This window comes from Acinetobacter sp. 22512 (genome assembly GCF_052044755.1).
GTDB lineage: Bacteria > Pseudomonadota > Gammaproteobacteria > Pseudomonadales > Moraxellaceae > Acinetobacter > Acinetobacter pittii.
Genome location: NZ_JBQENP010000006.1, coordinates 115,343 through 230,685, shown reverse-complemented (window position 1 = coordinate 230,685; position 115,343 = coordinate 115,343). Strand labels below are relative to the sequence as shown.

The window sequence follows — 115,343 nt, the reverse complement described above, 5'->3', positions numbered from 1 at the left end:
TGCTTTTCATTTTTGGGCTTTGATGCGGTTACCACGCTTTCTAATGAAACCAAACAACCTACCAAAAATATTCCTCGTGCAGTCATGTTAACGACTCTCGCTGGTGGGCTGATTTTCTTCACGGCCGCTTGGTTTATTCAGCTTTATTTTCCAAACAATCTTCGTTTTCAACATCCTTCAGAAGCGTTGCCTGAAATTGTACTTTACGTTGGTGGTGCTTTTTTTCAATCCGTATTTTTATGCGGACAAATTATGAACACAGTCGCCTCTGGCCTTGCTTCACATGCCAGCGCTTCGCGTTTACTGTATATAATGGGTACCGATAATATTTTCCCTAAAAAGTATTTTGGGACAATTCATATTTCATTAGGTACACCGTTTTTTTCGGTTTTGTTTGTTGGTCTTATTTCAATGTCAGCGGTTTTTCTAGACTTAGCGCAAGTCGTCAGCCTAATTAGCTTTGGTGCCCTAGTCGCTTTTACAGCCGTGAATTTCTCTGTTTTTATGAAGTTTTATATTAAAGATAAACAGCGTTCAGGGTTTAAAAATAAATTTCTAAACCTATTTTTACCGCTTATATCAGTCTTTAGCATTATTTGCCTCTGGCTTAATCTCGATTCATCTTCACTCATGTTTGGTTGTTTCTGGTTAGCTTTGGGTGTTCTCCTATTTATCTATAAAACGATTAAAAAACAAAGTATTGCTATTAGTAATGCTTATTAATTTTTAAGGAACTTTATTATGAAAATTATTTCTAAACCTCAACTTTTAAAAGACGTGGAATATAAACCAAGTAAATCTCTACAAGTGGGTAAAGAGTGGAGCTGGTTAAATCCAAAACATAAAAAATTTGATACATCCACGGTTAATGACACTTCGGTAGATAACCCTGCAAACTATTATGAAAGCTCACTTTCTGATTGGCATACATTTGACAGTTTAAAAGCTGATATTGAATGTGATGTGGTGGTTATTGGCGGTGGTTTATTGGGTTCATCTACGGCCTTACATTTAGCTGAACAAGGCGTAGAGACTGTTTTATTAGAAAAAAACCGTGTAGGTAGCGCAGCTTCTGGACGCAATGGCGGACAACTCACCCCTGGTTTAGCTCGCTGGGAAGCTCAAGAAATGGCCGATCGCTTGAGTTATGAAGATGCCAAAAAACTCTGGCATTTTACCTCTACAGAAGCGATGCAACTGATTGATGACATTTCGGAAAAATACCAACTCAACTTTGACCGCAAATACGGCCACATTACCGCCGCCGTTCATGAAGGGCATTTAGTTGGTTTAACACAAGGCGCCGATGCACGAAAATACTTAGGTGAAGACCATACCCGCATTGTGGGTAAACATGAACTCATGGACTATATTAAATCTGACTACTATACAGGTGGTTTAATTGATGAGTTAGGTGGACAAATTCATCCTTTAGCTTTAAACCGTGGCTTAATTTATGGCTTTTGCCAAAATGGCGGTACTGTTTATGAGCAAACAGAAGTCCTTTCAATAGAAGAAAAAGCAGATGGTATTTATGTTCAAACTGCAAATGCGGTCGTAAAAGCTAAAAAGTCTGTAGTTTTAGCAGTACACCATGCTTCATTTAAACTTTTATCAGAGCAAAACAATACCACAATTCCGTTCTATACTTATGTTGCGACGACTGCCCCGCTAGAGCTTGATACAAAAGAGCTTTTACCATTTGGGCATCCGGTCTATGACACTCAGTTCCAAATTGATTACTATCGCCCCGTATTTAATAACCGCTTATTGTTTGGTGGCCAAGGCACTGGCACATGCTGGGGTCCAGAGAAAACATTAAATTATCTAGAGCATCGAATTCACACTGTTTTCCCTCAAATTAAAAATCTAGAGATGGATTTTGTCTGGAGTGGCACGACCGATTTAACCGTAAATGGTGCAGTCGATAGCCGTAAGTTTGGTAATAAGTTCCCGATTTATGCTGTTCACGGCTGGAGTGGTCACGGCGTTGCTCAGACGGTACGTATTGGTAAAGCCATCGCGAATGACTTTGTTGGGCAATCTAACGACTTCGAAATGTTATCTAAAATTGATCATCAAAATATTATTTTTGGTCGTACCCTTGCTCCCGTTGTTATTCCCCTCGCTAAAAGCATGTATGGCATCGGCGCAATGATTAATCCGGGCAAAATGGTATCTTTCTAATTTATAAAATAACCGATTTCAAAAAGGGATCCGTATAGCTTTGTACGGATCCTTTTTATTTAGCTGAGTAAAATCCTTTTCAAACTAGGTTATCCCTAACCAATCTATTACAATAGCGCCAGCTTTTTTATTCAGCGCATATATTTTGAGCAACTCATCTTCCCAATTAAAACGCGGACTTAAAAATCGCCATATCCAGTTGATCGCTATGGGTGGTGCTGTCGGGACAGGTTTATTTTTAGGCTCTGCACAAGTCATCCAGTCTGCTGGTCCTTCTATTATTTTAGGTTATGCCATTGTCGGTTTGGTCGCATTTTTAATTATGCGCCAAATGGGTGAAATGATCGTAGAAGAACCTGTGGTCGGTTCCTTTAGTTACTTTGCACAAAAATATTGGGGGAAATTCCCCGGTTTTTTATCGGGCTGGAACTATTGGGTTGTTTATATTCTGGTCGCGATGACCGAACTGACAGCAGTTGCTAAATATGTGCATTACTGGTGGCCCCACATTCCTGCTTGGATATCAGCCTTATTTTTCTTTGTTTTGGTCACATGTTTGAACTTAGGCAACGTTAAATTTTATGGCGAATCTGAGTTTTGGTTAGCTATTATTAAAGTTGCGGCGGTCATTGCCATGATCGTGTTTGGCTTATATTTATTGCTTACCGCAGGTAGTGACTCTATCGCTAGCTTTGCAAACTTATGGCAGCATGGCGGATTTTTCCCGCATGGGTTCTCGGGCCTATTTTATATGCTCGCCTTTTTAATGTTTGCTTTTGGCGGTATTGAACTGATTGGGATGACTGCCGCTGAAGCCGAAAATCCAGAAAAAAGCATTCCACAAGCCATTAACCAAGTCATCTTTCGAATCTTGGTTTTCTATGTGGCTTCGCTTGCTATTATCATGTCGCTCATTCCGTGGAATCAGCTTGACCTCGGTGGTTTAGATAAAAGTCCATTTGTGATGATTTTTAGCCAGCTTGGTATTGGTTGGGCAGCACATTTGCTTAACTTTATTATTTTAACAGCCGCACTGTCTGTTTATAACAGCGGTATGTACGCAAACAGTCGTATGTTATATGGTCTAGCAGTACAAGGCCATGCATCCAAAATTTTTACAAAAGTCAGCAAACAAGGGGTTCCAACACCTGCTGTTATTTTCTCTTCTATTCTGATTTTTGGTTGTGTATTACTGAATTATTTTATCCCAGAAGAAGCTTTAAGCTATCTCATGTACATGGCCGTGGCTGCGCTGGTTTTAAACTGGGCAATTATTAGCTTTACGCATTTAAAGTTTAAACGTGCCATGAAACTTGAGAATAAAGTTGCCAAGTTCCCTGCTCTATTTTCACCTTTAAGTAACTATATCGTTTTGATTTTTATTGGCATGATTTTATACATCATGTGGACTCAAGGGTTTGAAAAATCGGTGATTTTAATTCCAATCTGGATTACATTCATGTTTGGATTATATAAATTTTTGAGTTGGAAAAAATCAATCTAATATTCAAAAAAGGCTTATTCAAACAGGATAAGCCTTTTATCATTTAACAGCTTGTTACCCTAAGTAACTTCAGAAAATCTACTCAAAAAACCATTCACATTTTATTCATTATTATTGAATTGCTCTCTGCTAGACACATGGATATGTAAGCGTTAGTCATTCTAAACATTGGTATTTAATGAGATAATTATTAAAGTACAAGTGTTTACATGATCTATAAATATTTGTGTCAATGTTCAGCTAAAATCAAAACAGACCAGTTATCGTTACGATCACTCAATAGGCAAAAGATACTGCATCGCAAGACAGGTTCTTTACCCACTGCACTGATTTAGCCGTCAACTGTGTCACTCAATGATGAAAGACAGGAAATTTTATGGAAAAAGCTCTGCAATGTCCTAAGTGTGGTTCTACAGAAATTGAAGCACGTGACCATGACAAATTACTTAGAACAACTGGCGGTGTTTTACTCACAGCTGCCGGTACAACGGCAGGCACTGTAGGTGGCGCTGCGACTGGTGCTACTGTTGGAGCAGCTATTGGTACTGTTGCTGGTCCTTTAGGTGTAATTGTTGGCGGAACTGTAGGGACTTTTGTTGGTGCCATTAGTGCAGGAATTACTGGCGGTGTAGTTGGTAATATTTTTGGTAAGAAAGCTGGCGTAATAATCGACAAGAATATTTTTCAAGATTATCGCTGTCTAAAATGTAAATACCGTTTTAAGCAAAAGAAGTAATTTAAATTAAATAGGAGAACTAGTTACTCTAGCTCTCCTACCTAATCAAAAAATTTATAAACTATCTGGAATAATAAATTTTTATCTAGCATTTCATATAATTAAACTAGATTGCAGCCTATTTTTAATAAAGTAAAACTTTAGTTAAGACTTTAATTTACTTAGCTACTACTCCATCTTGTTGATATTTTGGTGAACGTGGACCATATAACAACCCCATACCCGGATTATAAGTCGTCGGGGTAAAAAGTTGAGTATTTACCATACTCGCTAATGGGTAAGCCCGATCAGTAAAGCTGCCAGCAATCTGTTCAACTAAAGCACCGACGACCATTCCGATTAAACCCGCATTACCATCATTACTTGCTTGAACAAGTTTTTTCTCACCTGTCCAAATCACATCTCCAGTTTTTAAATCAACAAGCTTTGCATCAGCACTTACTGTCGCGACACTCTGAATCACTTGGTATTTAGAACCATATTCTTTAATTCGAATATATAAAGCTGCGTCTGCACCAAAAATCTCTTGTAATTTCTGGGGTGCAATAGACTGAGCATCACTGCCATTAGTAACCCCATTCTCTTTAAACATATTGTCTACGACAGAGATTGGGAAAACGTAATAACCAGCTTCTGCCACAGGTGCCACCACAGTAGGCCAATAACTATAAGTCGCTTTTACATCAGGCGAATCATTGACTGGAGGCAATACCAAAATCGATTTTGGCATATGAGCTTTATAAGCTGTAATATCTTTATTAGGTGGTGGAGTAACGGCACATCCAGTAAATGCAAGGCTAGAGATAACCAAACCAGCAATTAGAAATTTCTTCATCATGATTTTGCATTCCCACCATTAGCATTCATTTTTTGCAATAAGCGATCCATTAAAACTGTAGATTCTGGATATACTTGTCGTTCAAGCTGGAAATACTCAATTGCTTTTTGAGAATTATTCTCTTGTAAATACAATAATCCTAAATGCGCATATAAACCTGGCGGAACGGCTAAGCCCTTGCCTTTAGTTTTCTCAATTTCAGCTTCTAATTTTGTGATTTGCGTACTTGGTGTCGCTTTCTCAGGTGAGTTATACATCAAATAGGTTTGATGAGTATAAGTTCCCCAATTATATAAAGGTTGAGGACCAGCGGCACACCCAACCAATCCCATAGCAAGAAAACTGCTTAAAAGAATTTTTTTCATTTAACACATATCCAAAATTATTGAATTGACCAACGGTTATTTTGAATATCTGTTACAAGATTATTAACTGCTTCACGAACAGCTAAATCAAGTACTTTGCCATTTAAAGTCGAATCATAAGAAGCTGTAGTACCAAAGCCTAAAACTTCACGTGCGCCTAATGCATATTCACCAGCACCTTGTACCGAATGCACAACTTCTGATGTTTTTACATCAACAATATTTAAATTAACTTTGGCATAAGCAACTTGTTGTTTACCACGTCCTAAAATACCAAATAACTGTTGATCGCCTACTTCTTTACGACCAAATTCAGAGACATCACCAGTAATAACGTAGCGAGCACCTTTAATAGATTGGCTCGTATTGCTATAACCTACTTCTTGTTTAATTTCTGATAGATTGTCACGGTTTAAAACTGAAAAATAGCCAGTTTGCTGTAAATGTGTTTCAAGAATAGTTTTCGCCTGCCCACCTAAACGATCGACATTATCAGAGAAAACGCCTCTCATATAACTAGAGCGATTATCAAACTTACCAATAGAAATAGGAGTTTTTACTCCGGTATATTTTGTTGTAGCAGTAGCAGCAGTGACTTGTGGACTTTGTATCGTTCTTGAAGTTTCAGTAGTTGAACAAGCAATTAAACCGAAAGAACTCAAAGTAGTAATGATTAATATTTTTTTCATGTTTACTCTATAAAGATAAATAAATACAAAGAATACATATTATATACAAAAAGACTATCAAATAAGCGAATAAATTAGGACTCTAATAAAAAATTTATTTAATTCGTTTAAATAATTTTTAAAGAAGCAAAAAATTTATTCTATAGATAGTTAATTATATGAAACCTATTATTAGTAAATTAATCATGGTTTGCCGTGGTATAGAAAAATCTATCTATGATATAAAAATCAGCCACTTACTTTACGCTTTAAAGAAGATATGAAACAATTATGCCCTAATACAACTTCTGAAATTACAAATGAAAAAATTATTACTTTTAAGCTTAGTTAGCATTTTCAGCTCATATAGTTTTGCAGAGGACAATAGCTCGATTTATCGGGGACTTGGTACTGGTCCTGAAGATTTTTTAAAGTTTCAAATTCTTAAACAAAAAGGTTTCCTAGCCAAAAAACCTAATATTTCAAGAGCAGACTATAACGATATATACAAACTCAAAAAACCTTATGAATTTATGGGACAAAACGTTGTGCTTATTTCAGATGAATATATGTCTGAATATGTGGGCTGTTGTGTGAGTGAAGGTTGGGGAGCTGTATTTAAGCAAACCACCAATTTAAAATTAATTGAAAAATTTGCAAAAAAGAATCAATGTAATATCGCTCCGATAGAAACCGATAGCACTTACTATGGGTTTAAAATTAGTTCTCTGCCAAAAGGTAATTACTATGAATTATCCTGCCGCGAACGTGATTTAGATGAGTCTCAATAAGTCAAAATTAAACTCTGAAAATAAGAGCCAATATTCTTGTTTAGCTTAAAATATCAGACCCATATAAACTAAGTGAGCAAGATGCTTTTGAACTACCTTTTCAAAAGCATCTTGTTCCAAAGCACTATTCATCAAGTTATTTTAAAAAACCGCTCCAACACCTCATCCCTCTCACTCAAACTATTGGTACTTAAAAACCCAAACATCAAACCATCTATTAGATTTAAAACCATATCGGCATCAGGTTTTAAGGCACGAGTTTCCAAACTAAAAATTAGGTCAAAAAGCTCTTTAAGTAGCCATTTTCTATATTCAATCGCCATGCGGTAAGCCCTTGGGTAAAGCAGTTTTAATTCAAAAATGGCTTTAAATAAAAGATGGTAAAAGCTATTCACATCGACATGTAAGCGAACAATTTCTTTGAGTTTATCGGCTGCGTTTGGGTAGCGGTGTGAGTAGACAATTGCCAGTACTTCTTCTTTGAGTCGGCTTTTTTGAAAGATTAGACACATTTCAACAAGGCGTTCTTTCGAGTGAAAGTAGTTATAAAACGTGGCTTTTTGAATTTTAGATTTTTTAATAATCAGGTCTACGCCTGCATTATGGAATCCATGCGTGGTAAAAAGTTGGATGGCGGTTTGAACCACCTGTAATTTTTTGGAAGATATTTCTAAAGTTGGCATAGTTTTACCGTTATAAATTCTTGTTGTTTCTAAATGAGATAAAAAGCCTGTGCCCTTTCTGGGAGAAAAAAAGGCACAGCAAAGCCGTAAGACGGTGCTTGGCACATCTCAAGTTTTGTATTTGCTAAGTTTTAAGTAAAAATGACTTAGAGCCTGAAAACCTTATGGCGTTCAAGCTGCTGTAAATTTTTAAGTTGTGTCGTTATAGCTTTTGGCAGCCGCTGCCAAGAAATAATGAATGTGCAAAGCCAACTCCTTTTTTATTGGGAGTTCTGCCAAATCATTAAAATTATGGTGGCAGAACGAAAGGGGGTTCGCAGACTGGTCATAGATCCAGCACACCCGTGGGTGTCCCCCTCCCGTTCCACCGTAGAGGGGGCACGAGGGGCTAGACACTAAAGGTATAAAACCTTTAATGCTTCTATGAGACGGTCTGCGACAACCGACTGGCAATGTGGCCAGCATGCGAAGAATAGTATTCAACTCTCTTACAGTCAAGCACACAAAATGACATTTGTTTTAAATTAGATCATTAAAAAGTAAGGATAAATAATGAATGAGTTATTGTTAAATTGGGGTTTATAACGGGATTGAAATTTATATAGATATATTAGTTTTACAGGTAAGATGAGAATATAAAAATGGTAAATGATGAAATTAATGATGTAGAAATTTTTTCTTAGAATTACTACTAAATTTACAATCACAATAAGTCACCGATGCCTTTAAACCTATTATTTATACTTCTCGCGATAAGCTTTCTGCTCGAAACAACTCAATAAGAATATAATGGTAAAAATAGTTGTTTGCTTTTCATTCTATTTATTTCAATTTATAAAAAACATATAATATTCTCAATAGTTTTCTAATTATCTATTACATTCAATCAAGATCATATATTTTCAATAAAGAGAATAAAATGCAAGACCAAGCTTTAACCTCTCTTCCTCAAGATGTAAATGAGGATCAAAATATTACAACTCCACCAATTTCACACTCAGGAATTCATCATTTTAAGTTTCATGGGAATGCCTCAGAATATTTTGGAATCTGGATCGTTAATATTCTTTTGACTATTATTACTTTAAGCTTATATGCACCTTGGGCTAAAGTTCGTCGCTTACGCTATTTCTATGGCAATACAGAATTTTTTGAACGCCGCTTTGATTTTACAGGGATTCCAACCAAGATTTTGATTGGACGTTTAATTGCATTAGGAATTTACGTCGTATTTGCAATTTCATCACAGTATTCAATGATTGCGACTGTGGTTGGGCTAGTTGCATTATATGCAGCAGTACCTTGGCTAATTCGTGCTACTTTGCGTTTTACTGCAAGAAATAGTAAATTCGGCAACGCACGTTTTTATTTTGGTGGAACAATAAAAGAATCTTATAAAGTCTTTCTTTTGAGTATATTGGTATATATTTTTACTTTAGGAATCTTTACACCTGTAGCTATTTGGCTATATAAAAAATATTATCTTAACAACTTATATGCTGGACAATTAAATTTTAAATTAAACGCGAAATGGTCTGCATATATGGCTGCAGTTTATATACCAGTTTTTATTGCAATTGGTATAATTGCTATTTTTTCAATCATTTACTTTGCTATGGCAGGAACAATTTCTGGGTTCTCACCAAACGCTATATTCTTCGGAATATTTACGGTATATGCACTTATTGGATTATTTATTTATCCATTAATTGCTGCTCGTATTTTTATTACGACATGGAACAATACTACAATTGGGAACAGTCAATTTAAAACAGACTGTAACCAATGGCGTTTCGCATGGATTGTAGCCTCGAACTGGATTGTAAAAATCTTATCCCTAGGTTTAATGTCTGCTTGGGCTGCAGTTCGTATTCACAAATATCAGATTGAATCGATGAGTTTAATTTTATTAGATGATCCAGATCAAATGATGAATCTAGCTCAACAAGAGCAAAGTGCTTTAGCTGAAGAAATCAGTGATATTTTTGATATCGACATCTCTTTATAACAATCTGAGTTTAATAATTTATGTCCCACGCAGTAGATATCACTTTCTATGATGGCCTAGTGTCTAAACCATACCCTGCTCAGATTTCAGCTCAATCTGAATCTGAAGTTCTAATTCGGTATGGTGAGCAATTAGAACTTCAGCGTCATTATCAATATAGTGATATGAAATTGATTGGTGCGCTGGGACAGTTACACCCAGTAATTGAATTATCTGATGATGCACGGATTGAATTTCATAGTGCACTACCTGAATGGTTTAATTACACAACTAAAAAGGTTCAACATTCGATCTGGAAATTTGAACGCTCTCCGGGTCTTATTCTTTTTAGTGTAATTTTTGTGATTACTTTTGCGATCAGTCTAGTCAAATGGGGTGTTCCAGCAACATCCCATTATCTTGCTTTTCAATTACCTGAGAATACTTTAAAGAAACTAGGTGATGAAGCAGAGAATTATGTATTAAATAATTGGACTGCACCCAGCCAATTAGCACAAACCCAAAAAGATCAAATTACTAAACAATATTTGAATACTGTTGCTGAAAACAAACCAGCTAAATTAGTCTTCCGTAAAGGCGATCAGTTAGGGGCTAATGCTGTAGCGCTACCCAATAATACGATTATTATCACAGATGAACTGATCAAATTGGCACATACGAATCAAGAAATCTTAGGCGTATTAGCCCATGAACAAGGCCATTTGGTTTATCGCCATAGTTTGCAACAAGGGTTAACGAGTTTAGGCCTAAGTATATTATACATTGCAATGACAGGAGATAATTCAGACTTATTTACGTCCTTACCTGCCGCTATGATTGGTGCAAATTACTCACGTAAATTTGAATCCGAAGCCGATCTATATGCTTTAGATTTGATGGATAAGAAGCATATAGAAGTCTCGCACTTTGCAAATTTCTTACAACGTTTAAGCGATACAACAGAAGAAGGTATCGATAAAAAGAATCAGGCCAACCCAGCAACTTCTCAAGAAGAATCTTCAGCTAATAAACTATCTACAGCTGTTCTTGATGCTTTATCCTCACATCCTGCAACCGAAGAGCGTATTCGAATGGTTCATGATTTTGAGAAAAAACAGAAAGGTGCATAAAATAATTTATAGGTACACAGAGTCTATCTAGAAAATTTATGGTCTTTAGGAAGTGGAGCATCACATGGTTGATCCGTCTTTACATTGACCATTTTCACAGGCCCATCATTGTAGATTGTTACCTTACAGCCTTTTACAACATATTCCTGTTGAATGCCACCATACATTTCATCCTCAGAAACAGCAGATGCAACATCACATGCCTCGTCAGCACGGCATATATACTCTTGCCCACCTACAGCTTCTGCTCCAGCAGCTTCCATTACATCTACAGCACTCTCCTGTACTTCAGCATCTACAGCCTGTATTTTTGCTGCATACGTATTTGAAAGATTTATCATAAGAAAAATTGCAAGAAATAACTTACTACAGTGATTTATTAGATTCATGAACTATCCATACCTATTAATTGAAATTCGGTACATATCAGGCGATTTTAATTTGCAAGTTAGTGATGCAAAGGGCTTAGTATTATAAGGAGCTATTCTACCCATAATTATACATATAGCAGCAATATTCGTCCCGAAAGAATTCATCAAACAATTACAAGATATTGACCATTATGAGGGTGCGATTAACTACACAATATAAAATTAAACTGAAATCAAAATCTGTCTAACATAATCCAAATTTTTATGGAGGGTAAGATGAGGGATAAAATAATAGATATAAAAAAAGCCCCTGCTATTAACAGGGGCTTTTCGAATTTGGCGGAAGCGGTGTCCGTCTAACAGCAGTCCAAAGCAATCTAACACAATATTAAAATAAATTATTTTTCATATACTTAATAATTTAATCATCCAAAACCGTCTTGTCTAATCCAATCATTTCCAGTATTTTATGAGGGGTAGGTTGTGGGGTAAAAATAATATGCCAAAGAAATCTAAAGAGCTATCTGCTCTCAGTGTAGCAAAAATCAAAAAGACTGGTCGACATTCTGTAGGCGGTGTTGATGGCTTATATCTAAATGTCGAGGGTAATTCCCGTGTCTGGATTTTGCGTGCTGTTGTGGGTAAACGGTTGGATAAAGATGGGAAGCTAAAACCTCATCGCCGTGATATTGGTATTGGTCCCTACCCTGAAGTTTCTTTAGCAGAAGCTCGTGCTAAAGCCACTGAATTAAGATTACAAATACGAAGTGGTGTTGATCCAATTGCACATAAACAGGAACAGCTCGACAAGCTTCATATTCAAAAGCTTAGAAACAAGACATTCATTGAATGTGCAAAAGTCGTTATTGCTAATAAAACTCGTGAACTCAAAAATGAAAAGCATATCGGACAATGGACATCTACATTAGAAACCTATATCTACCCAACTCTAGGTGATATCAGTATTGGCACAATTACTAAAGTTGATATTGCCGAAGTTCTTAGACCTATCTGGATTGAAAAGAACGAAACAGCTAAACGTATTCGTGGTCGTATCGAAACTATTTTTGATTATGCTAAGGCTATGGGATATTTTGTTGGCGATAATCCTGCTGAATGGAAAGGTAATCTAGAACCAATCTTAGGTAACTTAAAGCAAGAATCACGCCCTCATCCATCTTTACCTTACGAACAAGTTGCTGGGTTTATCCAGCATCTGAGACAGAAAAAAGGGATTTCACCTAAAGCTCTAGAATTTGTAATTTTAACTGCCTGTCGTTCTGGCGAGGTTTTTGGTGCAACATGGCAAGAAATTGATTTTAAGAATAAAGTTTGGATCATTCCTAAAGAAAGGATGAAAGCAGAAAAAGAACACCGTGTTCCCCTATCCCAACAAACCATTAGTTTGCTTGAATCAATTCAAGAATATACTCAACCTCAAGACTTCATTTTCCCTGCTCCTCGTAGTGGCGAAATGCTTTCGGATATGTCCTTAACAACCTTAATCAAGCGGATGCACGAACAAAAGTTAAAAGAAAATGGCTTAGGCTATATTGATCCTAAACAAAATCGAGTGATTACAACACATGGTTTCCGTTCAACATTTCGTGATTGGTCAGCCGATAAAACTGATTATCCTCGTGAAGTCTGTGAGCATGTACTAGCACATAAACTACCCGATGAAGTAGAAGCAGCTTACTTACGTGGAGCTTATCTTGAGAAAAGGAAAAATTTGATGGCTGATTGGGCGAGTTATGCCACATACATAGAAGCCTGACATTCAGCCAATTTCCGCTTTAATATTATTCACCATCAGAATTAATCTTGGTGCAATATCTTCTTCCAGTTTCTCACGGCTTAATACAAAACTTGGCCCACCACAATTGAATACTAAAAGTCCGTGTTGTTCATGCAATAAGGGGACAGCAACTGAATTTACATCTTTCTGCCATTCTCCAATCGAAAAACAACAGCCATAATCTTGGAAATCTTTAAATGCTTTGTCTAACTCTCGATTAATTTTAATCCAGTCATCTTTATTCTTTTCCCGAATGGCATTTAACAGAAAATCGCGCTCATCCGCAGGCATCGCAGCGAGACAAGCCCTGCCCATGGCACTTAAATGGATCGGCAAATAAGTACCGACTGGACGGCGCATTGTTACATTACCTTTACCCTGCACCACATCTAAATAAATCATATTCAGCCGATCACGTGTGGCCATGGCAACCGCTGCACCAGCATAATCTGCTAGCTCCTGCATATGAGGATGGGCTATCGAACGAATCGAAACATTGGCAAGCATTGAATAGCCAAAAGACAGTACCCCTGATGACAATTGAAATTTATTCGAGTTCGGTACTTGCTTAATATATCCTAAACGTGAAAGGGTATGGGTTAAGCGGGTAATGGTCGCTTTAGGTAATCCTGTCATCTGGGACAATTCCTGATTACCTAAATGTTGATATTTGGGTGTAAAGCAACGTAATAATTCTAATCCTCTAGCTAATGCGGTCACATATTGACGGTCATTTTCATCCTGCATATCTTCAATCGGATTCAATAATTCATGACGTAATGGCGCCAAAAGATTTTCTGTCTGTTCTGAATCAATCACGTCATTCGTCATATTATTCCTGCCTAATTAAGCATACTTTGTTCCGCACTGCGGAAATTATAATTCATTTATTATAATTAGGGCAAAGGATAGTCTTCGACAGAATCTCCTTTGCCCAATATTTAAATATTACCCGATGATACCTCTCTGCCTAAGTTCAGCAATCTTTTCTGCATCCAGAATGCCACTTAAGATTTCATCAGTATGTTCACCCAGCATTGGCGGTGCTTTCTTATATTCCACCGGGGTGCGTGACAGTTTAATGGGTGAACCAATCACCGTTAACTTCTCCTTCAACGGATGCTTCATATCAACCAACATATTGCGCGCAATCACCTGAGGCTCCTCAAATGCTTGCTGTAAATTGTTGATTAAACCCACCGGAACTTTTATCGTGTGAATCGCATCTACCCAGTGCCGTGCAGAATTGGTTTTAAAATGGGTGCCGAGTAATTTATCCATCTCTTGACGATGCTGGATTCGTAACGCATTGCTTAAGAAACGCGGATCATTCTGCAGCTCCGGCAAACCAATGGCCTGACACAGCGCAACGAATTGCTTGTCATTTCCACAGGCAATAATAAAGTCCTGATCGGCTGCTTTAAACACTTGATAAGGCACAATATTCGCATGTGCATTGCCATAACGTCCAGGTACTTTACCCGAAGATAGATAATTCATGCCTTGATTGGCTAACGTTGCAACCTGTACATCTAATAACGCCATATCAATATACTGACCCAGACCTGTCATGGTGCGGTTCAAAAGTGCTGCTTGAATCGCAATGGTGGCATAAAGCCCAGTCGTCAGGTCGGCAAAAGCCACACCCACTTTTTGCGGCCCACCGCCCGGAAGGTCATCTTTCTCTCCGGTCACAGACATCAAACCGCCCATACCTTGAATGATAAAATCATAACCCGGTTCTGGCGCACGTGGACCGGTTTGGCCAAATCCGGTAATCGAGCAATACACTAATTTCGGATTAATCGCTTTTAAGCTGTCATAATCCAGACCGTACTTTTTCAGTGAGCCCGCTTTGTAGTTTTCAATTAAAACATCCGAACCTGCTGCCAGTGTACGAACTAATTTCTGACCTTCCAGTGTGGCAATATCAATTGCGATAGAAAGTTTATTGCGGTTAGCAGACTGGTAATAGGCAGCTTCCTGCGTATCTTCACCCTGATCATCCTTCATCCATGGTGGTCCCCACAAGCGGGTATCATCACCTGTTTTGGGACGTTCAACTTTAATCACTTCAGCACCCAAATCCGCCAGAATCTGACCACACCAAGGACCTGCCAGTACGCGGCTTAAATCCAATACGCGAATACCTTCCAATGCACCCATTTTTTATTCCTTTTATGTGCGCTCAATCACCATGGCGAGACCTTGTCCCACACCAATACACAAACTGATTACAGCATATTTTTTGCCGCTACGTTGTAATTCACGTGCTGTCGTTAAGGCAAGACGCGCTCCAGAGGCTCCTAATGGATGTCCGACTGCGATTGCTCCACCATTTGGATTAACACGTGGGTCATCAAAATCGATATCCAAACCTTTTAGACACGCCAATACCTGAGATGCAAAGGCTTCATTGATTTCAATAATATCCATGTCATCTAAAGTGAGATTGGCACGTTTCAGCGCGAGTTTAATGGCATCTACAGGACCAGCACCCATAATACGCGGTTCAATTCCTGCAGCACCAGAAGACAGGATTTTGGCCATCGGTTTGATTCCCAGTTTTTGTTCAGCCGCAGTAGAACCAATAATCAGGGCAGCTGCACCATCATTGACGCCGGATGCATTACCCGCTGTCACCACGCCACCTTCAAATAAAGGCTTGAGCTTTTGCAAGGCAACAAAATCTGAACTTGGACGTGGATGCTCATCGATTTCCACCAGTTTTGGAGACAATTTACGCCCTTGAGACACCTCAACACCTACGATTTCACCAGCGAAAAAACTTGCTTGTTTGGCAGCCTCATATCTCGCTTGGGAAGCGGCTGCGAAACGGTCTGCATCTTCACGCGTTACACCATATTCAACCGCCACGTTATCGCCCGTTTTAGGCATCGTGTCATCACCGAACTGCTTTTCGATTGCCGGGTTCGGGAAACGTGCACCGATAGTTGAATCAAAGACTTTAAGATCACGGCTGAACGATGTTTCTGATTTGGCAAATACAAAAGGAGCTCGAGACATGGATTCCACGCCTCCGGCCAGGATGACCTCACCCTCCCCACAGCTAATTGCACGTGCAGCATCTATCAACGCAGCAAGGCCGGAAGCACATAAACGGTTAACAGTTTGTGCCGGAGTTTTTACATCCAGACCTGCCAATAAGGTCGCATGACGCGCAATGTTACGGCTGTCTTCACCGGCCTGATTGGTATTACCCAGAATCACATCATCAAAGATATTGGCTGGAAGGTGATTTTTTTCTACCAGTGCCTTGATCACATGCGCTGCCAGATTGTCTGGACGGATAGAGGATAACGCACCTGCATGACGGCCAAATGGAGTACGCAGGCCATCGTAAATATAGGCATTTAACATTGTATTAATCCTTTAAATTGTTGAGGTATGAAGCAAAGACAAGTTTAATCGGGCGCGACGCTGCAACCATGGACTTGGACGGTAACGTGGATCACCTGTGTTCTTCGTAATACGTTCCAGAATCTGCAGAATACGTGATGCACCCAGTACGTCCCCCCATGAGATCGGACCATGTGGGTAGCCCAAACCAAGTTTCACTGCCTTATCAATATCTGCTGCAGTTGCAATACCTTGTTGTGCGATATCGCAGGCCAGATTGATTACCATGGCTAATACACGCTGCGCGACAAATCCCATGCTTTCATCAATCACACTGACACCATGGTTATTGGCCGAAAAAATTGTATGTGACTGATCAATATAAACTTTTTTGGTTGCAATCGATGGCATCAAGGTTCGGTGGTTCGCAAAATCGGTGAGCATATCGATACTAACTGCTCGTGTTGCATCGACACCAAAACGCAAAGCTGCAGATGTCGTGTCTTCACCGTAAGTAGCCAGTAAAATTAAACTATCTGCACCCGGTTGCGTGGCTGTATCTAATGTTAATCCTTGCGCTTGCAGATAATTTGTTAGGATGGCTGCATCCTGCTCTAAATCTGTTTTGATCCAGACCGCATTAAATGTTGAAACCTGAGGTACAGTCTGACGAGGCTCTTCATTGATTTTTACGCCATCAACGTATTTGTAGAAACCCTCACCGACCTTACGGCCGACTTTTTTACCTGCCAGCATCTGACGAGTTAAAGCGCTCGGGCGGTAACGCGCTTCCTGATAAAACTGATTGAAAATGGACTCCATCACCGGATGAGAAACATCCAGTGCCGTCAAATCGAACAGTTCGAGTGGTCCCATGCGGAAACCAGCTCCTTCGCGTAAAATCCGGTCAATTTCACTGGGTGAAGTCACACATTCGCCCAGTATTTTCAGCGCTTCAGTACTATAAGCACGACCAGCATGATTAACGATGAATCCTGGTGTATCTTTAGTCCGGACACCCAAATGTCCCATGCGGTTCGCCAGATCCAGTAAGTCGACTACGACTTGCTCATCTGTAGCCAACCCCGCAATCACTTCCACAATTTTCATCAGTGGAACCGGATTGAAGAAATGGAAACCTGCGATACGGCCCTGATGCTGACACGCAGATGCAATTGAGGTCACAGATAGTGAGGATGTATTTGAAACCAGAATAGTTTCTTCAGCCACAATCCTTTCAAGCTGTTTAAACAAAGTTTGCTTGATTTCCAGATTTTCAATAATTGCTTCTACGACCAGATCAACGCCAGCAACCTCTTCAATGCTTTCCAAGATAATCAATCGGGCTAAGGTATCCACAAGCTGCTGTTCGGTTAACTTTCCTTTAGCAGCTAGTTTGTGCAAGGTTACTTTTAATTTTTCCAAGCCTTGCTCAGCAGCGCCGGGTTTAGCATCAAATAAACGGACCTCAACACCCGCCTGTGCTGCAATTTGCGCAATACCCATTCCCATTACGCCTGTGCCAATCAAGGCCATTTTTTGAATCGTCATGACTTATTTTCCTTGATATTGAGGGCTTCGCTTTTCGAAAAAGGCATTGACGCCTTCTTTTTGATCTTGTGTATCAAATAAAATTTGGAAGGCTTTACGCTCTAATGCCAAAGCACCATCGAGTGGCATATTGGCACCTAGTGTTGTGACTTCTTTGATCTGTTCAACGGCAATCGGTGAGAGTTGGGCAATCTGTGTCGCAATTTCAACCGCTTTAGCAAGGGTTTGATCATCCTCAACCACTTCGGAAACCAACCCCATTTTGTCAGCTTCTTCTGCAGAAAAGATCTTTCCTGTTAACACTATTTGCATGGCTTTAAACTTCCCTACCGCACGCAGTAAGCGTTGGGTACCACCAGCACCTGGCATCAGCCCCAATTTGACTTCAGGCTGACCAAACTGGGCTGATTTTCCGGCAATAATGATGTCTGCATGCATTGCAAGTTCACACCCACCACCCAATGCATATCCATTCACAGCAGCCACAATCGGTTTAGGGCAATCAATAATGGCCCGCCAGTACTGTTCCGTATGGCGTAAATACATGTCTACGGTTTTTGCAGTGGTGAAGTCCCGGATATCCGCACCTGCTGCAAATACTTTTTCACCACCAGTAATGACAATTGCGCGGACTGTATCAGATGCAGCGAGCTGCTCAAACATTGCTGCGAGCTGTTGGCGCAGTTCCAGATTCAATGCATTTCTAGTATCTGGACGATGTAGTTCAACAATGGCCACACCATTACTTTGAATATCTAAATTCAATATTTCATTTTCCATAACAACCTACATGTTTCGCATAGCGGTTTATTTAAACCAAATATACCTGTTTTTTTGCAACAATAAAGCCCACAGGAACATAGTTTTAAATTAAAAATTGGCTAAAAATATTTAAAAAACACAAATAAAATACCGCACAGCGGTATTTGATATCAATATTATTGCATTTATTTTTCCATTCTGTCATATTATTTTCATTCCAAAGCATTAGATCACCCCTGCATGAAGCAGAGATGGCTAAATTTACCTATCTAATACAAGGGCTTAAAAATGATTCGCGATCAAGACACATTAAATCAGCTGGTTGACATGATCCGTCAGTTTGTCGATGGCGTTCTTATTCCCAATGAAGAAATTGTTGCGGAAACCGATGAAATTCCAGCTGAAATCGTGCAGCAAATGAAAGAACTGGGTCTTTTTGGTCTCACCATTCCTGAGGAATATGAGGGTCTTGGCCTGACCATGGAGGAAGAGGTTTACATTGCATTTGAACTGGGACGTACCTCTCCTGCTTTCCGTTCACTGATCGGCACTAACAATGGGATCGGTTCATCAGGCTTAATTATTGATGGCTCCGAAGAGCAGAAACAGTATTTTTTGCCACGTCTGGCAAGTGGTGAAATTATTGGTTCATTCTGTTTAACTGAACCTGATTCCGGTTCAGATGCTGCCTCTTTAAAAACCACAGCGGTGAAAGATGGTGATCATTACATTTTAAATGGCACTAAGCGTTACATCACCAATGCACCGCATGCGGGTGTCTTTACTGTCATGGCACGTACCAGTACCGAAATTAAAGGTACAGGTGGAATTTCAGCCTTTATCGTGGACAGTAAAACTCCTGGTATTTCCTTGGGTAAACGTGATAAGAAGATGGGCCAAAAAGGTGCACATACCTGTGATGTGATTTTTGAAAACTGTCGTATTCCTGCATCTGCACTCATTGGTGGTGTTGAAGGTGTAGGTTTTAAAACTGCAATGAAGGTACTTGATAAAGGCCGTATTCATATTGCTGCATTAAGTGTAGGTGCTGCTACGCGTATGCTGGAAGATTCCCTACAATATGCCGTTGAGCGCAAACAGTTTGGTCAAGCGATTGCGAACTTCCAGTTGATTCAAGGTATGTTAGCCGATTCTAAAGCTGAAATTTACGCAGCAAAATGTATGGTATTAGATGCTGCCCGACTTCGTGATGCTGGACAGAATGTCAGCACGGAAGCATCTTGTGCCAAGATGTTTGCCACTGAAATGTGTGGCCGTGTCGCAGATCGTGGCGTACAGATCCATGGTGGTGCGGGTTATATCAGTGAATATGCTATTGAGCGTTTTTACCGTGATGTACGTTTATTCCGTTTGTATGAAGGTACAACGCAAATCCAACAGGTCATTATTGCCCGCAATATGATCCGTGAAGCGACTCAATAATTGTATAACAGGTATTGAGTGTATCTAAAAGGACGGGATTAGTGATTTAAGCTATAACTTGAATACTAATCCTGACTTTTTGATGGCAAGGCTATAAAACCTCCTAGCTCATTTTATCTCTAAGCTAATCACAGCTGAAAGATATTTTCAGTCTTCATCCTTACCAGACAGTTCACAATACAAAATTGGATTTTATGAATATGCAAGAACAAGAAATCGAACGCGAATCAATGGAGTTTGACGTCGTGATTGTCGGCGCAGGACCGGCCGGTCTTTCTGCAGCGATCAAGATCCGTCAACTTGCAATTGAAAACAACCTGAACGATCTGTCGGTTTGTGTGGTGGAAAAAGGCTCTGAAGTCGGTGCGCACATCTTGTCCGGTGCGGTACTGGAACCACGTGCCATGAATGAGCTGTTCCCGAACTGGAAGGAAGAAGGTGCACCTTTAAATGTTCCAGTGACCGAAGACAAGACCTATTTCCTGCTCTCGGATGAAAAATCACAAGAAGCGCCACACTGGATGGTGCCTAAAACCATGCATAACGATGGCAACTATGTTATCTCGCTCGGCAACGTAGTGCGCTGGTTGGGTCAAAAAGCGGAAGAGCTGGAAGTATCTATTTTCCCGGGCTTTGCCGCTGCTGAAATTCTGTACCATGCAGATGGTTCGGTGAAAGGCATTCAAACCGGTGACATGGGCATTGGCAAGGATGGCGAACCGACCCATAACTTTACTCCGGGCTATGAACTGCATGCCAAATACACCCTGTTTGCTGAAGGCTGCCGTGGCCACCTCGGCAAGCGTTTAATTGCCAAATACAACCTCGATAAAGATTCAGATCCACAACATTACGGTATCGGTATCAAAGAGCTGTGGGAAATCGACCCGGCGAAACACAAGCCAGGTCTGGTGATGCACGGTGCCGGCTGGCCATTGTCTGAAACCGGTTCTTCAGGCGGCTGGTGGTTGTATCATGCGGAAAACAATCAGGTGACTTTGGGCATGATCGTCGATCTGTCTTACACCAACCCGCATATGTATCCGTTTATGGAAATGCAGCGCTGGAAAACCCATCCGCTGATCAAGCAGTATCTGGAAGGTGGCAAACGTATTTCTTATGGCGCGCGTGCGGTAACCAAAGGCGGCTTTAACTCGCTACCGAAATTTACCTTCCCGGGCGGATCGCTGATTGGTGACGATGCCGGCTTCCTGAACTTTGCCAAAATCAAGGGCTCACATACCGCGATGAAATCCGGCATGCTCTGCGGTGAAGCAGTGTTTGAAGCCATTGCTGCCGGTGTGGAAAAAGGTGGTGACCTTGCGGTTGCGCGTGTGACGGAAGGCGAAGACTTGTTTGCCAAAAAACTGACTTCTTACACCGACAAGTTCAATAATAGCTGGCTGAAAGAAGAGCTGTACAACTCGCGTAACTTTGGCCCGGCCATGCACAAGTTTGGTCAGTGGCTCGGTGGTGCGTTTAACTTTATCGACCAGAACGTGTTTAAGGTGCCGTTTACCCTGCATGACCTGGTGACGGATTTCGGTGCGCTGAAAACCGTCGATGCGGTGAACTTCAAGCCGAATTATCCAAAACCGGATGGCAAACTGACCTTTGACCGTCTGTCTTCGGTGTTTGTATCCAACACGGTGCATGAAGAAAACCAGCCAGCGCATTTAAAACTGACTGACACTTCGATTCCGGTGAATGTCAACCTGCCAAAATGGGATGAACCGGCGCAGCGCTACTGCCCCGCGGGTGTATACGAAATCATGGAAAATGATGACGGTTCGAAACGCTTCCAGATCAATGCAGCCAACTGTGTGCACTGCAAGACCTGTGACATCAAGGATCCTTCACAGAACATCACCTGGGTAACACCGGAAGGTGGTGGTGGTCCAAACTATCCGAATATGTAAGTCTAATCACTTCAAGGAAGAGGTTTCCCATTTCCCTTCTTTCTAGCAGATGAAGAAGCTTGCAACTAAAAGAGATTGTTTGGATCAGTTACCCAAAATCGTTGAAAAGATTTTAACTCTTCGATTTTTATTTTTTAGGTAATCCTAGCCCTCTCGGGGGCTAGGATTAAAAATTTTAAGTTATTCCAACACGAATGACAAATTGTTCAATGCAAAATAAAAACATACAATATATAAATATATTTTTTAATTAAAACATAAGATTACAATAAAATAAGAATTTTTATTTGGAGTTTGTTTTTTTTCTACAATGATCATTATGTACAATTTTTAGGTTCACCCCATCCAAGCCTTGTGATTGCATTCCTGCGATTCTTTATTCAATGAATAAGCAATGCTATTAATCAGCAATGAATAACCAGCACTGCAGATTTTGAATAAATTCACATGTCGTAATGGAGATTATCATGTCACAAAAAATGGATTTTGATGCTATCGTGATTGGTGGTGGTTTTGGCGGACTTTATGCAGTCAAAAAATTAAGAGACGAGCTCGAACTTAAGGTTCAGGCTTTTGATAAAGCCACGGATGTCGCAGGTACTTGGTACTGGAACCGTTACCCAGGTGCATTGTCGGATACAGAAACCCACCTCTACTGCTATTCTTGGGATAAAGAATTACTACAATCGCTAGAAATCAAGAAAAAATATGTGCAAGGCCCTGATGTACGCAAGTATTTACAGCAAGTGGCTGAAAAGCATGATTTAAAGAAGAGCTATCAATTCAATACCGCGGTTCAATCGGCTCATTACAACGAAGCAGATGCCTTGTGGGAAGTCACCACTGAATATGGTGATAAGTACACGGCGCGTTTCCTCATCACTGCTTTAGGCTTATTGTCTGCGCCTAACTTGCCAAACATCAAAGGCATTAATCAGTTTAAAGGTGAGCTGCATCATACCAGCCGCTGGCCAGATGACGTAAGTTTTGAAGGTAAACGTGTCGGCGTGATTGGTACGGGTTCCACCGGTGTTCAGGTTATTACGGCTGTGGCACCTCTGGCTAAACACCTCACTGTCTTCCAGCGTTCTGCACAATACAGCGTTCCAATTGGCAATGATCCACTGTCTGAAGAAGATGTTAAAAAGATCAAAGACAATTATGACAAAATTTGGGATGGTGTATGGAATTCAGCCCTTGCCTTTGGCCTGAATGAAAGCACAGTGCCAGCAATGAGCGTATCAGCTGAAGAACGCAAGGCAGTTTTTGAAAAGGCATGGCAAACAGGTGGCGGTTTCCGTTTCATGTTTGAAACTTTCGGTGATATTGCCACCAATATGGAAGCCAATATCGAAGCGCAAAATTTCATTAAGGGTAAAATTGCTGAAATCGTCAAAGATCCAGCCATTGCACAGAAGCTTATGCCACAGGATTTGTATGCAAAACGTCCGTTGTGTGACAGTGGTTACTACAACACCTTTAACCGTGACAATGTCCGTTTAGAAGATGTGAAAGCCAATCCGATTGTTGAAATTACCGAAAACGGTGTGAAACTCGAAAATGGCGATTTCGTTGAATTAGACATGCTGATATGTGCCACAGGTTTTGATGCCGTCGATGGCAACTATGTGCGCATGGACATTCAAGGTAAAAACGGCTTGGCCATGAAAGACTACTGGAAAGAAGGTCCGTCGAGCTATATGGGTGTCACCGTAAATAACTATCCAAACATGTTCATGGTGCTTGGACCGAATGGCCCGTTTACCAACCTGCCGCCATCAATTGAATCACAGGTGGAATGGATCAGTGATACCATTCAATACACGGTTGAAAACAATGTTGAATCCATTGAAGCGACAAAAGAAGCGGAAGAACAATGGACTCAAACTTGCGCCAATATTGCGGAAATGACCTTATTCCCTAAAGCGCAATCCTGGATTTTTGGTGCGAATATCCCGGGCAAGAAAAACACGGTTTACTTCTATCTCGGTGGTTTAAAAGAATATCGCAGTGCGCTAGCCAACTGCAAAAACCATGCCTATGAAGGTTTTGATATTCAATTACAACGTTCAGATATCAAGCAACCTGCCAATGCCTAAATATATGGGGGGCATCCCCCATATTCCATTTTGTTTAACATCAGTCATATGCCAGGGATGTCTTATCATGAACTATCCAAATATACCTTTATATATCAACGGTGAGTTTCTAGATCATACCAATAGAGACGTCAAAGAAGTTTTTAATCCAGTGAACCATGAATGTATTGGACTCATGGCCTGTGCATCACAAGCAGACCTGGACTACGCACTTGAAAGTTCACAACAGGCTTTTCTAAGGTGGAAAAAAACTTCTCCTATCACCCGTAGTGAAATCCTCAGAACCTTTGCGAAACTAGCGCGTGAAAAAGCAGCAGAAATCGGGCGCAATATTACCCTTGATCAAGGTAAGCCCCTGAAAGAAGCCATTGCAGAAGTCACTGTCTGTGCAGAACATGCAGAATGGCATGCAGAAGAATGCCGACGCATTTATGGCCGTGTTATTCCACCGCGTAACCCAAATGTACAGCAACTAGTAGTCAGAGAACCGCTGGGCGTATGTCTGGCATTTTCACCGTGGAATTTCCCGTTTAATCAGGCAATTCGTAAAATTTCTGCTGCAATTGCTGCCGGCTGCACCATCATTGTGAAAGGTTCTGGCGACACACCAAGCGCGGTATATGCGATTGCCCAGCTATTTCATGAGGCGGGTTTGCCGAATGGTGTGCTGAATGTGATTTGGGGTGACTCAAACTTCATTTCTGATTACATGATCAAATCGCCGATCATCCAAAAGATTTCATTCACAGGCTCAACCCCGGTGGGTAAAAAATTAGCCTCGCAAGCGAGTCTGTATATGAAGCCTTGCACCATGGAATTGGGTGGTCATGCACCGGTCATCGTCTGTGATGATGCTGATATTGATGCCGCTGTTGAACATCTGGTCGGTTATAAATTCCGTAATGCAGGACAGGTCTGTGTATCACCAACCCGTTTTTATGTGCAGGAAGGTATTTATAAGGAATTTTCTGAGAAAGTGGTGTTAAGAGCCAAACAGATCAAAGTGGGTTGTGGCTTAGACGCATCCTCAGATATGGGACCATTGGCTCAAGCTCGCCGCATGCATGCAATGCAACAAATTGTTGAAGATGCGGTTCATAAAGGCTCAAAATTACTGCTTGGCGGAAATAAAATTTCTGACAAAGGCAATTTTTTTGAACCAACGGTACTCGGTGACTTGTGCAATGACACCCAGTTTATGAATGACGAGCCATTTGGTCCGATCATTGGTTTGATACCTTTTGACACAATAGACCATGTCCTGGAAGAAGCAAATCGATTACCATTTGGATTAGCCTCTTACGCTTTTACCACATCCAGCAAAAATGCGCATCAAATCTCATACGGACTGGAGGCTGGCATGGTTTCGATTAACCACATGGGATTGGCGCTCGCTGAAACACCTTTTGGTGGTATTAAGGATAGCGGTTTTGGTAGTGAAGGGGGTATCGAAACCTTTGACGGTTACCTCAGAACCAAATTTATTACGCAACTCAATTAGAAATGGATCTTGGTGTGCGTAGGCACACCAATTCTCTTTTGACTTTAAGGATGAAAGTTAAATGAGCACAGACAAAGCAAATACGCTGATCAAACCCGAAGATGTCGTGTTATGGATTCCGGGTAATGTCACAATTGACAGCATGAATGCCGGTTGGGAAAACATTGCAATCAGAGGGTACGAATATACCAACCTCGATGTGCATATTCCTGCCATGCGTGACTACATGATCGTCAACTATAAAAAAAGTGCGGCGGAAATGCGTAGAAAAGGCGATGCCTCTTGGGATACCCAAGTGGTTAAGCCGGGTTATGTCTCCTTGTTGACCTGTGGTGAAGATTCCCGCTGGGCGTGGAATGACCATATTGCCGTCACCCATGTCTACATTTCGCATGACTCCATCACCTCAATGGCGAATAAGGTGTTTGATTATGATATCGCTTCGATCCGAATCAGAGACGAAGTCGGTGTGGAAGATCATGTTTTACCTGCTCTGACTTCACTTTTAGAACTAGAATTAAAGCAAGGTGGTTTAGGTGGAAACCTGTATTTAGAGAGCATTAAAAACCAGATCGCCCTGCATTTACTCCGTCAGTATGCCAAATTAGATTTTAAGGAAGGACAGTGCCGTTCTGGTTTTACTCCCCTACAACGCAGACTGTTATTAGAATTTATCAATGAAAACATGAGCATTAAAATTACCCTCGAAGATTTAGCGGGATTAGTCAAGATGAGCGTGCCTCATTTAATGAGAAAATTTAAAGTCGATTTTGGTAATTCCCCTGCTGCCTACATCATGAATCTCAGGGTGCAATTTGCTAAACGTTTGCTCACTTCAAAAAAAGAAATTCCACTGAAAGTGATTGCCAGTGAAGCCGGTTTTTGCGATCAGAGCCATATGACCCGAGTATTTCAAAAATTTTTTGGGAAAACACCCATCGAAATCAGACAGGAACACACCAATCTCGTGTCTGAAAATTCAGTCTCCTCTATTGTTTTTTGAGTACTAAGAGCCACGCAAGAACCTGATTTTCAATAAAGCATCCACTGAAAACCAGTGTGGACTTACATGCATTATTTATGCAAAATAACAAATGTCATGTGAGTATCAAGATATACTTTCTATCGCTATCAAGAACTTGCCAGTACAGGCAATATGGATGCACTCATCAACCAGAGTCGCAGAACTCCAAATTTAAAAAACCGAGTGGATGAGCAAACTGAATAAGCTGTTGTTGATTTTGCAATCCAATATCCAGCTTATGGTCAGCATCGGACCAGTAATGAGCTACGTCAGATTGGCATCTTCGTATCTGGCAGCGGTGTGCGCTCTATCTGGCTTAGACACAATCTTGAGAATTTCAAAAAGCGATTAAAGGCACTTGAAATTAAAGTTGCTCAAGAAGGCATTCAGTTGAATGATCAGCAGATTGCCGCATTAGAACGTAAACATGAAGATGATGTTGCTTGTGGTGAAATTGAAACACATCATCCAGGTTACCTTGGAGCACAAGATACTTTTTATGTCGGAAATCTAAAAGGTGTTGGGCATATTTATCAGCAAACTTTTATTGATACTTATAGCAAAGTGGTTCACTGCAAGCTGTACACAACCAAGACACCAATCACAGCCGCAGATTTATTGAATGACCGCGTGTTACCATTCTATGAGTCACAAGGATTGCCAATGCTTCGCATTTTGACCGACAGAGGCACCGAATATTGCGGTAAAGTTGAACATCACGATTATGAGCTTTATTTGGCTCTGAATGATATTGATCACACTAAAACTAAAGCAGCATCACCACAAACAAATGGGATCTGTGAGCGCTTCCATAAGACGATCTTGCAGGAGTTTTATCAGATTACTTTTCGAAAGAAACTCTATAGCTCATTAGAAGAGTTACAGCTTGATCTAGACGGTTGGCTGAAATTCTATAATACTGAACGAACCCATCAGGGTAAGGTGTGTAATGGCAGATGAGCAGCATTGCTGCGCAAGATTGCAACATTACTTGATGGAAAACGTATTTGGGCTGAAAAGAATTTAGTTCAAATTTAACCTGACAGTCTTAAGCAAATATCGGTAACTATCAGATCAGGTTTGAGTACACATAAGAAGATATTACTTCTTCTCAGGCAGATTCGCAGCAAAGAAAAATTTTCCCTTACAACAATAGATAAAAGAAAAGAGGGTATCACCCCTCTTTCCTCTTTATATGGGGGTATCTTCTACTCATTTTTTATTTCGAGGTATATGCACCATCGACCACATACTGACTACCGGTCACAAATGAAGCATCATCAGAAAGTAGGAAGGCAACAACCTGAGCAACTTCTTCCGGCTGTCCCAAACGACCAATCGGATGTAGTTTTACCATTTCTGCTTCTTCAAATTCTGCAATCAAAGGCGTTTTGATATAGCCAGGATGTACTGAATTAATGCGAATCCCTTTATCTGCATATTCCAATGCCGCCGCTTTCGTTAGACCCGTTACGCCATGTTTTGCAGCGACATAGCCTGAAATATTTTGAATCCCGATCAAGCCTGCAATAGAAGCGGTATTGACAATCGCTCCGCCCCCTGCGGCCAAGATTGCAGGAACTTCATAATGCATGCTGTAGAAAACCGCATTCAAGTTCACATCAATCACACGACGCCATCCTTCAATGCTCAATTCTTCGGTGGAGTTAACTTCACCCAGAATTCCCGCATTATTGAAGGCCAAATGCAGTGCACCAAAAGTGCTGACCGCAAACTCGACTGCAGCTTTCATGTCTTCAGGCTCAGCAGTATTGGCCTTATTCGCAGCCGCTTTCCCGCCTAAAGCGACAATTTCGTCCACAACTTTCTGTGCTGCTTCCAGGTTAATATCTGAAACCACTACACTTACACCCTGTTGAGCCAAAAGCAGTGCGGTGCTTTTACCAATACCTGAACCAGCGCCAGTAATTAAAGCGACTTTATTGTTGAATTTATTTGACATAATTTTTTCCATTTCAAATTTTAAGCATCAAAGCTTGTTTCATATTTTAAGATTCAAGAAACCAGATCCGGTAGATGACTCGTCTGCCAAGCGACAACCCGTCTGATATCAGGCTTGCGATTCACCCTGTAGACGGTTTTCATTCCTAAATTCTGTATTTCCAAGTTATATAAACAAAAGTGCTAATCTATGGGGAATTCCCAGGATCCAAACAAATAGAATGCCATGAAAGCATCTTTTGCCAAGCGCTGTGCTGTATGTTTCCTAGACAAACCACCAACGATAACTGCAACTTTTTGAACTCCTTACAATTTCCTTATTTTCTTTCCCCTTCATCGCATAAAAATAGTTTTTGCATTCACAACAAAATCAGCATGAATAGTTTTTAAACTCACTGTACATATTTTCTATATTGATGACCAAGCTGGATATTGAATTGCAAAATTCTATACAGCCTGTTCAACATGATCGATTTAGAAGGCATACAGTAAACGTGACTGAAGTCCAGAAATTTCCAAGCCATTTTCAACATTCACATCTTGTCGCCATTGTAATAATAGCTGCAGATTCGGCTTGATATTGGTAGAAGCAGAAACGACAAAGGTATCTTTTCTATCACTGCCACGTTCAGTGACACCATTCACCTTTTCTTTACCGCCATCGGTATGCCTCCAGGTGACAGCCAAATTGGATTTATCGGTCACTTTATAGAGTGCGGAGAAATCTGTCTGGAAAAAAACCTCTTTCTCAATGTTGGTATATTTTTGCTCGCTATAAAGTTCAAACTGCCCCACCCCCTCAAGCGCAAATTTATCAGTTAAAGCATGGTAATAACCGGCCTGAACATTATATTGATAGCGATCATTACTGATGGCAAAACCCTTCGTTTCATTACTGCCGGTAGGTACGGTCAAAAAACCACCGAAACCAAAATAGCGCCCTTTTTCAGCATCATGCAATGGCCAGGCGATACCACCCACAATTAAATCACCGACACCCGAGATATCATCAGCGCCATTCATCTTTTGCTTGGCAAAAGGCAAGAGGAATTGAGGATCTACAATCCAATCCCCTACTTCAATAAAACGAACGTAACGCAATATTCCCAAATCAATGCTTAAATCGAGATCATCAGCGACTTTATCACCATTTGCATACGCCTTATCCGCTTCCGTATGCTGGTAATAGGCAACCGCTAAGTTGGTTCCCCCTGGAAGTGCTTGATAATCCCCGGCATCAGAACTCACCCCTGCGGCTTGCAGGTCCAAAGCGGCAGTTAAAGCAAAGACCAAAGCAGCTATTTTTTGATTTGAACGATGATAGAAATAGTTTTTCATTTGTTTCATTTTTAACTCTCCGTTGTTTTGACTCATTTTTTTAAAATGAGTCTTCCTAGCACAAAGACCACTCAGGTCTTTGCGCAATTTCTTGATTTTGATTTGGGTATTAAATATGGAAAAACGTTGGGTGATCAGTTTTCGTGCATAAGCACAATACGCCCGATGACGTTGCCATCTTTCAAGTCTCCAAATGCGGAATTGATCTGCGAAATTGGCAGTTTTTTCACGGGAATGGCTGACATGTGGGTTTCTTTCACCAGCTCCACCAGCTCTCTTAATTCCTCTACCGTCCCTACATAACTGCCCTGGATTGTGAGTGGTCTCATTGGAATCACCGGAATGGAAAGCTTAATTTCTCCCCCCATCAATCCGCAGATCACAATATGCCCACCACGTGCAGCACTCGCCAAGGCAAGGCTCAATGTTGGATTACTGCCAACCAGATCAAGGATCAGACGTGCACCACCGTCAGTTGCCTGAATCAGCTGTTGAGCAGCATCCTCACTTCGGCTATTGATGACCGATAATGCACCGGCAGCACGTGCTGCTTCCAGTTTGCTGTCATCAATATCAACTACGATTGCGCCTTTGGCTTGCATAGCTTTGAGCAACTCGAGTGCCATCAGCCCTAAACCACCGGCACCAATGATCACCACCGGCTCGCTTTGAATCAAATCACCGAATTTTTTCAGTGCACTGTATGTTGTCACGCCTGCACATGCCAAAGGTGCAGCTTCAGCCAGATCCAGACCTGCAATATCCACCAGATATCGTGGATGCGGCACGATGATATATTCGGCAAAACCACCCGGCTTGGCGATGCCTAACTGTTGCGGTTTGGCACACAGGTTTTCTTCGCCACGTTTACAGTAGTTGCATTCACCGCAACCAATCCATGGATGAACCAAGCTGACCATGCCGACCTTGACTGATTCCGCATCTGGACCGACAGCAACCACCTGACCTGTAATTTCATGACTTAAGGTTAAGGGTGGCTTCAGCCCACGATCTGCAAGGGATAAACGCTTGCCCCCACCTAGATCATAATAACCTTCCCATAAGTGTAAATCCGTATGGCATAGACCTGCGGCTTTTACATGGAGTAAAACTTCAGTACCTTTCGGTTGCGGAATTTCTTTCTCAACGTCTTCGAGTGGTTGTCCATGATGCGTCACGCAGTAACAGTGCATGAATCTCTCCTTTGAAACAATAAAATAGACGGCCTTGTAGTGAACAAAGTCTTTTATTCACTAAGTTTTATACGCCGTGTGGGCACTGATTTATGCTTTAAACCACTGCGCAATTTTCGCTAATTCTTGATCAGCTTCACTTGCACGCCCAGCTAGGAAAGGAAAAACGTGCTGCATGTTGTCCACCACAGATAAAGTCACATCAACACCCTCTTTTTTTGCAATATCAGCAAGACGTGTTGCATTGTCTACAAGTGATTCAACTGATCCGGCATTGATATACAAACGTGGGAAAACCTGATAATTGGCTTTTAACGGATTCGCCAATGGATTTGCCGGATCACCATGTTCACCCAAGAACATTTGTGACATGCCTTTAAGCAGATCCACTGTAATCAAGGCATCAGTGGCATCGTTGCTGATCAGGGTTTCACCTTTGTGCTCCATATCCAGCCAAGGAGAGAATGCAATCACTGCTCCTGGCAACTCAATCCCTTCATTTCGTAGATTGAGTACGGTTGATATCGCCAGATTCCCCCCCGCAGAATCCCCTGCGGTCAGCATATTTTTTGCAGTAAAGCCACGCTGGAGTAGTTCTTTATATACTGCTGTCACGTCCTGAATTTGTGCCGGGAAGACATGTTCTGGTGAACGTCGGTAATCAACCACAAATGCGGATACCCCTAAATACTTGGCCAAATGCCCCACCAGCTTACGGTGACTGGCCGAAGAACCGACCGCAAATCCACCGCCATGGGTATAAATGATGACTTTGGATAAGTCAGCATCTTTCGGATAAATCCAAAGACCTTCTACACCTGCCACAACATCGAATTTATAAGACACTTCTTCCGGTTCCAATGTAGGTTGATGCCATTCATCAAACATACTGCGAAAGTCTTCAATGGTCATATTCGGATTTTCCTGCATCCGTCTTGACCAGTTCGCATATAAATCGAAAAGAAATTGAGTATTGCTTTGTGTGCTATTCATTTTAAAATCCTTGATTTGATATTTAAGGAATAAATCCTAGTTTTATTCCATGAAGATATAAAAACTTGAGTGCCATCACTCATGGCTAGACACTCAGAAGATCCAAATCTAAAGAGTGGCTTTGCATCACTGGTTTGATACAATTTTTTGCATGACTAAGTAATCTACGGATAATCTAACCGTTTCAAATTAGTATTTTAAAATGTAAAAAATACATACCAGCGAATGTTTTCTGCAAAATCGCATCCTGTTCAATATAGCTTTTGATCCTACTTATTCTCTTTTCTATTCCAGTCCGTTATAAAAAAGCTTTCATTCATTTTCATGCAATCATGAGCTATGAATGTTCTTAAACATTAAACGATTGTGTGTATGGCTGACTTGTACATTCTTGTACTTATTTTTGTATAAAATGATCAGGCTCATCAATTTATGGGAAAAATTACAATTCGGGTACAATATCTTTCCTGTTTCATGAATCTATTCAACTCATTAAACTTACGACCCTCAACTGCCCAAAATCATAGGATCTGCCGATCCACTTGCAGAATTAGCAATGCTAAAACATGAACTCCAAAGAGTTACTAAAAAAAGAGCATATTAAAAAAAAGCCGTGGCATATTTCGCAAGCCAGTTCAAGTCAGGTATGTCTTTATTCAGTACCTCAGTTAAACTTTAGATTTTCATAACGATGGTTATTCTGCATGGCTAAATACGCTAATCAGCAAAAAACTCTCCAAAAGATAGGCACAGAAACACATATCAACCATAAAAACCATCTCAGACAGTATATTTACAAGCCTCTAATTCACCGCACTCACACTTCTCTGCAAGCCTTTTTAAATACCCTGTACAAAGTTCTCAGCCTGATGAAGCTTCACCTTGGACTTAGCTTTCAGTTCAGCCTGTACTTGGTCAGTTTCTGAATTTTCATTTGCATAAAACTCCTCCACCACATCCATACCCTCCTCAATGTCAGTTTCAAAATGTGCATTGTCATAGCCTTGCCGTGCCATTTGAATGGCTTATTGAAGATTAATGGCATCACGTAAAGTTAAATCCACGTAATACACAGGTGTTCGATAGCTTTGCGTCGTAGACTTTCTCGAAGAGTCAATTGCAGCGGTAGGCATGACAGCAAGCCATTCAATGCCGCATGGTAATAACTCAGCCGTGCGGCCAACGTTCGTATGCTGTTAAAACCCGTTATTCTAAAGATAAAGGTACCGAGTTCATCGGACTCATCTAATTAAATTCATTTTTCACAAATCTAATATTCCCTGAATTATCTTGTAAGATGCTGATAAAAAATGTATTAATTATTAAGTCCGTACATAAAAAGGGCTAAGTCTGTACAGACGTTAAGGGCGTAACTAAGGAGTACTCATGCCAAGTTCTCAGCTACAAGAACAAATACTGATAGTGAATGCACTAGAAAAATTTATATTTGAAAAAATCCGCTCGACTCCATTTTTGGGTTCCCATAAATCTATCCTCATGGCATCTAATGAAGAAGATTTGAGGAAGGCAATATATACCTTACACGATGAAGGTTTGTTCCGAGAATCGGAAGAAGATAAAATTAAAAGGCTTTGTAAAGATCTAGTGAAAGCTTATTTTCCAGATAAAAATGGCAATTATGAAGTTGAAAAGCTTGATTGTGAATATTTACCAAAACATTATGATGAAATCATTCAAGCTATAAGAAGCTTTCATTGCACTGTTGAAGCTAGAAATCATGACGAAATAGAACGCCTTTATCGCACATTACTTAGGGATTATTCAACACATCGTGATTGTTATAATTTAAAAGATATACCTGAAAGTCTTCAGCAGACGATTCATCAAATACAGAACAGCTTCCTTTCGCAGGAAGCAGACAAGATCAAAGAAAAGGCTTATATTGACTTTGTAAAAGGATTTATCAATAAATACCAAGATAGCCATGAACATCTTTGGGATGAATTAAAATTTTCAAAACAAGACAAAAAAACTCTACGAGAGTTAGCTCTGCTTTTAAATAAACTTAAAGGTCCGTTCAAAAATAAATTTGAAGAACGCCAACTTAAATCACAGATCCGCCCAAAAGTAAAAACCCAACAAATCCTGCTTGAGCGTCTAACTGAGTATTTAAACATCAGAGCAGAACTCTATGTTCGAACAACGATCAAAAAAATGTATTCGCGTAAAGAAAAAATGTACAAAAAACAGAATGTCAATATTGATATTCTATTACGTACTCAACTCAATAAATACCAAACACAAATCTTAAACAGAAGCCAAAGAGTTAAGGTCATTGCAAAGATTGGAACAAAATTTACACCAGCATTAAAATCAAAATTAGAAACCAAAATGAAAGCTAAAAAGAAAGAACATAAAAAATGTCTAAGGGAAGAAAAGAAAAAAACTATTCAACAGCTTAAATTTAAAAAACAGCTGCACAAACATATTGTGAAAAATCTAACAAATCCATTAAGTAAGACTGAAACCACTTATGACTTAAGCTTATTTACGCCCACTACATCTATTCATGATACTGCTCCACTCAATGAGCTAAAAACAAAAATCGGTAGGAATAAATCCGCTAAAAAACAGAGAGGTTTTAAATCTCAAATATATCCAGTATCCCCAGTTAAAAGAAATTTTATTGGCGATACAAATAGAATTCTAAAAGAAAATAAAGAACTATATGAGTCTTTACGTGATTTATTAAACTACACCATTCACACTAAATAGAAAATTGATGACATTTTCCACGCACTTCCTTTTTAAACTGCATTTTCATCTGGGTATCTTGTGCTTGTTAGTTTAACGCTTTCCAAATCAAACCAACACGACACAAGGAGATGAAATTGAATACCAGCTACGATGCAGTTCAAATGCTCAAGCTTCCTCAGCTGATCAAACTCATAGGTTTATCTCGGTCATCCGTTTATGACCGACTAAACCCACGCTCGAAACGTTACGACCCAGACTTCCCTAAACCTGTGAAGTTAAACCGGGCATCACGCTGGTTACTCAGCGAGGTTGAAGAGTGGATTGAAAGTAAAATTTCAACACGTAATCAAGGGAATACTGAGAGCTAACGCTGTACTTGTAAATTCAAAACATAATGCAGCTGTGCAATGCATTCTGAAATTATAAGTATGGCTAGGCTATCATTTTAATTTTCAATGAATTACGGTCTTATATATTTACTATTACTCTATATCTATAAATCAAAGAATATTCTATCTATTTATAGATGATCAGTAGTTTTAAAGTATTCAGATACATCAATACTCATATGACCATATAGGTTGTTGGTGTATAGACGTACTGGTGTAGTAAATATGACTAAAACTCATCCTAAGTTAACTTAACCAACTTACATCCCATCATGGATACTGCGCTAAACAGTATCCATTGGATGCCTATACCCAGAATACTGATCACAGTTGCGCTTTTAACTTTAAATCGAGTTTAATTTATATGCGCATTATAAATGTAAATGCTGGTCGACATATGGGAACACATGACCAATGGCTCCAGCAATTTGAAACCGAACTGCAAATTACTCCAGTCAACGATGGTTATAAAACCACCTTTTTAGTAAATTCACAGGATAACATCCTAGCTCCTGCTATAGGGAAAGCTAAACTGGTCAAACAGTTCAAAAACGTAACTTCCCTGAAGTCACAACTGAAACGAAAAGACTATCGAATGGTCGCTATGGCTTTGCCGTCAAACACCCTGCTCAAATGAGTAATTTACCTTCTGATATTGAAGAACTTCTCAACTATTCTACGCATTCAGACATTATCAGCGGTCTTGATATTCAAGCATTTGATTATGCACTAAGCCAGATGTCAGAGGATGAGTTAGAGCTTCTACGTAATGGCACACCTTTACCTTCCAGTCTAAAGGAGAATTTGCTCCCGTACATTAATGCAATGAATAAGTTTACTGGATTAATTCGTGCTTTTTTCCGTCGCCCGAACATCAGACGCAAAGTTTATGATGAGCGGAAGAATCTGAAAAAAAATAAGTTTCGAATGATCGAAATGTTCAACTCTTTAATTGAACGGTATTCGCGTGTAGTTGTTGTTCGACTTGATTTATATCTCAAACTTAAACCTGAAACATTACTGCAAACCTGTTTCAAAGCTGAAGATTGTTTATCTAAAAATGATTTTGATGCATTTAAAAAGTGTGTTGAACAACTACTAGAAAACAAGCGGCATAATCCTGTGTTGAAACAAGCCATCGGTTATATTTTTCGTTTTGAATACACCCCAAGAAGTGGATTCCACTTGCATACCTTCTGGTTTTTCAATGGGAATAAAAATCAGGAAGACATTAGCCTCGCACAAGGTATTGAGAAACTATGGAAAAAAGTGACCAATGATCAAGGTTATGCCTACATCTGTAATATGCGGAAGCATACTTATGAAAACTGTTTTTTAGGCACGATTGAATATAACCAATCGCAGAAAAGAAAGTGGCTTGAAGATGGCTTTGATTATCTCTGTAAAACCAGCCAGTTATTCATTTTCAGCAACATGAAAAATGGACGACGTTTCCAGATTAGTCAACCTTTAAAAACACAGACTCGTGGTCGTCCGAGAAAAAACCACCTAGAACTCAATGCCTTTGCGGGAGATGAAGCATGATTAGATTACAGCCTGACGAATCCTATGCCTCTCTACTCAGTACTCACCATATCACTCAAGCGTATATCCAGCCTTTTATTGGCTATATACCCAATAATCGCCCTCCTGTTGGCTTGGATGATTATCTGAAGTTGTATTCTATGATTACTGAAAATAAGACTTTTAAGATTATCTCTAAACAACCAACTTACGACTATCTGGTGCCTCATGTTTATCTAACGCCCAAGGGTGTTAATTTACTCAAGATTATTCAGGATATTCCGACTAATCCTTTCCTGACAGGTAAATTTTCAGATGTGATCATCAGACCTGAAATAAAGCTGATGGTTGATTTACTGTACAAGCACAGACTCATTGGCTTTCCACTTGGATTGTATCAACAGTTTGAAGCAGTTGTTGATGGGTTCTGTCAGGATCTAAAAGTGAGATCTAAAACACGAGATTTTATGAGCTTGAAAAATCACTGGGATTCTTCATTTGGCAATTCTAGAAAGGCTTATAATCGTTTTGAAGAAGCTGTCTTATGTAACAATCCAATGTTTCAAGTTCATTCATTGCTTGTTTCTGCTGAGTTTATGAATGTTGATGATTTTTCAATGGATCAGAAAACATTTAGTTCTGTAACTGTTGAGGATATGCTGCGTGCCACGTCAGGTAAAATTATCGAAGCAGTCTGGGCTAACAATGCTGAAAATCACACTCTAGGTATTTTGTCGAAGCAGGAAACGACTATTCGAGGTTTTAGGAGTATTCGGCTCATATTTTTTGTAGCACGTGAAGATACCGACTTTACTCCTTTTGCGGAATCTCAGCTCTATACAGATGTTGAACCTTTTGTATTCCGAGAAGGTAAAACCAGTGTTGCGTGGAGTGATATTGCCTGCATGAACTCAGGGGTAGAACCTTTAGTTTATGGTATAGAATCCAATTTTTACGATACAAATCAGAACTACATTGGGATGCGACTTACCACTTTAAAATACAGTTTGATTGGTCCTGAATATTGGGTTCGGTTCAAGTACACCAACACAACGTTTAAAGTCGAAAAAAGTTCATATTAATCAATTATTTTATGATTAATAACATTCGTGTAACCCTGAAAGTTTCGGCTTTCAGGGTTTTAAGTTATGCGTCATTTCAAATGAATTGCAATAGAATAGTGTACTTCAGTAGGTCTGTAGACCACCTATGTCCATCATAAGAAATTTTTAACTTTGTAAGCCTGAATCGCCATAAAAATTCCAGACATACATTACCATCTATTATTTTAAGCCAATTCACTAAAAACCTGCTCTTTTCAAATATCTTTTAAATAAAGCTGGCATTTTGTTTTTATCAAATCTTGCTAGAGTTTCTTCAATTGACATATCTTCCTGAAATTTAAGCAATGGCTTGATTTTTATAGCAATAGATCTATTTATACCTAGGTTCATTAACTCTAAAATAACAGGGTCATAGCTCCCAAGTTCTAACATTGTTGGTAGATTTAAAATATATGATTTTTTTTCCTCATCCTCTTCTGACAAAAAACTTGATATTACATCCGACCATAACATTAAATATTTAACTGCTATAAATGTAATATTTCTACTGATATGATTGGTTACATATCGTGCAGTCTTATCAATTTTACTTTCGTCAAATGATTCCAAACCAATTTTATTTTCAATAAAATATTTATGTCTTTTACCTAACATCCATTGGTGACTATCTTTTACAATCAAACCAACATTTATATAATCTTCATAACTCTTAAAATTTATTTCACTTTCAAAATCAAATATTTCATTTAATCTTTCCATTACTGACCAAAATTGATAGTAATAACTTTTTTCTTTGAAACTTACTAATTTACTATTTTCACCACCTTTATCAAAAGGTTTTCTATTGATCAACCAATTATCAACTCCATCATTAAGCACTCTTTTATAAAATTCATCTTGAAGAATAGGATCAATAAATGGATTTTTTGAAATTAACTCATTGGGTATAGAAAGATTTTTTGATACTGTTTCAAGCTCAATATTTAATTTTTCTTTTAAATCAATTGAAAGATCAGATGATGAAATATACTTTTCCAATTGTTTTTTATCAACATTATATAAAGATCTTAGATATGAAGCCAATTGATACAAAATATCATTATCATAGTTTTCTTTAATATCGCTTTTGGATAAACTAACAACATCAGATATAATTTCCTTATTATTATTTATAGATTTAACTGTTACAGATGAAACTGTTTTATCCACTTCTGTTAAGAATCTATCTTCCCCCCATTCATTTTCAACAATATCAATACAGTAAACTTCTCCATATAGTTTTGTATTAGCTCTGCCGGCCCTTCCTATTAAGTTAAAAAACTCAAAATTACTCATTTCTTGAGTGTTGACTTTTGGATTAATAATAATTAATCGATCCGCAGGTAAATTTACCCCTTGAACGAGAGTAGATGTACATACAATATTTTTAATACATGCTTGAGAATACAACTCTTCTATTTCCAATCTAGCAATGTCAGGTAAACCACTATGATGAAAAGCCACACCTAGTCTTAATGCTCTTATTAAAGAATATTTAGGATGGACTTCATCTTCCAAGAACTCAATCAAGTCCTTAATTTTTTGATCTGCTCCATTTACTATGTCAGGATTTAATGAGCCTATAACTGGCGCAATTTTTTGAGCCCAAGATTCAGCTTCTTTTTTTGTAGGTGCATAAATAATATTTTGATCATCTGGATCAAATAGTTCCATTATTGCTGCCAATGCATCTCCCTTATTTGATTTAGCTTTACTATATAAAGAGTTTCTAAACTTAAGATCACCATTTAAAATATTTCCAGTGATACTCACTATCTTATATAAAGCAGTTTTAGCTTTTGGACTAAATGTTATTGAGACCTTAAGCTGAAATACAGGTGATGAAAATGTTTTATGATCAATTAAATCTATATTTGAAATATTAGATATAGACTTAGCAAGCCCATCAATAAAAGGACCCGCTACTACAAATTGTGCTTTTTCCCATTTATCAGTCATTCTATAAAGTACGTTTTCGAAAACAGCTCCTCTTGAACTATCTTCTAAATTATGAATCTCATCCATAAATACCAAAGACGGGGATAAGAATTCATTGTCTTGTAACAGCTTTAAAGTTCTTTCTGGAGTTAATACATATATTGTTGGTTTTAATTCATCGCTTTCTTTATATGTTGTAAATACATGAGCTTTATCCTTAACCATTAAATTGAGATCATTACTCACTTGATTAATTAATGCCTTAGTTGGCACGATATAAATTACATCTCTTAAATTTGTATTTATTAATTCATAGATATACTTTTTAATTATGTATGACTTTCCTGATGATGTAGGCGCGGAAATCGCTATATTGTTACCACTCTTCAAAGAACTCCATAATGTTGATTGAAATTTTGTAAAATAAATTTCTGAATCATCAGAAAATTTTTGCTCAAGTTCAGCCCTATTACCAGCTAATTCCATATTTAAAAGAGAACCAAAATCACGCTGATACTTTTTATTATTAAAAATTTTTGGTAAATGTGTACTCGAAATAATATTTCCAGTTCTTGACTGCATTACATAACAAGCTTTTGTATATACTTCATTCTCTGTATCAGACAAATACAATAAAGCGCCATAAGCACTTGCTAAATTTTTTTCCTTATCCCCTTCACCTAATGCAGCAATTGAAGCAAGCCACGTAGCTTTTTTTATTTTATTTATTGGTATATCAATTAAGCTATTTTGGTTACGTGAAGATAAAAATAGATTTCTTAATAAATCATCAAATACTTCGATAAATATTGGATGTGATATTGCGGCCTCGTAAGTATTTTGACTCACCAAAATTACCCCTTTGATTTATATTCAATCCCATGTATGGCTTTATATAATGATTTTTTGAAAGTTGAAACATTATTAAGTGGTATCAAAAAAATATCTAAATAAACCTTTTCAAGCTCACCATATGTTTCTAACTTTTTATTTAGTAATTCACTAGCTTCTTCAATTCGTTTCACTGCCCACGCTGAAAAAAGCTCTTGAGCTTCTTGTCTATTTTTTGCTTTTTTTTCAATGTTTGATATTTCTTTACTCTCAAATACTAATAATACTGGATGTGCTTTATTACACGATTTATATTGAGCTGTACCTGGTGTAAAAGCTTCAAGTAACGCATCTAATTGTTCAATTGAAAAGTTTTGGGAGATATTAGATCTTGCAATAAATAGTTCATGATCTAATGTACTGCTCGTATAATTTTGATGAAACCTATCTAAAGAATCCAATGAACTATCAAGAGCTCCTGAAAACTGCTGATGTATTTTAGATTCTCCTATTAAGATGGCCATTTCATCTTTATATATACCAAAAAAAATTCCATCGCCCCCCTTCACTTGATCATTAGGGTTAGTCAAAATGGATAGCTTGTGTGAAACTAAAGGTGTTTTTAATATTGCTTCAGCTAAGATATATAAAAATAATTCACCATATTTACCATCTATATCTGGATTTGTTTCACCAAAAAAAGAGACAGCTTTTCTAAAAGCGTTTATCCCATTTTTCCGAAATCTTTCTCTTTGTTTAGAGTCAAAAACATATTTTTCAATAGAATCAGCTATAGAATCAATTAAAGCAGTTAAATCCTGCTGAGTCCCTGAAAAGTCAACTGAATGCAGTCGCATTATGTATTTATCCTTTTCAATGAATGGATATTCAATCAGGTGCTGATCTACCCACACATGTTCATCGCTTCTCAACTTTTCCCATTCAATTTCTTTGAGCTCAGTCATGTAATCTCCAATATTTCAATTGTTTGGTTTTCATCAAGTTTGTTATTTTGTTCTAAAGACTTACAAAAGTTACCACAAATTTTTAACAAATGCCTTTTTAAATTGTTTGATGCTTTTTATTGCGATATGTTATCAGGCTATTAAGGGGAAGTGTGATGTCTATATTAATTACGGGTTTACCATATCGTAAGTCGATTCCATTAAGTGCAATAAATACAGTATTTCTTGAACCGAATAATTGGGATGACTATGGTTATAAAACATTATTTCAAACAGTTTTTTTTGACCATGTTGGTGTCAAGCATTATTTAGGTAGTATAAAAATTGGTTTCTGTGGTCAAAACTCAGGTTGGACTAGTGATGCATTGGAAAATTCTTTTGAAAAACTACCAGAAAACTTTTTTTCTTTAGGACAAGATGCTGACTTTTACAGAAATTTAGTAGATAAATTTCCACTAGAAATCGTTTCAAATCTTTTATCATCACTAAATGATGTAGTTTTTGATACTAATCTGTTAAACCTTGCCAATAATGAAAATGTATTTAAGACCTCCCTCCTCAGATCTGTAAACTCAACAGTTATCAAGAATCAATTTCAAAGAATATTAAAAAATGAAGCCCCTCTTACTGACTTCAATTTTACATATGAGAAATCATCTAATGATCGTTACTCAGGTATTAAACTGAATTTCAGTGTAGAACCCCATTCAAAGCCCCCTTCAAACATACATGTTCTAATAGGTAGAAATGGAGTTGGAAAAACTACTTTATTAAATAATATGGTTGATGCTCTTTTACCTAATAGAGGTTCTGAAGAACAAACAGGTTTTTTTTCAACTACCTTATCAGGTTGGGGAGCTCCTGTTAAATTTAAAGAAGATTACTTCGCAGGTGTCGTCTCTATTTCTTTTAGTGCATTTGATCCTTTCCTCCCCCCAAAAGATCAAAAAGATGTAAACGCAGGAATGAAATACACCTATGTTGGTTTAAAAAAAAGAACTCAAAATACTGATGATGAATCTTGGGTTGTCAAGAGCAAGGATGATTTGGCTAAAGATTTTGCTTCAAGTCTTAAGCTTTGCTTATCACTTACAGCAAAATCAAATCGTTGGGAGAAAGCAGTCAAGAAACTAGAATCTGATTTCAATTTTGCAGAGATGAATCTTTGTAGTCTTTTAGAAATTTATAAAGATGATATAAGCATTGACAAAAATGAATTCTATACTGCCTCTGTAAAATTATTTAATCGAATGAGTTCAGGTCACGCAATTGTTCTACTAACTATTACGAGACTTGTAGAGACAGTTGAAGAAAAAACCCTTGTTTTACTCGATGAACCTGAAAGCCATCTACACCCTCCATTATTATCAGCATTTACTCGTGCATTATCAGACCTACTTACTAACCGAAATGGAGTTGCAATAATCGCAACTCATTCACCTGTTTTACTACAAGAAGTCCCTAAAGCATGTGTTTCAATTATCAGAAGAATTAGGCTAACTAGCACAGTAGATAGACCAGAGAGTGAAACTTTTGCTGAAAATGTAGGTGTACTAACTAGAGAAGTTTTTGGATTAGAAGTTACCAAGTCGGGCTATCACGAGTTACTAGAACGATCTGTATCTGATGGTAAAACTTACGAAGAGATAGAAGCTGAATATGATAATCAGTTAGGATTTGAAGGAAAGGCTATTCTTAGAGCAATGATAAACTTGAAAAATTCTGACTTAGGATGATTAAATGAGAGCAATTAATCCACCTAACTTAGATATTCAAATTGTCTATGAGGCTTGTATCAACAGTATTACAGATGATGATCTCTCTACACGTTTACAAAGCATCATGACTAATATTATTCAATCATCTTCAGATTACGGTAATAAAGCTTTAACAAGTATGCTTTATACAATACCTCCTAATCATTGTGAGAATGATGCAATTGCATTAGGTAATGTTACAAAAAAAGAACTTCGTGCTGTCTATAGCTCACATTTTGTACCTGCGACTAAACCAGCCAGAATTTACTACGATCAATTAATTTCTCTAGCTCCATTAGGTAAATGTCCATATTGTGGTGTTGGGTATGCCTCAACGCTTGATCATTATTTACCTAAAAATAAATTTCCTCAGCTATCAGTCACTCCATTAAATTTAATACCATCATGTAAAGATTGTAATACAGGCAAAAAGACTAGTTTTCCCTCAACTTTACATGCACAAAGCTTACATCCTTATTTTGATCATGATAATTTCATTAAAGATCAGTGGCTTTATGCGAATGTTATTGAAACAACACCGGCAATTATTGATTATTGTGTAATTCCTCCCTCTCAGTGGAATGAAGATGATAAAGCACGCGTTCACACTCATTTTAATGATTTTGATTTAAAACTTAAGTATTCAATTGAAGCTAGCAATCAAATAGCCGTATTAAGAGATTCTTTACTTTACGCTTGGGATACAAATGGGTTTGTAGGTGTTAGACAACAACTTATGTTGGATGCTCTAGCTTATTATCTTAAGCATCCAAATTCCTGGCAAACTGCTATGTATCAAGCTTTGGCTAAAAGTAATTGGTATTGTAATGGTGGTTTTAGATAAAATTCTCTAAATATATCAAGTAAAATCAACAATTTTAATTATTGTTGATTTTACAAACATACTTAACTAATTTTTTACTAGTATTAGCTAACTCCTTTGTCAAATTAATCTCAGCTACATTATTTTTTTTACATCATTTCGACTTGTATTAATTTCAGAAAGCTCTAGAGGTTCTTCTAAATCAATTTCGAATTTTGCATTAGCAAAACCCTGCCTTTAAAGATTGTGTCTACAGGCTGTAGACACAATCTTTAATGCCAATATCTTGGCAAAGGACTTCCAGCCATTCGGACTGACTTAGGTTTTTGGTCTCCACAAAGCGTTTTGGATAGCTGAGTTTAGGGCGATGAGCATGGATATTTGCTGGAGTAGGATGAGGTTGAATTAAAGCTGAGTTCATATAGATGTCCTTTGATTATTAAATTTTAGGCATAAAAAAAGCCACATCTGGAGATGTGGCAAAGAGGCATTTCGATTGAAGGAGATTTTCAGGATCATGTTGATCTGATGTGATCATGTTAAATCCGAAATCTGAATCTAAACTTAAACAATCAAGCGTAATGCTTGTTCCAGTCCACGTTGTTTTAAACCTGCTCCAGCACCGAACCATGCTGAATCTAAGCGATGATCCTGACTCATCGCTCGACGTTCGTGATCAACGAACTCAGTAATACTGCAAAGTAAGCCATAAGCGGTATCTTTGGCTGAACTGAGTTCTGCCCCACGGCCATGTCCATTAAACATAGTCATGACCTTAGACATGGCACGGCCATTCGGTTCAGTCTTGTTTTCAGCTTTGGTGGCTGAGTTGGCTTGGGTAGCGACATTACGATAAAACTGAATAATACTGTCATCCTGCTCGGTTGCACTGAGGCTCGTGTTATTAAACACCGCATCGAAATACGCTGCTGCTTCGGTCTGTGTGACTTTACGCTGACTGAGCTGTTTCATTTCATACATGTGCTCGTTCCATGCCCGCACTGAAATCCCCAATTGCTGTTTAATCTTCTGGGCATCGAACTTGGTACTGTGTGGCACTTTGACCACACCTGCACTCGCGTTCTGACCTTTTAATGCAATCGCCAAGGTGTTATTACAGACCACACGGATTGATGTAAATTGCGCCGTGGTTGCTAAGGTGCCATCACACGCCGTAGCCAAGAGAATATAACCATTGCTGACATCTTTGCCTTTTAAAGCAGAAGTCTGTCCAGTTTTGGCTAAAGCCCAGAATTTCTTACCACCTTTCAGTACCCCCGCGGTTTCCAGTTCAAAGCCTGATTGCTCCGTCAAGTCTCGATAAAATTCTAGTATCTCTCGGGGTTGGACTTCCTGATAACGCTGACTGACTACAGATAAAGGCGCATGCGTATCAGAGCGATACAACACCCGCTGTTCTTCATACGGCATAATGATGCTTTGCCCTTTATGGTTTTCAGCCATATAACTCACATTGGAGCTTTCAATCTGCCAGTCCATGCCTGCCTGTTTGGCCCAAACTTCAATCGGTTGATTGGGTGTCAGTTGATTACCCAAACCATGCCAAGGGGTTTGACCAACATAAGCCATGTTTTCAATTTGATGTGCCATTGTGAATATTCCTTAAATGGAAGTGTGATGTGATGTTTTAAAGAATCGATTTATTCAACGATGTAACAGTGCAAAGGCTGAGAAGTGATTACTTCGCCCATGCAAACTGTTGTTGGCAATCCAAGCAGACATACTGCTCGGCATTGCTGTAGTACTTCTCAAAGCAGTATTGGCTGACGACGACTAGGACGCCACCGATGACCACCCCTACTGTGGCGCCAATAAAAGGCGAAACGCCTGCTTTTTTCGCGACCTGCATGCCAAACATCGCCATCTGTGTTGGTGAAATACAGCGTTGTAACTGTTCGAAGTAGTTGGCGTGGGCGTTGCCTGAATCGGTCTGTCTGACATGGCTAGACTGACAGTAGGGACATTGAATAAAGGACATTGATATTCCTTGTTAGATGAATTCAGTGCGAAGAGCTGAATTAAGGGCATAAAAAAACCGTGCCCATTGAGGACACGGTTTGATTTAGTTTTTGCTTTGTCGTTGAGAGTCGAAGGCCGTTATTGGAAGCTATAGCTTGCAGTACCCTTCTCCGTCTCCACATCAACACGTACGACGTTGTCATAGCCACAGCCAGTTAATTTTAGTCTTAAACGCAGACCCATTTTAAAATGCTGTGGATATTCCAACGATCGACGATAGCCTTCATAACTGCATTCACCGTTGTTGATCAGCACATTGGTGACATCAATCGGATCTGCACTGTTGGAACGGATCGTCAATACCGTAGCGGATTGATTTTGCGCATACCAGTTACTGGTATCTTTGACATCCAGTTCTACCGTAAATGTATTTGGATCAAGGCCAGAATTACAGCCACCCAGCAACATTCCTGTGGTTGCAGTCAATGCGAGTAGGATCGGTTTAAAAAAATTGCTTCATAAATTCATCCTCAGCAGTAGTTATAGCTCACGCCATAATCGCCCGTATTTAAATCAATACTGACCAGATGGATTTCACAGTCTGTGCCATTATCAAATTTATAGACGTAGTAACGATTACCCGCCTGCTCCGATTCCAATGCACCATGTTCCTGCAAGCTGAAGTCTTTCACTGGTTTACCTGTATCTTTTGCGGCTTTGGCAAAAACATAGCGTTGATACTTGTCTATGTTGTCCTGCTCAAACTGAGGCAGTTCGTCATAAGGCAGCATCGACAGTAATGTATCGACAGACTTTAAGTTTTTATCAAACTCAAAACTCAGCAATTCAGGTTCATGATCTGATGGACTCAGACTTTTACTTCCCGTGGTCAGTTCTTTGACATCGATCCCATCCACTTCTGCCGCTGCAATCTCAGTGGATGCTGCTTCTGAACTAGCGGATTCTAAAGGCTGTGCAGAGCTGGCCTGCGAAGTACCAGCCGCTTGAACAGTTTTTTCAGTTCCTTGTTTGGGGCTAAAGAAATAGAAGCCTGCAATGCTGATCAGGGTCAGGGCTAAAATCGCAGCCAAGCCCAATATGGGTTTTTGGTTCATCTCAAATGCTCCCCGTCTTTAGTTGGGTACAGTGACTTGACCATTCTGAGCATTAAAGTGAACAAAGCGCGGACAACCACCCTGAAAGTTCACCGTAAAATTACGCCAACCACGATTGCCCGGATTGGTTTTATACATACACTGATACACTCCACCACCCAAATTGCGGGCCTTAACAAAATAGGCTTCACTGGCTTGCGCAAACCAGCCTGCCTGAGTCAATGATGCGCCTGCAAGTAGTGATGAAATAAGGGTCGTTTTTAGGAAGGTTTTAAACATAATCATTTTCTCTTTTTATAGGCATCACCTGTCTTGACTAGACGCAGTGCTCCCCATGCATGAATGTTGGAATGAATATCTATGTTTTTTGAAGTGTTATAGACGATAAAGCACACGGATCTATGACCCTCAAAACAGCATGAGAGATTCATCTTCATATCGGTAATATGTACTTGAAAAAGTTTTATTCTTAGAAAGTCATGGACACAGCGATGCATTGACCGCACAGCATCAGATCTAATCACCCAACGGCACAAACATGAAAAAAGAGAAATATAAAAGTCGGTATTGATGTAAGCGCATGGCGTACTCCTAGATGGTTTAGAAGTTCTACCAAGTCACTGTCAAATGATGGTGGCAGAACGAGAAAGGGTTGACAGACCAGTCATCTAGGAACCGGCACGCACAAGGCGTCCCTCCCTCGCCCTACCGCAACGAAGGGGGACGAACGAGTTCGCCACCAAAAAATTACTTTTTTGATGTGCTAGATGATAACGGTCTGTCAAAACCGACTGACGATGTAGGTCAGCAGGCTAAGGATAATCTGCGGATTGTAGAGCGTCAAGCAAGCTAAGCGAATGAATAGTGAAAATATTTAGAATTATGAAATGTTTGAATAAGAATATAGTTAGATTTGAATACAGTTTTTTAAACTACATTCCTTAATCTTCTAAATACGGCTAAAAGAAACTAATCCAATCCAAAATTTGATGAGGGGTAGGTTGTGGGGTAAAAGCACAGGCAAAAAATAAACCCTTGTTTTTACAAGGGCTTATTTAAATATTTGGCGGAAGCGGTGAGATTCGAACTCACGGAGGACTCACACCCTCGTCGGTTTTCAAGACCGGTGCATTAAACCGCTCTGCCACGCTTCCATGTGCGTAAGAATACAAAGCTTATTCATTTTATTCAAGAAAAATATCATCGCTTTGTGTTCAAGTGCATATTGTTTCATCAATTTTACAGTTGCGCAGCCAATTCTGCTCCTTCTTTGATCGCACGCTTGGCATCTAGCTCTGCTGCGAGCTTTGCACCACCAATAATATGATAGTTCGCTATAGTCGACTCACCTTCTTTTGGCATCAAGTCTTTTACCGACTCTTGACCTGCACACACCACAACTGTATCTACACGTAAAAGTTGATCTTGCCCATTGTGCTCAATCCAAAGTCCTTCATCAGTGACTGCTTTATATTGCACACCACGCAGCATACGTACGCCATGCTTTTTAAGCTGTGCACGGTGTACCCAACCCGAAGTCTTGCCAAGGCCAATACCGAGTGGTGTGGTTTTACGTTGTAGTAAATAAATTTCACGGATTGCTGGTTCAACTTCTGGGGGCTGCATACCACCTTCAGAAACATAGTTCGGATCTGGGTCTACACCCCATTCACGTTGCCAATCTGCTAAAGGTTGAGGCTGTGGTTGATGTGGCGGTTTAAGTAAAAATTCTGACACGTCAAAACCAATACCACCCGCACCAATCACTGCAACCTTTTGTCCGACTTCTGCTCCTTTTAGAACTTGAGCATAAGAAAGGACTTGTGGCGCGTCACTTCCTTCAATTTTTAATGCACGAGGGATTACACCTGTTGCAACAATCACTTCATCAAAACCTTCACGTTCAAGCTGCTCACGATTTACGCGAGTATTTAAACGTACATCCACCCCTGTTTTTTCCAGTTGGACTTTAAAGTAGCGGATCGTCTCGTGAAATTCTTCTTTGCCCGGTACAACTTTGGCAAAGTTAAATTGACCACCTACTTCCGCCGTTGCTTCAAATAAAGTGACCGCGTGGCCACGGCTTGCCGCAACAGTTGCCGCGGACATACCCGCTACTCCACCGCCCACAACTGCAATCCGTTTAGGCTGTTTAGTTTTTAAATAGACCAGTTCAGTTTCATGGCCTGCACGTGGATTAACCAAACAAGACACACGCTTATTTTTAAAAGCATGGTCTAAACAAGCTTGGTTACATGCAATACAGGTATTAATTTCATTAACACGGTTAGTCGCAGTTTTATTTACCCAAAATGCATCGGCCAATAAAGGACGCGCCATTTGAACCATATCTGCTTTACCAGTTGCCAAAATTTCTTCGGCAGTTTCAGGCATGTTAATGCGGTTTGACGCAATAATCGGAATAGAAATATGTTGTTTTACATGAGCCGTGTAATCGACAAAAGCTGCTCGAGGCACTGACGTGACAATGGTCGGCACACGAGCTTCATGCCAGCCAATGCCGGTATTTAATAAAGTCACACCTGCTTTTTCTAAAGCTTTTGCAACAGTCACCACTTCTTGCATGGTGTTACCGTCATGAACTAAATCGAGCAACGACAAGCGGAAACAGATAATAAATTTTTCACCAACTTTTGCACGAATCGCCTTTACGACTTCGACCGGAAAGCGCATACGGTTTTCAATTTCACCGCCCCAACGGTCAGTACGCTGGTTCACATGGCTGCTTAAAAACTGGTTAATGAGATAACCTTCCGAGCCCATAATTTCAACGCCGTCATAGCCCGCTTTTTTGGCAATGTCAGCACAATGTGCATAGTCATCAATCGTACTTAAAATATTTTTTTCAGAAAGCTGACGCGGTTTAAATGGTGAAATTGGCGATTTGATCGGACTAGAAGACACTGCAAAAGGTTGATAACCATAACGGCCAGCATGCAAAATTTGCATTAAAATTTTTGAACCATGCTTATGCACAGCATGTGTAACCAGACGGTGCTGTGGAATATCGGTTAAACCATTCATGGTTCCACCCATGGGTAGTAGCCAACCTTGACGGTTTGGAGAAATCCCCCCAGTCACAATCAGGCCAACCCCACCTTTTGCACGCTCTTCAAAATAAGCTGCCAGTTTTGGATAATTGTAAAAACGATCTTCAAGCCCCGTATGCATGGATCCCATCACCACACGGTTTTTAATGGTGGTAAAGCCTAAATGTAATGGTTTTAATAAATTGGCGTAACTTGTCATGCTGCGTCCCAATAATTTTTTGCAACTTGTTGCATAGTACTTTAATACTTTTTTGATAATTTTGGATGACCACACAAAGAAATTTATCGGAGCTTATGGTCAATCCATTTATTTAAGAACAATACTTCATTCACTTCTTCTTATTCTATAAATAGCCTTATATTTTTTATCAAATTAAAACTTCGAATCAGAACAAGTGAATTAATGCTTTTTTTGCGAAAAAAAGCACCATGAATAGTGCTACAATAGCCGCCATTCAGAATTCTCAAGACCGCCTATATGGGGTCTTTTTCATAAATGTTAGGATTAGCAATGACTGATAATGCAACTATCTTGCAGCATGTACCAGTAGGCAAAAAAGTTGGGATTGCCTTCTCCGGAGGCCTAGACACTTCAGCTGCCTTATTGTGGATGAAACAAAAAGGCGCAGAACCTTATGCATATACTGCAAACTTAGGTCAGCCTGATGAAGATGACTACGATGCAATTCCAAAGAAAGCAGAACAATACGGCGCTGTAAAAGCTCGCTTAATTGACTGCCGCTTACAACTTGCGCTTGAAGGTATTGCTGCAATTCAGTGTGGTGCATTCCATATCAGTACAGGTGGTGTTCCTTATTTCAATACGACTCCACTCGGTCGTGCAGTAACAGGTACAATGCTTGTTACAGCCATGAAAGAAGATGACGTAAACATCTGGGGTGACGGTTCAACTTATAAAGGTAACGATATTGAACGCTTCTATCGTTATGGTTTGTTGACTAACCCGAATCTTAAAATTTATAAGCCTTGGTTAGATCAAAACTTCATCGATGAGCTCGGTGGCCGTGCAGAAATGTCACAGTTCCTGATCGACAACGGTTTTGACTACAAAATGTCAAAAGAGAAAGCGTACTCAACTGACTCAAACATGTTGGGCGCAACTCACGAAGCAAAAGATCTTGAATACTTAAATGCGGGTATCAAAATCGTAGACCCAATTATGGGTGTTGCTTTCTGGAAAGATGACGTTGAAATCAAACCTGAAGAAGTAACTGTACGTTTTGAAGAAGGTGTACCTGTTGCATTAAATGGTCAACGTATTGAAAATCCGGTTGAGCTTATTCTTGAAGCAAACCGTATCGGTGGTCGTCATGGTTTAGGTATGTCTGACCAAATCGAAAACCGTATTATCGAAGCGAAATCTCGCGGTATTTATGAAGCACCGGGTATGGCCCTTCTTCATATTGCTTATGAGCGTTTGGTTACTGGTATTCACAACGAAGATACGATCGAACAATACCGTATTAACGGTCTACGTTTAGGTCGTCTACTTTACCAAGGTCGTTGGTTCGACTCTCAAGCGCTTATGTTGCGTGAAACTGCACAGCGTTGGGTTGCTAAAGCGATTACTGGTGAAGTCACTCTTGAACTTCGTCGTGGTAATGACTACACCATCATGAACACTGAATCTCCAAACTTAACGTACGAAGCTGAACGTTTAACAATGGAAAAAGGCGATTCAATGTTTACGCCAATGGACCGTATTGGTCAGTTGACTATGCGTAACCTCGACATTACCGATACACGTGCAAAACTTGGTATCTATACAGATGCTGGTTTGCTTTCAATCGGCCAAGGTTCTGCTGTACCACAACTTGATAGCAAGAAAAAATAATTTTCTTACTTAATAAAAAAGCCACCGACAAAGGTGGCTTTTTTATTTCAAATATTTGTGCTCAAACAAGTTCTGCCACTTCTAACGGTTGATAATAAATCTGGTTACGTCCAAGCTGCTTAGCTCGGTACAAAGCTTGATCCGCAGCGTGAATTAATTTTTCCTGATTTACATTAAAACCTTCTGTATAAACAGTAAAACCTAAACTAATCGTGACATGCTTAGAGACTAACGATGCTGCATGAGGAATCGCTTGTCGCTCAATCGCTTTATAAATATTTGCAGCAACGGCATAGGCGCCTTGAGCAGGTGTTTTCGGTAACAGTACGACAAACTCTTCTCCACCATAACGAGCAACAAAATCAACATGTCGAATCGAATTTTTAATTGCAGCGGCAATAGATGAAATGACTTTATCCCCCATTTGGTGTCCATAAAAATCGTTATAATTTTTAAAAAAATCGATATCAATAAATAAAACAGCCAATGGGCGCTTTTCTTGCTTTGCACGATAGTAAAAGAAATCGAACATCTCATCAAAAGTACGTCGATTTGAGATATTCGTCAGTGCATCCTGCTGGCTTAAATGAAGCAATTCAGATGCCTCAATACGTAAAATCTGTTCGTTAAGCTCAGCAAGCTGATTATTTAAAAAAAGGCTTCTTTCTCTTGAGGTAAGCATCGTACTAATTGAAAAACCTAAAATACAACTTCCAAACAGCGCTCTTCCCAAAGCAATAAAATCACAATTCGCTTGCCATAAAATCAGTAGGGAAAAAACACAAAAGGCTGCTGTTAAACCTACATAAAGCATATGTAGAGGCTTTATTCCGCTTAAAATAAAACCCAGCATATATAAGAAGGAAAGTAATAACATCGACTGGTTTTTAAGAGCGACATTTCCTACGCTAAGGAGCAACATTGCATTGATAATAATGGTCAAAAATACAATGCCACATGCGGCGATATAAAAATATTCAGTGAGTTTTTTAAACTTTGCAAAAACCCAAAATAACAGCAGTGCACAAGCAATATTAATTGCGCTAAGTAAACAGTAAATAAAATCCCAAGTAATATAAGGCACGCCTATGACCAAATAGTCTGTAGGTAGAGCCAGCAATATGAAAATGAGATAGGTTAAAACGCCACTTGCTAAAAATTTTGAGATATTCTGTTTAGTTCGCTCAAGATTTAAACACCAGAATTTTTTTTCTAATTGATGTGGCAAAGGTATATTGGCATAACGATGGGTATGTAGAGTTACTAAATATTCTATTTCTTCTTTTGCTTTGAGTAATTCATGTACATTTCCCCTATTTGCCACTACTTGATTCCTGCCTCTCACACATTAACAAAATATAACATTATTTTTTAAGGCCTCTGGCGCTTTATTTTGCCATTTGTCCGTAATTCTCGTTACCATTTTCACACTTTATCGATTATCATTTGTTTTATTTCGAAGTTTGAACTGCCTTGGACTCTATTACCCTGCTCCAGCCAGATGACTGGCATGCACATTTACGTGATGGTTTAGCATTAAAACGTACTGTACCTGATTTGGCCAAACAATTTGCTCGTGCGATCTGTATGCCAAACCTTGTTCCACCTGTAAAAACTGTGGAAGAAGCATTGGCTTACCGTGAACGTATTCTTGCTCATGTTCCAGAGGGTCTTAACTTTGACCCACGTATGGTGCTTTATTTTACTGATTTCACCTCACCAGATGAAGTTCGTAAAATTAAAGAATCTGGACATGTAAATGCTATTAAACTTTACCCAGCAGGTGCGACCACCAATTCTGATAACGGTGTAAGTGACATCCGTAAAGTTTATGCAGTCATTGAGCAACTAGAAGAGCATCAAGTTCCGTTATTACTTCATGGTGAAGTGACTCATAACCACGTTGATATTTTTGACCGTGAAAAACGCTTCTTAGACGAAGTTTTATCACCGTTATTAAAACAGTTTCCAAAACTTAAAGTGGTACTTGAACACATCACAACAAGCGATGCTGCACACTTTGTTTTAGAACAAGACCGCAATGTGGCTGCAACAATCACGCCTCAGCATTTATTATTTAACCGTAATGATATGTTGGTTGGTGGTATTAAACCGCATTTCTATTGCTTACCAATTTTAAAGCGTCAAACTCACCAGACCACTTTGCTTGAAGTTGCAACGAGCGGTAACCCTAAATTTTTCTTGGGTACAGATAGTGCTCCTCACTCGCAAAATGCAAAAGAAAATGCGTGTGGTTGTGCAGGCTGTTATAGTGCGCCTAATGCAATTGAACTTTATGCTCAAGCATTTGATCAAGTAGGTAAACTAGAACGTTTAGAAGGTTTTGCTAGCCACTTTGGCGCAGACTTCTACGGCCTACCACGTAATACTTCTACCATTACTTTGGTAAAAGAAGATAACCTCGTTCCAGAATCTTTTGATTATTTAGATGATCAAAAAATTATCCCGCTGCATGCCGGGAAAACGCTGCAATGGAGAAAAGTGTGACACAAGAAACCTCTGTCCCGGTCATTGGCCAACGTTTTCGTGGCTTCTTACCTGTTGTTGTTGACGTTGAAACGGCAGGTTTTAATGCCCAGACAGATGCATTGCTAGAAATTGCGTGCATTCCAATTGTATATGATGCTCAGGGACAATTTGTCCCTGGCCCAGCATTCCATGCACATATTAACCCCTTTGAAGGGGCTAATCTCGATCGTCGTTCGCTGGACTTTATTGGTATTGATCCATTCAATCCAATGCGTATTGCAATGGCTGAAGATGAGCGCACTGCATTACGCCGTATTTTTAAATCGGTGAATGAAGTCCGTAAACAGCAACACTGTACACATGCAGTCTTAGTAGGCCACAATGCGCATTTTGACCTTGGTTTTGTACAAGCAGCAATTGCACGTACAAGCACAAAAAACCAAAACCCATTCCATAGTTTTTCAGTAATGGATACGGTTACTTTAAGTGCTGTTATGTTTGGACAAACTGTGCTTGCTAAAGCCTGTATTCAAGCTGGAATTGAGTTTGATGGTAAAGAAGCACACTCTGCTTTGTACGATACTCAGAAGACTGCTGAACTGTTTTGCTATATTTTGAACAAACTGTCACCTTACCTTCTTGACAGTTTGGTGGCGGCTTCTTAAGATACCGCCATCCTCAACGTCCCTATCGTCTAGAGGCCTAGGACATCGCCCTTTCACGGCGGTAACCGGGGTTCGAATCCCCGTAGGGACGCCATATTCTCTTCTTATAAAATTCCTTTCTATTTTATTTTTAAATTTTTTATATTTCTAATTTTCTGTATTTCCCAATAAAATACACTTGTACATATATATCACTGATCCAGTATTTCCTTTACATAGATTTACAATATAATAATTCTTATTTTTATACTGATATTTATTATCAACAAGGTTTTAAATGGATCTTAAGCTTCGCCTCCTCTCCCTGAGCATCGCTCAACTATGCTGTATTTCAAGTACTTTCGCAGAAACCCATAATTCCTCAACAACGCTCGCTACCATTAAGATTAAAGCCCAACAAGCTGCCGACCAAGCTTATAAAGTCGATAGTTCAAGTAGCGCAACACGTAGTGAAGTCGCATTAAAAGATACACCACAATCTGTCAGTGTAGTGACTCAAAAAGTAATTGAAGATATTGGCGCGACACGTTTAATCGAAGCGCTTGATTTAGCTGGTGGTGTGACTCGCGCTAATAACTTTGGTGGCCAAGGCTTAACAGGCTTTAATCTCCGTGGTTTCACTAGCGGTGAGTTTTACCGTAATGGATTCCCGATTAACCGTGGTTATCCAAACGCTCCAGATAGCAACACTATTGAACGTGTAGACGTTTTACGTGGACCCTCTTCTAGCTTATATGGTCGTGGTGACCCAGGTGGTACGTTTAACTTAATTTCTAAAACACCAAAGTCTGAACAACAAACCACTTTAGGTGCTCAGCTCAGTAGTGAAGGTTTATATCGCACCACGGTAGACACAACAGGTACTATCCAGAATGCAGAAAATATCGGTTATCGTCTAAATGTGATTGCTGAAGGCGGTGATAGTTATCGCGATCATGTCGAGTCTAAACGTTATGGAATTGCACCAGTCATTCAATGGCAAGCTTCTGACGCAACAAAAGTTACCTTTGAAGCCGATATTTTAAGAAATCAGCATCCACTTGATCGTGGTCAAACACGCTATGCAGGTCAGAAGTCTTTTAATAGTTCACCCGAAACCTATTTATGGGAAACAGGTAAATACAACAACCGACTCTACAATGATAACAATATGACTCAATTACGAGTCGAACACGACCTTGGTAATGACTGGAAACTGAATGCTGGCGTGCAATATTTAAATGGCAAACTGCATGGCTATGCGGTAGAGGCAAATGGCATTCAAGATGACGGCGAAACTTTAAACCGAAATTACAACTATCGCGAATTAAAATGGCAAGATACCGATGCCCAAATTCATCTAACAGGTAATTTCCAACTTTTAGGTCTAGCTCATACTTTAGTGACTGGGCTTGAATACGAAAACTATGATTATAAGTCATATATTATTCGTTCAGATCCTAAGTCAAATAACTACCCGATCAATATTTATGATCCAGTTTTAGGCCAACCTCTTCCTGAGCTTAAAAATATTACGACCCATGACCGCGAAAATTTAAAAACAACTGCCGTTTTTGCACAAGACCAAATCGATTTAAATGAGCGTTTAAGTGCACTACTGGGTTTACGTTTTGAGCACTACGAACATGATTACAAAAACCTATTACCGAATACTGCAAACTGGAATACCAGTCATGACGCATTTATTCCGCGTTTAGGTTTAGTTTTTAAAGCCCGTGATGACCTTTCAATCTATAGCAATGCTGCAAAATCTTTTAAACCTAATACTGGTGCTAGCCGTAATGGAGAGGGATTTGACCCAGAGGAAGGCATGGCTTACGAGTTAGGCTTTAAATGGCAAGCACTCGACAATATGCTATCGGTTGACTCTGCGATTTTTTATGCAAAAAAAGAAAATGTCTTAACTCTCGATCCTGTAGATTCAGCCTATAAAGTTGCTGCTGGTGAAGTTCGTAGCCAAGGTATTGAGCTAAATGTTGCAGGACAAATCACTCCAGCTTGGAAAATTATTGGTGGATATGCCTATACAGATGCAGAAGTCAGCAAAGATAATACTTTGAAAAAAGGAACCACTTTAGCCAATATTCCAAAGAATAGTTTTAATCTGTTAAATATCTATGAATTTCAAGATGGCCGTTTACAAGGCTTAGGTCTAGGCATTAATCAAAAATATATTGATAAGCGTGCAGGTCAAACAGCCAATAGCACTTATACAATGAAAGGTTATGCTGTTACAGATTTGGTTTCTTATTATCAGGCAACACCAAAACTTCGTATTAACTTAGATCTGAAAAATCTTTTTGACAAAGTTTATGATGAAAGTGCTTTCAATCTATATGCGTATCCAGGTGAATCACGTACTGTTCAATTAGGTATGAGCTATACATTCTAAAAAAATGCGCCATTTCAGTTTTTGAAATGGCGCATCAGATTTATGCAGACTTACGTGAATTCACTTGCCCTTGAATCACCGCTTTAATATTGCCTTTGGCGTAATTTAAAAACACTACCAGTGGTGAAAGTTTTGGATTTGGCTTTTTACCTTTGCCAATCGTTTTAAATTGAGCTGCATACCAAATAATTTCCATAATTGCCATCTTATCAACAAATGGTAAGCCTGTTTTAATTGGTTTTACTGCATAGCGAACATCTTGCCCTGCAATTAAACGCTCAGTTAAATCAGTTTCTACTGCAAATGGACGAGCAATACCAATAAAGTCACATGCACCACTTTCAAGCGCAGCGTTCATGCCCTCTACGGTACGGAAACCGCCTGTCACCATAAGCTTACACTTAACATGCTGACGGATTTTTTCAGCAAAATCTAAAAAGTATGCTTCACGAGCAATCGTGCTTGCTTTACGTTTATCCGCCTTAGCCCCAGCCATTGCTGGTGCCTCGTAAGTACCGCCTGAAATTTCAATTAAATCGATACCAGCTTCATCCACTGCTTTAAATACTGAAATTACATCTTCTTCGCTAATACCGCCACGCTGGAAGTCAGCCGAGTTAAGCTTCACTGAAATGATAAAATTATCTGAAGTCGCCTCACGTACCGCTTTATAAACTTCTAGTAAAAAACGGCTACGATTTTCAACTGAACCGCCCCATTGATCTGTACGCTTATTGGTTAATGGTGATAAAAACTGACTAATTAAATAGCCATGTGCACCATGTAATTGCACCCCTTCAAAACCTGCTTTTTCACAAATGTGAGCTGCTGTCGCAAAACGTTTAATAATATCTAAAATTTCTTCATGAGTAAGTTCACGTGGCGTTCCAAACATGGTTGCTAAAGCTGGACTAAAAGGTACGGCTGAAGGTGCTACGGTTTCTTTATTTAAACCTTTTGGACACTGACGACCTGGATGCGATAATTGAATCAACTGAACCATGCCATATTTTTTACCTAATGCCGCCCACTCTTTTAAGCGCTCTAGGTCACGTTCAGTTTCAACAACAACAACACCCGGTTCATTTTTTGCGCTGGCATTTACCATGACATTACCAGTAATTGCACAGCCAAGCTCACCTTTTGCCCATGCACCATATAAACCCAAATGTAAGTCATTTGGTTGGCCTTCATAATTTGCAAGTGCCTCACTCATTGCACCTTTAATAATTCGGTTTTTAAAGGTGGTATTACGAATTGTGATGGGTTGAGCAATCTGGTTCATGGTTAACCTCTGTTCTTTGAATTTTAGAGCAATTACTCTAATTTAAATGAGTTATTGGGCATGTCAAGTCATAATCGATAACTGACAATAGCACATGTCAATTTTAAAGAACATAAAAATATGCAACTTTTTGCATTAGAATTCTAATCAAAATTTATGTATATAAAACAATAAATTAAAAAATTTCTTTAAAAGGATGCTTTAATTAACTGTTTCGTATATTCACTTTGAGGCTTAGAAAATAAGAGTTCAGTTTCCTGATATTCAACAACTTTTGCATGACGTAATACCATCACTTTGTGGCAAAGTGCTTTTACTATATTCAGATCATGGCTAATGAAAATATAACTTAACTGCTCAGTTTGCTGTAATTGTCTCAACAACTTGATCATGGCTTTTTGCGTGGTCCGATCTAAGGCAGAGGTAGGTTCATCCAAAATTAAAAGTTTCGGTTGCACCACCAAAGCTCTGGCTAAGGCGACACGTTGACGCTGTCCACCTGAAAGTTCATGAGGATAACGGTGTTGAAAATCTTCAGCCAATTCAACTTTTACCAATACAGATTCAACTTGCTGTTTGATCTCGTTATCAGCTACTGCTTTCACTTTCAATCCTTCCGCAATAATCTGCCCTACTGTCATACGCGGGTTTAAACTTCCAAATGGGTCTTGGAATACAAGTTGAAAATCTGATCTCATCAAGCGTAGGGCTTTAGCCTGTAGCTGATTTAAATCTTGACCTAAAAAAATAATCTGCCCTTCACTTTTAATAAGTCGGACCAAAGCCATCGCCAGAGATGATTTACCAGCACCACTTTCACCAACCACCCCAATCGATTCACCTTGAGCAAGATCAAAACTCAAATCTTCTATTGCGGTGAAATACCCTTGAATGCGATTTAAAATTCCTTTTCTTATAGGAAACTGCACGCTGAGCTGTCGAACTGATAAAACATTCTGTTGAGCGGGTCTAGACTCTACACTTCCAAAATCATGATCTAATAATTGTGCTGTATAACTAGTTTTAGGATTTGCAAAGATTTGGCTCAGTTCACCTTGCTCTACGACACGCCCACTTTGCAATACAATAAGTTTCTCAGCATAGCGAGGTACTAAATTGAGGTCATGGCTAATTAAAATAAGTGCCATCCCATATTTGCTTTGCAAAGATTTTAATAGCTCTAAAATCTGTATCTGTAAAACCACATCCAACGCAGTAGTAGGTTCATCAGCAATCAAAATTTTAGGCCGAAGTGCCAATGTCATCGCGATCATGACACGTTGTCTTTGCCCACCAGAAAGCTCATGCGGATAACGTTTTAAAATTTGTTCTGGTTCGACAATTCCAACATCTTTTAGCAGTTCAACTATTTGTTGTCGAACCTCGCGTTTTGAAAAACCTGATAAAAGAAGGTTTTCTCCTATAATTTTTTCAACCCGATGGAGCGGATTTAACGCAGTAGCAGGCTCTTGAAAAATCATAGCGATTTGTCGGCCACGTAAATTTGATTGAGCTCTTTCATCTAGCTCAAGCATATTTTGTGAACCAATCCAGACCTGACCCGTTATTTCTAATTTTTCTTGTAGCAAGCCCATTATTGCTAAGCAGCTTATCGATTTACCTGAACCACTTTCGCCCACAATAGCCAATGTTTCCCCTTCATTTAAGTAAAAATTCAGATCTTCTAATAAAACCTTTCGGTCTTTGGTCTGAACCGTAAGTTGCTCTACTTTTAATAATGCTAAAGCGGGATTTAAGTTATTTTCTTGGGTCAAACGCTTCACGGGCCGCCTCCCCAATATAAATTAAAAGTGAAAGAACAATCGCCAGACTAAAAAAGCCTGAAATTGCTAGCCATGGCGCATCTAAATTATTTTTACCTTGTAGTAATAATTCACCTAAAGAGGCCGCATCGGGTGGTAGTCCATATCCTAAAAAATCAAGAGCGGTTAAAGCGCTAATATTGGTCGTTAAAATAAAAGGTAACTGAGACAAACTCGAACTGATCGCATTTGGCAAAATATGCCTAAAAATAATCGCGTGATCAGTCACTCCCAATACTTGGGCTGCACGAACGTAATCAAGCTGACGAGCTTTTAAAAACTCTGCCCTAACAATGCCCACCAAAACGGTCCAGCCGAAAAACAACATAATGAAAAATAGCCAATATACATTTGGAACAAACATACTCACTAAAATCATGACCATAAAAAGCATGGGTAAACCATTCCAGACTTCAACTAAACGTTGCCCCAATAAATCGACCCAGCCGCCATAGTAACCTTGAATAGCGCCTACGGTAATTCCAAATAAAGCAGAACAAAAGGTTAAGGCTAAGCCAAAAAGCAACGACACTCTTAAGCCATAAAGAATACGCGCAAGAACATCCCTTCCTTGATCATCTGTTCCCAACCAGTTTTGCTTGGAAGGTGGTGATGGCACAGGAACTGCCAAATCTAAATTAGGAGTTTGATATGAAAATTGAATGAGGGGCCAAACTGCCCATCCCTTAGTATTAATAAGCGCTTGTACAGCAGGGTCTTTATAATCAGCTTCTGTTTCAAACACCCCACCAAACGCCGTTTCAGGATAAGTTTTCAACACAGGCAAATAGTAAGAATCTTCATACTTCACTAACAGCGGTTTATCGTTAGCAATTAACTCCGCGGCTAATGACAAAACCAAAATTAGACTAAATAAAATAAAGCTGGCCCAGCCCAATTTATGCTGCCTAAAACGCTGTAATCGTGTACGCACAATCAGAGACATTATTTGCCTCCTTGTGTATCAAAGTGAATTCTTGGATCAATCCATTGGTACAATACATCACATATGAGACGTAAAATTAGGCTAAATAAAGTAAAGAAAAATAAAACCCCAAAAATAACAGGATAATCACGCTGAACAATTGCTTCAAAGCCCAACAACCCCACCCCATCTAAATGAAAAATAATTTCTACGAACAGGTTACCGACAAAGAAAATACCTGCTAAGGCTTCTGGTAATCCTGCGAGCACAACTAAAATGGCATTACGAAATACATGCTTATATAGGACCTGTTGGTCATTCAACCCTTTTGCATAGGCTGCCAAAACGTAGGGTTTATTGAGTTCTTCTAAAAATGAGTATTTAGTTAAATAGGTTAAACTGGCAAAACCGCCTAATACCATGGTAATCAGTGGCAAAGTCATATGCCATAAATAATCGGTAACTTTGCCCCAAAGACTAAGTTGATGAAAGTTATCTGATGCTAAATTTTGTAAGGGAAACCATTGAAAATAAGAGCCACCCGCAAAAAAAACAACTAACAAAATGGCAAATACAAAACTTGGTACAGCATATCCCACCACAAGAACTAACGAAGTGGAGCGATCAAACCAAGAGCCCTGTTGTTTTGCCTTTTTAATTCCCAGCGGAATAGAAATGAGATAAATGAGTAATGTACTCACCAGCCCAAGTGAAATTGAAACAGGCATTTTTTCCCACAACAATTCCACAACTGGTTTATCTTTAAAGAAGCTTTGTCCAAAATCTAAAGTTAAATAGCCTTTTAACATTAGAAAAAATCGTTCAGGGGCAGAACGATCAAAGCCGTACTGCGCCTTAATTTGCTCAACCATTTCAGGGCTTAAACCTTGAGCACCTTGATAATAAGTTTCTGCACTCAATGCACGACCAATTCCCAAATCACTTTGTGCCTGATGTATTGCTTGCTCAACTGGTCCACCCGGTGCAATCTGCACAACCACAAAGTTAATCACTAAAATGACGAATAATGTGGGAATCATTAAAAGAAGTCGCTTGAGAATATATGAACCCATATAACAGGATTTCCTTTATGGCAGGTGCTTTTTATTGTTGATGTAAATATTTGGCAACTTTTTTGGCTTTGTTTTCATCACTCCACCAATATTCTATCCCAGAAGAAAATGCTGGTTTAATTTTAGGTTGTTGATACATATTCCAATAAGCATACCAGTTTTCACCTTTACCATAAGTCGGGATTTGATAATACCCAGCTCTAAGCAATCGATCGAGAATGCGAGTATAAATAATCTGTTGTTCACGACTTTTACTCGCAACGAGTTTTGCAATCACTTGATCAATCACTAGATTGCGAATTCCAGCATAATTGTAATTTCCATCCTGAGCTGCGGCGATACTCCCCCAAAACTGAGTTTGTTCATTTCCCGGATTGAGAGATTGCGGCAAATTCATTGTGGTCATATCAAAATCGTAACGGCGAGTCCGTTCTAAATATTGCGGAGCATCGACCTGACGCAAATTAACTGCAATACCTAATTTTTTTAAGTTACGAATAAAAGGTAAAAGTGTTCGTTGTTTACCATCTTGCTGAATTAAAAATTCGAGCTGAACTTTCTTTCCCTCAGGCGTAAATAGCTGCCCTTCTTTAATTTTATAGCCAGCTTGTATAAGCAATTGGCGCGCAGTTAATAAATTCTGACGGTTAAATCCACTCGCATCTGACACTGGGTATTTCCAGTTTGCTAAAACACCTTGTTGCATAAGTGGAGATAACTTAAGCAATAACGGTTTTAACAACTCTAATTCAGTTTTTGAAGGTCGACCTGTTGCTGCTAATTCACTATTTTCAAAATAACTTTGTAGGCGCTGATATTGTCCATAAAACAAAGCTTTATTCTGCCATTCAAAGTCATAAGCATAGGTTAAAGCTTGTCTAAAACGAATATCATTTAAAGGTTTTCGTCGTGTATTAAAAACATAGCTTTCAGTGGCAATAGGATTATGGTGACGAAACTTATATTGAGTAACCAACCCTGCTTTTACGGCTGGAAACCGGTAATCAGTTACCCATTTTTTAGGATTAGTTTCTTCATGCAAAGTGTATTGCCCAGATTTAAATCCTTCAAAAGCAATATCCCAATTTCGATAATAAACATATCTCAAGCGGTCAAAGTTATAACGCCCTTTGTTAATAGGCAAATCTTTTGCCCAATAATTCGGGTTTCGTTTATAACTGATGCTTCTGCCCGGATCAATTCGTTCAACCACGTAAGGTCCCGAACCAACAATCGGTTGTAAGGTAATTCGGCTAAAATCTCTTTTTTGCCAATCTACTTTTGAATAAATGGGTAAGGTTGCCAAAATGAATGGCATTTTAGGGTTATGTATAGACTTAAAACTAAACTTTACTTGATGGGCGTTTATTATTTCTGTTTTTGCTAAATCAGCAAGGTACATTTGCAAACCTAAATTAGATTTAGTCTGATAGGCATCAAAACTAAATTTAACATCCGCCGCAGTGACCGGCTGTCCATTACTAAAACGCGCTTTAGGGTTTAAATAGAAAGTCACTGATTGCGTTTTTTCTGGGTCATAACTCACTTTCTGAGCCAAAAGCGGATATAAAACTCCAACCTCATCAAGTGATTGAGTCATTAAGGTATCAAAAAGATAATTAACGCCTTCTGTAGCATTCCCTTTCCCATTCATACTATTGAGGTTATCAAAAGTTCCTTGAGCTGCCTGACTTAATAGGCCACCTTTAGGTGCATTAGGGTTTGCATATGGCATAGCCATCATTTCTAAATATTTAGGCTTAGAATGAATCGCTATATATGAATTGGTTTGTTGTGCAGAAAAAACACTATGGGAAATGACACTGAGCCCGACTAGCAGGCTCAGTTGAAAATTTAATTTATGCATAAGTGGCTAATTATTTTACAAATTAGGCACTTTAATCACATCACCAATGCGAAGCTGAGTAGAAGGTGTCAAATTATTCAGCTCAGCCAAGAAATTGGTTTCTAAACCATATTTGCTAGCGAGGCCAATTAATGTATCACCACGCTTCACTTTGTATTCCACAACAGTTTTTGGAATCACAATGTTTTGGCCGCGCTGTAAGTTAGCATTTGCTTTTAATGCATTCATTTCAGCCAGTTCACGCACTGAAATACCCGCACGGCTCGCAATACTATTTAAAGACTCACCAGATTTAACCGTATATCTTTCAGTGTTTTTACCAGCAGCAACTGTTTTAGTTGAAGACTTAGTATCTACTTTAGCTGTTTCAACTGTAGGCACATCACCCGTTAGCTTTAAACGCTGCCCCACACGAACGCTACTGTTGCGTGAAAGACCATTTAATGAAGCAATATAGTCCAACTGTAAGTGGTAGCGATTAGCGATATTACCTAAGCTATCACCAGATTTAACTGTATAAGTTTCTGGTGTTTCTTCTTTGGCGTTTTTAGAAGATTTAGTTGGCGCCTCTTCAACAGTTCCTGTTAGTTTTAAGCGTTGACCAGCACGCAAACCAGCGGTACGAGACAAACCGTTTAGGTCAGCCAAATAGCTTGTTTGCAAATTATATTTACTCGCAATCGCATTTAAACTATCGCCAGACTGTACAATGTATTGTTCTGGAACACTTAAGCCTGCCGGTACTTTTAAAGTTTGACCAAGCTGTACATGGCTATTTGCTTTTAAGTTATTTAACTCGGCTAACTCAGCCAGGCTAATTTTTGATTTAGTTGCAATACTCGATAAAGTATCACCACGTTGTACTTTATAGCCTTCTGTTTTATAAGAAACACTTGCTGATGCTTTCTCAGATTTACTAGAAGCCTTAGTTTCAGCAACTTCATCTACAGAAATATCTTGTGTAGGCACATTAATTTTTTGGCCTACCATTAAGTTACTGCCCGCAGTTAATCCCGGAGTTAATTCAGCAAGTTCCTGATTAGAGAGCGCATAACGATCTGCAATCAATTTAAGGTATTCACCACGCTTCACAGTATAGCTCTTAGTTGCTATACGTTTTGCACTTGCCTGAACAGCTTTCGGTTCTGCTTTAGCACTTGAGCGACTATTTTTTGGTTCTTTTAACTGTAGTTTTTGCCCAACAAATAAGCCATCAGTCACTGATAAATCGTTATATTCAGCCAACTGCCTTACTGACAAATTAAACTGGTTTGCCACACCGCTTAAGCTATCGTTAGCCTGAACGACATATACATCTGGTTTAGCTGTGCTTTTTGAAGTCGTTTGAGCTTCTTGTGGCTTAGCGTCATAAAGATAAAGCGTTGAACCAACATATAACGTCTTTTCTGGATCAATCTGGTTCCACTTAGCAACATCGCGCCAGTTTACGCCATTTTTCATCGCAATAACGGCTAAAGTATCACCTGGTAAAACTGTATAGGTACTACGTTTGCCTTTAGGCTGCACAACCACTACATCTGTATCAGTTTTAATGTAAGGCTTGTCTTTATTGCGCTGCCCATCTTCAGAGTTAGCTACAGTCACGTCTTCAGCTAAAGTTTTTGGATATGCAAAACCTTTACTTACTTCTTTACCTTGTTGCTCTGCAACTGACTGACTTGTTTGAATCGCAGTTAACTTAATTTTGCCATCATAAGGATCAACAATTTCTGTTCCTTGTGGTGCAATAGCTTTTAACTCAGCAACTACTTGATCTTTTTCAGCCTGCGTTGGTTGTGGCTCTAAAGCTTGTTGAACTGTTTCTTTCTCACCTTCAGCTCGAACTGCCGCTAAAATCTTTTCACGTTCTGCAGCCGAGATTGGTGGCTCTGTCTTCACTTGCTTAATATTTGCCGCAGGTGTTACAGCAACAGGAATACGTGGAGCACTTGGTACATCAGCCGAAGCTGCAAACGCGGCTAAAGCATCAGACCCACGAGGAGTTGAAGTTTTTACCGTGGTAGAGCTACTCGTTGTTTTAGTAGGTGTAGACGGTTTAACCGGTTGAACCTGATTTGCAGGCGTGGTTTTAATTGTCACAGATGTTGAAGCACTTACATCTGGCTTAGATGGTGAGGTCACATTTGCCCACCAACCTGAACCACCGCCTGACTTCATACCTTTTAATTTATTATCAATTGAAGGACTTAAATCGGCTGGAATCAAGATACGCATTGGACTCGCTGGGTCTACCATTTCACCACGATATCCCGGGTTTAATGCATAGAGTTCCGAACGACTTAATCCAGCTACAGAAGCAATTTCATTTAAAGATAAAGGTGCAGATAAAGTCACTTCACGGAAATGGGGTCTATTTGCAATTGGTGGTAAAGAAATACCGTAAGCTTTTGGATTTTTAATAATTTGGGCAACAGCCAAGAAACGAGGAACATAGTTCATGGTTTCTTGAGGTAATTTTAAAGACCAATAATCAGTTGGTAAACCTGCTGCCTGATTTCGGTTAATTGCTTGTTGAATACGTCCTGGTCCAGCGTTATAGGCTGCTAAAGCAAGCTCCCAAGAACCGAATTGATTATATAAGCTTCCTAAAAACTCATAGGCAGCACGAGTCGACTCAACAACATCTCGACGGCCATCATACATGCCTGTTTGCTTTAAGCCATAAATACGGCCAGTACTCGGAATAAACTGCCATAAACCTGCTGCTGCAGCACTACTTGTTGCAGCTGGGTCATATGAACTTTCAATTACAGGTAAGAGTGCAAGTTCTGTCGGCAAACCACGGCGTTCAGCTTCTTTAACTGTATGGTACAAATAACGACTTGCGCGGGCACTTAAACGATCAAGATAAGGCTGACGAGAAATAAACCAACTACGCTGAGCTTCAATACGTGAATCCCAATGGTTCAAATCCATTTTGAAACCAACAGACATACGTTTCCAGACATCACCGTGCTTTAAAATAAGCAGGCGGTCACCCTCTACAGCACGCATATCAGTTGCTGAAAGTAAGTCTTCCAATGAATCAAGACTACTCGCATCTAAATAACCTGCACCACTGACCTGTTTCGATTTTGAGGTTTTTGCAGATTGCGGAGTCGATGAACAGCCTGTTGTAATACCCAACGCAGCTAACGCAGAGCTAAGTACGGTAATTTTAAACAATGATGCTGCAGATGGCTGCCACACAAATGTGGTTGGTTTATACATAAAAACTTCCAAACAACTCGCGTAATATTTTTTTGGGGTCTGCCCACAAACCCTAGGTCTTCGATGCCATTGTAGTAAAGCATGCAAGATAGACAAGGCAATAATTTAATGTCATTTGCATGGAAATGTTACAAGAAATTAAAAAAACCTTGCTTTGATACGATGGAACCGAACTTTTTGCGTATACAATACACCATATTCAGTTCTTTTTCTTTTAGTTTAGGTTTCGATTTATGTCTCAAACAATCACACTGTATGTTGATGGTGCATGTCGTGGCAATCCGGGTTTAGGTGGTTGGGGCGCGTATGTCATTACTGAGCAGGGTGAACATAAATTATTTGGCGGTGAGCCTGATACGACCAATAACCGTATGGAACTCACTGCTGCCATTGAAGGTGTTTCATTTTGTCCAACCGATGCACATTTGATTATCTGGACAGATTCAAATTATGTGAAGCAAGGTATTACTGAGTGGATTCATGGTTGGAAAAAGAAAAACTGGAAAGATGTAAAAAATCCTGACCTTTGGCAGAAATTAGATGCTGTCTGTGCAGGTAGAAATATTGAGTGGAACTGGATTAAAGGCCACGCAGGACACCCTGGCAATGAAATGGCAGACCAGCTTGCTAATTTAGGTGCAGACAAAACTGCGAAAGAACTCAAGCAACCACAGTCTGCCACTGTATCGCAAGATATAAAAAAGCCTGAACAGGACTGGTTGTTAGATGACCCTTTCGGGTTTGATCTGGCTGACGCAACAGAAGAGGAAAATATTCATCTTGAAGCATCTGAAGAAGTTGAGATGATTATTGTGGAAGAAGAAATTATTGAAGTTGAAACTGTCGAACAAGAAAGTAAGCAGCCAACCAATAACATTCATCCTCAAATCGTTGTGACCGAAGCCAAATTAAAATTACAAGGTCCTCGACAACTGATTCTCGATACGGAAACTACTGGTTTTTATTTCCAAGATGGCGACCGCATTATTGAGGTGGGCGCGATTGAGATGATTAACCGTAAGCTTACGGGTAGCTCGATTCATATTTATATTAACCCACAAAAACCAGTGGGAGACTCAGAAAACATCCACGGTATCAGTGATGATTTCTTAAAAGATAAACCGCTCTATGCGGATATTGCTGACACCTTATTTGACTATCTTAAAGGTGCAGAGATTATTGCCCATAACGCGACCTTCGATATGAACTTCCTTGATATGGAGTTTAAGCGCGTAGGACTTCCTGCACTTTCTGAAGTATGTGAGGTAACAGATACTTTAGCTTTAGCGAAAAACAAACATCCGGGACAAAAAAACTCCCTTGATGCGCTTGTAAGACGTTATGAAATTCCAGCACGTGACCGTACTTTCCACGGCGCATTACTCGATGCTGAAATTCTTGCTGATGTTTACTTGGCAATGACTGGTGGTCAGGTTTCTTTTGATATTGATGCCTTATCTCAGAGTGAAAATAGCCAGCAAACAACCAATAGAAGCAGAGTTCAAATTGATCTTCCTGTAATTTACCCTTCAGATGAAGAGTTAAATACACATGAGACTTGGGTCAAAGAATATGAGGAAAAACACGGAGAACCTTGCCTTTTTGCAAAATAAATTTTTGATTCTTTAGTGTTTTTAGCTTTTCCCCTTTGTAAGTTAAGTTATATTAGTCGCATAGATTTTTAGCTCAAATTATTGAGCACTATGAATATAACAATTGATTTTTTTGCAAAGGGGAACGTTTATGTCTGAGCATACGTCGATTCATTTCGATCCAACAGCTTTACTCATCATTAAACATGAAATTGATCGTTCAATAAAACTGGTTGAAGGTGCAGTAAGTACCTTAATTGAAGAACAAACCCTCCCTTTTGGTATTGATGATGCATTAGAACAGTTTAAGCAATGCACTCAAGTTCTACGCTTAATTGATGTTCCTTATCTTGCAAAAATCACTCAATATTCGACTGAGTTGATGCAAAAAATTATTGCGAATCCAGCCCAAATTAATACGGATGATGTCGTTGCCCTAAGCGAAGGCACGACCATGGTAAAGCGCTATATTGAATTTATCTGTTTGCGTGAAATACAAGTTCCACAATTTCTTCTTACGACTTTAAATAATTTAGAATTGGCTTTAAATAAGCCTCTAACTACATCGGGACAAGCTATTGTTCCTTTACTTGCAAATACTTCGCTTGAACTACCCTTGCCTGAAATATTAATTAGTGAAAAAACTCAGTTCATCCATCAACTATACAAACTATCTTTACACCAATTTTTAAAAAAGACAGCCTCAGCTCAGAATTTTCAAGCCTTTAAACTTATTGCAACCTATTTGGTCAGCATGGCGAACACTCAGCCAAGCCAAAAATATTGGCAGCTCGTCAATTACGCTTTTAACCATATTGATGACCTCCTTTTAAATGATTCACGCCTACGTGTACTGATTAATATTGAAAGTCATATTGCTCTATTTTTAGCAGCGCCCGAAAGTTTTGAACCTAATTTAGCGGCATTCGCAGATATTTTAAGTATTGTCATCGCTCAAGAAGATGAAATTGCTCACCATATTCGTAACCAACTTCATATTGGTGATGAAACACCGACTGATACTCAATTACTCGTTTTAAGTCGCCATCTTTTTGGTCCTGACTTTGATACGATGCACACAGTCAGCCAATTAATCTTGGATGAAATGAATAAGGTGCGAAACGATATTGAATACAACTACCAAAATATGTCGCCTGAAAAAGCACAGCAACTACAAGCGAGCCTTTTACAACTGGCTCATACCTTTAGACTACTAAACCTTGATGAAGCCGCCTCTGCTCTTTCTCAACAAGCCAGCAGTTTAAGTCAACTTAACATTTTAAGTGATGAAAACTATGCTCAGCAGCTGATGAACAGCATTTTATCTGCTATGAACTCAATTGGTATTTTGGTACGCAATTACACGTCAAATCGTCTACAACTTAGCGTGAATAATACGGCTATTTCTTTAGATCGTCTTGATGAAGCTCACCAAGCTTTGCTTACTGAGACAAAAAATTTAATTGATTTTATCTGCCAAAGTCTTACGTTGTATGCCAATGATCAGACACAAAATATTGAAGCGATTGCAGGTTCATTAAAAGAGTTAGCAGGTGCAGCCGAATTTTTAGGAAGCACGACTCAACAACATGCTTTACTCCAAACTGCCCAATTTGTTCAAGAGCAACTTGAACAAAGCCAGCCTTTTAATACAGACCAAATTCACTGTATTTTTAACGTATTGGCAGGCATTGACATGTTAGTTGACAATTTAAAAAATAAACAACCTGTTCTACAATCCATGTTTAATGTAGCATTGTCGAGTAGTCAACAACTTCAAAAAAAGGCAGCTTAATGTCTGAATTATCACTTGCTTATATTTTCCATCATCAACAATTACTGGTTGACCAGAATCTCCAACTACCCAAAGTCGAAAAGTTAGCAAGTGATTTACTTTTCACTCATGATGAGCAGGTCATTGCACGTGACTTGCTTGCTGAGGAACCTATCCCCGAAGGCTTACAACTTGTCCCAATTCGCCAGCTTATTACCAGCTGGTCGAAAGAACAGTTTTTGCAAGCGAGCCGTGCTGTTCAATTACTTGAATGGCGACGTAACCATAAGTTTTGTAGCCACTGTGGACATCCAACAGAAGTTCATCCAACCGAATATGCAATGGTATGCCCTTCTTGTCGCTACCACCAATATCCTCGTGTAAACCCTTGCATTATTACCGTCATTACTCGTGGTGATGATGAAATCTTGCTGGCTAAGTCAGTTCATAACAAAACCAATATGTATGGTTTGATTGCAGGTTTTGTTGAGGTAGGCGAAACACTTGAAGAGGCAGTACAACGTGAAGCCTTTGAAGAAGTAGGTTTAAAACTCAAAAATATTCAATATATGTCAAGTCAGCCTTGGCCATTCCCGAGTAACCTTATGGTGGCATTTCGGGCAGAATATGAGTCGGGTGAAATTAAGCTTCAAGAAGAAGAAATTGCAGATGCCCAATTCTTCAAAATTGATCAATTACCTGAGATTCCGTTTAAAGGAAGTATTGCTCATTCAATGATTATGCAGATTACCCAAGCTGGGTAATCTGCCGTGTTTTAAACGAGACTCTCGTTTAAAACACTTCTTCGAGAAAATGTAAGATCGTTCTTTTCGTTCTGAAATAGTGGCTAATAAAGCTAGAAAGACTGGCCAAAATTGTAATATGTCCAGTTTTGGGAATCACAGCGATATGACTGTGATTTCCACTCTGTCTTAAAGCCCGATCCAAATCCAATGTATTCTCTTTGCCGACAAGCTGATCATTTTCAGCCATGAGCAAGTAATGTTTAATACTATTTTGATTGACGAAATAGTATGGCATCACTTCTTGATAAGAAATACTTTGATCAAAAGCATCCTCAGCTAGTGGATCACCCTTATAATCAAAATGATAAGGTCCAGCTAAACCGAAAATCGCCTTAATATTTCCTAAACACTGAATAGGGTTTGGTTTTGGGTGATAAACAGCAGACATTACATTAAATGCCCCCGCCGAATGCCCCATAAGCACAACATTTTCTGTAGAAATTTCGAGTTTGTCTTGGTTTTGATGTAAATAATTCAATGCCTGAGTCAGGTCATCAACAAAACTCGGAAAAATATTTTTAGGAGCTAATTGATAGTTGATAACTGCAACGTCATAACCTTCTTTAGCAAACGTCTCACCAATAAAAAGATAATCCCGCTTATTACCATGTTGCCAAGCACCACCATGTACAAAAACAATAAGAGGCTGATGTGCTAGTTTTTTAACAGATCGGTAAATATCCAAACGGTGACGCGGCTTTAGACCATAACGTACATTTGCGACCTGTTCAAAACCATCTTTTGGCGTAAAACGGTTTAAAGCAAAACTCCCCAAATCATAAAGGCGGAACTCTTTATAAAGAGTTCGCGCCTGTTCAATTTTACTTTGTAGTTGTTCAATCAGATTCATATATTACTGTGCATTCGAAGCTGGATCTGTTTGGTCAGGATCAATTGCAACAGGAGTTTGAACTGTTGGTTGAGCAATGACGTTATTAATAATTGGTGTAGTCGTTGCACTAGCAGTACTCGCCGCTGGCGCAGGTGCTAAATCAATGTTATCAATGAGTGTCACAATTTTGGTCACGTTGCCAACATTTTGAAGCACATTATTTAAATCATTAATTTCAGCTGTATTTAAACGGCCCATTACATATAAAACACCATCTTCGGTATGGACAAGTACTTTACTGTCCGATACAACGGGCGCTTTCATTAATAGAGCACGTGTATTTGCAGTTACACCAGCATCTTGCATGATCGTGTTATAGCTGACCTTATTACCCACGGTAATATAGTTATGTACAGCTTTTACATCACTCATGGCTTTAAGATTATCTTCTGCCAATTGTTTCAAGTATGGGTCTGGCACTTGTCCTGTTAATAAAACAGTACTATGGAAACTTTCGATATTAATACGTGATTGTTTAAAACGCTGATCAAGCTTATAGAGGTTAATATTCGCTGTACGTTTAATTGAAGAATCAATGAATACCTGACCTAAGCTACGTACACCACTATCTGTTCCGACTGGAGCTGTACCTGTTCCACCAGAAATAAAACTTGCGCAACCTGACAAACTTGCGACACAAAGCGCTGTTACAGCAATACGTTTCAACACTCCACCAGACTCCTATCAATCTCTTCTTGGCTTGATCATAAAACATCGGTTTTAATTTGCTCAAAAGAGTAATGAACTCTTAATCCAAAGTAAATGCATTTTCGATCCATTGCAGATCATAATGGAATTTTGAAAAGTCTTGCTGTACTGTTTTTGCAATTTTCTGTGGAAAATCAAAACAAATCACATCAAAACGACAATAAAAATCCTGATAAGATGGGTAGCGCTGTAAAAAAAGCATCGCGGTTTTAATAATTTTCTTCTGCTTTGCTCTTGTCACCATTTCGCAAGCCTGTCCATAATTTCCTATAGTACGCGCCTTTACCTCAACAAAAACCAGCTCTTGCCCTCTTTTAACAATCAAATCCACCTCACCACGGTGTGAATAGTAATTACTGGTTACCCATACATAGTTTTGCTTTTGTAACAGGTTTAAAGCCGTTTGCTCTGCCCATTTACCCAACTGCTGCGCTAATAGCATTCTTATCTTCCCCAAATTAAAAGTAGCAATACATATTTTGATGCTTAAATTATTTCGTTAAATCCACCCGTACTTTCTGATCTAAATTGAACAAATGAAAATCAGATCATTTTGGAAAAGCAAAGGTTGGCAGACATTGTTCACGCCCAAATCATAATTTCGGGTAAACTACCCCATTAAAATTGTTTATCTGTACGGAGTAAAACCAAATGAGTGCTCAGTTATTCGTTGTAGCCACCCCAATCGGGCACTTAGATGATATGACTTTCCGTGCAATTGATATTTTAAAATCAGTTTCTATTGTAGCTGCCGAAGATACGCGTCAATCAGCACAATTATTTAAGCACTATAATATATCGACTCAACTAACTGCATGTCATGATCACAATGAAAGTAATAAAATTGAGCAGTTAGTTCAAAAATTACTTGCAGGCGATGATATTGCTTTAATTAGTGATGCGGGTACACCGCTTATTAGTGACCCCGGTTTTAAGTTAGTTCGAGCTGCTCAAGAACATGGCATTAAAGTTGTTCCTGTGCCTGGCGCATGTGCTGCAATTGCCGCTCTAAGTGCAGTAGGTCTACCGAGCGATCGTTTTAGTTTTGAAGGATTTTTGCCATCAAAAGCTTCTCAACGTATTTCTCAATTAGAAAAACTCAAAAATGAAACTCAGACCTTAATTTTCTATGAAGCACCACACCGTATTTTAGAATGTGTAAAAAATATGGCTGAGGTATTAGGTGAAAACCGCCCTGTAGGTTTCGCACGTGAAATTACCAAAACCTTTGAAACCATCAAAAAAATGACTTTAAAAGATTTGGTCAGTTTTATAGAAAATGATCACAACCAAGAAAAAGGCGAAATTGTTCTTGTAGTTGGCGGTGCACCAGAAAAAACAGATCTGGAACAAGAAAAACTAGATGAGCTTTTAAAGCGCTTACTTCAAGATTTATCTGTTAAAGCGGCATCTCAACTGGCTGCTGATTTAATAGGAGTTAAGAAAAAAGTCGCTTATCAACGTGCGCTTGAGTTAACACAATCTTAATCTTTTGATTAAGCACAGTGATGAACAATAAATAGCCTTCATCATCACTGTGCATGAATTTTGCATAATAATATTAAAGATAAAAATAAGAGTATTTACATGATTGAACAGCTTGGAAAGCTTGGGCCGCATGAAGAGTGTGAACTAGAATTACTACTTTCAGGCGAGAAACCTATCGCTTTGTTTTATGATCTACTACCTACCGAGTTTTTAGAGCATCTCGAGCAAGGTACTTTATCTATGCTGAGTAAAGACATTGAAACCTCTTTACCTTTACCATTTTCAATTATGCTGATCTACAAAGATGCACCGTTAGCAAATTTAAATGAACTTGTGTTATGTATTGAAAAATCACTAAAGGAGACTCAACTGGAAGATCGTTTAGAGCTTGATCGTAGAATCGGACAACTTTTAGGTTACTCAACACAAGATATAGAGTTTTATATTCAGCATGTTTCAAATTTTTATGCCCGCTCACGGACTTAAATTTATCTCAAGATATGTTTTGCTGACTGAACAATCGTCTCGGTTAATACATCAAGTTGCTGCGACTGTCTTTTCCAATGGTGCCAATATAAAGGAACATCAAGTTGGGCGTCAGGCATAATATCAACAAGTGTTCCATTTTCGAGTAATGGTTGAACTTGAAGTTCAGGCACCATGCCATAGCCTAAACCTAATTGAATTGCTTTGACGAAAGCATCTGTTGCTGGAATAAAACTATAAGGATAACTTTGCATCGGTAAACCGTATCCTTTTAATAGAACCTCTGAATGCATTAAGTCTTTTTGATTAAAAATAACTGCTGGTGTTTTTCTTAATGCGTCTCTATTCACTCCAGCGCTAAACCATTTATTTACGAATTCAGCAGAAGCCAACATTTTATAACGCATTTTTCCTAGTGGTTGAGCTAAACAACCTGACATGACCTGCTCTTCTGCCGAAATACAGGCATTGACTTGTCCTGTCTCTAATAAAGTATGCGTGTGAGATTGATCATCAATTTTTAGTTCTAACACGATTTTTTCTTTAAAAAGCGTTTGCTGAATATTTGGTAAAAGCCAAGTTGCTAATGAATCTGCATTTGAAGCTAGAGCAATTTTATAAAATTCAGATTCGGATGATTTCCCCATCAAACCTTGTAATAAATTTTGCTCCATTAATCTCGTATGACGTAAATGCTGCAATAAAGTTTGCCCTGCTTGAGTGAGCACACTCGGGCGCCCCCGTATAATGAGTATTTGTCCTAAATACTTTTCTAAAGCCTGTACGCGTAACGAAACTGCAGAAGGCGTAATATATAAATGCTCTCCTGCCGCATCAAAACTTCCCAATTCTGCTACCGCCAGAAAGGCTTCACATTGTTTGCTATCTAACATATCAAACCTAAATTTTTTTTAGCCAAACCTAAATATTCTTAATTTTACTTATTTTTTAATAAAAAGTCAGATAATTCCCACATCTGATTTTTTCCACCTTATTGTTATGTTCTCTCTTAGTATATTTTTTAAAGGTTTCGGTATTGGTAGCGGGCTTATCGTAGCAATTGGAGCTCAAAATGCTTTTGTCCTAAAACAAGGACTTAAACAGCAATATGTATTTTGGTTGTGCTTAATCTGTGCTCTATCCGACTCAATTTTAATTGCCTGTGGTGTATTAGGCTTTGCCGAAATCATGACGGCATCACCTATCTTAATTACCGTAGCTAAATATTTAGGGGCAACGTTTTTATTAGTTTACGGTGCCAAAGCATTTTATGCTGCATTTAAGACTACCCAAAGTATGGACCTTGATAGCAGTCAAAAACAAACATTAACTCAAGCATTAGTGACCTGTCTTGCCTTTACTTGGCTTAATCCTCATGTTTATTTAGACACTATTGTTCTAATTGGTTCAGTTGCAACTCAGCTTGAAGACAAAGTGAGTTTTGCTTTGGGGAGCATTCTTGCCTCTTGGGTTTTCTTTTTTAGTCTGGGCTATGGTGCAAGATTATTAAAGCCACTATTTACCAATCCCAAAGCTTGGAAAATTTTAGATTTCATTATTGGTTGCGTTATGTGGAGTATCGCTATAACCCTCTTGTTTTAACGGCTTAAAATAAAAAAGGATCATATAAAAGATCCTTTTTTATTACTCTTGAGTATTACGCTTCACTGGCAACTATAACTCTTGCCTGTTTTCTTTCTTGTTGTGACTGTTTTATAACAGCATAACCAGAAGATACACCCAAGTATGCAATGACAAAGGCAACAAATAAATCGGGAAATACACTGCCTGTTCCAAATACCCCAACCGCAGCTAAAATTACAGCAATATTAGCAATTGAGTCATTTCTACTGCACAACCAAACAGAACGCATATTTGCATCCCCATCACGAAATGCATAAAGCATAAGCGCGACAGAAACGTTAGCAATTAGAGCCATTACACCAATTGCCCCCATCACCATTGGTTCGGGTGAAACACCATAAAAATACGACCAGACCACTTTCGCAATGACAAAAACACCGAAAGCCGCCATCGTTATTCCTTTAACTAATGCCGCTGTCGCACGCCAATATAAACTCATCGAAAGAACGACTAAAGATAGTGCATAGTTTGCTGCATCTCCGGCGAAGTCCAATGCATCTGCCCAAAGTGAAACAGATTGGGCCTTATAACCTCCCAATATTTCCACCACAAACATTAAGGCATTGATCACAAGTGCAATCCATAACGCTTTTCTAAAACGTGGACTCACTTTCTTTGAAGGAGAACATGTTGAAGCACAACCACATCCAGCCATTTTATTTCCTCAAAAACTCTTTTATAGTGATTAAAAACCCTCGAGTAGCTCCAGAGTCAAGTCTTATGAGTTTTTCTATTGGTCAATTATCAAAAAAAGCGGATATTCCAATTGATACGATCCGTTATTACGAAAAAGTAGGTGTGCTGGACCGTATTCAGCGCTCAGAAAATAATTATCGTGTTTACACCGAACAAACACTTGCAGACCTTTTATTTATTAAGCATTGCCGTGAATTAAATATTTCACTGAGTGATATTAAAACGTTAAAAGAAATGAAAACTCAGCCTAAACAGGCCTGCACAGAAATTGATAATTTAGTCGATAAATACTTAAAAGAAGTATCAGAAAAAATCGAACGATTATTACTTTTAAAAGAATCTTTGACTGATTTAAAACAGCACTGCTCTACCAATCGAACAGTAGATGAATGCGGGATCTTGAGAGAGCTTCAGAACGCACCTTAAAAATAAAAAAAGCATCACTCATGTGATGCTTTTTAGGATTAATGGTCGCTATGTTCATCTGGAGGAACTTCGGTAATTCTCCCCCCTCGAGCTAAAAATGCGGCAACTTCATCTTCCAGCGCTTGGCGCTGTTTTTGCTTGGCAGTCACAGTCAGTGTTTCTGCCTCAGCAATATCAGTATCATTAATACTGCTTGCTTCTTCATCAGCTGCACCGCTTTCAGCTGCCTTCGCTTCATCTTCATCTACAGCAGAATCTTCTGCATCTTCATAATCATTGATATCTGACATTTTTCACTCCCCAGAATGATTTCTATTGCATCATCGCTATGGTCCCAAGACCTCAGAAATTTAGCAATCTCTTTGCATTTAGCAAAGAGCCAAATTGGTCAAATGTGTATCTTTTTCAACCCAATTGGTAATGATATATAAATGATTGCTTAAAAAATATCTACTGATATTTATTTAGACCAGTAGAGCATAAACTTCGTAATTATTTTAACGACTATACTGGGTGTTTTGTAAAGACCCTAAACCGTTTGCTTGTTGCATAAAACTCTCTTTTAAGAAGGAAATTTGTTCAACTTGCTTGAGTCCCACATTCCGAGCCCAGATAAATGGAAATAGCTCACTACTTTCCAACCAGCCAATTGCCGACATGCTATGCATCATTGCATCATTTTGGCCTTTACGGCGATGCTCATAACGCAACAATGTCTGTTCATTTGCCCATACGCCACGCGCTAAATCATGTAGTAATGCATCACAGAGTACAGCCGCATCTAAACAACCAATATTTACCCCTTGTCCAGCAAGTGGATGAATCACATGTGCAGCATCCCCAATTAAAGCTAAACCAGCTTTCACATACTGTTTTGCGGCGCGCGCTTTGAGCGGGAATTGGGCTCTTGAACGTACATCTAACACTTCACCCAACATATGTTGGCTTTCACGAGTTAAAAGCTGCATAAATTCATGATCGGTTAAAGCAGAATATTCATCGGCATAATCATCAGGTAGTGTCCAGACAATTGACTGCCAGTAGCCATTTTCACTTTCTTCAAGACTAGCCATCGGTAAATAGGCTAAAGGCCCTGTAGGTAAGAAAATTTGACGAGCAACATGATTGTGAGGTTTAGATGTTTTAATAGCACAACTAATCGCTGCTTGCTTGTAATCTAAGACATCTAGGTCAATAAAGGCCTGTTCTCGTACAAATGAATTGGCACCATCTGCACCAATCAGCAGTTTTGTTTTAAGTGTCGTACCATCTGCCAATTGAATATGCCAACAACCAACACCCTGCTCAATGCGAGTCACACGAACTTGAGTACGATAGTCTGTTAACTGCTCAAGCATTTTTTGTTGAATAGCAACATTCAACACACTTGGCTCAACCATAGAACCCAAGGTCTGTTCTGGCATTGGTCTTTGTACGGACTCGTGACCAAAATTAATTTCACCATAGCCATTCAGATTCCACACTTGCATGCCTGTATATGGCATTTGACGTGCTAGATCATCCCAAACATTGACAGTTTTAAGTAAATGAATGGTCGCTTGGCTGAGTGCTAAAACACGCGGGTTCATCACACTTAGTGTTTTTTCAACATCCAGTACAGGAGCAGCATCAAGCACAGTAGGCTGTACACCACCTTGGGCAAGTAATAAAGCTGTTAAACCACCAACCAGTCCACCACCAACAATGACAACATCTAGTACTTCACTCATGCTTTTAGCCCCATTGCATAGTTCGCTACCAGTGGTTTAACTCCCGGAATGACATCGAATGCAATTAATCCCGTATTACGAATTAATTTTAATAATGGATTTTGATTACTAAAACCACGAACCACGGTGTCACAGAACTTAATGACTCGTTGTTGATCTGACAAACGAGCTTGTTCATAAGCCAGTAAATTATCTGGGTTACCAATATCATCAGAAGTAGTTAGCTGGTTCACTAAGTAACGCACTAAAACATCCGCATCACGTAGACATAGGTTAAAGCCCTGTCCTGCAACAGGATGGATTGTATGCGCCGCATTCCCCATTAAAATAACGCGTCCGACTGCTTGTTTATGTGCAAGCACTTGTGAAAGCGGATAACTAAAGCGTTTACCCGTCTTTTCAAATTTACCCGCTCTGTCACCATAAGTTTTTTGCAAAGCATCTAAAAAGTGTTGGTCGTTTTCTTCACCTAACCACTCACCTTCAGTGCCTTTTTTAACAGGCCATACAACCGAACGGCGATATTCGCCCGGTAAAGGCAATAAAGCTAAAGGGCCTAATGCACTAAAACGCTCAAAACCGACTTGATCATGTGGTTTTGAAGTCTGAACGGTAGTGACAATTGCAACCTGATCATAATCATGAACATCTACACCAACGCCGATAGCCTGACGACAGAAAGAGTCACGCCCATCTGCGGCGATTAATAGTTTTGACTCAAGTTTTAAAAGGTCATCACCACGCTTGGCCTCAATATGTACTTGCTCAGCATCTTGAGTTAAAGCAGTCACTTGAACGCCATCAATCAGCTCAATCAAAGGCTGCTGACGTACTTGAGTCAATAAAACACGACCCAACCAAGCATTTTCAATCACCTGCCCAAAGCTTTCGACTTTTTCTTGTTCTGCAATTAATCGTGCCTTACCAAAACTGCCTTGTTCAGTAATGTGAACTTGTAGAATTGGAGTCGCGTGCTGCTGTAATGCATCCCATACCCCCAGCTTCTGATAAATCTGGACGCTACGACGCGATAAAGCCGTATTACGCGCATCGAAACTGGAATGATAAGGGGCAACATTTTGATCATCATAGTTTGGGTATTTCACAGCTTCTAACAGCTTTACTGCAATATTTGCCTTCGCCAGCATGAGTGAAAGGCTAAGTCCAACCATTCCCCCACCTACAATAATCACTTGTTGTTGCATCGAGTTGTGCTCCTTTGGCGAATACGTTTAATTATGATTTAGCTTGCGCCATTAAATGTTCAATATCTGCAATATTTTTAACTACATCAGCAGTTAAAACTCGCGGACCTTTTGATGTTGCGACCACATCATCTTCAATACGAATACCAATACCACGCCATTTTTTATCTACAGTTTCATCGTCTGGTGCAATGTATAGCCCTGGTTCAACGGTAACGACCATACCTTCTTCATATTGACGCCAGTCTTCACCTTTTTTGTAAGACCCGACATCATGTACATCCATTCCTAACCAATGGCCTGTACCATGCATATAAAACTGACGGTATGCTTCGGTTTCGATAAGTTCGTTAATATCACCTTTGAGCAAACCTAACTCAATTAGGCCTTCGGTTAAAATTTTAACGGCTACTTCATGAGGCTCACGGTACGAATTACCAATGCGTACTGCATCAATCGCCGCATATTGAGAAGCCAATACAACTTCATATAATGCTTTTTGTTCAGCACTAAACTTACCATTGACCGGAAAAGTACGGGTAATATCTGACGCATAGAACTCATATTCGCATGCAGCGTCAATTAAGACTAAATCACCGTCTTTAAGAGGTTGGTTATTTTCAACGTAGTGTAAAATGCAGGCATTAGCCCCGCCACCAACAATACTGTTATAAGATGGGACACAGCCGTTTTGCCCAAATATATAATTGAGCTCGGCTTCTAGTGCATATTCCATCATGCCAGGGCGAACAGTTTGCATCGCGCGGGTATGTGCCTGAGCACTAATTTTTGAAGCAACTTGCATCAGCTCAAGTTCTTGTGGTGACTTGATTAAACGCATTTCATCAACAATACGGTCGAGCTGAATCAGTTGAGCCGGAGCACCCTGATGTCGATGCTCAGCATCTGCTTTTTTAATCCACTGACTCACTCGTGCATCAAACGCAGCATTTTGCCCAATCCGATAATAAAGACGTTCTTTATTTAATAACTTTTCAATAATTTCTTCATCAAGCAGATCAATTGCATAGGCTTCATCTGCATCATAGTCTTCGATTGCACCGTCAATTCCGGCACGGTAACCATTCCAGATTTCCATCTCGCGGTTACGTTCACGGCAAAAAAGACTATAGCTATAATCAGTTACATCCTCAAAAGTTTCAATAACTGCAACTGCCTCAGGCTCAGCAAAGCCCGTCAAATAGAAAAAACTACTATCGGCACGAAATTTATAATCCGCATCACGATTACGGTACATCTCCTCACGCGTTGCAATAATTGCAATACTGTTAGGACCGATTTTTTCTGCTAAACGGTCTCTACGATGTTGAAAATCAGCTTGAGGCAATTTCATAATGATCTACTTGATTTAGAATTTTAAAGTCAAAAAATAAAATACAACCAATAACACATCGCCTCAATTAGCTTGGACGATGTGGTGTGAACATTTCTACAATATTCTGATCTGTACCTAGAGCAGCAGTTTTACTTTTTGCATGAAAGTTTTTCAATAAAGAACTTTCAGCTACAGTGATTTTTTTTCTACCAATCGACAAGCTTACAGGGATCAAGCGTACAAATTCATACAATTCCTCGTAGCTGCTTTCGCCTTCCTCATCATTGTCAGAATCTTCAAATTCTACTGCAGCAACATCTTGAAGGTGTTCAATCAATTCGCGCTCATCACCACGAACATGACCTGATGCCAAACCGAAACCTAACACAACACCCGCACACCAATCAGATAGTGCTTGCACACGCTCTTGAAGTAAATGTTCATCATCTGGAAGCATTGGTAAATAATCTAATTCATCTTCAGATAAAGCATGAACCACATCTTCTGCTTCGTCAGTCAAAAGCGCTAAAGCATCTTCACTTAACTCTGGCACATTAAGGGTTGTTAAAATTTGTGACCATTCTTCACGCGTAGGCGCTTCTGTCACACAAACAATACCTGTTAATAGACCATGTAACTCACTAGGGCTTGAAATTTCTTCAATTCCTTCAAAATGAGCGTTCCAATCTGTCCAGCCTGAAATATCGTCTTGCATTCGTTTATCCAATCTCTATACTTTGTATATATTACCTTTGATTGCAATTCTGTGCGACCTCGTTATGTTAGAACAATTACAGCGGCTACAAGCGCATATTAGCGTTTTAAAAACACGCTTACATCATTTAGAGAGTGAACATGCGGCACTCTCAGAAGCTAAAGAACTGGCTGAAACAGAGCATCACGCACAAGTTGTGCAAAAAAATAGTATTATCACTAAAAAACAAGAGGAAATTGAGTCGGTAACTGAGCAACTTTCTCAGTTAAAAGGCCAATTTCAACAATTGAATCAAGATGCTAACACACTTGCCGAACGTTATAGCCGATTAGAAAAAAGTACGACTGATTTAAAAAATCGTTTTCAAGAAATTCTTGCAGAACGAAATGAATTACGTGTTGCAAAAGAGAAGTTACAAGCCCACCAGCGTCAAACCCAACAAGAGCTGCATGATTTACAACAAGATCGTGACCGTTTGTTACAAAAAAATGAGCTTGCCAAATCAAAAGTTGAAGCCATTATTCAGCGTTTAGGAATTTTAGGCACTGCTCAAGATCAACACGCTCAAGAAATCCAGCAACTTGCCCATCCTAATGCTGAAACTGGTGAGGAGATCCAATCATGAGTGAACAAGTCATGGTAGAGCTTAGGCTGATTGAGCAAACTTTTAGACTCGCGACTACCTCAGATAAAAAAGATGAACTTGAACGCGCAGCACAACTTCTCAATGAGAAATTTAATGACATGCGCCGTAGTGCCCCACGTGTTGAGCACAACAAACTAGTCATTATGGTCGCTCTACAGTTAACTCAAGAAGTGCTAAGCCTTAATAAATCTTTGCAGGAATACACTCACTGTGAACGCCTACTGCAAGCGATTTTAGAAGATGTGGAGCAGGTTATTTAACAAGCTTTGATTACCACAAAATGCCTTGCTCTATAAATCATAGATGCAAGGCTTTTTTTATTTTGACTATCAACTACAGTTGAATATCGTTTTATCCACGTTCAATGTACAAAGCTTCATCAAACGCAAACTAAGTTTACAGTTCCATAGACTCAAGTGATTGCCAACATAGTCAGATCGGTTATACTTAAGCTATCTCTGGGATGTTCGCCAGCGGGTCTATTCCCCTGCCGATACTTAAACTTATGGATTGCGTTCTGTATATTTAGAGTGTATGCCTACCTTCGAGTAGGAAACCCAGCAAGTATACGTCGCGTCCACCTTGAACTCATCGGGTTCAGGGTAACGACACATGCAGCGGCATCTTCGGAGCATTTATTTTTAATTAAATAATAAAATTTCAAAAATTTATATCAATTAGCCTTTCAATACAGACCTGTCGGTACGATTTTTTTCTCAAGCATTTAATAATGCATGACATTATTATTTTAGAGATGAATGAGTCTCTGAATTCAAAATTACTTTTCTTTTCTACTCAGGCATTCTTGATACCAAGCTGTTTGAAAATCTTCTATCGCTTTTCTTTTAAAGAAGCTGGTCTTGAATACTTTGGTTGAGTAAGCAGAAGTAATTAAATCTTGATAAAGTTTTTTTGCCTTTGGATCTTCAAGACTATTCGCTATATGCTGCAATTCTTCAGATGGGACTTTTTGTTGACGCGCTTCCATGACAGTATAAGAAACTTTCTTTACCACATTACAAATTTCGGGGTCATTTACACTTTCATCGGCATAACAGCCAAAAGCTAAAAAACTAAGAAAGAATAATTTAAATCTCATATACCTACCTTATTTTTATAGCTTTGAATTAATTACAGAATTTTATTATTAATAAAGAAATAGGAAATTGATCCCTATTTCTTTTAAAGGTTTTTATGCTGGATTAATCACATAAAAATAAATAATTAGACCTACTAAAACGGTTGAAGCGATCGTTAAGTATGTACCAACTGTATTAAAACTCTGTAAGAACTTTAAGATTTCCATATCTAAATCCCCTAAACTTTCACTTATAAAGATAGAAGAAAATTTATCACAACCCAATAATGCCAATCAATTCACATTTATCGGATTTTTTGAGATTAAAATCAAAACAAACTTATTGAGTGCATCTAATCGCAAAAGCATCCTTATAGTAGTCCGTTGCACTTTTCAAATCTGATAATAATTTCTCTTCGGTATAAGGTTTAGGCGAAATTTTTATTAAGGCAGGCATATATTGGGTCTTATAAACTTCTGGATAGTCATGACATAAGATTTTGACTCTAACTTCTTGAGGTGTATTCGGGTTATCTAGTTGATCTAAAAACTCTCCTATTTTACGATCTGATTCTTCAAATTGAGCTTTATAATCAACTTCCGCCGCTTCAGGTTCGGCTTGTTTCGTACATCCACCAAGTAGCAGACCAGCACTTATTGTAATGGTTAAAATTTTCAACTTCATACGCTTAACAATTCTGCATTAATCTTTTAAATATACTTAACCTTATTAAATGTAAAGAAATACTGACAATACGTAAAGAAATAGAATTTTTAATAGTTAAACACAATAGATCAGATCAATTTATGACTTTTGGTCTAACGAATTTAAGTTATTTTCGAATTACCCTTCTATTTCCATAAAGCTGTCGAAAAATAGGTATAATTTTGCACGACTGATCTTTAATCTTAGTTAGATTTATACATGAATGAACTCAGCTTTATTAGAAAAAATTTAAGATCTAAAAGACGTTCTTTAAGTTCATTTGAGCAAAAACAAGCTCAGCTTAATGTTCTTCATCATTTAAATACCCTGCCTATTTTTCATTCTTCCAAAAAAATTGGTTTATATTTGCATGCCTTTGGAGAAGTTCACACAGAGCTTCTCATAGAATTATGTTTTAAAAAGAATAAGCAAGTTTATTTACCGATGATTTGTTCAATGAACCAGCGTTTAGTCTGGGTAAAAATATCTAAAAACCAATATATAAACCGACGTTTTTCGCATCACCCATTGGGAATGAAAGAACCGATGGCAACTAGAGCAAAACATGTTTCATCACTTGATTTATTGATCATGCCACTTCTGGCATGTGATCGATATGGTACGCGTATTGGCATGGGAGGTGGTTATTATGATCGTACCTTGGCAAGTGCAAAACACAAACCTTATCGTTTAGGGTTAGCTCATCAATTTCAATTTATCGAACATACTTTAAAACGTCAGAGTTGGGATCAGCCATTAGATGCTTTACTCACCCCTCAACATATTTATTATTTTAAAAGATAATATTTATAGAAAATTAAAATTAGTCTTAAGTTTTTAATGCCCCTAAAATCATAAAAGTAACCACCCTAAGGATGGTTACTTCTACGTGACAGACCGATTTACCAACTTATAGTAACACGGCTATTTAATGTTCAATATTAAATAAGTTTTGCATTATTGTTAATTATACAATGCCGACAAATGACATAAGAAAATGGTTATTTTCCATCCAAACGTCTTTTTTACTATATGAATATTTCATAATTATTAAGCTAAATTACCTATCCTTTCTACAAAATTTTATTCTTCTTAAGAATTAATCCATTGATTCATAATATTTTAATAAAAAAGTTGACTAAATTAGTCATTTTTTCCACATTTTCTATAGAGAGGCCCTTGTAATTTTTGAAATACACATCACTATAAAAAACATGGCAACCTCGTTGTCACTCATTAGGAGTGCCCATGTCTGAACTTATTATGAATGAAAAAACTGACTTAGAGCCTCAGGTTCCAAGTGTATTACCACTTTTAGCGTTACGTGATGTAGTGGTCTACCCACACATGCAAATTGCGTTATTCGTGGGTCGTGAAAAATCGATCAATGCAGTTGATGTGGCTCGTAACAGTGACAATTTAGTATTTGTAGTTGCGCAAAAAGATTCGCTTACAGAAGAAATTGATCACGATAACCTTTATCAGTACGGAACTGTCGCTAAGATTGTTCAAGTCGTAAATCATGAGAATGATGAAAACTGCATTAAAGTACTTATTGAAGGTTTACATCGCTCTAAACTTGAAAAGATTATCGATGAAGATAGCCATTTGACTGCTGAACACAGCTTAAGTCCAATGACAATTAACGTAGATAAAGCTACTCAAGAAACTCGTTTGCAAGAGTTACGTACTTTATTTGCTCAATATGCTGAAGCAAAATTACGTAATGCACGCGAACTCGTTGCTGCAGCTAATAAAATTGAAGACTTGCTACAACTCATGTTCTTCGTAGCAACACGTGTGCCTCTAAATATTGAAATTAAACAGAAGTTTTTAGAGCACGATGAGTTCGAAGCACATTTGCAAGAGCTTATGAGCTACTTGGTAAATCAATCTGCTGAACAGCAAATTGAACAAACTTTGCATGACAGCGTAAAACGCCAAATGGAAAAAAATCAACGTGAATACTTTCTAAATGAAAAAATGAAAGTCATTCAACGTGAACTTTCTGACATGAATGGCGGTGCTGAAGATGACGTTGCTGAAATAGAGAAACGTCTTGCTGAAGCTGATTTACCTGAACACGTACGTAAAAAAGCTGAAGCTGAGTTCCGTAAGCTTAAAGCAATGCAACCTGCGTCTAGTGAAGCAGCTGTTGTACGTAACTATCTAGAAGTAATTTTAGATACACCGTGGAATAAAGCGAGCAAAGTGAGTATTAACCTTGCGAAAGCACAGGAAATTCTCGATACAGATCATTACGGCTTAGATGACGTAAAAGACCGTATTGTTGAATACTTAGCTGTTCAGTCACGTGTTAAAAAGCTCAAAGGTCCGATTCTATGTTTAGTAGGCCCTCCTGGTGTAGGTAAAACTTCACTTGGTGAGTCTGTCGCGAAAGCCACTGGTCGTGAATTTGTTCGTATGGCACTTGGTGGTGTACGAGACGAAGCTGAAATTCGTGGTCACCGTCGTACTTATATTGGTGCGATGCCAGGTAAAATCGTGCAATCTTTAACAAAAGTTGGCGTGAAGAACCCATTGTTCTTACTCGACGAAATTGACAAGATGGCACAAGACTACCGTGGTGATCCTGCTTCTGCATTGCTTGAAGTATTAGATCCATCACAAAACAGTAAGTTCAACGATCACTATTTAGATCTTGATCTTGACCTATCTGAAGTGATGTTTATCTGTACTGCAAACAGTATGAATATTCCAGAAGCCTTGCTTGACCGTATGGAAGTTATTCGTCTACCGGGTTATACCGAAGATGAGAAAGTTAACATTGCTGAACGTTACCTTGTTCCAAAAGCAATTAAGAACAATGGTCTACGTCCAAAAGAGTTAACAATTCATGAAGAAGCGATTCGTGACATTGTTCAACGTTATACACGTGAAGCTGGTGTACGTAGTTTAGAACGTGAAGTGTCTAAAATTGCGCGTAAAGTGGTAAAAGAAGCAGTAAGTAAAAAGTCTAAAAACTTACAACTTGATGTGACTTCTGCCAATCTTCCAGAATACTTAGGTCCACATAAGTTTGACTTTGGTATCGCAGAAGATGAAGCACAAGTAGGACGCGTAAATGGTCTAGCTTGGACATCTGTAGGTGGTGAGTTACTTACCATTGAAGTTGCAGCTGTTAAAGGTAAAGGTAAATTCATTACGACTGGTTCACTCGGTGACGTAATGAAAGAATCTATTACTACAGCAATGACTTTAGTGCGTACACGTGCCGATGAATTAGGTATTGAAGCTTCTCGTTTTGAAGAAACTGATGTACACGTTCACTTACCTGAAGGTGCAACACCAAAAGATGGTCCATCTGCTGGTTTAGCATTAACAACTGCGCTTGTATCAGCATTTACAGGTATTGCAATTCGTCCAGATATTGCAATGACTGGTGAAACAAGCTTAGGTGGTCGTGCAATGCGTATTGGTGGCTTAAAAGAAAAACTTCTTGCGGCACACCGCGGTGGAATAAAACTTGTATTTATTCCTCAAGACAACGTACGAGACTTAGCAGAAATTCCTGCGAATGTTAAAGAAGGTTTGGAAATCAAAGCTGTGAAAAGTATTGATGACATCTTACCTTTAGCATTAGTTTCGATGCCAAAGCCTTTACCTAAAACACCGATTGTAAAACCGGTAGAAGGCTCAAAAGCAGCACGCCACTAATTAAAAATATAGAAAAAGAGAGCTTCGGTTCTCTTTTTTTTGTTACACAATTTGATTGAAAAATATCCAACCATCCTCATAATAGGTAATAAGAGTATTTAAATAAATGAGTACTCTTAACTATCTAATTCTTAGATAGCCTTGTTTTTATTCTCTATGATCATCTGAACTCCAGACAGATGATCATTTGATCGCAGTCCAACACTGTTTTTTGGACTGCGTTTTTTATACCAGCTTTTTAGATCGTCAGATACTTTCATTCATCAGGTATAATGCGCCAGCTGTATTTGAATGAATAGATAACATGAAAATTCGTATTCTGACCATTGGTCAAAAAATGCCTGCTTGGGTTCTTACTGGTTTTGAAGATTATTTCAAACGCATCCAACCTTTTGTTCAAACTCAAGTTATTGAACTACCTATGGCCAAACGTGGTAAGAATGATTCAGAAGCGGATATTTTAAAGTATTGCCAAATTGAAGGCGAAAGTATTTTAAATGCTTTAAAACCGAATGAAACCTTAATTGCTCTTGAAGTTGGTGGTCGGGAACTAAGTACAGAAAAATTAGCTGATACAATGAAACAATGGATGCTTGAGGGTAATGATGTAGCACTTGCGATTGGCGGTCCAGATGGTTTGTCAGATCAAGTACGTAAAGCAGCTGCTTGGCATTGGTCACTCTCAAAACTTACCATGCCCCATCCTTTAGTACGTGTTTTATTAATCGAGCAGCTTTACCGAGCGATGAGCATTAATCATAATCATCCTTATCACCGTGCATAAAAAGAACAAACGTTTCATTTTAAGAACAATCCGTTGAAATCAGGATACTTTTAACATGTCCTGATTTTGGCATAATGACTATTATTCTGCTTTTCAACTCAGGTGTAATGAAATGGAACTACAAACCCTTCCTGGACTGTTTATTTCCCATGGCTCGCCCATGCTTGCACTTGATCCAGAACAAGTGGGACCTGCTCTACACCGTTTAGGCACAAATCTTCCTATACCTAAGGCAATCATTGTGATGTCTGCGCACTGGGAAAGTAAAGCACTTGAAGTGAGCATTTCGACTCGTCCTGAAACGTGGCATGATTTCCGTGGATTTCCTAAAGAATTATATGAAATTCGCTACAGTGCGCCTGGCGAACCAGCATTAGCAGAAGAAATCTTAAAATTATTGGCTGATGCTCACTTTGTTGCACATGCCAATAGTACACGTCCTCGTGATCATGGCGTATGGATGCCTTTATTGCATATGTACCCAGATGCAGACATTCCAGTAGTTGAAATTTCTTTACCATCAAATTTAAGTGCACAAGAAATTTATCGTATAGGACAAACACTCGCACCTTTACGTAACAAACAAATTTTACTCATTGGTTCGGGAAGTATTACTCATAATCTAGCAGAGTTATCTTGGCAAGGTGACAACTCTAAAGTTCCTGAATGGGCTTCAACTTTTAGAAATACTGTCGTTAATAAGCTTTCCCATCAAGATTATGATGGAGTTTTAGACTGGCAATCATTGCCGTTTGTGAAACGTAACCACCCTACGCTTGAACATTTTGCACCTTTGTTTTTTGCTATGGGTACAGGCAATCGCTTTACGATTGTTCATAGTAGCTTCACAATGGGCTCATTAGGAATGGACATCTATCGTTTTGATTAATTATTAAGAAATACCCCGTTTTGCGGGGTATACCATTATTTTTGTTGAAAATTAGAATAATTTACAAACTTATACATTTTAAAAACCGAAACAATCAAATGTTTACATTTTCTTTTTTTAAGAATGTTTTAAGCTTATTACTGTTGTTTTTTTACTTGAAGTTTTTAAATGAAAATTAAATATTTAATTCTTGCGTTATTACCTTTTTCTTTGATGGCGTGTCAAACAGTTACTAATACTCCTGCTCCAATTGTTTCTGAGCAACAACAAAACCTTGCAACCACTTTAGGTGAATATGCATGGACTTATCAAAATGTAAAAGCTTCTAAACCACTTATTCTTAACTTTAATGCAGATGGTAAATTAGCCATTAATACGGGCTGTAATGGCCAAGGCGGTACTTGGAAAGTTGAAGGCAACCAACTTGTTACTTCGAATCTAGTTTCAACTATGATGGCTTGCCAAGATGATTTAATGAAACAAGAACAATTGTCGAATAGCATCTTTAATGAAGCAAAATTACCAATTGAAATTAGCAACACTAATGGTCAGGTGATTTTAACGGTGACAGATAAAACTGGTCACAAACACATTTTCCAAGGTCAAAAAGCAGTTAATACTCAAGCTTTAACAGACTACTCTTGGTCATATCAGCCTGAAAATACAAAAAAACCAATCGTTCTTAACTTTACAAATGATCGTTTATCTATCGCAACAGGTTGTAACCGCCAAGGAACAACTTGGAAAGTTGAAAATAATACGATTATAACAGCTGACGTAATGTCGACAATGATGGCATGTGAACCTGCTTTAATGAAACAGGAACAGTTCTCTAGCAGCCTCTTCCAAAAACGTGCAATTCCATTTGAACTCAATACTACAAATGTTGATCAACCAACATTGACAGTATCTGATGCTCAAGGCCAGAAATATACTTTCACTGGTAAAATGACACCTGAAGCAAAATATCAATCTGAAGGAAAAACAGTTTTCCTTGAAGTAGCTCCGGAAACTAAATCTTGTACTGGTGTTGCGCCACAAACTTGTATGCAAGTTCGTGAAATTAAATATGATGACAAAGGTGTTAAAACTTACGCTGACAAAAACTGGTCATTATATTACGGTCAAATCGAAGGGTTTGAACATAAACCAGACCAACGCGTAATTTTGCGTGTAAAACGTTTTGAAGTGAAAAACCCAGCTGCAGACCAATCTAGTCAAGCAGATGTATTGGATATGGTTGTAGAACAAGAGTTAGTTAAAAAACCTAAAAAATAAGTTTTTAGACTAAAAAAATCCGATGCTTATGCATCGGATTTTTTATTTCTATCTTAGAAAATACCTTGAGCAAGCATTGCATCAGCAACTTTTACAAAACCTGCAATATTGGCACCGTCTACGTAGTTCACACTACCGTCTTCTTTAGTACCGTATCTAACACAATTGGCATGAATGTCTTTCATAATTGCATGTAAGCGTTCATCGACTTCAGCATGTGTCCAGCCTAAACGAATTGCATTTTGAGACATTTCTAAACCAGAGGTTGCCACCCCACCCGCATTAGATGCTTTACCTGGGGCATATAAAATTTTAGCTTCAATAAAATGTTCAACTGCTTCAAGTGTAGATGGCATATTAGCGCCTTCAGCTACACAAATGACACCGTTAGAAATAAGTGTTTTAGCGTCCTCACCTGTTAATTCATTTTGTGTAGCACATGGCAAAGCAATATCAACAGGAATATGCCAAGGTGTTTTTCCTTCAAAGTATTCAAAACCATGTTTAGAAGCAAACTCGGAAATACGACCACGTTTAACGTTTTTCAGTTCCATTACTTCAGCAAGCAAATCATCTGTAAAACCATTTTTTAAATAAACTGTACCGTTTGAGTCCGACAAGGTAACAACTTTTGCTCCTAAGAACATCGCCTTTTCTGCCGCATACTGTGCGACGTTACCAGAGCCTGAAACAGAAACAGTTTTACCAGCAAAAGATTGTCCACGGGCTTTTAGCATTTCTTCTGCAAAATAAACCGCACCATAACCAGTTGCTTCAGGACGCATTAAGCTACCACCAAATGAAACTCCCTTACCGGTAAAGACACAAGCGGTGTCGTTACTCAGCTTTTTCATCATGCCTGCCATATAACCAACTTCACGCGCACCCACGCCAATATCACCCGCAGGAATATCCGTATTAGGTCCTAAATGGCGATAAAGCTCAATCATGAGTGCCTGACAGAAGCGCATAATTTCAGCATCAGATTTACCTTTAGGATCAAAATCTGAACCACCTTTCCCACCACCCATTGGCAAAGTCGTCAGTGAGTTTTTAAAAGTTTGCTCAAAACCTAAAAATTTTAAAATTGATAGATTGACCGACGGATGGAAACGCATTCCACCTTTGAATGGACCAATTGCTGAATTGTATTGAACACGGAAAGCACGGTTAACTTGAGTCTGACCTTGATCATCCATCCATGAAACACGGAATTGAATCACACGCTCAGGTTCAACTAAACGTTCTAGCAATCCCTGCTCTGCATATTCCAGATTTTTTTCAATAAATGGCCACAAACTCGTCATAACTTCTTCGACAGCTTGTAAGAACTCAGGTTGATGCGGATCACGCGCTTGCACGTAATTCAGGAATTCATTCAGGTTGTTGTATTTCAATGCACGGTCCTCAGCATAGTAATGAATTAAATTGGTGCAATACATTTTTAAATGCATCATTTAGCAGCAAAATATTAAATCCCTTTCCATCAATTTTAACAATACTTATTTTAAATTATTTTATTTATATTAATTATCAAAAACTTATTTTTAGAAAAACTACTTAAAAATAAGAAATAGTCATTTATCTTTTCATTTTTATTGATCTATTATTGTGCAATATTAGCTACATTTTAGGTCAATCAAAAAGCCAATAAATTCGTTAAAATCCATTGACCTTACTTAGGTTTTTCTTCATTATCGCATCGTTTTAACCAAGCTATTTGCCCACTATGAATTCATCTATTTCTCTCATACGCGAGATTGATGCGTTATTACCACAGACTCAGTGTGGTTTATGTGGACATCGTGATGGATGTCTACCCTACGCAAAGTCGATTGCTGAAGGTGAAGAAGCAAATAAATGCGTTCCAGGTGGTCAGCCTGTAGCCGATGCACTCGCAAATCTATTAAATCGTCCTGTGTTAACCGCTGAAACTAGCGTATGGCCTGTACAGGCCGATGGTCGTCCCCAGCGAATGAAAGCGATTATTCGGGAAGATGAATGTATTGGTTGCACCAAATGTATTAGTGCTTGCCCTGTAGATGCTATTATTGGAAGTGGTAAGCTCATGCATACCATCTTGACTGACTTATGTACAGGTTGTGAGTTATGTATTCCACCTTGTCCGGTAGATTGCATTGATTTGGTCGAAGACACGCAAGCATTACCAAATGAGCAACAGCGTATCGCTGAACAAAATGATTTAAGACAACGTTATTACGCTCACATTCAGCGAGAAGAAAAGCGTCGTACTTACCGTAAAGGGCCTGTAGTACGCGCTGAAATTGATACCCAACTGTTTGCCCAGTTCTCTCAGGTACTTGATGAAGTACCTTCAATCGAGCTCATCGAGAAACCCAAAGAAGTTGTGTCAACTGATGCAAAAACTACAATTGAGTTAGCGAAAATTCGTACGCAAATTAAGAAACTGGAAAAACAACTCAGTGTACGTGAAGATGCTAAAAAACGTCTTCAACTTGAAGAACTTCAACAGCAACTCATGCAATTACAGGAGGTCTGAATGGCCGTCAAGAATATGACGAAAAAGCAGATTCAAATTTTCTTTGAACGCCTTCGCGAACAACGACCTTCACCTCAAACCGAGTTAAAATATTCATCTCCATTTGAGCTACTTATTGCAGTTATGTTGTCAGCTCAAGCGACCGACGTAAGTGTTAATAAAGCAACTGATAAACTCTACCCTGTGGCGAATACAGCTGAAAAAATCTATAACTTAGGTGTAGATGGGTTAAAGGAATATATCAAGACAATTGGTCTCTATAACGCAAAAGCCGAAAATGTCATTAAGACCTGTAAGATTTTAATGGAACAATTTAACGGCGAAGTTCCAAGCAACAGAAAAGATTTAGAAGCTTTACCGGGTGTCGGGCGTAAAACAGCCAATGTTGTTTTAAATACGGCTTTCGGACAACCCACCATGGCTGTCGATACTCATATTTTCCGAGTGGGAAATCGAACTGGTTTAGCAGTAGGTAAAAATGTTCTTGAGGTTGAGCACCGCTTAATTAAGGTCATTCCTAAAGAATTTATTTTAGATTCACATCACTGGCTCATATTACACGGTCGTTATTGTTGTATCGCCCGTAAACCGAAATGTGCAGAATGTGTTGTTGCAGATGTCTGTAACTGGCCTGATCGCTTTGAATTTGGCGCACAAAAGCAAATTGCCATTAAAAATATTGAAGCTTAAAAATATGGTTGGGTATAGGGATCATACCCAATCAAACTTACTTTAGACGCTTTTTTTCATTACGCTCTTCTTTTGCTTGTTTTTGAACCTGTCTTAGCATTTTGTAGCTTTGAAAAGCCAAAAATATTACTAGTGCCAGACTCAGCAATACCACCAAAATCAATATGATTTTCATATTGTTCTCCTGCACTTAATGAAAGAAAAGAGCCCTCACAAAGAGGGCTCATTATTACAAACAATATTAAATTATTTGTCTAAGATGTTGAACAAATCTTTTTGTACATCTTCAATTGTACGCAAGCCATCAAGCTTGTCATAAGTTGGAGCATTTTCACCAGAAGCAGCACGGCCTTGGTAGAAACCAACCAGTTGCTCTGTTTCAGTGTGATAAGACGCTAAACGCTTACGGATTGTTTCTTCTTGGTCATCTGGACGTTGAACAAGATCTTCACCAGTTTCATCATCTTTACCTTCCACTTTAGGTGGATTGTATACAGTGTGATAAACACGACCAGAAGCTGGATGCTGACGACGACCAGAAAGACGTTTTACGATTTCTTCATCAGGAACATCAATTTCAATTACGTGATCGATGCTAATCCCTTCTTTTTCCAGAGCTTCAGCTTGTGGAATAGTACGTGGGAAACCATCGAAAATGCAGCCATTTGCACAGTCAGGTTGAGCAATACGTTCTTTTACTAAACCGATAATAAGTTCATCTGAAACCAAACCACCAGATTCCATTACACTTTTAGCTTTTAGACCTAATTCAGTACCTTCACGAATCGCAGCACGGAGCATATCACCGGTTGAAATTTGTGGGACATTGTAGCGCTTACAGATCAACTGAGCCTGAGTCCCTTTGCCTGCTCCAGGTGGTCCGAGTAAAATAATGCGCATAAAAAACATCCTCATTTAAAACAATGAATATGAAGTCCGGCAGAAAAAGTCTCGTTAATCTTCAATAGATCCTGCCTGACATCGAATTATAAGAAAGCCACAAACAAATGTATTGTACCAGCAATAAATCCGGTTACCCCACCTAGTACAATAAGAATCCACTCATCCTCCTGAAATGCAGGACGTAATAAATTCTGAAATTCTTTTGGTGTTAGTTCACGAATACGCTCTTTAAACATTTGAAAAATCTTCTGTGCCCGGCTTGCGTTCAGTGCTGGGTCACATACGGGTCCCATCGTAATTTCAATTGAACGATCAATCAAGTCCGTCTTTAATCTTGCGTACTCTCTTGGCCCTAAAGAAAGCTGTAAAGAGGTGCGAACTAACGGGGTTTCCATGATTTCGTTAATATGACGCTTAACAATGCGGCGCGTTTTATCTTTACGCGGCCCGTACATCATTTCGGTCATAATCGATTTTAACGTGATCAGATCTTCTGTGACTACGCTCGAAAACACATCAGAGACTTCCTCTTGACGCTTCATAAAAGCGCCTTGGACATTATAAGTCCCAATTCGAAGAACTGGTACAATCCATGGAAACTTACGATCTTTTGTTAATCTAAAAATCTGTGGATAACGAATATAATGTGGCTCAATTGGGTTAAACACCATCCAGATTGCGATCCAGTTAGTTAAAAAGCCCCAAATTGCAGCCCAAAATGGTACTGTCCAGTGCCATGGTACTACAAACCAAACCACCATTTGGAAAATACCAAAGAACATCCCAATCAGTGCACTAATATGCCAAATAAAGTTAATTTCTTTTTGACCCACCTTTAAGAACATACGTACCATTAAACGGCGATCACCTTCCATCTGGCTCACGACCATTTCACGCATGTTAACCAGTGACTCTACATTCATGGTCAGCTCAGTCACTAATTCTTTTAGCACACCCGGCAATTGCTTATGTGCTTGAGCATAAATACGGCGTTTAATTGAATAAGGTAGATTTTCCCAAAGCACAGCATTACGATCGATCATGACTTCATCAATAAGATGTTCAAGTTCAAAACCGACTTGTTCACCAATAATACGGGCCATATCTTCAGGATCCATTGCTTCTAAAAATTCACGCAATGAACCCAATTTAGATAAAGTGTTATCGGTAATAATCCCAGAGATACGTCCTGCTTTACGTGGCACAATACCTTGCCAACCTACTGGCAAGGGTCCTAAATGGAATCCCCAAAATTTAATTGGGTAAAATACCATTTTTAAAGCCATCCACACATGTGCCCATGTGACAAAAGCCGTTACAGGAATAATACTCAAAACGGCCCAAAAATCAGGTCTGTGTAAAAAGGTCTGCCACAATCCACTGACGTACTCTAACATGTAAGACTCTCGTATTTATTTGTGCTCTGCTTATGGCGAGTTAACGATAAACTGCTTTGTTTTATAAACCAAAACTTAGAGAATAAGAAAATTGAATTTGTGGTTTCGTATCTGCAGCAACATTTCCGTTCTGGTCGGTTAATTTTTCAGCCGCACCGATACCCACACTAAAAGTGCTAATTCTTTCTGGATTTAACCACACATAGGCTAAATCAACACCCGCACCTAAACGGGATTTAAAATCACCATCGACCTCTTTACTATCAAGATGACCAGCATAGAAACCGATATAGTAACCATTTTTGTCTGTGCCAGTAAGATAATAAGGGTATCGGAAGCCAACTTGACCACCAGCGGTTTTGTCACCATTCAAAAATGCACCGGCTTTGGCATAGGCAATACCATACGGATTTACCCACTCACCGTTAAGATGTAATAATTTTTGAGTAACGCCTGCACCCACATTCCAGGTAGATGCATTATGTCCTGCTAATTTTGCTTCCGGAAGAAACGAGTAGTCTTGAGCATGGGCCCAACTACTTACTGTCAAAACTGCAAGTAAGGGATAAATTTTTCTCATTATTTTCTCCATTTTCCCTAATCGTATGGTGAGAACAACCCTATTCTATTGAATGAGAGACTTTAACAGAATTATTTTGCTTCTTATATACAAGTATCTACAATTTTGTTGTCTGCAAAGTCAAAAAGTATCTTATTAAAATGCAATGAAACTTTGAAAATTGTGCAATATTTTAAGCGCTCTTGCGTTAGAATAAGCAGCTATTTTTCTACCCTATGTCATTAAGTCGATCCTTATGAAACAGCACTTTCCTTTAAAAGATATCCAGCAAGAAAAGCGCATTTATCGAGGTCGTATCTTTTTTGCCGTAGGGATCGTGACCATCTGCTTATTAGTCTTAATTAGCCGATACGCTTACCTGCAAATTTTTCACTACGACGAATTCTCGACTGCATCTGACAAAAACCGAATTCGCTTACAACCACTTCCGCCTGCTCGTGGTTATATCTATGACCGAAACGGTGTATTACTAGCAGATAACTATCCTGTTTTTACAGCAACTTTAAGTAAAACAGATGTAGAAGATGTTGATAGTGTCATTGAGCAATTACAACCTATTTTAGATTTAACACAAGAAGATATTGACCGTTTTAAAAGCCGTATAAAAACTGCCCGTAAAACTGAACGCGTCGCGATTAAACTTAATCTAACTGAAGCTAATATTGCTAAATTTAGTGAAGCCAAATATAAGTTTCCAGGTGTAAGAATCGAGACACAAATGACTCGCTATTATCCACACGGTGAGTTATTTGCTCATGTGATTGGCTATGTCGGGCGTATCAACGATAAAGAATTAAAAAGTATTGATAAAGACTTATATGCTGGGACCAACCTAATTGGAAAAATTGGTGTTGAGAAAAGCTATGAAGACCTACTACATGGGACACCCGGTTACGAATCTGTTGAAGCAGATGCACATAGTAATGTATTGCGTCATTTAGGTCGTAAAGACCCTACTCGCGGTAATGACCTCTATTTATCTTTAGATTACGGTTTACAAGTTGTCGCTTCTCAGCAGCTCGCAGGTCGTCGTGGAGCTATTGTCGCTATTGATCCTCGTACAGGTGAAATTCTAGCTTTAGTGTCTAGTCCAAGTTTTAACCCTAATTTGTTTGTAACCGGAATTAGTCATACTGACTACAGCTCACTACGCGATAATTTAGACCAACCTCTTTATAACCGTGCTGTGCAGGGTGTATATCCCCCTGGTTCTACCATTAAACCAATGGAAGCAATGGGTGGCCTACACTACGGCATAGTGGACTGGTCAACAGCAATTTCTGACCCTGGTTATTTCCATCTACCTGGTGATTCACATAAATTCCGTGACTGGAAAAAATCTGGTCATGGCATCGTGAACATGCATAAAGCCATCATTATGTCATGTGATACCTATTTTTATATTCTTGCCCATCAAATGGGTATTGATCAAATGAACCAATGGATGCGCCAATTTGGATTTGGTCAAAAAACAGGTGTCGATTTACCAAGTGAAAGTGAAGGCCTTTATCCAAGTCCTGAATGGAAAATGCGTACGCGTAAAGCGAAATGGATGAAGGGTGAAACTATTTCTGTCAGTATTGGTCAAGGCGCGTTTACAGCCACACCATTACAACTTGCGATGGCAACAGCAATTACGGCAAATCATGGTTCTCATGTAACGCCTCATGTTTTACGCGCAACGCATGGTGCAAAACCATTTACAGTACGTAATGCGCCTGATGGCAAAATCAAATTCAACGGCACAGATGAAGACTGGATTCAAATGCGTGATGCCATGATTGATGTAATTCAATCAGGTACTGGCCGTGGTATTCGTACTCCCCTCTACCAAATTGCAGGGAAAACAGGTACAGCACAGGTTAAGAGTATTGCACAGGGTAAACGCTATAACGAAGCAGCCTTGAGTGAACGTCAACTTGACCATGGTTTATTCGTTGGATTTGCCCCTGCTGAAAAACCTGAAATTGCGATTGCAGTCATTTGGGAAAATGGTCGTCATGGTGGTTCAGCTGCTCAACTTGCAAGACCTGTCTTTGATTACTGGCTATTAACTCGTAAGAAAAACCCGATTCGTCCAGCAAATCACCAAGTCAATGGTGGGTTAATGACAGCAGGTATTAAACCAGGTGAACTTCCAAGCGGCGGTGAAAGTTCTGGTCCAGCATCGGCTACAGCTACCACCAACAAACCAGCAGCATCAACACCGCAAGCTGCTCCTGCTCGTCCTGCTACCAATGAGGCCGATGAATAATGAAAAATCAATTACGTATAATTGGCGGCGAATGGAAAAGACGAGTACTGCCTTTCGCTAGCATTGATGGCTTACGCCCAACTCCAGATAGAGTACGCGAAACTCTATTTAACTGGCTCATGTGGGATATTCAAAATGCTCAAGTTCTCGACATCTGTACAGGCTCTGGTGCATTAGGTTTTGAGGCTCTGTCACGTGGTGCTTCATCTGTTTATATGATTGAGCCTGACAAAACTCAGGCACGATTTTTAAAAGATAATATTGAACTATTAAAAGCTCAAAACTGTCATCTAATTAATGCAACGGCTCAACAAGCTCTGCCCCGCTTAAAAGAACAGTTCGATGTGGTTTTTTTAGATCCACCTTATAGTCTTGATTTATGGCAAGAACTCTCGAGCTTGGCCGAGCCTCACATTAAAAAAAATGGATATATTTATGTTGAAGCTGATCGAGATTTATCCCAGCTTCATCTTCCAGCAACATGGCAACAAGTTAAAACCACTAAATCGGGTACAGTTCACGCGGGGCTTTACCAGAAAGTAAACGAATAAAAAAGGTAGCTTAAAGCTACCTTTTTCTTTGCAAAGTTTTAGTTAGCTTAAGCCAATCACTGCAACAACTGCTGCACAGGCGCCAACAATTTTTTTGCCATAAGGTACATATCGCGTAAACACGGCACCTAGTGCTAAGCCACCGCAATAGATAAGTGCCATACCAGCAACCATACCAGTTACTAATGCAGCAATATGCCCTGCATGTGCTAACTCAACACCATGAGCCATGCCATGGAAACTTGCAAGCAAAGCAGCAGAAATAGGTAAAACTTTATTTGATTTTGTCCATAGAGCAATTGCTGTAATAACTAAAGAAGCAACAATGCCGTATTCAGCTATATTAACTGGTACCAAACCTTGAGCACCTATTAAAAAGCCTACAATTAAGGTAGTACTTAAGGCAATGACTCCAGCAATTTTCCACTGTTTAGCAGCTGACCACAACAAGACACCAAAACCTAAAGCCATGACTAAATGATCTAGACCGGTAAACGGATGAATAAAGCCTGCCATAAAACCAGAATGTGCATGGTCATGTCCCGGATGGGCCATTGCAAGAGCCGGCAATAATGAAAGGAGCGCTACACTCCATTTTTTCATGAAGTCCATAATCTCTCCTTAAGCCTTAAACAGCCCTTGCTTCTCAATAAATTGAATAATTTCTTCAAGCCCATCTTGTGTTTTCATGTTTGAAAATAAAAATGGCTTTTCACCGCGCATACGTTTTGCATCTTGGTCCATGACATCAAGGTTTGCACCAACCATTGGCGCAAGGTCAGTTTTATTAATAATGAGTAAATCTGATTTGGTTATACCCGGCCCGCCTTTACGAGGGATTTTTTCTCCACCTGCGACATCAATAACATACAAAGTTAAATCAGAGAGCTCTGGGCTAAATGTCGCAGCTAAATTATCACCACCACTTTCGATAATAATGAGTTCTAAGCCTTCGAATTTTTCACACAAATTATCAATTGCAGCCAAGTTAATTGAAGCATCTTCACGAATTGCCGTATGCGGACAACCACCTGTTTCAACACCCACAATACGATCTGGTGACATCGCTTCATTACGGGTTAAAAAGTTTGAATCTTCTTTGGTGTAAATATCATTTGTCACCACAGCCATATTGTATTTATTACGCAAGGCTAAACATAAATTAAGTGTAAGTGCTGTTTTACCCGAACCTACCGGTCCGCCAATTCCAACTCGTAATGGACTACGCTCTGTCATGATTTTTATCCTTTTTCCTAAACTTAAGATCTGAATAACCGTGAATATTGTGTTTCGTGTTTCATGCTCAGCATGGCATAACGAGGTAAAGCGCTGCTCAATTGCTCGTCATTAAGCTTCAAAGCTTTCTCTACCGCTTGTGGTACTAAACCATGTAAGTGCCACAAAATTCTTTGTCCTGCCATTTGTCCTAAAGGAACAGTTTTTACTGCGGCTAAAACCTGATTTTCTAAAACAGTAAAGGTATAAGCCGTAAGTACATCCTCTTCTTTAAGTTCTAAACGACCACACAGCTGTGCATAGACCGGCACGAAACCAAACTGCTTTTTAACCTCAACTGTTTTTTTTAAAACATCTTTAATCCACGCATTTAAAGAAAATGCCAGCTGTTGAGATTCTGCCAAAAGTTCTTTACTTTCTCTGCTGGCCTTATACAAATTTGCCCAAACCAAGAACTCTTCTGAGTCATCATGATGCTGCATAAGACGCTTTAGTACGGGCAACTCAAACCTCACCAACAACATCTCAAGCACTTCTTCAAAGTAAGCAATTGCCGAGGTTTCATCATGTATTAGGCCAATATCAATTGCTGTTTCTACACCTTGCGAATAACAATACGCTCCAACTGGCAATGCCGTAGAAGACAATGTCAGTAATTGCAGTAATTGCGCGGCACTATGAATGGACATGATGTAAAGCTTTGATTGGGCTTAAACGATGGTCATGGCTATGCTGTGCATAGGCACCGCTTTCAGGTTCAAACGGATGATCGGTTTCAGTCACCGTAAGTCCTAAACCTTCTACCATTTCTGCAAGCACATGATCAGGCTCAAAATACAAAGCTATAGGGGTCAACATTAACGGTACATGTCTATTACCTAAGTGATAGGCAGCTTTAAGCAAATCAAAATCGGTTTGAGCAGTGACTTGCATTAATCGCTCAGGTTTCGCGTCAACACGTAACACATCACCCTCTTGAGTTGCAATATATGAACCACTACGCAAAATACCAGTACGCGGTAAATCAGCACCAATATCGATGCCACTCGCTAAAGCCGCTCGAAAGCGGGATTTTTGACGGGTATCAAAAGTCAGTTCAACCGTTTCAAATGCCTGATCAGGAGAAATATCTTCAAGTCGTTGTGTGTAAATTTTCATTTAGCTTTTCTCTCCTTATTTATTTCTTTCATATCTAGAGTAATAAGACATATCATCTCTATAAAACTTATCAAAATAAGAAATAACGCTGAGCCATAGGTAATACCTCAGCAGGTTCACACGTTAGTAATTCACCATCAGCCCGCACCTCGTAAGTTTCAGGATGAACATGCATGACTGGACAATATGTGTTGTGCTTCATATCAGCTTTAGTAATTGCACGCGTGTTTTTACATGGACTAATTAACTTTTTAAGATTTAGTTTCTCAGCAACTTTTTCATCAATTGCGATTTGAGATAAAAAGGTTATACAGGTGTTATGCACACCACGCGGATAAGCCCCAAACATTGGGCGATAATGCACGGGTTGAGGTGTCGGAATGGAAGCATTAATATCACCCATTGGCGCCGCTGCAATCATGCCACCTTTAATAATCATAGAAGGTTTTACACCAAAAAAAGCAGGCTTCCATAACACTAAATCAGCAAGTTTTCCGACCTCAATCGAACCGATTTCATGACTTAAACCATGGGTAATTGCTGGGTTAATTGTATATTTGGCAATGTATCGTTTAACGCGGTTGTTATCATGAAACTCATTGTCACCCTCTAATGGGCCACGTTGTACTTTCATTTTATGGGCAGTTTGCCAAGTTCGTAAAATCACTTCACCCACACGTCCCATCGCCTGAGAGTCAGATGACATCATGGCAATTGCGCCTAAGTCTTGCAAAATATCTTCTGCAGCAATGGTTTCACGGCGAATACGACTTTCAGCAAATGCAATATCCTCAGCAATTGCTGGGTCTAAATGGTGGCAAACCATGAGCATGTCTAAATGCTCATCAATGGTATTAATCGTATAAGGACGTGTTGGGTTAGTCGAAGATGGCAACACATTACTTTGTCCAATTGCCTTTAAAATGTCAGGTGCATGCCCACCACCCGCACCTTCGGTATGGTACGTATGAATGGTACGGTCTTTAAACGCAGCCAGTGTTTCTTCTAAAAATCCACCTTCATTTAAAGTATCTGTATGAATAGCAACCTGCACATCAAACTCGTCTGCAACACTTAAACAGTTATCAATGGCTGCCGGTGTTGAGCCCCAATCTTCATGTAGTTTTAACCCGATTACCCCAGCTTTAATTTGCTCACGAATTGGGTCTGGCAAACTCAAATTACCTTTGCCCAATAGGCCAATATTCATAGGTAAATCATCAATGGCTTGCAACATGGTCGCAATATGCCAAGGACCTGGAGTCACTGTGGTTGCTGAAGTTCCAGCCGCAGGTCCCGTACCACCACCCACCATTGTTGTTGTACCCGACATTAGCGCGGTTTCAACTTGCTGCGGGCAAATCCAGTGAATGTGAGTATCAATACCACCTGCCGTTAAAATTTGCCCTTCACCCGCAATCACTTCTGTTGCAGCACCTAAAGGAATGGTAATGTCAGGTTGAATATCAGGATTTCCTGCTTTCCCTATTTTCCAGATTCGACCATTTTTTAAGCCAACATCAGCCTTTACAATCCCCCACCAATCCACAATCAAGGCATTAGTAATGACAGTGTCGGCAACTTCATCAGCTAAAAGTTGAGATTGCCCCATTCCATCACGAATGACTTTGCCACCGCCAAACTTAACTTCTTCACCATAAGTCGTTAAATCTTGCTCAACCTCAATAAAAAGCTCTGTATCAGCCAAGCGAATACGATCACCAACCGTTGGACCAAACATTTCAGCATATGCACGACGTGACATTTTCATAACTTATTACTCATCTCTTTCATTATCGTTGTTATGTCTAGTCCAGCTTGCCCATGACTCGGCCTGCAAAACCATATACTTCTCGCTTACCCGCTAAAGCAACAAGCTCCACTTCCCGACTTTGTCCTGGTTCAAAACGTATTGCCGTGCCTGCCGCGATATTTAATCGAAAGCCTTTCGCTGTTTCACGATCAAACTGTAGCGCATCATTTGCTTCATAAAAATGAAAATGGGAACCTACCTGAATAGGCCGATCGCCAATATTAGCAACTACAATCTTTAAAGTTTGTCGCCCAACATTCAGCTCAATGTCTGCATCTGGAGTAATGATTTCACCGGGGATCATAAGCGTTCCTTTTATACAATTGGCTGATGAACAGTGACTAATTTCGAGCCATCAGGAAAAGTTGCTTCGACCTGAACCTCAGCAATCATTTCTGGCACACCATCCATCACATCTTCGCGCTTTAATAAAGTTGTTCCGTAATGCATCAAGTCACTCACCGTCATACCATCCCGTGCTCCTTCAAGCAAAGCAGCAGAAATAAAAGCGATAGCTTCCGGATAATTTAGCTTTAAGCCGCGAGATTTACGGCGCTCAGCGACTAGCCCTGCGGTAAAAATAAGTAATTTATCTTTTTCTGTTGGATTGAGTTCCATATCTCTTTCCTAAATAGCATCTAACTTTCTTTAAGCAAAATACGTGCTCAAAAGCAGCATACTTGTTTTAATCGTTTTTTAAATACGCAATTTAACGTAACTTAGGTTCTCCAGATTCTTGGGAATTCTTCATCCAAATCAAACCAATAACGTCTTAATCTTGCTCTTATGGCTGCAAAAGCATCATGACAATGTCGGACATCATTTCCCAAGAAACGCGCACAAACCACATCATCTAATAATGTTAAAGTTACAGGTGCTTGCATACGCATCATCAATTCGCGAATGAGTTCGAGCTGTTGTTCTAAATAAAATGAAGACCGATATTTCTCAGGTGCTACGGCCCAAAAATTTCCCATTACGGCTTGATTATTCATACCTAAACAAGAACTAAGCCAACGATCTTCACCTTCAAAAAACAATGTATCTGCAACCAATAATTTTTGTTCTCGCCACAACTTAAACTGGTTGTGATAACTTCCCTGCACAAAACGTTCGGCACGTGCCTGTCGCCCGAGTACCAACATATCCCAGCCAATAAAACTGGCAGCAAGATCAAGATGAATATGAGTTTCTGAGTGTGCTAGAGCTCCATCAAACAGCATCGTTTCTTGTGGAACCCACTCCAAAATAGACCGATCTCGCACATGAAGATGAATATGCTGAAAGGCCTGTTTCTCATTAGTTTTGTACCACTTTCCAGCACCAGGAGTCGTTACAACCGCATGAGCTTGATCTTTGGTTTCAATTTGAAAAGTAAGATGATCTCCTCCTGCAATTCCTGCTGGAGGATGTACAATAATCGCATGACATACACCTGTTTTTTCAGGCCAGAGCATTTTTTGCACCCTTACAGGGCCATGGTGTTTTCTATGACTCATTATGGTGCGTGAATTTTCAAAACAAAATCCGAGCTCTAATCGCGCATACCAAAATGGTGCTAAAGAGTTTTTTGAAAACGTTTGTACCTGATTCATTCTGGTTCATATGTTCAAAATAAGTGCTTAAAGTTATAAGCAAAATACGCACCAAATATAAAAATAAGCAAAATGATAAAATTAGATACAATTTTTTGATTTTAATGAGTTAAAAAACAATCAATGTCTAACATAAAACCACAGTAACTCATGGAATTATTTATACAATAGCGCCCACCGTTGCTTCCATACTTGCTCTCCATGAAACTTTTTTTCGTGTTAACGCCACTTGTCTTTTTAACTGGGTGTATTTTTGGCCAATCTAGTGAGGTCAAACGTGCAGAGAAAATTCTCCATAATTTTGAATGTAAAAATGTTGAGACAAGTCAGATTGCAACAAGCTCAATTAATTCTTACTACCAACAGTCTTTAGCGGTAAGCAAAGAAAAGGCGACTTCATATGTAGAGAGTTATAAAAATGGTGAAGAGTTATTTGACATGCCGCTCGATGAAGTTTTAAAGCAACAATATCAACTTTATAAATCAGCTTGTGATTCTTTAGGTGGGGTTTCTTCGCAACCTTAATATATAAAGGTATTCACTTAATTTTTTAGTGGATACCTTTTTTTAATTTTATATCTTTCTTTTTGATTAAATTTCACTCACTTTACCTTTTGTTAAAATTAAATTACATACTTAAACTTTTATTAGGCTCTTATATTTCATAGCCTGTTTACTTGTTTTTTATTTATTTTCCGAGGTTTAGATCATCATGAAAAAAACATTATTATCAGTAGCACTCTTAAGTATCCTTCTTGCCGCTTGTAGCAAAAATGAAAATAAAGCCGAGACGACAACTCAAGCATCTGCTCCAGCGCAAACCACTGAAGCAAATAATAATGCTGTAGATACCGCACACACAGCTGAAAATTCACTCGATTGGGACGGCACATATAAAGGCACTCTCCCATGCGCAGACTGTGAAGGTATTAAAACCGAATTAGAACTTAAAGATGATAAAACCTACGAGCTGACCGAAACTTATCTTGGTAAAGGTGATACAAACCCATTTGAAACCCATGGTACCTTTACTTTCGACAAAGATAATACTTCAATTATTACGTTAGATGATAAAGGTCAAAACCGTAAATTCTTTATTGGTGAAAACACTGCAACTGCTTTAGATATGGAAGGTAAAAAAGTTGAAGGCTCTTTAGCTGAACACTATGTTTTGAAAAAATAATTTTTAATAATAAAAAACCCGCTCATTTGAGCGGGTTTTTTGATGAATCAATTCTTAGTGAGCTGCGAATTGGTTCATTGTGTTTTTAGCATCGTCATGTGCTTTAAGAGCGTTGTCACCAGAGAAGATTTCTTTGTGATCATCACCGATGTCAGAACCCGCCATTGCTTGGTGTTTAACACAAGCGATACCACCGCGGATTTCTTTACGTTGTACGCCAGCAACATAAGCCAACATACCTTCAGAACCGAAGTAACCTTGTGCAAGCTCATGAGTAGAAAGAGCAGCAGTGTGGTAAGTCGGAAGTGTGATCAAGTGATGGAATACACCCGCTTCACGAGAAGCATCTGCTTGGAAAGTACGGATCTTGTCATCAGCATCAGCAGCTAATTCAGTGTTGTCATATTCAGCACTCATTAATTTAGCGCGGTCATATGCAGAAACGTCTTTACCTTCAGCAACCCAACGGTCGTAAGCTTGTTGACGGAAGTTTAAAGTCCAGTTGAATGATGGACTGTTGTTATAAACAAGCTTAGCATTTGGAACAACTTCTTTAACACGGTTAACCATGTGTGCGATTTCTTCTACGTTTGGAGTCGCAGTTTCGATCCAAAGAAGGTCAGCACCATTTTGTAAGCTAGACACACAGTCAAGTACAACACGGTCAATTTGAGTGTCAGCACGGAACTGATATAGGCCAGAAGGTAAACGCTTAGGACGGTGTAATTTACCATCACGCTTGATTAAGATTTCATCTTCTTGAGCATCAGCAATGTCAATTTCTTGAGTATCTAAGTAGCTGATGTATTGAGAAGCGATGTCACCTGGCTCTTTAACCACTGGGATTTTTTGAGTCAAGTCAGCGCCTTCAGAGTCAGTACGCGCAACAATGATACCTTCTTCAAGACCCATTTCTAAGAATGCATAACGTAATGCATGGATCTTAGCGATGAAGTCTTCGTGTGGAACAGTTACTTTACCAGCTTGGTGACCACATTGTTTAGCATCAGATACTTGGTTTTCGATTTGAAGCGCACAAGCACCAGCTTCGATCATTTTCTTAGCAAGTAAGTAAGTTGCTTCTTCGTTACCGAAACCAGCATCGATGTCCGCAATAATTGGCACAACGTGAGTTTCAAAGTTGTCGATTTGAGCTGTGATTTCAGCTGCTTTAGCAGTATCACCAGCTTCTTGTGCTTTTTTAAGTGCACGGAATAAATCGTTTAATTCTTTTGCGTCAGCTTGACGTAAGAAAGTATAGATTTCTTCGATCAATGCAGGAACAGAAGTTTTTTCGTGCATAGATTGGTCAGGAAGTGGACCAAATTCAGAACGAAGAGCAGCAACCATCCAACCAGAAAGGTAGATATAACGTTTGCTTGTAGTACCGAAATATTTTTTGTTCGCAATCATTTTTTGTTGTGCGATGAAACCATGCCAGCAACCTAATGATTGAGTATATTTGCTTGAGTCAGCATCGTATTCAGCCATATCACGACGCATAATCGCAGCTGTATACTTAGCAATATCTAAACCAGTTTTGAAACGGTTTTGAAGTTGCATACGAGCAGCATCTTCTGGGCTAATGTCTGCCCAAGTATTGCCGAATTTTGCTTTTAATTGACGTACTGCATCAATCGCTGTTTGATATGTAGTCATGATATTGTCCTGTATTCATTTTAGGATTTCATCGATTGAAGCCTAGAGTCACGTTACTTAAATTTCTTATGACACCAGCTGCTTCCTCATGAACACAGCTTAGACTTAGCCAATCAATTAATCCAATATCCTTTGTTAATCTTCAGTATTTATTTAAAAAATATACCAATAAATCGATATTATAGATAAAACTAAAAACTTTAACACTTTGTTTATAAAAACAAAATTATCCTAAAGGAGTATAGAGTTTTATTCTAAAAAATCCCTAAGTCTTATTTTCATACAATTTTTGGAGATTTTCCACTCATTTTTAAATCTAAAAGTCAATTGCAAATTAGGCTATTTTTGCCAATGCAAAAAGTCAATTGATATGCTAGAAATTGAGAAGTTATTCATAAATATATTCTATTTAGATTTCTTTCATTCAAAACTGAGCAAAGACAGTAAAAACGTGCCTTTGAAACGTCTTTCCACCCTACTTAATTCCTACAAAAAATGTCGCTTTTCTCATCATTTTTTCACACAATGATTATTAAATATGGCATAATTTGAAACAATTTCAGGGTTTTATTTTCGGTATTTTTTTTATGAATCTGGAGCGAGTAGATCTTAATCTATTAATATATCTTGATGTACTTCTTCGTGAAAAAAATGTTACGCGCGCAGCCGAACAGCTTGGGGTAACTCAGCCTGCAATGAGTAATATTTTACGTCGCTTACGTAATTTATTTAATGATCCGCTTCTTATCCGTTCTTCCGAAGGGATGACCCCAACAGAACGTGCACTTGAATTACAACCTCGTATTCGTGATGCCCTTTCTGATCTTTCCATGATTTTGGAACCCCGTACCGAATTCCGCCCTTATACAAGTAATCGCGTTTTCCGCATTATGACATCTGACTATGCCGAGGCAACTTTAGTCCCTCGTCTTGTCAAAGCTCTACGCTCTGAAGCTCCAAATGTTGTACTCGACTTTCTTACACCAAGTGATGTGTCTTATAGAGACATGGAACAAGGTAAAGTCGATCTTGCGATTAATAGATTTAATGAAATACCGCAAAGTTTCCACCAAGTGTTAGTTTGGCGTGATAGTTTCAGCTGTATTCTTAATGACAAACACCCTGCTGTAACCCATTTGAATCTCAAAAGTTATCTAGATGCGCAACATATCTGGGTTTCTAAAACAGGTATGGGTGTAGGCTTTGGTGTAAATCCAGATAAACAAGGCGGTTTAGGCTGGATCGATCAGGCATTAGAACGTATTGGTCAACGTCGTAAAATTTCTGTATTTACTCGTCACTACCAAATGCCAGCATTACTTGCTCAAAATGTTGACTTGATTGCCACCCTTCCAACTCGAATGGCACGCCTACAAACTCAAAATCCAAAACTGGTTATAAAAGATCCTCCTTTTTATATTCCAGAATTTGAACTTAAAATGGCTTGGTGCCCGTTATTACATCATCATCCAGCTCATCGCTGGTTGCGCCAACTTATTTTATTTGTTGCTCGTCAAATGATTGAAGAAGAAAATCGTGAATTTCTAACCAACAATTCACAATTTTCTCACTATTAAATAAATTTTAATTTAATTGTCGATTTTAGACATTATCTTCAAGCGCTGAGCAATCAATCTGATTACCTCAGCGCTTTTTTGTGTTAAAACATAGTCATAATAATGATGAACCTCGGGTGATTTGTGAGTCTCTTTCAAAATATCATTATCATCGTACTGCTCATCATCGCAGCAGGCTTTTTATCTTTAACTGAAATTGCATTGGCTGGTGCCAGAAAAGTAAAGTTAAAAATTTTAGCCGAAGCTGGCGAAGAACGTGCCCAACAAGTACTTGATCTACAAGAACAATCTGCCGATTTTTTTGCAGCTTCTCAAATTGGCCTAAATGCAGTTGCAATTTTAGGCGGTATTTTGGGGGAAGCTGCTTTTCGTCCCTTTTTTGTCACTTTAGTTGACCGCTTTTATGAAGGTCCATGGACACAAACTATCGGTTTTGCCCTCTCCTTCACTTTAGTAACTTCTCTATTTATTTTATTTGCCGATCTTATGCCAAAGCGCTTGGCAATGATTGCACCTGAAAAAATTGCAATTAGCGTTATTAACCCAATTCAAGTTTTTATTAAGGTGTGTAAACCCTTAGCTTGGGGAATTAATGCTATTGCGAATCTGTTATTTCGCTTATTTAAAGTCAATACAACACGCGAAGATAACATTACTTTTGATGATATCTCAGCGGTCATGGATGCGGGCGCTCAAGCCGGCGTACTTCAAAAACAAGAACACCACTTTATTGAGAATGTTTTTGAACTAGAAGAACGTACCGTACCTTCAAGCATGACGACACGCGAGAACGTCGTTTATTTCACCTTAAACGAACATGAAGATAGTATTCGTCAAAAATTAGCAGAATATCCTTACTCAAAATTTTTAGTGTGTAATGAAAATATTGATCAGGTTATTGGTTATGTTGATGCTAAAGATTTCTTAGTACGTATTTTAAATAATCAATCACCAACTCAATTAAATGAGTCTACCATTCGTACTGTACTCATGATTCCCGACACTCTCACACTCTCTGAACTACTTGACCGTTTTCGTTCTACAAAAGAAAAATTTGCTGTCGTTATCAATGAATATGCACTCGTTGTCGGAGTGATTACATTAAGCGATATTATGATTACAGTTATGGGTGATTGGGTTACTCCTATTGAAGAAGAACAGCAAATCATTAAACGTGATAATAACTCATGGTTAATTGATGGCAGCACACCAATTGATGACCTAAGACATGCTCTTGAAATTGATGAAATGCCTGATGAAGAAAACTATGAGACGCTTGCAGGTTTCATGATGTACCGTTTACGCAAAATTCCACGTCCAGCAGATTTTGTGGAATTTGGTGGATATAAATTTGAAGTTGTCGATGTCGACCATTTTAAAATTGACCAACTTCTTGTAACTCGGATTTTAGAACAAACCGAAACACACTCATCAATTGATGAAAACTAATCGTTATTAATTTAAATGCCCCACAATTTAGCTGGGGTATTTTTTTAAAACTAAATAACTTTTTTAAATATATGTAATAATTATTTTAGATTCATTTATTCAATTTGCTCTTTTAATCTAAAAGTATTATTATTTTATTTAACAACTCTATTAAAGCTTAAATACTGAAAATTAATAAAATAATCTATATCTCTTAACTGCTTATAAAGTGATTAAGCCCCATTTACATTGCAAACAAACTTATGTAGCTTAGCTCAAAGTAAGCCCCTAAATGCTTCTTCTTCTCATTTCACTCATCAAAATATATATAATTAAAAAAAATGCCATATAATTTTTATTTTTATAATACCTTTATATTATTTTATAATAGCATTCATTTATTATAAAACCATTATAATCTTAATATATATGTTCAGTATTTCATCTAAATATACCTATCCAAACGAATATATATTAACCAAATAAACTAAATATATTATTTGTCTTTTTAATAAAAATTAATAAGAATAACCAAGGTCAGAGTTTTGAATAAACTTGTTCAGTAAAACTATAGGCAAAGGATTGATTGTATGCTGACATTACTTGGTGTTGGCATGATTTTGTGCTTCATGTACTTAATCATGTCCAAACGTTTAAGCCCTATTATTGCTTTAATTCTCATCCCGTTTATTTTTTCTCTCATTGCTTGGGGCCTAGGTCATTACTTTGAAAGTTTAAGTCACATTGAACTTAAAGGTCTCAGTGAGATGATGCTGGATGGCATCAAAAAATTAGCGCCAACTGGCGTAATGCTTTTATTCGCAATTTTGTATTTTGCCTTAATGATCGATGCAGGTCTTTTCGACCCGCCGGTTAAATGGATTTTGAAAAAAGTTAAAGGCGATCCTTTAAAAATTACTCTAGGAACTGTCTTTTTAACCACTCTCGTTTCTTTAGATGGTGATGGCTCAACCACTTATATGATCTGTGTGGCTGCAATGTTGCCACTTTATCAACGTCTAGGAATGAACACACTCATCATGACTGCGCTTATGCTTTTATGTAGTGGTGTAATGAACCTAACGCCATGGGGTGGTCCTACTGCTCGTGCTGCAAGTGCGTTACAAGTTGATCCAAGCCATATTTTCGTACCAATGATCCTTCCAATGATCATTAGTATTGGCTGGTTATTCTTCTTGGCATATTTATATGGCCGTTATGAGCAAAAACGTTTAGGCGTGATTGAGCTTGAAAGTCATCATGGTGACAATATTACCGTGTCAAAAGACCCTGAAGCGACACGTCCACATTTACGCAAAGTAAATATGGTACTTACTATTATTCTCATGATTGCATTAATCAAAGGCATTTTGCCAATGTCAGTGCTATTCATGCTAGCGTTCTGTATTGCAATGCTGATTAACTATCCTGATGTTGATATGCAGAAAAAGCGTATCGCAATGCATGCAGATAGTATTTTAGCTGTTGTAGGTTTAATTTTCGCTGCAGGTATTTTCACAGGGATTTTATCTGGTACAGGTATGGTTGAGGCGATGTCTAAAGAATTCGTCGCAATGATTCCTCCAAGCATGGGCCCATATCTTGCACCGATTACCGCTTTAGTCAGTATGCCTTTAACATTCTTTATGTCAAATGATGCATTCTTCTATGGTGTTTTACCAATTCTTGCTGAAGCGGCTTCACATTACGGTATTAGCCCAGAAGCTATTGCTCGTGCATCAATTGTAGGTCAACCAGTACACTTACTATCGCCTCTTGTTCCATCAACTTACTTGTTATGCGGTCTTGCTAAAGTTGACTTTGCTGACCATCAAAAGTTCACATTTAAATGGGCATTTATAACATGTATGGTTTTGATGGGCACTGCATTAGTGATTGGCGTTTTCCCGCTCTTTAGTACACTTTAATTATTCCCCTAAAAATAAAAGCCCCAAACGGGGCTTTTATTTTTATTTATTTATATACTCAATCATGGCGTCTAAGAACGCATGAAAGTGCAAGCTAATATCTTCTTCTAAAATTTTATAGGCATTATCAAATTGCACCATTGGCCAACCTTCTTTCCAAAATGGGAAGATGTCATGTAAGTCATGAGTAACTATTGCATCTTCTCGAACAATCGCTTGTGAAATTTGTGCCAAAACTTGCGCTGTTTCTGCACCATCAATAGCTAAATAATCAATACCACGCGCTTTTA

105 protein-coding genes, 2 tRNA genes, 1 other RNA gene and 2 pseudogenes (2 of these 110 running past the window's edge) are annotated in these 115,343 nt (G+C 38.9%); 50 read left to right on the top strand and 60 right to left on the bottom strand.

Annotated features, from left to right (window positions below; all coding sequences use genetic code 11):
* From ACTJJG_RS09265 to ACTJJG_RS09250, 4 genes are all read left to right on the top strand, one after another.
* Positions 1-723: the 3' portion of an APC family permease gene (locus tag ACTJJG_RS09265; RefSeq protein ID WP_032037926.1), read on the top strand. Its footprint begins 609 nt before the window's first position; only the last 723 of its 1,332 coding nucleotides appear in the window; its start codon lies beyond the left edge, outside the window; it ends in the stop codon at positions 721-723.
* A gap of 18 nt (positions 724-741) precedes the next feature.
* On the top strand, positions 742-2,187 hold the full coding sequence (locus ACTJJG_RS09260; RefSeq protein WP_032056790.1) for an NAD(P)/FAD-dependent oxidoreductase: 1,446 nt from the start codon (positions 742-744) through the stop codon (positions 2,185-2,187).
* Between the two features lie 145 nt (positions 2,188-2,332).
* Positions 2,333-3,691, top strand: a complete 1,359-nt coding sequence (locus tag ACTJJG_RS09255; RefSeq protein ID WP_079381166.1) for an amino acid permease — start codon at positions 2,333-2,335, stop codon at positions 3,689-3,691.
* A gap of 376 nt (positions 3,692-4,067) precedes the next feature.
* Positions 4,068-4,427 (top strand): hypothetical protein, encoded by a 360-nt coding sequence (locus ACTJJG_RS09250; protein WP_002120526.1) that lies wholly within the window; start codon positions 4,068-4,070, stop codon positions 4,425-4,427.
* A 157-nt stretch (positions 4,428-4,584) separates the two neighbouring features.
* Here the strand turns inward: ACTJJG_RS09250 and ACTJJG_RS09245 are convergent, their stop codons facing one another.
* From ACTJJG_RS09245 to ACTJJG_RS09235, 3 genes are read right to left on the bottom strand one after another with little or no spacing between them, the layout of a single operon-like run.
* Entirely contained in the window at positions 4,585-5,265 is a 681-nt protein-coding gene (locus tag ACTJJG_RS09245; protein WP_025465434.1) for a DUF799 domain-containing protein, read from the bottom strand.
* Positions 5,262-5,630, bottom strand: coding sequence for a DUF4810 domain-containing protein (locus tag ACTJJG_RS09240; RefSeq protein WP_005070471.1), 369 nt, complete (start codon positions 5,628-5,630; stop codon positions 5,262-5,264). The genes ACTJJG_RS09245 and ACTJJG_RS09240 overlap by 4 nt, the downstream gene beginning before the upstream one ends.
* 17 nt (positions 5,631-5,647) lie before the next feature.
* Positions 5,648-6,319, bottom strand: a complete 672-nt coding sequence (locus tag ACTJJG_RS09235; RefSeq protein ID WP_016802974.1) for a CsgG/HfaB family protein — start codon at positions 6,317-6,319, stop codon at positions 5,648-5,650.
* 299 nt (positions 6,320-6,618) lie between these two features.
* On the opposite strand from ACTJJG_RS09235, the gene ACTJJG_RS09230 reads away from it, so the two are divergent.
* Positions 6,619-7,089 (top strand): hypothetical protein, encoded by a 471-nt coding sequence (locus ACTJJG_RS09230; RefSeq protein WP_000735016.1) that lies wholly within the window; start codon positions 6,619-6,621, stop codon positions 7,087-7,089.
* A 131-nt stretch (positions 7,090-7,220) separates the two neighbouring features.
* On the opposite strand, the gene ACTJJG_RS09225 is transcribed toward ACTJJG_RS09230, so the two are convergent.
* Positions 7,221-7,772: a TetR/AcrR family transcriptional regulator gene (locus ACTJJG_RS09225; RefSeq protein WP_440608934.1), complete on the bottom strand. Its 552-nt coding sequence runs from the start codon at positions 7,770-7,772 to the stop codon at positions 7,221-7,223.
* Positions 7,773-8,691: 919 nt separating this feature from the next.
* Between ACTJJG_RS09225 and ACTJJG_RS09220 the strand changes: the two genes are divergently transcribed.
* On the top strand, positions 8,692-9,780 hold the full coding sequence (locus tag ACTJJG_RS09220; RefSeq protein WP_002120508.1) for a YjgN family protein: 1,089 nt from the start codon (positions 8,692-8,694) through the stop codon (positions 9,778-9,780).
* A 20-nt stretch (positions 9,781-9,800) separates the two neighbouring features.
* Positions 9,801-10,889 carry a M48 family metallopeptidase gene (locus ACTJJG_RS09215; protein WP_069119147.1) on the top strand — a complete coding sequence of 363 codons (1,089 nt, stop codon included), beginning with the start codon at positions 9,801-9,803 and terminating at the stop codon, positions 10,887-10,889.
* A 23-nt stretch (positions 10,890-10,912) separates the two neighbouring features.
* Here the strand turns inward: ACTJJG_RS09215 and ACTJJG_RS09210 are convergent, their stop codons facing one another.
* Entirely contained in the window at positions 10,913-11,230 is a 318-nt protein-coding gene (locus ACTJJG_RS09210) for a hypothetical protein (protein ID WP_081318434.1), read from the bottom strand.
* Between the two features lie 529 nt (positions 11,231-11,759).
* Here ACTJJG_RS09210 and ACTJJG_RS09205 point away from each other — a divergent pair.
* Positions 11,760-13,037, top strand: a complete 1,278-nt coding sequence (locus ACTJJG_RS09205) for a tyrosine-type recombinase/integrase (protein WP_032051454.1) — start codon at positions 11,760-11,762, stop codon at positions 13,035-13,037.
* A 3-nt stretch (positions 13,038-13,040) separates the two neighbouring features.
* Here the strand turns inward: ACTJJG_RS09205 and ACTJJG_RS09200 are convergent, their stop codons facing one another.
* From ACTJJG_RS09200 to ACTJJG_RS09180, 5 genes are all read right to left on the bottom strand, one after another.
* Complete coding sequence (locus ACTJJG_RS09200) at positions 13,041-13,889, bottom strand: IclR family transcriptional regulator (RefSeq protein ID WP_032051453.1); 849 nt, start codon at positions 13,887-13,889, stop codon at positions 13,041-13,043.
* A gap of 117 nt (positions 13,890-14,006) precedes the next feature.
* A complete protein-coding gene (locus ACTJJG_RS09195; RefSeq protein WP_032051452.1) occupies positions 14,007-15,224 on the bottom strand; it encodes a CaiB/BaiF CoA transferase family protein in 1,218 nt (405 codons plus the stop codon).
* A 12-nt stretch (positions 15,225-15,236) separates the two neighbouring features.
* On the bottom strand, positions 15,237-16,439 hold the full coding sequence (locus ACTJJG_RS09190) for a 3-oxoadipyl-CoA thiolase (protein ID WP_032051451.1): 1,203 nt from the start codon (positions 16,437-16,439) through the stop codon (positions 15,237-15,239).
* Positions 16,440-16,451: 12 nt separating this feature from the next.
* Positions 16,452-17,969, bottom strand: a complete 1,518-nt coding sequence (locus ACTJJG_RS09185) for a 3-hydroxyacyl-CoA dehydrogenase (RefSeq protein ID WP_032051450.1) — start codon at positions 17,967-17,969, stop codon at positions 16,452-16,454.
* 3 nt (positions 17,970-17,972) lie between these two features.
* Positions 17,973-18,749: an enoyl-CoA hydratase gene (locus ACTJJG_RS09180; protein ID WP_032051449.1), complete on the bottom strand. Its 777-nt coding sequence runs from the start codon at positions 18,747-18,749 to the stop codon at positions 17,973-17,975.
* Between the two features lie 270 nt (positions 18,750-19,019).
* On the opposite strand from ACTJJG_RS09180, the gene ACTJJG_RS09175 reads away from it, so the two are divergent.
* The 6 genes and pseudogenes from ACTJJG_RS09175 to ACTJJG_RS09150 form a co-directional block, all read left to right on the top strand.
* A complete protein-coding gene (locus ACTJJG_RS09175) occupies positions 19,020-20,174 on the top strand; it encodes an acyl-CoA dehydrogenase family protein (protein WP_032051448.1) in 1,155 nt (384 codons plus the stop codon).
* Positions 20,175-20,374: 200 nt separating this feature from the next.
* Positions 20,375-22,093, top strand: coding sequence for an electron transfer flavoprotein-ubiquinone oxidoreductase (locus tag ACTJJG_RS09170; protein ID WP_032051447.1), 1,719 nt, complete (start codon positions 20,375-20,377; stop codon positions 22,091-22,093).
* A 467-nt stretch (positions 22,094-22,560) separates the two neighbouring features.
* On the top strand, positions 22,561-24,192 hold the full coding sequence (locus ACTJJG_RS09165; protein ID WP_223848685.1) for a flavin-containing monooxygenase: 1,632 nt from the start codon (positions 22,561-22,563) through the stop codon (positions 24,190-24,192).
* 67 nt (positions 24,193-24,259) lie between these two features.
* Complete coding sequence (locus ACTJJG_RS09160) at positions 24,260-25,693, top strand: NAD-dependent succinate-semialdehyde dehydrogenase (RefSeq protein ID WP_032051445.1); 1,434 nt, start codon at positions 24,260-24,262, stop codon at positions 25,691-25,693.
* A gap of 61 nt (positions 25,694-25,754) precedes the next feature.
* Entirely contained in the window at positions 25,755-26,696 is a 942-nt protein-coding gene (locus ACTJJG_RS09155) for a helix-turn-helix domain-containing protein (RefSeq protein WP_050676141.1), read from the top strand.
* Positions 26,697-26,798: 102 nt separating this feature from the next.
* A pseudogene (locus ACTJJG_RS09150) lies at positions 26,799-27,755 on the top strand (IS481 family transposase); the annotation flags it as partial.
* A 181-nt stretch (positions 27,756-27,936) separates the two neighbouring features.
* Here the strand turns inward: ACTJJG_RS09150 and ACTJJG_RS09145 are convergent.
* The 5 genes and pseudogenes from ACTJJG_RS09145 to ACTJJG_RS09125 form a co-directional block, all read right to left on the bottom strand.
* Positions 27,937-28,680, bottom strand: coding sequence for an SDR family NAD(P)-dependent oxidoreductase (locus tag ACTJJG_RS09145; protein WP_032051442.1), 744 nt, complete (start codon positions 28,678-28,680; stop codon positions 27,937-27,939).
* A 473-nt stretch (positions 28,681-29,153) separates the two neighbouring features.
* Positions 29,154-30,026, bottom strand: coding sequence for a transporter (locus ACTJJG_RS09140; RefSeq protein WP_050676140.1), 873 nt, complete (start codon positions 30,024-30,026; stop codon positions 29,154-29,156).
* Positions 30,027-30,151: 125 nt separating this feature from the next.
* Positions 30,152-31,210, bottom strand: coding sequence for an alcohol dehydrogenase (locus ACTJJG_RS09135; protein WP_032051439.1), 1,059 nt, complete (start codon positions 31,208-31,210; stop codon positions 30,152-30,154).
* A gap of 90 nt (positions 31,211-31,300) precedes the next feature.
* Entirely contained in the window at positions 31,301-32,203 is a 903-nt protein-coding gene (locus tag ACTJJG_RS09130) for an alpha/beta hydrolase (RefSeq protein WP_032051437.1), read from the bottom strand.
* 839 nt (positions 32,204-33,042) lie between these two features.
* Positions 33,043-33,452 (bottom strand): annotated as a pseudogene (locus ACTJJG_RS09125) (recombination directionality factor); the annotation flags it as partial.
* A 137-nt stretch (positions 33,453-33,589) separates the two neighbouring features.
* Between ACTJJG_RS09125 and ACTJJG_RS09120 the strand changes: the two are divergent.
* The 5 genes from ACTJJG_RS09120 to ACTJJG_RS09100 all read left to right on the top strand — a co-directional run bounded on the left by ACTJJG_RS09120 (position 33,590) and on the right by ACTJJG_RS09100 (position 37,916).
* Positions 33,590-34,939: a hypothetical protein gene (locus tag ACTJJG_RS09120; protein WP_087013211.1), complete on the top strand. Its 1,350-nt coding sequence runs from the start codon at positions 33,590-33,592 to the stop codon at positions 34,937-34,939.
* A gap of 143 nt (positions 34,940-35,082) precedes the next feature.
* A complete protein-coding gene (locus ACTJJG_RS09115; protein ID WP_409360523.1) occupies positions 35,083-35,289 on the top strand; it encodes a helix-turn-helix transcriptional regulator in 207 nt (68 codons plus the stop codon).
* Positions 35,290-35,674: 385 nt separating this feature from the next.
* Positions 35,675-35,947: a hypothetical protein gene (locus ACTJJG_RS09110; protein ID WP_440608933.1), complete on the top strand. Its 273-nt coding sequence runs from the start codon at positions 35,675-35,677 to the stop codon at positions 35,945-35,947.
* Complete coding sequence (locus ACTJJG_RS09105; RefSeq protein WP_440608932.1) at positions 35,944-36,855, top strand: YagK/YfjJ domain-containing protein; 912 nt, start codon at positions 35,944-35,946, stop codon at positions 36,853-36,855. Before ACTJJG_RS09110 ends, ACTJJG_RS09105 begins: the two co-directional genes overlap by 4 nt.
* A complete protein-coding gene (locus ACTJJG_RS09100; RefSeq protein WP_440608931.1) occupies positions 36,852-37,916 on the top strand; it encodes a hypothetical protein in 1,065 nt (354 codons plus the stop codon). The genes ACTJJG_RS09105 and ACTJJG_RS09100 overlap by 4 nt, the downstream gene beginning before the upstream one ends.
* 219 nt (positions 37,917-38,135) lie before the next feature.
* Here the strand turns inward: ACTJJG_RS09100 and ACTJJG_RS09095 are convergent, their stop codons facing one another.
* Together ACTJJG_RS09095 and ACTJJG_RS09090 are read right to left on the bottom strand one after the other, a co-directional pair.
* Positions 38,136-40,724, bottom strand: coding sequence for a DEAD/DEAH box helicase (locus tag ACTJJG_RS09095; protein ID WP_440608930.1), 2,589 nt, complete (start codon positions 40,722-40,724; stop codon positions 38,136-38,138).
* Between the two features lie 5 nt (positions 40,725-40,729).
* Positions 40,730-41,671 (bottom strand): Hachiman antiphage defense system protein HamA, encoded by a 942-nt coding sequence (locus ACTJJG_RS09090; RefSeq protein WP_440608929.1) that lies wholly within the window; start codon positions 41,669-41,671, stop codon positions 40,730-40,732.
* Positions 41,672-41,826: 155 nt separating this feature from the next.
* Here ACTJJG_RS09090 and ACTJJG_RS09085 point away from each other — a divergent pair, with 155 nt between their 5' ends.
* On the top strand, positions 41,827-43,407 hold the full coding sequence (locus ACTJJG_RS09085; RefSeq protein ID WP_440608928.1) for an AAA family ATPase: 1,581 nt from the start codon (positions 41,827-41,829) through the stop codon (positions 43,405-43,407).
* 4 nt (positions 43,408-43,411) lie between these two features.
* Positions 43,412-44,272: an HNH endonuclease gene (locus ACTJJG_RS09080; RefSeq protein WP_440608927.1), complete on the top strand. Its 861-nt coding sequence runs from the start codon at positions 43,412-43,414 to the stop codon at positions 44,270-44,272.
* 229 nt (positions 44,273-44,501) lie between these two features.
* Here ACTJJG_RS09080 and ACTJJG_RS09075 read toward each other — a convergent pair whose 3' ends face one another.
* The 8 genes from ACTJJG_RS09075 to ACTJJG_RS09040 all read right to left on the bottom strand — a co-directional run bounded on the left by ACTJJG_RS09075 (position 44,502) and on the right by ACTJJG_RS09040 (position 50,616).
* Positions 44,502-44,672, bottom strand: a complete 171-nt coding sequence (locus tag ACTJJG_RS09075) for a hypothetical protein (RefSeq protein ID WP_440608926.1) — start codon at positions 44,670-44,672, stop codon at positions 44,502-44,504.
* A gap of 143 nt (positions 44,673-44,815) precedes the next feature.
* Complete coding sequence (locus tag ACTJJG_RS09070) at positions 44,816-45,862, bottom strand: DUF932 domain-containing protein (RefSeq protein WP_440608925.1); 1,047 nt, start codon at positions 45,860-45,862, stop codon at positions 44,816-44,818.
* A gap of 88 nt (positions 45,863-45,950) precedes the next feature.
* Positions 45,951-46,250 (bottom strand): hypothetical protein, encoded by a 300-nt coding sequence (locus ACTJJG_RS09065; protein WP_440608924.1) that lies wholly within the window; start codon positions 46,248-46,250, stop codon positions 45,951-45,953.
* A 119-nt stretch (positions 46,251-46,369) separates the two neighbouring features.
* Positions 46,370-46,699: a hypothetical protein gene (locus ACTJJG_RS09060; protein WP_440608935.1), complete on the bottom strand. Its 330-nt coding sequence runs from the start codon at positions 46,697-46,699 to the stop codon at positions 46,370-46,372.
* A 62-nt stretch (positions 46,700-46,761) separates the two neighbouring features.
* Positions 46,762-47,346 (bottom strand): hypothetical protein, encoded by a 585-nt coding sequence (locus tag ACTJJG_RS09055; RefSeq protein ID WP_440608923.1) that lies wholly within the window; start codon positions 47,344-47,346, stop codon positions 46,762-46,764.
* 18 nt (positions 47,347-47,364) lie between these two features.
* A complete protein-coding gene (locus ACTJJG_RS09050) occupies positions 47,365-47,625 on the bottom strand; it encodes a hypothetical protein (protein WP_317331841.1) in 261 nt (86 codons plus the stop codon).
* Positions 47,626-48,410: 785 nt separating this feature from the next.
* Positions 48,411-48,500 (bottom strand) — tRNA-Ser (locus ACTJJG_RS09045).
* An 85-nt stretch (positions 48,501-48,585) separates the two neighbouring features.
* The gene (locus tag ACTJJG_RS09040) at positions 48,586-50,616 is read right to left on the bottom strand and encodes an NADPH-dependent 2,4-dienoyl-CoA reductase (protein ID WP_069119143.1); all 2,031 of its coding nucleotides are present in this window, start codon (positions 50,614-50,616) and stop codon (positions 48,586-48,588) included.
* Between the two features lie 297 nt (positions 50,617-50,913).
* Between ACTJJG_RS09040 and argG the strand changes: the two genes are divergently transcribed.
* The gene (gene argG / locus ACTJJG_RS09035; protein WP_170815234.1) at positions 50,914-52,272 is read left to right on the top strand and encodes an argininosuccinate synthase; all 1,359 of its coding nucleotides are present in this window, start codon (positions 50,914-50,916) and stop codon (positions 52,270-52,272) included.
* A 61-nt stretch (positions 52,273-52,333) separates the two neighbouring features.
* Here the strand turns inward: argG and ACTJJG_RS09030 are convergent, their stop codons facing one another.
* Positions 52,334-53,596, bottom strand: a complete 1,263-nt coding sequence (locus tag ACTJJG_RS09030; RefSeq protein ID WP_069119142.1) for a diguanylate cyclase — start codon at positions 53,594-53,596, stop codon at positions 52,334-52,336.
* Between the two features lie 149 nt (positions 53,597-53,745).
* Between ACTJJG_RS09030 and pyrC the strand changes: the two genes are divergently transcribed.
* From pyrC to ACTJJG_RS09010, 4 genes are all read left to right on the top strand, one after another.
* Positions 53,746-54,780, top strand: coding sequence for a dihydroorotase (pyrC, locus tag ACTJJG_RS09025; protein ID WP_005070491.1), 1,035 nt, complete (start codon positions 53,746-53,748; stop codon positions 54,778-54,780).
* The gene (gene rnt / locus ACTJJG_RS09020; RefSeq protein WP_002117536.1) at positions 54,765-55,427 is read left to right on the top strand and encodes a ribonuclease T; all 663 of its coding nucleotides are present in this window, start codon (positions 54,765-54,767) and stop codon (positions 55,425-55,427) included. Before pyrC ends, rnt begins: the two co-directional genes overlap by 16 nt.
* A gap of 18 nt (positions 55,428-55,445) precedes the next feature.
* Positions 55,446-55,521: transfer RNA gene (locus tag ACTJJG_RS09015), tRNA-Glu, on the top strand.
* 183 nt (positions 55,522-55,704) lie between these two features.
* Positions 55,705-57,819, top strand: a complete 2,115-nt coding sequence (locus ACTJJG_RS09010; protein WP_032070507.1) for a TonB-dependent siderophore receptor — start codon at positions 55,705-55,707, stop codon at positions 57,817-57,819.
* Between the two features lie 40 nt (positions 57,820-57,859).
* Here the strand turns inward: ACTJJG_RS09010 and ACTJJG_RS09005 are convergent, their stop codons facing one another.
* The 6 genes from ACTJJG_RS09005 to ACTJJG_RS08980 all read right to left on the bottom strand — a co-directional run bounded on the left by ACTJJG_RS09005 (position 57,860) and on the right by ACTJJG_RS08980 (position 68,023).
* Positions 57,860-59,104 carry an NADH:flavin oxidoreductase/NADH oxidase family protein gene (locus ACTJJG_RS09005; protein ID WP_372552592.1) on the bottom strand — a complete coding sequence of 415 codons (1,245 nt, stop codon included), beginning with the start codon at positions 59,102-59,104 and terminating at the stop codon, positions 57,860-57,862.
* Between the two features lie 188 nt (positions 59,105-59,292).
* Positions 59,293-60,888, bottom strand: a complete 1,596-nt coding sequence (locus tag ACTJJG_RS09000) for an ABC transporter ATP-binding protein (protein WP_329759619.1) — start codon at positions 60,886-60,888, stop codon at positions 59,293-59,295.
* Positions 60,863-61,873, bottom strand: coding sequence for an ABC transporter permease (locus ACTJJG_RS08995; RefSeq protein ID WP_032063861.1), 1,011 nt, complete (start codon positions 61,871-61,873; stop codon positions 60,863-60,865). The genes ACTJJG_RS09000 and ACTJJG_RS08995 overlap by 26 nt, the downstream gene beginning before the upstream one ends.
* Positions 61,873-62,925, bottom strand: coding sequence for a microcin C ABC transporter permease YejB (locus ACTJJG_RS08990; protein WP_372552590.1), 1,053 nt, complete (start codon positions 62,923-62,925; stop codon positions 61,873-61,875). The genes ACTJJG_RS08995 and ACTJJG_RS08990 overlap by 1 nt, the downstream gene beginning before the upstream one ends.
* Before the next feature lie 31 nt (positions 62,926-62,956).
* A complete protein-coding gene (locus ACTJJG_RS08985) occupies positions 62,957-64,792 on the bottom strand; it encodes an extracellular solute-binding protein (protein WP_372552588.1) in 1,836 nt (611 codons plus the stop codon).
* 15 nt (positions 64,793-64,807) lie between these two features.
* Positions 64,808-68,023, bottom strand: a complete 3,216-nt coding sequence (locus tag ACTJJG_RS08980; protein ID WP_069119136.1) for a LysM peptidoglycan-binding domain-containing protein — start codon at positions 68,021-68,023, stop codon at positions 64,808-64,810.
* Positions 68,024-68,256: 233 nt separating this feature from the next.
* On the opposite strand from ACTJJG_RS08980, the gene dnaQ reads away from it, so the two are divergent.
* The 3 genes from dnaQ to nudC all read left to right on the top strand — a co-directional run bounded on the left by dnaQ (position 68,257) and on the right by nudC (position 72,153).
* Entirely contained in the window at positions 68,257-69,636 is a 1,380-nt protein-coding gene (gene dnaQ, locus ACTJJG_RS08975) for a DNA polymerase III subunit epsilon (RefSeq protein WP_069119134.1), read from the top strand.
* A gap of 130 nt (positions 69,637-69,766) precedes the next feature.
* Positions 69,767-71,410: a hypothetical protein gene (locus ACTJJG_RS08970; protein ID WP_032056813.1), complete on the top strand. Its 1,644-nt coding sequence runs from the start codon at positions 69,767-69,769 to the stop codon at positions 71,408-71,410.
* Positions 71,410-72,153 carry an NAD(+) diphosphatase gene (gene nudC, locus ACTJJG_RS08965; protein WP_005070517.1) on the top strand — a complete coding sequence of 248 codons (744 nt, stop codon included), beginning with the start codon at positions 71,410-71,412 and terminating at the stop codon, positions 72,151-72,153. Before ACTJJG_RS08970 ends, nudC begins: the two co-directional genes overlap by 1 nt.
* Before the next feature lie 28 nt (positions 72,154-72,181).
* Here the strand turns inward: nudC and ACTJJG_RS08960 are convergent, their stop codons facing one another.
* The 3 genes from ACTJJG_RS08960 to ACTJJG_RS08950 form a co-directional block, all read right to left on the bottom strand.
* The gene (locus ACTJJG_RS08960; protein WP_002117650.1) at positions 72,182-73,045 is read right to left on the bottom strand and encodes an alpha/beta hydrolase; all 864 of its coding nucleotides are present in this window, start codon (positions 73,043-73,045) and stop codon (positions 72,182-72,184) included.
* A 3-nt stretch (positions 73,046-73,048) separates the two neighbouring features.
* Positions 73,049-73,756, bottom strand: coding sequence for a BON domain-containing protein (locus ACTJJG_RS08955; RefSeq protein ID WP_032056814.1), 708 nt, complete (start codon positions 73,754-73,756; stop codon positions 73,049-73,051).
* Positions 73,757-73,835: 79 nt separating this feature from the next.
* Positions 73,836-74,237 (bottom strand): YraN family protein, encoded by a 402-nt coding sequence (locus tag ACTJJG_RS08950; protein WP_372552585.1) that lies wholly within the window; start codon positions 74,235-74,237, stop codon positions 73,836-73,838.
* A gap of 209 nt (positions 74,238-74,446) precedes the next feature.
* Here ACTJJG_RS08950 and rsmI point away from each other — a divergent pair, with 209 nt between their 5' ends.
* Both rsmI and ACTJJG_RS08940 read left to right on the top strand, forming a co-directional pair.
* Positions 74,447-75,283, top strand: coding sequence for a 16S rRNA (cytidine(1402)-2'-O)-methyltransferase (rsmI, locus tag ACTJJG_RS08945; RefSeq protein WP_069119131.1), 837 nt, complete (start codon positions 74,447-74,449; stop codon positions 75,281-75,283).
* 99 nt (positions 75,284-75,382) lie between these two features.
* Complete coding sequence (locus ACTJJG_RS08940; RefSeq protein WP_069119129.1) at positions 75,383-75,769, top strand: hemin receptor; 387 nt, start codon at positions 75,383-75,385, stop codon at positions 75,767-75,769.
* 2 nt (positions 75,770-75,771) lie between these two features.
* On the opposite strand, the gene ACTJJG_RS08935 is transcribed toward ACTJJG_RS08940, so the two are convergent.
* A complete protein-coding gene (locus ACTJJG_RS08935) occupies positions 75,772-76,662 on the bottom strand; it encodes a LysR family transcriptional regulator ArgP (protein WP_032056818.1) in 891 nt (296 codons plus the stop codon).
* Positions 76,663-76,768: 106 nt separating this feature from the next.
* Between ACTJJG_RS08935 and ACTJJG_RS08930 the strand changes: the two genes are divergently transcribed.
* Entirely contained in the window at positions 76,769-77,371 is a 603-nt protein-coding gene (locus ACTJJG_RS08930; protein WP_002117603.1) for a LysE/ArgO family amino acid transporter, read from the top strand.
* A gap of 55 nt (positions 77,372-77,426) precedes the next feature.
* Here ACTJJG_RS08930 and ACTJJG_RS08925 read toward each other — a convergent pair whose 3' ends face one another.
* Entirely contained in the window at positions 77,427-78,068 is a 642-nt protein-coding gene (locus ACTJJG_RS08925; protein WP_005075543.1) for a cation transporter, read from the bottom strand.
* Between the two features lie 65 nt (positions 78,069-78,133).
* Between ACTJJG_RS08925 and ACTJJG_RS08920 the strand changes: the two genes are divergently transcribed.
* On the top strand, positions 78,134-78,535 hold the full coding sequence (locus ACTJJG_RS08920) for a MerR family transcriptional regulator (RefSeq protein ID WP_032056819.1): 402 nt from the start codon (positions 78,134-78,136) through the stop codon (positions 78,533-78,535).
* A 38-nt stretch (positions 78,536-78,573) separates the two neighbouring features.
* Here ACTJJG_RS08920 and ACTJJG_RS08915 read toward each other — a convergent pair whose 3' ends face one another.
* From ACTJJG_RS08915 to ACTJJG_RS08895, 5 genes are all read right to left on the bottom strand, one after another.
* Positions 78,574-78,825 carry a hypothetical protein gene (locus ACTJJG_RS08915; RefSeq protein ID WP_002117665.1) on the bottom strand — a complete coding sequence of 84 codons (252 nt, stop codon included), beginning with the start codon at positions 78,823-78,825 and terminating at the stop codon, positions 78,574-78,576.
* A 207-nt stretch (positions 78,826-79,032) separates the two neighbouring features.
* Entirely contained in the window at positions 79,033-80,265 is a 1,233-nt protein-coding gene (locus tag ACTJJG_RS08910; protein ID WP_032056820.1) for an FAD-dependent monooxygenase, read from the bottom strand.
* Positions 80,262-81,470: a 2-octaprenyl-6-methoxyphenyl hydroxylase gene (gene ubiH, locus ACTJJG_RS08905; protein ID WP_372552583.1), complete on the bottom strand. Its 1,209-nt coding sequence runs from the start codon at positions 81,468-81,470 to the stop codon at positions 80,262-80,264. Before ubiH ends, ACTJJG_RS08910 begins: the two co-directional genes overlap by 4 nt.
* Before the next feature lie 31 nt (positions 81,471-81,501).
* A complete protein-coding gene (gene pepP / locus ACTJJG_RS08900) occupies positions 81,502-82,824 on the bottom strand; it encodes a Xaa-Pro aminopeptidase (RefSeq protein WP_372552582.1) in 1,323 nt (440 codons plus the stop codon).
* Between the two features lie 67 nt (positions 82,825-82,891).
* Positions 82,892-83,521 (bottom strand): UPF0149 family protein, encoded by a 630-nt coding sequence (locus ACTJJG_RS08895; protein WP_005802891.1) that lies wholly within the window; start codon positions 83,519-83,521, stop codon positions 82,892-82,894.
* Positions 83,522-83,585: 64 nt separating this feature from the next.
* Between ACTJJG_RS08895 and ACTJJG_RS08890 the strand changes: the two genes are divergently transcribed.
* From ACTJJG_RS08890 to ssrS, 3 genes are all read left to right on the top strand, one after another.
* Positions 83,586-84,146: a hypothetical protein gene (locus ACTJJG_RS08890; protein ID WP_002117619.1), complete on the top strand. Its 561-nt coding sequence runs from the start codon at positions 83,586-83,588 to the stop codon at positions 84,144-84,146.
* On the top strand, positions 84,143-84,427 hold the full coding sequence (locus ACTJJG_RS08885; RefSeq protein ID WP_002117766.1) for a cell division protein ZapA: 285 nt from the start codon (positions 84,143-84,145) through the stop codon (positions 84,425-84,427). Before ACTJJG_RS08890 ends, ACTJJG_RS08885 begins: the two co-directional genes overlap by 4 nt.
* Before the next feature lie 192 nt (positions 84,428-84,619).
* Positions 84,620-84,804: non-coding RNA, 6S RNA (gene ssrS / locus ACTJJG_RS08880), on the top strand.
* 141 nt (positions 84,805-84,945) lie between these two features.
* Here the strand turns inward: ssrS and ACTJJG_RS08875 are convergent.
* The 3 genes from ACTJJG_RS08875 to ACTJJG_RS08865 form a co-directional block, all read right to left on the bottom strand.
* The gene (locus ACTJJG_RS08875; protein WP_002117636.1) at positions 84,946-85,266 is read right to left on the bottom strand and encodes a hypothetical protein; all 321 of its coding nucleotides are present in this window, start codon (positions 85,264-85,266) and stop codon (positions 84,946-84,948) included.
* Positions 85,267-85,359: 93 nt separating this feature from the next.
* Positions 85,360-85,473 carry a hypothetical protein gene (locus ACTJJG_RS08870; protein WP_002117788.1) on the bottom strand — a complete coding sequence of 38 codons (114 nt, stop codon included), beginning with the start codon at positions 85,471-85,473 and terminating at the stop codon, positions 85,360-85,362.
* Positions 85,474-85,585: 112 nt separating this feature from the next.
* On the bottom strand, positions 85,586-85,930 hold the full coding sequence (locus ACTJJG_RS08865) for a hypothetical protein (RefSeq protein ID WP_069119967.1): 345 nt from the start codon (positions 85,928-85,930) through the stop codon (positions 85,586-85,588).
* 240 nt (positions 85,931-86,170) lie between these two features.
* Here ACTJJG_RS08865 and ACTJJG_RS08860 point away from each other — a divergent pair, with 240 nt between their 5' ends.
* The 5 genes from ACTJJG_RS08860 to ACTJJG_RS08840 all read left to right on the top strand — a co-directional run bounded on the left by ACTJJG_RS08860 (position 86,171) and on the right by ACTJJG_RS08840 (position 92,580).
* The gene (locus ACTJJG_RS08860; RefSeq protein ID WP_032063127.1) at positions 86,171-86,755 is read left to right on the top strand and encodes a 5-formyltetrahydrofolate cyclo-ligase; all 585 of its coding nucleotides are present in this window, start codon (positions 86,171-86,173) and stop codon (positions 86,753-86,755) included.
* A 444-nt stretch (positions 86,756-87,199) separates the two neighbouring features.
* Entirely contained in the window at positions 87,200-89,629 is a 2,430-nt protein-coding gene (gene lon / locus ACTJJG_RS08855) for an endopeptidase La (protein WP_002117591.1), read from the top strand.
* A gap of 304 nt (positions 89,630-89,933) precedes the next feature.
* Complete coding sequence (gene rlmH, locus ACTJJG_RS08850) at positions 89,934-90,413, top strand: 23S rRNA (pseudouridine(1915)-N(3))-methyltransferase RlmH (protein WP_002054393.1); 480 nt, start codon at positions 89,934-89,936, stop codon at positions 90,411-90,413.
* 112 nt (positions 90,414-90,525) lie between these two features.
* Complete coding sequence (locus ACTJJG_RS08845) at positions 90,526-91,302, top strand: DODA-type extradiol aromatic ring-opening family dioxygenase (RefSeq protein WP_068551173.1); 777 nt, start codon at positions 90,526-90,528, stop codon at positions 91,300-91,302.
* A gap of 168 nt (positions 91,303-91,470) precedes the next feature.
* The gene (locus ACTJJG_RS08840; protein WP_069119972.1) at positions 91,471-92,580 is read left to right on the top strand and encodes an META and DUF4377 domain-containing protein; all 1,110 of its coding nucleotides are present in this window, start codon (positions 91,471-91,473) and stop codon (positions 92,578-92,580) included.
* A gap of 53 nt (positions 92,581-92,633) precedes the next feature.
* Here ACTJJG_RS08840 and gdhA read toward each other — a convergent pair whose 3' ends face one another.
* The gene (gene gdhA / locus ACTJJG_RS08835; protein WP_080776925.1) at positions 92,634-94,037 is read right to left on the bottom strand and encodes an NADP-specific glutamate dehydrogenase; all 1,404 of its coding nucleotides are present in this window, start codon (positions 94,035-94,037) and stop codon (positions 92,634-92,636) included.
* Between the two features lie 272 nt (positions 94,038-94,309).
* Here gdhA and ACTJJG_RS08830 point away from each other — a divergent pair, with 272 nt between their 5' ends.
* A complete protein-coding gene (locus ACTJJG_RS08830) occupies positions 94,310-95,101 on the top strand; it encodes an RnfABCDGE type electron transport complex subunit B (RefSeq protein ID WP_032004136.1) in 792 nt (263 codons plus the stop codon).
* Positions 95,102-95,791 (top strand): endonuclease III, encoded by a 690-nt coding sequence (gene nth, locus ACTJJG_RS08825; protein WP_002117539.1) that lies wholly within the window; start codon positions 95,102-95,104, stop codon positions 95,789-95,791. It abuts the gene before it with no gap.
* Positions 95,792-95,828: 37 nt separating this feature from the next.
* Here the strand turns inward: nth and ACTJJG_RS08820 are convergent, their stop codons facing one another.
* From ACTJJG_RS08820 to ACTJJG_RS08805, 4 genes are all read right to left on the bottom strand, one after another.
* Complete coding sequence (locus ACTJJG_RS08820; RefSeq protein WP_002117672.1) at positions 95,829-95,966, bottom strand: hypothetical protein; 138 nt, start codon at positions 95,964-95,966, stop codon at positions 95,829-95,831.
* 71 nt (positions 95,967-96,037) lie between these two features.
* The gene (gene adk, locus ACTJJG_RS08815) at positions 96,038-96,691 is read right to left on the bottom strand and encodes an adenylate kinase (protein ID WP_002117671.1); all 654 of its coding nucleotides are present in this window, start codon (positions 96,689-96,691) and stop codon (positions 96,038-96,040) included.
* 86 nt (positions 96,692-96,777) lie between these two features.
* Positions 96,778-98,091, bottom strand: a complete 1,314-nt coding sequence (locus ACTJJG_RS08810) for a membrane protein (RefSeq protein WP_005070566.1) — start codon at positions 98,089-98,091, stop codon at positions 96,778-96,780.
* A gap of 61 nt (positions 98,092-98,152) precedes the next feature.
* Positions 98,153-98,671 (bottom strand): hypothetical protein, encoded by a 519-nt coding sequence (locus ACTJJG_RS08805; RefSeq protein WP_032056827.1) that lies wholly within the window; start codon positions 98,669-98,671, stop codon positions 98,153-98,155.
* A gap of 235 nt (positions 98,672-98,906) precedes the next feature.
* On the opposite strand from ACTJJG_RS08805, the gene mrdA reads away from it, so the two are divergent.
* Both mrdA and rsmD read left to right on the top strand, forming a co-directional pair.
* A complete protein-coding gene (gene mrdA, locus ACTJJG_RS08800; protein WP_005802923.1) occupies positions 98,907-100,925 on the top strand; it encodes a penicillin-binding protein 2 in 2,019 nt (672 codons plus the stop codon).
* Positions 100,925-101,476, top strand: coding sequence for a 16S rRNA (guanine(966)-N(2))-methyltransferase RsmD (gene rsmD, locus ACTJJG_RS08795; protein WP_262520629.1), 552 nt, complete (start codon positions 100,925-100,927; stop codon positions 101,474-101,476). Before mrdA ends, rsmD begins: the two co-directional genes overlap by 1 nt.
* A gap of 42 nt (positions 101,477-101,518) precedes the next feature.
* On the opposite strand, the gene ACTJJG_RS08790 is transcribed toward rsmD, so the two are convergent.
* The 8 genes from ACTJJG_RS08790 to ACTJJG_RS08755 all read right to left on the bottom strand — a co-directional run bounded on the left by ACTJJG_RS08790 (position 101,519) and on the right by ACTJJG_RS08755 (position 107,278).
* Positions 101,519-102,088, bottom strand: a complete 570-nt coding sequence (locus ACTJJG_RS08790) for a HupE/UreJ family protein (RefSeq protein WP_372552581.1) — start codon at positions 102,086-102,088, stop codon at positions 101,519-101,521.
* 9 nt (positions 102,089-102,097) lie between these two features.
* On the bottom strand, positions 102,098-102,712 hold the full coding sequence (gene ureG / locus ACTJJG_RS08785; protein WP_372552580.1) for an urease accessory protein UreG: 615 nt from the start codon (positions 102,710-102,712) through the stop codon (positions 102,098-102,100).
* 23 nt (positions 102,713-102,735) lie between these two features.
* Positions 102,736-103,401: an urease accessory protein UreF gene (locus ACTJJG_RS08780; RefSeq protein ID WP_017387151.1), complete on the bottom strand. Its 666-nt coding sequence runs from the start codon at positions 103,399-103,401 to the stop codon at positions 102,736-102,738.
* Positions 103,388-103,870, bottom strand: a complete 483-nt coding sequence (gene ureE / locus ACTJJG_RS08775; protein ID WP_284116043.1) for an urease accessory protein UreE — start codon at positions 103,868-103,870, stop codon at positions 103,388-103,390. The genes ACTJJG_RS08780 and ureE overlap by 14 nt, the downstream gene beginning before the upstream one ends.
* A gap of 70 nt (positions 103,871-103,940) precedes the next feature.
* Positions 103,941-105,641, bottom strand: a complete 1,701-nt coding sequence (gene ureC, locus ACTJJG_RS08770; protein ID WP_262520622.1) for an urease subunit alpha — start codon at positions 105,639-105,641, stop codon at positions 103,941-103,943.
* A gap of 37 nt (positions 105,642-105,678) precedes the next feature.
* Positions 105,679-105,987: an urease subunit beta gene (locus ACTJJG_RS08765; protein WP_057085645.1), complete on the bottom strand. Its 309-nt coding sequence runs from the start codon at positions 105,985-105,987 to the stop codon at positions 105,679-105,681.
* A gap of 11 nt (positions 105,988-105,998) precedes the next feature.
* Complete coding sequence (gene ureA, locus ACTJJG_RS08760) at positions 105,999-106,301, bottom strand: urease subunit gamma (protein ID WP_032056833.1); 303 nt, start codon at positions 106,299-106,301, stop codon at positions 105,999-106,001.
* Between the two features lie 101 nt (positions 106,302-106,402).
* Positions 106,403-107,278, bottom strand: a complete 876-nt coding sequence (locus tag ACTJJG_RS08755; RefSeq protein ID WP_032056834.1) for an urease accessory protein UreD — start codon at positions 107,276-107,278, stop codon at positions 106,403-106,405.
* Positions 107,279-107,479: 201 nt separating this feature from the next.
* On the opposite strand from ACTJJG_RS08755, the gene ACTJJG_RS08750 reads away from it, so the two are divergent.
* Both ACTJJG_RS08750 and ACTJJG_RS08745 read left to right on the top strand, forming a co-directional pair.
* Positions 107,480-107,803 carry a hypothetical protein gene (locus ACTJJG_RS08750; RefSeq protein ID WP_005070594.1) on the top strand — a complete coding sequence of 108 codons (324 nt, stop codon included), beginning with the start codon at positions 107,480-107,482 and terminating at the stop codon, positions 107,801-107,803.
* Between the two features lie 187 nt (positions 107,804-107,990).
* Positions 107,991-108,461 (top strand): copper resistance protein NlpE, encoded by a 471-nt coding sequence (locus ACTJJG_RS08745; protein WP_068611585.1) that lies wholly within the window; start codon positions 107,991-107,993, stop codon positions 108,459-108,461.
* A 54-nt stretch (positions 108,462-108,515) separates the two neighbouring features.
* Here ACTJJG_RS08745 and ACTJJG_RS08740 read toward each other — a convergent pair whose 3' ends face one another.
* Positions 108,516-110,120, bottom strand: a complete 1,605-nt coding sequence (locus ACTJJG_RS08740) for an isocitrate lyase (RefSeq protein WP_002117581.1) — start codon at positions 110,118-110,120, stop codon at positions 108,516-108,518.
* 587 nt (positions 110,121-110,707) lie between these two features.
* On the opposite strand from ACTJJG_RS08740, the gene ACTJJG_RS08735 reads away from it, so the two are divergent.
* From ACTJJG_RS08735 to ACTJJG_RS08725, 3 genes are all read left to right on the top strand, one after another.
* On the top strand, positions 110,708-111,697 hold the full coding sequence (locus ACTJJG_RS08735; RefSeq protein WP_004703082.1) for a LysR family transcriptional regulator: 990 nt from the start codon (positions 110,708-110,710) through the stop codon (positions 111,695-111,697).
* Positions 111,698-111,820: 123 nt separating this feature from the next.
* Entirely contained in the window at positions 111,821-113,146 is a 1,326-nt protein-coding gene (locus tag ACTJJG_RS08730; protein ID WP_002117726.1) for a hemolysin family protein, read from the top strand.
* 569 nt (positions 113,147-113,715) lie between these two features.
* The gene (locus ACTJJG_RS08725; RefSeq protein WP_002117607.1) at positions 113,716-115,053 is read left to right on the top strand and encodes a CitMHS family transporter; all 1,338 of its coding nucleotides are present in this window, start codon (positions 113,716-113,718) and stop codon (positions 115,051-115,053) included.
* A gap of 42 nt (positions 115,054-115,095) precedes the next feature.
* Here ACTJJG_RS08725 and ACTJJG_RS08720 read toward each other — a convergent pair whose 3' ends face one another.
* A protein-coding gene (locus ACTJJG_RS08720) for a hypothetical protein (RefSeq protein ID WP_002117749.1) crosses the window boundary here: on the bottom strand, positions 115,096-115,343 show its 3' end. 265 nt of this gene lie beyond the right edge of the window; 248 of the gene's 513 nt are visible here — the last part of the coding sequence; the start codon falls outside the window, past its right edge; it ends in the stop codon at positions 115,096-115,098.

Coding starts and splice junctions, on each gene's coding strand:
- ACTJJG_RS09260 (WP_032056790.1), top strand. CDS start 742: ATGAAAATTATTTCTAAACCTCAACTTTTAAAAGACGTGGAATATAAA.
- ACTJJG_RS09250 (WP_002120526.1), top strand. CDS start 4,068: ATGGAAAAAGCTCTGCAATGTCCTAAGTGTGGTTCTACAGAAATTGAA.
- ACTJJG_RS09245 (WP_025465434.1), bottom strand. CDS start 5,265: ATGATGAAGAAATTTCTAATTGCTGGTTTGGTTATCTCTAGCCTTGCA.
- ACTJJG_RS09240 (WP_005070471.1), bottom strand. CDS start 5,630: ATGAAAAAAATTCTTTTAAGCAGTTTTCTTGCTATGGGATTGGTTGGG.
- ACTJJG_RS09235 (WP_016802974.1), bottom strand. CDS start 6,319: ATGAAAAAAATATTAATCATTACTACTTTGAGTTCTTTCGGTTTAATT.
- ACTJJG_RS09230 (WP_000735016.1), top strand. CDS start 6,619: ATGAAAAAATTATTACTTTTAAGCTTAGTTAGCATTTTCAGCTCATAT.
- ACTJJG_RS09225 (WP_440608934.1), bottom strand. CDS start 7,772: ATGCCAACTTTAGAAATATCTTCCAAAAAATTACAGGTGGTTCAAACC.
- ACTJJG_RS09220 (WP_002120508.1), top strand. CDS start 8,692: ATGCAAGACCAAGCTTTAACCTCTCTTCCTCAAGATGTAAATGAGGAT.
- ACTJJG_RS09215 (WP_069119147.1), top strand. CDS start 9,801: ATGTCCCACGCAGTAGATATCACTTTCTATGATGGCCTAGTGTCTAAA.
- ACTJJG_RS09210 (WP_081318434.1), bottom strand. CDS start 11,230: ATGATAAATCTTTCAAATACGTATGCAGCAAAAATACAGGCTGTAGAT.
- ACTJJG_RS09205 (WP_032051454.1), top strand. CDS start 11,760: ATGCCAAAGAAATCTAAAGAGCTATCTGCTCTCAGTGTAGCAAAAATC.
- ACTJJG_RS09200 (WP_032051453.1), bottom strand. CDS start 13,889: ATGACGAATGACGTGATTGATTCAGAACAGACAGAAAATCTTTTGGCG.
- ACTJJG_RS09195 (WP_032051452.1), bottom strand. CDS start 15,224: ATGGGTGCATTGGAAGGTATTCGCGTATTGGATTTAAGCCGCGTACTG.
- ACTJJG_RS09190 (WP_032051451.1), bottom strand. CDS start 16,439: ATGTTAAATGCCTATATTTACGATGGCCTGCGTACTCCATTTGGCCGT.
- ACTJJG_RS09185 (WP_032051450.1), bottom strand. CDS start 17,969: ATGACGATTCAAAAAATGGCCTTGATTGGCACAGGCGTAATGGGAATG.
- ACTJJG_RS09180 (WP_032051449.1), bottom strand. CDS start 18,749: ATGGAAAATGAAATATTGAATTTAGATATTCAAAGTAATGGTGTGGCC.
- ACTJJG_RS09175 (WP_032051448.1), top strand. CDS start 19,020: ATGATTCGCGATCAAGACACATTAAATCAGCTGGTTGACATGATCCGT.
- ACTJJG_RS09170 (WP_032051447.1), top strand. CDS start 20,375: ATGCAAGAACAAGAAATCGAACGCGAATCAATGGAGTTTGACGTCGTG.
- ACTJJG_RS09165 (WP_223848685.1), top strand. CDS start 22,561: ATGTCACAAAAAATGGATTTTGATGCTATCGTGATTGGTGGTGGTTTT.
- ACTJJG_RS09160 (WP_032051445.1), top strand. CDS start 24,260: ATGAACTATCCAAATATACCTTTATATATCAACGGTGAGTTTCTAGAT.
- ACTJJG_RS09155 (WP_050676141.1), top strand. CDS start 25,755: ATGAGCACAGACAAAGCAAATACGCTGATCAAACCCGAAGATGTCGTG.
- ACTJJG_RS09145 (WP_032051442.1), bottom strand. CDS start 28,680: ATGTCAAATAAATTCAACAATAAAGTCGCTTTAATTACTGGCGCTGGT.
- ACTJJG_RS09140 (WP_050676140.1), bottom strand. CDS start 30,026: ATGAAACAAATGAAAAACTATTTCTATCATCGTTCAAATCAAAAAATA.
- ACTJJG_RS09135 (WP_032051439.1), bottom strand. CDS start 31,210: ATGCACTGTTACTGCGTGACGCATCATGGACAACCACTCGAAGACGTT.
- ACTJJG_RS09130 (WP_032051437.1), bottom strand. CDS start 32,203: ATGAATAGCACACAAAGCAATACTCAATTTCTTTTCGATTTATATGCG.
- ACTJJG_RS09120 (WP_087013211.1), top strand. CDS start 33,590: ATGCCAAGTTCTCAGCTACAAGAACAAATACTGATAGTGAATGCACTA.
- ACTJJG_RS09115 (WP_409360523.1), top strand. CDS start 35,083: ATGCTCAAGCTTCCTCAGCTGATCAAACTCATAGGTTTATCTCGGTCA.
- ACTJJG_RS09110 (WP_440608933.1), top strand. CDS start 35,675: ATGCGCATTATAAATGTAAATGCTGGTCGACATATGGGAACACATGAC.
- ACTJJG_RS09105 (WP_440608932.1), top strand. CDS start 35,944: ATGAGTAATTTACCTTCTGATATTGAAGAACTTCTCAACTATTCTACG.
- ACTJJG_RS09100 (WP_440608931.1), top strand. CDS start 36,852: ATGATTAGATTACAGCCTGACGAATCCTATGCCTCTCTACTCAGTACT.
- ACTJJG_RS09090 (WP_440608929.1), bottom strand. CDS start 41,671: ATGACTGAGCTCAAAGAAATTGAATGGGAAAAGTTGAGAAGCGATGAA.
- ACTJJG_RS09085 (WP_440608928.1), top strand. CDS start 41,827: ATGTCTATATTAATTACGGGTTTACCATATCGTAAGTCGATTCCATTA.
- ACTJJG_RS09080 (WP_440608927.1), top strand. CDS start 43,412: ATGAGAGCAATTAATCCACCTAACTTAGATATTCAAATTGTCTATGAG.
- ACTJJG_RS09075 (WP_440608926.1), bottom strand. CDS start 44,672: ATGAACTCAGCTTTAATTCAACCTCATCCTACTCCAGCAAATATCCAT.
- ACTJJG_RS09070 (WP_440608925.1), bottom strand. CDS start 45,862: ATGGCACATCAAATTGAAAACATGGCTTATGTTGGTCAAACCCCTTGG.
- ACTJJG_RS09065 (WP_440608924.1), bottom strand. CDS start 46,250: ATGTCCTTTATTCAATGTCCCTACTGTCAGTCTAGCCATGTCAGACAG.
- ACTJJG_RS09060 (WP_440608935.1), bottom strand. CDS start 46,699: ATGTTGCTGGGTGGCTGTAATTCTGGCCTTGATCCAAATACATTTACG.
- ACTJJG_RS09055 (WP_440608923.1), bottom strand. CDS start 47,346: ATGAACCAAAAACCCATATTGGGCTTGGCTGCGATTTTAGCCCTGACC.
- ACTJJG_RS09050 (WP_317331841.1), bottom strand. CDS start 47,625: ATGTTTAAAACCTTCCTAAAAACGACCCTTATTTCATCACTACTTGCA.
- ACTJJG_RS09040 (WP_069119143.1), bottom strand. CDS start 50,616: ATGACAAGTTACGCCAATTTATTAAAACCATTACATTTAGGCTTTACC.
- argG (WP_170815234.1), top strand. CDS start 50,914: ATGTTAGGATTAGCAATGACTGATAATGCAACTATCTTGCAGCATGTA.
- rnt (WP_002117536.1), top strand. CDS start 54,765: ATGGAGAAAAGTGTGACACAAGAAACCTCTGTCCCGGTCATTGGCCAA.
- ACTJJG_RS09010 (WP_032070507.1), top strand. CDS start 55,705: ATGGATCTTAAGCTTCGCCTCCTCTCCCTGAGCATCGCTCAACTATGC.
- ACTJJG_RS09005 (WP_372552592.1), bottom strand. CDS start 59,104: ATGAACCAGATTGCTCAACCCATCACAATTCGTAATACCACCTTTAAA.
- ACTJJG_RS08995 (WP_032063861.1), bottom strand. CDS start 61,873: ATGTCTCTGATTGTGCGTACACGATTACAGCGTTTTAGGCAGCATAAA.
- ACTJJG_RS08990 (WP_372552590.1), bottom strand. CDS start 62,925: ATGGGTTCATATATTCTCAAGCGACTTCTTTTAATGATTCCCACATTA.
- ACTJJG_RS08985 (WP_372552588.1), bottom strand. CDS start 64,792: ATGCATAAATTAAATTTTCAACTGAGCCTGCTAGTCGGGCTCAGTGTC.
- ACTJJG_RS08980 (WP_069119136.1), bottom strand. CDS start 68,023: ATGTATAAACCAACCACATTTGTGTGGCAGCCATCTGCAGCATCATTG.
- dnaQ (WP_069119134.1), top strand. CDS start 68,257: ATGTCTCAAACAATCACACTGTATGTTGATGGTGCATGTCGTGGCAAT.
- ACTJJG_RS08970 (WP_032056813.1), top strand. CDS start 69,767: ATGTCTGAGCATACGTCGATTCATTTCGATCCAACAGCTTTACTCATC.
- nudC (WP_005070517.1), top strand. CDS start 71,410: ATGTCTGAATTATCACTTGCTTATATTTTCCATCATCAACAATTACTG.
- ACTJJG_RS08960 (WP_002117650.1), bottom strand. CDS start 73,045: ATGAATCTGATTGAACAACTACAAAGTAAAATTGAACAGGCGCGAACT.
- ACTJJG_RS08950 (WP_372552585.1), bottom strand. CDS start 74,237: ATGCTATTAGCGCAGCAGTTGGGTAAATGGGCAGAGCAAACGGCTTTA.
- rsmI (WP_069119131.1), top strand. CDS start 74,447: ATGAGTGCTCAGTTATTCGTTGTAGCCACCCCAATCGGGCACTTAGAT.
- ACTJJG_RS08940 (WP_069119129.1), top strand. CDS start 75,383: ATGATTGAACAGCTTGGAAAGCTTGGGCCGCATGAAGAGTGTGAACTA.
- ACTJJG_RS08935 (WP_032056818.1), bottom strand. CDS start 76,662: ATGTTAGATAGCAAACAATGTGAAGCCTTTCTGGCGGTAGCAGAATTG.
- ACTJJG_RS08930 (WP_002117603.1), top strand. CDS start 76,769: ATGTTCTCTCTTAGTATATTTTTTAAAGGTTTCGGTATTGGTAGCGGG.
- ACTJJG_RS08925 (WP_005075543.1), bottom strand. CDS start 78,068: ATGGCTGGATGTGGTTGTGCTTCAACATGTTCTCCTTCAAAGAAAGTG.
- ACTJJG_RS08920 (WP_032056819.1), top strand. CDS start 78,134: ATGAGTTTTTCTATTGGTCAATTATCAAAAAAAGCGGATATTCCAATT.
- ACTJJG_RS08915 (WP_002117665.1), bottom strand. CDS start 78,825: ATGTCAGATATCAATGATTATGAAGATGCAGAAGATTCTGCTGTAGAT.
- ACTJJG_RS08910 (WP_032056820.1), bottom strand. CDS start 80,265: ATGAGTGAAGTACTAGATGTTGTCATTGTTGGTGGTGGACTGGTTGGT.
- ubiH (WP_372552583.1), bottom strand. CDS start 81,470: ATGCAACAACAAGTGATTATTGTAGGTGGGGGAATGGTTGGACTTAGC.
- pepP (WP_372552582.1), bottom strand. CDS start 82,824: ATGAAATTGCCTCAAGCTGATTTTCAACATCGTAGAGACCGTTTAGCA.
- ACTJJG_RS08895 (WP_005802891.1), bottom strand. CDS start 83,521: ATGCAAGACGATATTTCAGGCTGGACAGATTGGAACGCTCATTTTGAA.
- ACTJJG_RS08890 (WP_002117619.1), top strand. CDS start 83,586: ATGTTAGAACAATTACAGCGGCTACAAGCGCATATTAGCGTTTTAAAA.
- ACTJJG_RS08885 (WP_002117766.1), top strand. CDS start 84,143: ATGAGTGAACAAGTCATGGTAGAGCTTAGGCTGATTGAGCAAACTTTT.
- ACTJJG_RS08875 (WP_002117636.1), bottom strand. CDS start 85,266: ATGAGATTTAAATTATTCTTTCTTAGTTTTTTAGCTTTTGGCTGTTAT.
- ACTJJG_RS08870 (WP_002117788.1), bottom strand. CDS start 85,473: ATGGAAATCTTAAAGTTCTTACAGAGTTTTAATACAGTTGGTACATAC.
- ACTJJG_RS08865 (WP_069119967.1), bottom strand. CDS start 85,930: ATGAAGTTGAAAATTTTAACCATTACAATAAGTGCTGGTCTGCTACTT.
- ACTJJG_RS08860 (WP_032063127.1), top strand. CDS start 86,171: ATGAATGAACTCAGCTTTATTAGAAAAAATTTAAGATCTAAAAGACGT.
- lon (WP_002117591.1), top strand. CDS start 87,200: ATGTCTGAACTTATTATGAATGAAAAAACTGACTTAGAGCCTCAGGTT.
- rlmH (WP_002054393.1), top strand. CDS start 89,934: ATGAAAATTCGTATTCTGACCATTGGTCAAAAAATGCCTGCTTGGGTT.
- ACTJJG_RS08845 (WP_068551173.1), top strand. CDS start 90,526: ATGGAACTACAAACCCTTCCTGGACTGTTTATTTCCCATGGCTCGCCC.
- ACTJJG_RS08840 (WP_069119972.1), top strand. CDS start 91,471: ATGAAAATTAAATATTTAATTCTTGCGTTATTACCTTTTTCTTTGATG.
- gdhA (WP_080776925.1), bottom strand. CDS start 94,037: ATGATGCATTTAAAAATGTATTGCACCAATTTAATTCATTACTATGCT.
- ACTJJG_RS08830 (WP_032004136.1), top strand. CDS start 94,310: ATGAATTCATCTATTTCTCTCATACGCGAGATTGATGCGTTATTACCA.
- nth (WP_002117539.1), top strand. CDS start 95,102: ATGGCCGTCAAGAATATGACGAAAAAGCAGATTCAAATTTTCTTTGAA.
- ACTJJG_RS08820 (WP_002117672.1), bottom strand. CDS start 95,966: ATGAAAATCATATTGATTTTGGTGGTATTGCTGAGTCTGGCACTAGTA.
- adk (WP_002117671.1), bottom strand. CDS start 96,691: ATGCGCATTATTTTACTCGGACCACCTGGAGCAGGCAAAGGGACTCAG.
- ACTJJG_RS08810 (WP_005070566.1), bottom strand. CDS start 98,091: ATGTTAGAGTACGTCAGTGGATTGTGGCAGACCTTTTTACACAGACCT.
- ACTJJG_RS08805 (WP_032056827.1), bottom strand. CDS start 98,671: ATGAGAAAAATTTATCCCTTACTTGCAGTTTTGACAGTAAGTAGTTGG.
- mrdA (WP_005802923.1), top strand. CDS start 98,907: ATGAAACAGCACTTTCCTTTAAAAGATATCCAGCAAGAAAAGCGCATT.
- rsmD (WP_262520629.1), top strand. CDS start 100,925: ATGAAAAATCAATTACGTATAATTGGCGGCGAATGGAAAAGACGAGTA.
- ACTJJG_RS08790 (WP_372552581.1), bottom strand. CDS start 102,088: ATGGACTTCATGAAAAAATGGAGTGTAGCGCTCCTTTCATTATTGCCG.
- ureG (WP_372552580.1), bottom strand. CDS start 102,712: ATGACAGAGCGTAGTCCATTACGAGTTGGAATTGGCGGACCGGTAGGT.
- ACTJJG_RS08780 (WP_017387151.1), bottom strand. CDS start 103,401: ATGTCCATTCATAGTGCCGCGCAATTACTGCAATTACTGACATTGTCT.
- ureE (WP_284116043.1), bottom strand. CDS start 103,870: ATGAAAATTTACACACAACGACTTGAAGATATTTCTCCTGATCAGGCA.
- ureC (WP_262520622.1), bottom strand. CDS start 105,641: ATGAAAATGTCACGTCGTGCATATGCTGAAATGTTTGGTCCAACGGTT.
- ACTJJG_RS08765 (WP_057085645.1), bottom strand. CDS start 105,987: ATGATCCCCGGTGAAATCATTACTCCAGATGCAGACATTGAGCTGAAT.
- ureA (WP_032056833.1), bottom strand. CDS start 106,301: ATGGAACTCAATCCAACAGAAAAAGATAAATTACTTATTTTTACCGCA.
- ACTJJG_RS08755 (WP_032056834.1), bottom strand. CDS start 107,278: ATGAATCAGGTACAAACGTTTTCAAAAAACTCTTTAGCACCATTTTGG.
- ACTJJG_RS08750 (WP_005070594.1), top strand. CDS start 107,480: ATGAAACTTTTTTTCGTGTTAACGCCACTTGTCTTTTTAACTGGGTGT.
- ACTJJG_RS08745 (WP_068611585.1), top strand. CDS start 107,991: ATGAAAAAAACATTATTATCAGTAGCACTCTTAAGTATCCTTCTTGCC.
- ACTJJG_RS08740 (WP_002117581.1), bottom strand. CDS start 110,120: ATGACTACATATCAAACAGCGATTGATGCAGTACGTCAATTAAAAGCA.
- ACTJJG_RS08735 (WP_004703082.1), top strand. CDS start 110,708: ATGAATCTGGAGCGAGTAGATCTTAATCTATTAATATATCTTGATGTA.
- ACTJJG_RS08725 (WP_002117607.1), top strand. CDS start 113,716: ATGCTGACATTACTTGGTGTTGGCATGATTTTGTGCTTCATGTACTTA.